This window comes from Roseococcus sp. GW821-FHT12F05, assembly GCF_058806835.1.
Genome location: NZ_JBXAQB010000003.1, coordinates 393,240 through 503,920 on the forward strand (window position 1 = coordinate 393,240; position 110,681 = coordinate 503,920).

Below are 110,681 nucleotides of genomic sequence, written 5' to 3' on the forward strand. Positions count from 1 at the left end.
CGCCCCGCCTTCGCCGGCAATCCGCTGACCGTGCTGGCCCGCGTCGAGGGCGACCGGGCCGTGGCCGAGACCCGCGACGGCACGGGCGCCGTCTGCATGCAGGCCGAGGCCGTCCTTGGCTGAACCTCCGCTGGAGCATGATCGAAGGCGGAACGCCGGAGACGTGAATCATCCCCCCGACAAAGCCCCACGGGATGAGTAGCGAGCGGACGCGAGCGGATCAGCCCGTGGGCCGGTCAACGAGCGGCGAGGCGGCGGTCCGTGGCCTTGCCATCGCGCTGGGCGGCTTCGTCATCATCACCCTCGCCGATGTCGCCATCAAATACGCGCTGCCGACCATCGGCGTCGCCGGCGCGCTGCTCTGGCGCGGCGCCGCGGGCAGCATCTCCGTGGTCATCCTCTCGCGCGGACGTGGGCTGGTCCCGCGCAATATCAAGCTCATCCTCGCGCGATCCTTCCTGCACTGCAGCCTCTCCATCCTCTGGTACGTCGTCTGGCTCTCCGGCTACGCGCTGGCGGATTCCTACGCGATCGCCGCCGTCGCGCCGCTGCTCATGACTTTGCTCGCCATCCCCATGCTGGGGGAGCGTGTAGGCTGGCGCCGCTGGACCTCCTGCGGCGTCGGCTTCATCGGCGTGCTGGTCATGCTCCAACCCGGCGGCGATCTCTGGCGCTGGGATACCGGCCTGCTGCTGATCGCCGTCCTCGGCATGGCGGTCAGCCGGATCTGGACGCGTGTCCTCGCCGCGACCGACACCCCCACCACCATCGCCTTCTGGCTGATGCTGGCGCACATCCCGTTGGGCCTGGCGGTCCTGCCGGTCTCCGCCCTCTGGCCGCCCACAGGGCAGCCGGACATCTTCCCCTCCACCGGCCTGTTCCTGCTGCTCTGCTTCTTCGGCGCCTCCAACGCGATCGCCCATCTGGCCTTCTCCCGCGGCTATGCGCTGGCGAGCGTGGCGACGCTGGCGCCGCTGGAATACACGCCGCTGCTCTGGGGCCTGGCGCTGGGCTTCCTGATCTTCGGCGAGGTGCCCGCCTGGACCACGCTATCAGGCGCGCTGATCGTCATCGCCGCCGGGATTTACAACGTCCATCGCGAGCGTGTGCGCCGGGCCGAGGAAAGGGCGATGCATGCCGCTGAGGCATGACGCGCGGCGAGGCGCGCTGCTCATGCTCGCCGCGACAGCGCTCTTCACCATCATGGGCGCGCTGATCAAGCTGATCGGCGACCGCATCCCCTTCTTCGAGATCATGTTCTTCCGCAGCCTGCTCGCGGTGCCGATCGTGCTCGCCATCGTCTTCCGCCTGGGCAATCCGCAGCTCGCCACCCAGCGCCTGCCGGCGCACGTCCTCCGCGCCGTGACCGGCACCTCGGCGATGGCCTGCTCCTTCTTCTCGCTGACGGTGCTGCCCTTCGCCGAGCAGACGGCGCTCACCTACACGACGCCGATCTTCGCGACGCTGCTGGCCATCCCCTTCCTCGGCGAGCGCGTGGGCATCCACCGCTTCGGCGCCGTCGGCCTCGGCTTCCTCGGCGTGCTGGTGATCGCGATGGGGCAGGGGGCCTTCGGCGGGCAGATCGACCCCTGGATCGCCTTCGGCATGTCGCTCGCCACCATCCACGGCGTCTTCTCCGCCACGACGACCCTGCTGGTGCGCAGCCTTTCCGGCACCGAGCGCTCGACCACCATCGTGCTGTGGCAATCGCTGCTGACCACGGCCCTCACCGGCCTCGCGCTGCCCTTCGTCTGGGTGACGCCGGGCTGGGAGGTCTTCCTGATCCTGCTGGCCATCGGCGGCGTGGGCGGCGTCGCGCAGGTCATGCTCACCGAGGCCTATGCCAGCGCGCAGGTCTCCTCGCTCGGCGCCTATTCCTACACGGGCATCCTCTGGGCGGTGCTGCTGGGCTGGGTCTTCTTCGGCGAGCGTCCGGGCCTGTTCACGTTCCTGGGCGCGGGGTTGATCGTCGCCGCCGCCCTCTACATCCTGCGGCGCGAGATGATCCGTGCCGCCCAGAAGAAGTCAGGAGCCAGGCCTTGAACATTCCCTTCCGGCGCGAGGACGCGCTGGCGCCCGGCGACGTCGAGACCATCGCCCCCGGCGTGCGCCGCGTGCTCTGCGGCAATCCCAGCGCCTTCACCTTCCGCGGCACCAACACCTACCTGATCGGCACCGGCAGCAGCGTCGCGGTGCTGGACCCGGGCCCGATCGACGACGCGCATCTCGCCGCGATCCTGGCCGCCACCAGCGGGGAGACGATCACGCAGATCCTCGTCTCGCACACGCATCGCGACCATTCGCCCGGCGTGGCGCCGCTGAAGAAGATCACCGGCGCCACGACCTACGGCTACGGCCCGCACGCCACGCCCGGCGAGGGCGGCGACCACAGCTTCATCCCCGAGATCCGCCTCGCCGACGGCGAGACCGCCGACATCGGCGGCCGTCCCGTCACCGCGCTCTTCACGCCGGGTCATTGCGGCAACCACCTCTGCTTCGCGCTGGAGGGCACCGGCATCCTCTTCAGCGCCGACCACGTGATGAGCTGGTCCACCAGCGTCGTCAGCCCGCCCGACGGCAACATGCGCACCTACATGGCGAGCCTGGGAAAGCTCCGTGCGCGCGAGGGCATCGACACGCTCTACCTCCCAGGCCACGGCCCGCGCCTGCCGGATCCGATGCCCTTCCTCGACGGCCTCGCCCTGCATCGACAGAAGCGCGAGGCCCGCATCGTGGCCGCGCTGCGCGAGCACGGGCCTTCCACCGTCGAGGCGCTGGTCGGGCCGGTCTATGGGCCGCTCGATCCGAAGCTCGTCGCCGCCGCGGGACGCAGCATGCTGGCGCAGCTCATCATGCTGGAGGAGGAGGGTGCCGCGAGCAGGGACGGCGAGATCTGGAAGCTCCACTGAGCGGTTCCTGGGGTTACGAATCCTCAATGGTTTGAGCCGGTGACGCTGCTGCCGAGGTGATGCGGCGCCGGGGCGTTCCGGCCATCGCCCTTGTTTCCGGGCCCCCGGAGCGCCGGATCGGGCGGCGTCCTGCCCTGGCGCGGCCGGACCTGTTAGTCCTGCGGGCCGGATCGCGGCGCCCTCCCGGCTTGCGCCGCGCGCGGCGCGTGCTCAGATAGCGCCGCGCCCCGCCGGGCGCGACCGGAGACCGTCCCTCATGAGCCAGCGCTTCATCCCCGCCACCTTCCTCCGCGGCGGCTCCTCCAAGGGCGTGTTCTTCCACGCGAAGGACGTGCCTTCCGATCGCACCGAGCTCGATCCGCTCCTGCTGGAGGTGCTGGGCTCGCCCGATCCCTATGGGCGGCAGCTCGACGGCATGGGCGGCGGCATCTCCTCGCTGTCGAAGGGCGTGATCATTGGCCCGCCGACGCATCCCGACGCCGATGTCGACTACACCTTCGCGCAGGTCGTGGTGGACAAGCCGGTCGTCGACTGGAAGGGGAATTGCGGGAACCTGTCCTCGGCGGTGGGGCCCTTCGCGGTGGACACGGGCCTCGTCAGCGTTCCCGACGGCGAGGCGCTGGTCCGCATCCACCAGGTGAACACGAAGAAGATCATCCACGCGCGCTTCCCCGTGCGGAACGGCAAGGCGGAGGTGAAGGGCGACTACGCCATCGCCGGCGTCTCCGGCACCGGCGCGCGCATCCGGCTCGACTTCCTGAGCCCCGGCGGCACCCAGACCGGCGCGCTGCTGCCCACCGGCCAGGTGGTGGACGAGATCGAGGGCTTCGCCTGCACGCTGATCGACGCGGCCAATCCCTCGGCCTTCTTCGCCGCAGCCGATTTCGGCCTGACCGGCGAGGAGAGCCCGGACGAGATCGAGGCTACCCCCGGGCTGATGGCGCGGCTCGACGCGCTGCGGCGGCTGGCGGGCGTGCGCATGGGACTGGCCGAAAGCCCGGAGAAGATCGGGCTCGCCCTGCCGCGCATCGCACTCGTGGCGCGGCCCGGCAGCCCCCGGCTGCTCGACGGGACGGTGCTGGCGCCGGACAGCCACGATATCCAGATCCGCATGCTCTCCATGGAGCGCGTCCACCGCGCGGTGCCGCTGACCGGCGCGCTGGGGCTGGCCTGCGCCTGCAAGATCTCGGGCAGCCTGCCGGCGAGCCTCACGGGCGTGCTGCCGCGCGCGGACGAGATCCGCGTGGCGCAGCCCAGCGGCATGCTGGCCGTGGGCGCGGAGGTCCGGCAGGACAACACCGGCTGGCACGCGGAATCGGCGGTGGTCTACCGGACCGCGCGCACGCTGATGGTGGGCGCGGTCGCCGTCCGCGAGTAGCGCTCAGGCGGCCTTGCGCAGACCGACCTCGGGCAGCAGCGGCCGCTTCGCCAGCGCCGCCGCCATGATCGTCTCCACATGCGCCTTGTCGGCGCCCCGCAGCTCCAGCCGCGGCGGGCGCGTGAGGTAGGTCCCGCGACCCATGATGTGCTCGCAGAGCTTGATGCATTGCACGAGGTCCGGCCGGGCATCGAGGTGCAGCAGCGGCATGAACCATTCGTAGAGCGGCATGGCCTCGGCGAGCCGGCCCTGGCGCGCGAGGCGGAACAGCGTCTCGCCCTCGCGCGGGAAGGCGTTGGACATACCGGAGACCCAGCCCACGGCGCCCATCGCGACCGACTCCACCACCACGTCGTCGAGGCCGGCGAAGAGCACGAAGCGCTCGCCCACCTGGTTGCGCAGGTCGATGAAGCGGCGCGTGTCGCCCGAGGATTCCTTGAAGCAGACGACCGTGTCGCAATCGGCGAGCGAGGCCAGGATGTCGGGCGTGACGTCGTTCTTGTAGATGGGCGGGTTGTTGTAGACCATCACCGGCACGTCGGTGGCGGCGGCGACGGCGCGGAAATGCGCGGCCGTCTCGTGCGGCTTGGACGAGTAGACGAGGCAGGGCATCACCATGATGCCGTCGAGGCCGATGCGCTGCGCCTCCTTGGCCATCTCGATGGCGAAGACGCTGGTGAACTCGGCGATCCCCGCGATGACGGGGACGCGGCCGGCGGCGGTGGCCTTGGCCATCTCCATCAGCGCGATCTTCTCGTCCTTCGAGAGCGAGCAGTTCTCGCCGACCGTGCCGCAGATGATGAGGCCGGAGACGCCGTCGCGGATGAGGGCGTCGATGACGCGGGAGGTGGCGTCGAGGTCGAGGGAGAAGTCGGGGCGGAACTGGGTGGTGACGGCGGGGAAGACGCCCTCCCAGGTGATGCGTGCTGGCATGGATTTGCTCCTTGTCTGTTGGAATCCAGGGGCTCTGCCCTTGGACCCCGGCAAGAACCTCAGGTTCTTGCATCTCCGATCAGTTTTAGGGTCCAGGGCAAAAAGCCCTGGTGGGGGGAGCGCGAGGGGGGGCAAAGCCCCTCTCGCTTACGCGAGGCTGGCGCCGACCCGCCGCATCTCCGCGAGCACCGGCGCGCGCTCCAGCCAGATCTTGTCGAAGTCGCGCACCGCGGCGTCGGTGTCGCCGGCGGCCACGGGGCGGATGGGGATCGGCGCGCCGCGGAAGTTCTCGATGATGCCAGGCTCGTCCGCCACGAGCTCGGCGATCTGCTGGTCCAAGTTGGACTTGATCAGGCGCGTGATGATCTCCTTGTCCGCCGCCGGCAGCCCGGCCCAGACGCGGCCGGAGACGAGCGCAGCCACCGGCATGAACTGCGCGTTCATACCCAGGATCACCTTGGAGACGCGGTCGAAGCGCTGGTTCCAGGAGAAGGCCAGATCGGCTTCCAGGCCATCCACCTGTCCGTTGGTCATGGCGTCGAAGACGGCCGGTGTCGGGATGGGCGTCGGCGCCGCGCCGAGGGCCGTGTAGAAATCGCGGAAGGTGGGCGAGGGGATGGTGCGGATCTTCAGGCCGCGCACCTCGGACAGCGACGAGATGTCCTTGGTCGCGAACATCACGCGCATGCCTGTGATGCCCCAGGCCAGGCCGACCGTGCCGGTCTCGCGTGGCAGCAGCTCGAAGAGGCCGGTGGCGACGGGTGTCTTCACGAACTGACCGACCTGTGCGGTGGTGCGCACGACCCAGGGCGCGGTGATGGCGGCGATGGCCGGCACGCGCGAGCCGAGCTCGGCGGCCATGATCCAGCCCATGTCGAGCGCGCCGGACTGCATCTGCTGCAGCATCGCCGCCTCGCTGCCGAGCTGTCCCGCATGGAAGACGGTGAGGGAGAGGCGGTTGCTGGTGGCCGCCTTCAGCTGCTCGCCGAAGCGGAGCGCGGTGAGGTTCCAGGGGTGGCCCGGCGGCGTGAGGATGCCGAGGCGCATCTCGCGCGCCTGAGCCAGGGCGAGGCTGGGGGATGCGAGCGGCAGCGCGGCCCCGAAGGCGAGTGCATGGCGGCGGGTGAGGGTCATCTTCAGGGGGCTCCTTATTTGATGAGGGCCGTGGACAGCCACGGGAAGATCGAGAGCAGGACGAGCAGGACGCAGGCGGCGAAGAAGAAGGGCAGCGTCACGAGAAACATCTTTCCCGGCTTCGCGCCCGTCACGGCCGCTGCGACGAAGAGGCAGAGCCCGACCGGCGGCGAGAGCAGGCCCAGCACAAGGTTCACCACGACCACCACGCCGAAGTGACGCGGGTCGATGTGGTACACGTCGGTGGCGATGGGCAGCAGGATCGGCACGGTCATGATGAGGCCGGGCACGCCGTCGATTACCGTGCCGATGACCAGCAGGATCACGTTCACCAGCAGCATGAAGCTGATCGGTCCGGTGGCCACGGACTGCACCCAGGCGGCGGCGGCCTGCGGCACGCGGCCATAGACCAGCACCCAGGAGAAGACACTGGCGGCAGCGACGAGGAAGAGCACGATGGCCGAGTAGATGCCGGCCCGCAGCAGCATGTGCGGGAGCTGGTCCCACGTCATCTCGCGCGTCCAGTAGCGGCCGATGAGCGCTGCGGCCAGCGCGCCGACGGCGGCCGATTCCGTGGGGTTGGCGACGCCGCCCAGGATGGAGCCGATGATGACGATGGGAATCAGCAGCGTGGGCGCCGCGTCGAGGATCACGCGGACGCGCTCGCGCGCCGTCATGCGCTCGCCCTGCGGGTAGTTGTAGACGTAGCCCATCAGCGCGATCACGCCGCAGAAGGCAACCGTCAGAAGCACGCCGGGGATGATGCCCGCCACCAGCATGTCTGACACGCCGACCTGCGCGAGCACGCTGTAGACCACGAACATGATGGAGGGCGGGATGATCGGGCCGAGCATGCCGGCATAGGCTGTGAGGCCCGCGGCGAAGGTCTTGTCGTAGCCCTTGCGCTCCATTTCCGGGACCATGAGCTGCGCCATGATCGCGACCTGCGCCGTCGCCGAGCCCAGGATCGAGGAGACGATCATGTTGGCGATGACGTTGACGTAGGCCAGCCCGCCCTTCAGCCGCCCGATGAAGGCCATGGCGAGCTGGATGATGCGCTGCGTGATGCCGCCGCCGTTCATGATCTCGCCGATCAGGATGAAGAGCGGGATGGCGATGAGCCCGTAGCTGTCCACGCCGCCGAAGAGCTGCATGGGGAAGCTGGCGAAGAGCAGGTGGTTGCCGGTGGCTGCGATGTAGATCATCGCCGCGATGCAGAGGCACATGCCGATCGGCACGCCCAGCAGCAGGATCGCGACGGAGGCGCCGGTGGTGAGCATCAGGCGACGGTCTCGGCGTTGTCGGAAAGGCCCGCGCGCTTCGGGGGAGGGGGCACGAGGCCGAGATCCTCCAGCAGGTTCGCGACGCAATGGACGGAGAGCGTCGCGGCGAAGAGCGGCAGCACGAGGTAGAGCACCCAGTTCGGCCAGTTCAGCGTCTGGGTGTGCTCGGTGTAGATGAAGTTGAAGGTCTCGGCCGCGTAGTCGCGCGCGTCGAAGTTGGCGCTGATGATGCCGACGGGATCGAGCCAGGTCCAGCAGATGCCCAGGAAGCCCAGCGCGAAGAGCAGGACACAGAGCGTGGATAGCGCGCGGGCGGCCTTGGCGGCGCCGGGGCTGAGATATTCGGTCAGCAGCGTCACCGCGAAATCCAGCCGCAGCCGCGTCATGGCCGAGGCGCCGATGAAGGTGAGCCAGACGGTCGTGTAAACCGCCATCTCGTCGATCCAGTAGATGGGCATGCCGCCGTAGCGCGTGGCCACGTTCACCAGGATCAACGCCGTCAGCACCGCCATCAGCCCCGCCACCGCGACGCGCTCGATCCGCAGCAGAGCCTCGGACGCGGAGACGGCCAGCATCGCGGGCCGGCTGGGCTGGGCGAGGACGAGGGGCATGCCGGGCGGGGGCTCCTGGGATGACAGTCCAATCTTCGTAGATTTTATACAATATGCATGTCAACCGGTTTCTGTTACCCTCGCGGCGCGATGTCCGAAGCCCCTCTCAAACACAAGACCCTGGCCGCGGCCGTCCTGGACCGCGTGCGCGAGGACATCCTGCTCGGCCGGCACGAGGCGGGCGAGCAGCTGCGGCAGGACGCGCTGGCCCAGGCCTTCGGCGTGAGCCGCATCCCCGTGCGCGAGGCGCTGCTGCAGCTCGAGGCCGAGGGCTTCGTGCGCATCGTCCCGCACAAGGGCGCCATCGTCTCGGGCATCTCCCAGGACGACCTGAACGACGTCTTCGACCTGCGCGTGCTGCTGGAGCCGCGGCTGTTCGGGCAGGCGATCCCGCTGCTGACCGCCACCGACTTCGTCGAGATCGACGCGCTGCACGTCCGCTTCACGGCCGCCATCGCGGCGCGCGACGTGGTGCAATGGGGCCTGATCAACGCGGACTTCCACGCGCGCCTCTACGCGCCCGCGCCGCTGCCGCGCACCCAGTCGGTGGTCGCGGCCCTGCTGCAGACCAGCGACCGCTACACACGGCTGCAGCTCTCCACTCCCGAGGCCATGGAGCGCGCCCAGCGCGAGCATGCGGAGCTCATCGGGCTGGCGCGGAAGGGGCAGGTGGAGCGCGCCTGCAAGCGCCTCGCCCTGCACATCGAGACCGTGCGCAAGGACCTCGTGAAGGTGCTGGCGCGCGGCACCTGAACGCTTGCGTTGCCCGCCCTCCTCGGGCAGCGTCGCGGAAGAGGCCGATCGAACATGAATCGGCCCGTCGAGGGAGAACAACGCCATGACGAGCCACTCGTCCATGTCCCGCCGGTCGGTGCTTGCCGGCGCCGCCACCTCCGGAAGCCTGCTGATGGCGGGCTCCGGCGCCGAGGCGCAGCCCGCCAAGCCCGCCGAGCTCAAGATCGGCATCACCACCTTCCTCTCCGGCCCCGCCAGCGTCTTCGGCGTCCCCGCCAGGCAGGCGGCGGAGATGCTGACCGACCAGATCAACGCCGAGGGCGGCATTGGCGGCGTGCCGGTCCGCCCCATCTTCGTCGACGAGGGCCCGGGCACGGAGCACCTGGTCGGCGAGTTCCGCCGTCTCGTGCAGTCCGAGGGGGCGCACGTGATCTTCGCCTCCATCTCCTCGGGCTCCTGCCTCGCCTGCACGCCGCTGTCGGACGAGCTGCGCAAGACGACGGTGCTCTGGGACTGCGGCACGCAGCGCATCTTCGAGGAGGGTGCCCACCCCTTCGCCTTCCGCACCCAGGGCTACGGCACGCCCGAGGTGCTGGCGCCGCTGCTCTACCTGCTGAAGCACAAGCCGGACTTCCGGAGCATCGCCGTGATCAACCAGGACTATGCCTGGGGCCGCGATTCCTGGGAGCTCTGGAAGGCGGGGATGGATGCGCTGAAGCCCGGCGTGCGCGTCGTCGCCGAGCTTTTCCCGCGCTTCAACAGCACGGATTTCTCCACCGAGATCACCCGCCTGCTGGCGCTGCGGCCCGACGTCATCCTCTCGACGTCCTGGGGTGGTGAGCTGGTCACGTTGGTGCGCCAGGCCAATGAGCGCCGGCTGTTGGAGCGCTCCACCATGGTGCTGCCCGTCGCGGAGGCCTCGATGCCCTCGCTTGGCCGCACCATGCCGGCGGGCCATATCATCGGCGCGCGCGGCGACCACTGGATCAACCATCCGCGTCCGCGCGACAAGGCCGCGCTGGATCGCTTCACCTCGGCCTACCAGCAGCGCTTCAACCAGCCCAGCATCTACCCCTGCCACCATATGTACCAGGCCTTCTCCGCGCTGCAGGCAGCCTATGCCAAGGCGATCCAGGCCAAGGGCGGCGGCTGGCCGAACGACCAGGAGCTGGCCGCCGCCTTCCGCGGCCTGACCTTCGACACGCCGACGGCCAAGATCACCATCCGCGAGGACGGGCAGGGGCTGGAGGACCAGATCGTCGGCCTCTCCTCGTTCACCAGCGCGTACCCCTATGCGGTGCCGGAGAAGATGATGCTCTATCCCGCCGCCGGCATCAGCGCGCCAGTCGGGCAGAAGAGCGTGGACTGGCTGAAGACGCTCCGCCCGGGGATGGAGAACACCGCCGGCTCGGCGATCTGAGCGGGGGCACACGCGCATGTACGGCTGGTTCGAGGAGAACGGCCTGCTCCTCGGCCTCGCGCTGCTGGACGGGCTTGCCTATGCGGCGCTCGTCTTCATGGTGGCGGTGGGGTTGAACCTCGTCTTCGGCGTGCTGCGCGTGCTGAACGTGGCCCATGGCTCGCTCTACGCGATCGGCGCCTATACGGCGGCGAGCCTGGGCCTCTTCCTCTCGGCGAGGGGCCTGCCGGACTGGGCGAACCTGGCGGTCCTGCTGGTGGCCGCGGCCCTGGTCGGCGGCATCCTCGGGCCGCTGATCGAGCGGCTGCTGCTGCGCCGGATCTACAGCCAGGAGCCGGTGCTGCAGCTCCTCGTCACGTTCGCGCTCTTCATGATCCTGGAGGATGCCCAAAAACTCGTCTGGGGCACGCAGCCCGTGCAGAACGACACGGCGATGCGCCTGCTCGGCAATTTCGACGTGCCCTTCGCTGGCGACTTCATCCCCTTCACCGCCTACCAGCTCTTCGTGCTGCCGGGCGTGGCGGTGGCGACGCTGGTGGGCCTCGCCTGGTTCCTGCGCCGGACCTTGACCGGCCGCGTCATCGTCGCCGTCACCACCGACCGCGAGGCGGCGACGGCCATGGGCATCGACGCCTCGCGCATCTACCTGCTGACCTTCACCTTCGGCGCGATCCTGGCGGCCCTCGGCGGCGCGCTGTCCTCACCCACGGCGTCACTGGTGCCGGGGGTGGGGGCGCAGACCATCGTGCTCTCCTTCGCCGTGGTGGCGACCGCGGGGCTCGGCCAGATCGAGGGCGCGGCGCTGACGGCGCTGATGATCGGCCTCGCCCGCTCCATCGCCGTCTACTTCATGCCGGAGGCCGAGGTGCTGACGCCCTATCTCATCATGGTGGCCGTGCTGCTGGTCCGGCCGCAGGGTCTGTTCGGCGCGGCGGAGACGCGGCGGGTATGAGGCGCACCGAAACCTTTCTCGCCATCGCCGGCGCCGCGCTGCTGGTGCTGCTGGCCTTCCTCGCGCCCTGGCTGCGCTTCGTGCTGACCATCGCGCTGGCCAAGGGCATCGCGGTGCTGGGCATCCTGTTGCTGCTGCGGGCGGGGCAGGTGAGCTTCGGCCACGCGCTCTATTTGTCCTTCGGCGCCTATACCGTGGCCTTCCTGGCGCCCTCGATGCCCGAGGCGCTGATCCTGATGCCGGTGGCGATGCTGCTCTCGGGCGTGCTGGGGCTGGTGGTCGGGCTCTTCGTCTCGCGCTACCGCGAGATCTTCTTCGGCATGCTGAACCTCGCCATGAGCATGGTCTTCTACTCGCTGCTGGAAAAGCTCTACCACATCACCAAGGGCACCGACGGCATCCGGGTCGCCGTGCCGCGCTTCCTCGGTATGGCGCTGGAGCGCGACGATTTCGAATGGGCGATGTTCGGGACGGCGCTGGTGCTGGCGCTGGCCATCGGGTTCTTCGTGCGGCTCTACCTCGCTTCGCCGATGGGCCAGGCGCTCTCGGCCATCAAGACGCGGGAGACACGGCTGGAGTTCATGGGCCTGCCGGCGCGCGGCGTGCTGCTCTCCGCCTATGTGCTCTCCACGCTGATGGGCGGGCTGGCGGGCGCCATCATCGCCATGACGACGCGGCACGTGACCCCGCTGCTGGGCTACTGGACCGTCTCGGGCGAGCTGGTCTTCATCGCCATCCTGGGCGGCGCGGGCGCGGCGCTCGGCCCCTTCCTGGGCGCCGTCACCTTCGAGCTGGTGCGCGTCTATGCCGCGGCGAGCTTCGCCGATGCCTGGCAGGCCATCCTCGGCCTCGTGCTGATGGGGGTGATCCTGTTCTTCTCGCGGGGACTCTGGGGCATGGTCGAGAGCCTGATGAGGCGCCGCGCATGAGCGACGTTCTCCTCTCGGCGCGTGGATTGCGGCTGGCCTTCGGCGGCGTGAAGGCCGCTGACGGCATCGACCTGGACGTGGCCAAGGGCGAGTTCCTGGCCATCATCGGCCCGAACGGCGCGGGCAAGACGACCTTCATCAACATGACCACCGGCTACCTGCGTCCGCAGGCCGGCACGATCACCTATGAGGGCCAGAACATCACGGGAATGGCGCCGCGGCGCATCGTGGCGCGCGGCATCGCGCGCTCCTTCCAGCTGCCGCAGCTCTTCACCGAGCACACGGTGCTGGAGAACGTCGCGCTGGCCATCGCCGCGCGGGAAGGGCCGTGGTCACCCCTCAGGCCGCTGCTCCGCCCGGCCTGGCGCGAGGAGGCGCATGACCTGCTGGAGCGCTTCGGCCTCGCCGTCATCGCCGAGGCGCGGGCCGACGCGCTCAACGAGGGCGCGCGCAAGCTGGCCGACATCGCCATGGCCGTCGCGCTCAAGCCGCGCCTGCTGCTGATGGACGAGCCCACCTCCGGCGTCGCCGCCAGCGAGAAGATGGAGGTGGTCGAGACGCTCGCCCGCGTGCTGCGCGCGGCGGAGGTCACCGCCGTCTTCGTCGAGCACGATATGGATGTGGTGGAGCGCTTCGCCGACCGGGTGGCCGTCTGGTCGCAGGGGAAGATCGCGGCACTGGGCCCGCCGGCCGCCGTGCTGGCCGACCCCGAGGTGCAGCGCGAGGTGATCGGGATCGAGCGCCATGCTGCGGCTTGAGGACGCTTCCGTCGACATCGCCGGCGTGCCGGTGCTGCGCGGCGTCTCGCTGCACGTGCCCCCGGGTGGGCGCGTCGCGCTGATCGGCCGCAACGGCGCGGGCAAGACCACCACGCTGCGCGCGCTGATGGGGCTGCTGCCGCTGCGCGGAGGCAGCGTCGCCGTCGCCGGCGCGGACGCCTCCGCTGTGCCCGCGCATTTTCGTGCGCGGCTCGGCGTAGGCTATGCGCCGGAGGACCGCCGGCTCTTCGGCAGCTTCACCGTGCAGGACAACATGCTGCTGCCCGCCCAGGTGCTGAGGCTGGAGCCGTCCGAGACGGCGCGGCGGATGGAGGCGGTCTTCACCCTCCTGCCGGAGCTGCGCGACCTCGCACCGCGCAAGGCGGCGGGGCTTTCGGGCGGGCAGGGGAAGATGGTGGCGCTGGCGCGCGCGCTGATGATCGGCACCCGTGCCATCCTGCTGGACGAGCCCTTCCAGGGCCTCGCCCCCGCGCTGGCGCTGCGCTACGCCGAGGCGCTGCGGCGCCTGCGCGACGCGCTGCCGGATGTCGCGATCCTCATCACCGAAAGCAATCCCGGGCTGCTGCGGCCGTTGGTGGACAGCACCTATGTGATCGAGCGTGGGGAGATCGCGGCGGCGTGAAGCCGATGGAAGAGGTTGGAAGCGGAGCGGGAGCTATCGCTCGTCCAATGCCGTGCTCGGAAAAGGCCCGAGCACACGCTCGCAGAATGCGGTGTCCATGTATTCACGCATCTCCACGATCTTGCCGTCCTCGAAGCGGTAGATCAGGCAGTACTGATTGTCGTAGCGCTCGCCCGACGTTGCGTAATTGTCGCCCCTTGCCTCCACGACCACGAGGTCTCCGTCCGCGATGAACCGCTCGGCCACGGTCCGCCAGGATCCACCGAAGCGCGCGCGCACATAGGCCTGATATTTCGGCAGGGAATCCGCTGTCACGGTTTGCGACCACGAGGAGCGGCCCATGACCACGACGCGGAATTCCTCCGCCATATGTTGCTGCAGCAGCGAGCGGTCACCTTGCTCGAGGCGCGAGAAAATCTCCTGCATCAAGGCCTTGTTGTCGGGCGCGGACATCACGTTCTCCGGTGGCTGGTGCCGCATGTCGTATCCGGCCTTTCCGCGTCTGCGGAGCGCCAAGCATTCATCTTTCCATGAATTTGTTTCATGATGGCGGAATGACGCAGTTGCCGCCGTTCGATGCCCTCGTCGCTTTCAGCGCCGCCCTGCGCGCTGGCAACATGACCCGCGCCGCCGCGGAGCTGGGCGTCACGCAAAGCGCTGTCAGCCACCGCATCCGCAGGCTCGAGGATTTCATGGGAACGCCGCTGTTGCTCCGCCACAATGCGGGCCTCGCCCCGACCCCGGCCGGGCGATCCCTGGCCGACGGATTGGCGGACCTTCTTTCGGAGATCGCGGGTTTGCGCGCGCGTTGCCTGTCGGCGGCGAGCCCGGGCGGGCTGCGCATCGGGGTCGGGGCCGGGCTCGCCCACAACTGGCTTCTGCGGCGTCTCCCGGATCTCGCTGATCGGCACCCGCAGCTCTCGATTGAACTGGTGGTCGTCGAAAGCGAAGCCCCCGACCAGGTCGCGGGCCTCGACGTGCGCATCCACTGGCTGCCCGTATCGGAGCTGCGCGCCACGACCACCCAGCGTCCGCTGTTCCAGGAGCAGGTCTTCCCGGTGTGCCACCCGTCACTGCTGCCGGCGGGATTTGTCCCCGGCGATCCCGCCGTTCTGCGCCGTCTCCCTCTGCTGCACAAAGGTCCCGCCGGCCGAGCCACCAGCGCCGAGTGGTCGTGGCCGGCCTGGCTGGAGCGGCTTGGCCTGCCGCCCCACCCCCGCGAAAGCCTGCGCTTTGCCAGCATCGGTCCCGCCATCGCGGCGGCGCTGGAGGGTGCCGGCGTCGTCCTGGCGCGCACCTTGCTCGTGCATGATGCGCTCGCCGACGGTCGTCTGGTCCGCGTCCTGCCCGTGCATCAATCACTGCCGTGCAGCCGGGCCCATGTCGTGCGCTGGACGATCGCGCGCCGCACCGACGATCGCGTCAGGTGCTTCGTTGCGTGGCTGTGCGAGGGGGCACGGCAGACGGAGATGAGCCACGCCCGGCGCGAAGCCGTCATCGCTCCGTCCTGAACACCTCCGGCGCGGCCGCTTCCCCTGCCAGGCCTTTCAAAGATCTTGATGCAAGCACCAGCCTGATGGCCGACATGGGCGCAACTTGGCGGGCTGTGTGCTCCAAGCGCTGCCACAACCAGCTCCGGCCGGCAGCGCCCCTATTCGCAAGAAGTGCGCTTCACACAGGAACAAGGCGCGGGGGCCTCGCCCCGCGCCCATCCCACTGGAGAAAGCGTCAGGCCGCGATCTCGACCATCACCAGCTCGGCCTCGTCATTCGCGACGATGACGATCTCCTTCTCCTTGAAGATCGCCGCGCCGTCGCGCTGGCCGAGCTCCGCGCCGTTCACGGTGGCACTTCCCTTGGCCGAGACCAGATAGGCCGCACGCCCCTCCGGCAGCGCGTAGCGCAGCTCCTGGCCCTTCGAGAGCGTCGTCGCCATCACCGCGGCATCCGCGTTGATGGGCAGCGCGCCCGTCCCGGCGTCGCCGGCGCGGCCGCCGGCCAGGACCTCGAAGCGCGCCTCGCGCCCGGCCCTGGGGAAGCTCTTCGCGCCCCAGTTCGGCTTGGCGCCGCGCACGTCCGGCATGATCCAGATCTGGAAGATCTTCGTCGTCTCCGGCTCGAGGTTGTACTCGCTATGGGTCACGCCCGTGCCGGCCGACATGATCTGCACGTCGCCCGCCTCGGTGCGGCCTTCGTTGCCCATGTTGTCGCGGTGGGTGATGGCGCCCTCGCGGACATATGTGATGATCTCCATGTCGCGGTGCGGGTGCGGATCGAAGCCGTTGCCGGCGGCGATCTCGTCGTCGTTCCAGACGCGGAGCTTGCCCCAGCTCATGCGCTGCGGGTCATGGTAGCCCGCGAAGGAGAAGTGGTGGCGGGCGTTGAGCCAGCCGTGGTCGGCGTGGCCGAGGGTGTCGAAGGGGCGGATGTCGATCATGGATTTGATCCCGTGAGCCGGTTTGTGGCTTCGCGGGGTGAGATAGGAGATCGGGGGCGCCCTTCGCCATGCAGGCGGATGGATCACCCACATTCAGGCGGCTGATGACGCATCCGCAGCATGTCCAGGCCCTTCGGCGTCGGCGCGACGAAGAGGCCGCCATCCGCCGCACGGCGGTTCTCGATCACGCCCTCGTCCATCGCGTCCTCCCAGACGGTGAGGCGCGGGCAGGAGGTGCGCCAGGCCTCGATGGCCTCGGCATAGGGGCGCGGCGTGCGCGCGAGCCACTCGACCATGTCGAGCATGAGGGCGTTGATGACGGGCGTGCTCATGGTGACGTCTCCATCCATCCGGCGATCAGCAGCCAGCTCCCCTGGGCCAGGTAGAACAGGCCGATGGCGGTGATCAGCCGCTTCGACCACTTGCGGAAACCGGCATCCGTCATCGCGTCCAGCACACGGCGGGCCAGGGTGGTGCCGATCATGGAGCAGGCGACGCCCATGACCGCCAGCCAGATCGAGACGCTGCCGGAATTCGGGATCAGCGTCGCGAAGTAGACGAATTTCAGCGCGTGGCTCACCACCTGGCAGAAGGCCTTGGTGGCGACGATCTGCCGCCGGTCCTGCTGGGCCCGGCCGAGGAAGAAGGTGTCGGAGAGGGGGCCGGTCACGCCGGTCACCAGCATCAGCATCATGCAGGCCGCGCCATAGGCGAGGCCGTGCGAGATGCGGTCCGGATCGGGTCGCAGGGAAGCGGGCAGGGCGCGCGCGAGGAAGGGCGTGGCGCCGAGGGCGAGCAGCGCCCAGGGCTTGTCGGGCACGAACTGCACCATGGCCCAGGCGGCGGTGGCCAGCACGGAGCCGGAGAGGTAGGCGCCCACGCTGCGCCAGCGCACGAAGCGGATCCAGAGGATGGCGCGCCAGCCGTTGGAGCCGATCTGGGTGATGGCGTGCAGCGCCATGGCGTCGGGCAGCGGCATGAGCGCCAGCAGGATGCCGACGAGGATCAGCCCGCCCGCCATGCCGAAGATGCCGGAGAGCAGCGCGGTGCAGATCATGACGGCGCCGAGCAGCGCGGTGAGGGCGAGGGACATGGCGCGAAATCTGCGCGCTGGCGCAACGGTGCGATAGGGAAGATATTCTCGGCTGAGCCTCAGCTTTCCTGAGGGTGGGGAAACAGATGTCCAGGAGCCTGCCCTTCCTGAACGGGCTGCGCGCCTTCGAGGCCGCGGCGCGCCACGGCAGCTTCGCGGCCGGCGGCGCGGAGCTTCATGTCAGCCCGGCCGCGGTGAGCCGGCTGGTGCGGCTGCTGGAGCAGCGGCTCGGCATCGCGCTGTTCGAGCGCGGCGCGAACCGCCTCGCGCTGACCGCAGCGGGCGCGGCCTATCGCGCGGGGCTCGGCCCCCTCTTCGACGAGCTGGAGCGACTGACCGTCGCAACCGTGGCGCAGGCCGGCCAGCGGACGCTGATCCTCGGCGTCGGGCCGAGCTTCGCCGCGCACTGGCTGATTCCGCGCCTCGCCGACTGGCACGCGCGCGCGCCCGGCCTCCAGGTGCGGGTGACGACGGGCGGCGCCGCGGCCGCCTTCGACGAGGGCTGGAGCTGCGGCATCCGGCTGGGCGAGGGCGACTGGCCCGGCTTCGTCGCGACGCCTCTCTTCGCCGCCGACCTCCTGCCGGTCTGCGCGCCGGCCTTGGCGGCGGGGCTGGCGCGGCCGGAGCAACTCGCCGGCGTGCCGCTGCTGCGCGTCGCGCATGCGGCGGAGGACTGGCCGCTCTGGCTGGCAGCGCAGGGGTTGGCGGGGAGGGTGGCGGCGCGTGGGCCGGTCTTCGATTTCTACGGCCAGGCGCAGCAGGCGGCGGCGGACGGGCTCGGCGTCGCCATGGGCATCCGGCCCTATATCGACGACGCGCTGCGGCAGGGCAGGCTGGTGGCACCCTTCGCGGCGCCGGTGCCGAAGGGGAAGGGCTGGTTCCTGATCCACCGTCCCGGCCGCGAGGAGGATCCGGCCTTCGCGGCCTTCCGGGCCTGGATCGTGGAGGCGGCGCACTGAGGCGGGCTTCGCCTCGCGTGGCAGGTCTGTTTCGTCTGCGTGGGCGGGTCTGACGCGGCTGACGCAGCCAGCCCTGCCACCGCCATCTGCGCGACCGATCCGGGGCCAGATCGTTCCCACGCCTACGGCCTCGAATCCGCGCATCTTCGCGCCTATCGGGCAAAGCCCTCTCGCTTGCCACCTTTTCAGATGACGGGCAGGTTGCCGCGCAGCATGGTTACGGAAGCGATCATCGTCGGCGTCGGTGCCGAGCAGGGGTTGGGCGCGGCCGTCGCCCGCCGTTTCGCGCGCGAGGGCCATCGCGTCCTCATTGCCGGCCGCACCATGAACAAGTTGGCGGCCGTCGTGGCGGGCATCGAGGCAGCGGGCGGCGTGGCCGAGGCCATCGTCGCGGATGCCACGAATTCCCTTGATGTCGGCAAGCTCTTCGACCGCGCGCAGGACCTCGAGGTCGTCGTCTTCAACGCGGGCGTGAACATCCGCACGCCCTTCCGCGACCTCTCGGTCGAGAGCTTCGAGGAGGCCTGGCGCACCAACACGCTGGGCGGCTTCGTGGTGGGGCGCGAGGCGGCGCGGCGGATGGTGCCGAAGGGCCGCGGCACGCTGATCTTCACGGGCGCGACCGCGAGCGTGCGGGGCGCCGCGAACTTCGCCGCCTTCGCCTCGGCCAAGGCGGGGCTGCGCGCCATCGCGCAATCGGCGGCACGGGAACTCGGACCGCTGGGGCTGCACGTGGCCCATGCGGTGATCGATGGCGGCATCGACGGCGAGCGGCTGCGCGCGCGCCGGCCGGAGCGGGTGGCCGCGGCCGGCGAGGACGGGCTGCTGAGCATCGAGGCGATCGCCGAGGCCTATTGGCAGCTGCACCGTCAGCACCGCTCGGCCTGGACCCTGGAACTCGACCTTCGCCCCTACAAGGAGCCCTTCTGATGACGACGCGCCGCTCCCTCCTCGCCGCTTCCGCCGCGGTGCCCCTGGCTGCGCCGCGGGTCCTGGCGCAGACCGCCTGGCCCAACCGTCCCGTGCGCATCGTCGTGCCCTTTGCGGCCGGCGGCTCGGTGGACGTGATGGCGCGCGTCATCGCCGGGCGCATGCAGGAGCGGACGGGGCAGACCTTCACGGTCGAGAACCGGACCGGTGCCAACGGGACGATCGGCGGCATCGCCGTCTCCACCGCCACGCCGGACGGCTACACGCTGCTGGTCTCGGCCAGCGTGCAGACCATCGCGCGGCTGGTGATGCGCAACCCCGGCTACGATCCCATCACCGACCTCAAGCCGATCGCGCGGACGGGCGAGGGGCCCTGCCTGATCGCGATCAACCCGAACCGGCCGCAGATGACCATGGCCGATGTGAAGGCGGCGGCGCTGGCCAATCCGCGCGAATGGTCCTTCGGCGTCTCGGCGCTGGGCTCGGCGGGGCATCTGACCACCATCCAGTTCGCGCGGGCGATCGGCGCCGACCTGACGCTGGTGCCCTATCGCGGGACCACGCCGGCGCTGGCCGACCTCATGGGCGGCAATATCGGCGTGCATGCCGACCCGATGCTGGCCATGCTGCCGCCGGTGCGCGCGGGCAATCTGAAGGGCTTGGCGCTGACGGCGCGCCGCAGGAACGACGCCGCGCCGAACCTCATGACCACGGCGGAAGCCGGCTTCCCGGAGGTCGACGCGCAGTCCTGGTGGGTGGTCTGGGCGCCGCCGCGCACGCCGGACACGATCACGGCCCGCATCGCCGACGAGGTGGAGGCCATCATGGCCGAGCCCGCGGTGAAGTCCCGGCTGGAGGGGCTGGCGATCGTGCCGCTGTTCCAGAAGGGCGCGGCCCTCGACGACTACATCCAGCGCGACTTCGCCCAGGCGGAGGCGCTGCTGCGCTCCATCGGCGTCCAGCCCGAATAGGATCGAATTCGGCATGGCTGTCCCGCTCGCGATATCACTTCACGCGGGCGGGGTAGATCGCATATCACGAAGGTCATGCGTGATATCCCCGGAGCCATTGATGTGACGGCCATCGCCCTCACCGGTCTGCGCAAGCGCTTCGCCGCGGGCGGGACGGTGGCGCTCGACGACGTCTCGCTGGAGGTCCGGGCCGGCGAGATCTTCGGGATCGTGGGGCGTTCGGGGGCGGGCAAGTCCACGCTGATCCGGACGGTGAACCTGCTGGAGCGGCCGGATGCCGGCGGCATTTCCGTCCTGGGGCAGGACATGCTGGCGCTGGACGATGCGGGGCTGCGCGCGGCGCGGCGGGGCATCGGCATGGTGTTCCAGCACTTCAACCTGCACACCCGGCGGACAGTGGCCGGGAACGTGGCCTTTCCGCTGGAGATCGCCGGGCTGTCCTCGGCCGAGCGGCGGGCGCGGGTGGACGAGATCCTTCCGCTGGTCGGACTGGAGGGGAAGCGCGACGCCTATCCCGCGCAGCTCTCGGGCGGCCAGAAGCAGCGCGTGGGCATCGCGCGGGCGCTGGCGTCGCGGCCGGGCCTCCTGCTCTGCGACGAGGCGACCAGCGCGCTCGACCCTGAAACCACGCAGGAAATCCTGGCGCTCATCCGCGGCCTGCGCGATCGCCTGGACCTAACGGTCCTGCTCATCACCCATGAGATGGGCGTGGTGAAGGCCATCTGCGACCGCGTGGCCGTCATGGAGGCCGGGCGGATCATCGAGCAGGGCCGCGTCTTCGACGTCTTCACGCGGCCTGAGCAGCCGACCACGCGGCACTTCGTCTCCGAGGTCGTGGGCCATTCCGTGCCGGCGGCGACGCTCGCGCGGCTGCCGGAGCCCGGGCTGGGCGAGGTGCGGCAGCTCGCGCAGGTGATCTTCGCCGGGCCGAACAGCACGCGCGCGGTGGTCAGCGAGGCCAGCCGCGATTTCGGCATCGACATCAACATCGTCTCCGGCCGCATCGACGAGATCGCCGGCGAGCCCTTCGGCGTGATGGCGCTCGCGGCCTATGGGCCGGAGGAGAAGGTGCGGGCCGCCTTCGACTGGATGCGCGGCCTGGGCCTCACCGTGCAGGAGCTGAGCGCATGAGCTGGCTCAACGAAACGATGCAGGACCTCCTACTCGAAGCCTTCTGGCAGACGCTGATCATGGTCGGCGCCTCGGCCGCCGTTGCGGTGGCGCTGGGCCTGCCCGTCGCGCTGCTGCTGCGCGTCACCGACAGCGACGGACTCAGCCCGAAGCCCTGGATCAACCGGCCCCTCGGGCTGATCGTGAATGCTGCGCGCTCGACGCCCTTCATCATCCTGATGGTGGCGATCATCCCCTTCACGCGGTTCGTGGCCGGCACCTCCATCGGGACGGGGGCGGCCATCGTGCCGCTGGCGCTGGCCGCGACCGCCTTCCTTGCACGGTTGTTCGAGAATGCTCTGCATGAGGTGGACAAGGGCGTGATCGAGGCGGCCCGCGCCATGGGCGCGACGCGCCTGCAGATCGTGACCAAGGTCCTGGTGCCCGAGGCGCTGCCCGGCATCATCGCCGCCACCACCGTCGCGCTGGTCTCGCTGGTCGGCTTCTCCGCGATGGCGGGCGCCATTGGCGGCGGCGGGCTCGGCGACCTCGGCATCCGCTTCGGCTACCAGCGCTTCATGCCTGAGGTGATGGCGACCGTCGTGATCCTTCTCATCGTCTTCGTGCAGGGGCTGCAGTCGCTCGGCGACTGGCTGGTCCGGCGCGTGTCCCACCGCTGATCCCCGGAGCATCCGAGATGATTTCCCGTCGCCCCCTCATTCTCGCCGGCCTCGCGCTGCCGGCGGTGGCGCAAGCCCAGGATATCGGCACCGCGCAGCGCGCCCTCCGCGTCGGCGTGACCGCCGGCCCACACGCCCAGGTGATGGAGAAGGTGCGCGAGATCGCCGCCCGCGACGGGCTCGTCCTCCGCATCGTCGAGTTCCAGGACTACATCCAGCCCAATGCTGCGCTGGCAGCCGGCGACCTCGACGCCAACAGCTACCAGCACCAGCCCTTCCTCGACCAGCAGGTGCGCGACCGTCGCCTGCCGCTGGTCGCGCTGGGCAAGACGCTGATCTTCCCGATGGGCATCTACTCGAAGAAGCACCGCAGCCTCGCCGACGTGCCGCAGGGCGGCCGCATTGCGGTCCCGAACGACCCGACCAATGGCGGCCGCGCGCTGGTGCTCCTGGCGAAGAACGGCGCCTTCACCCTGCGCGAGGGCGCCGACTTCCGCGCAACCGTCGCCGACATCGCCGCCAATCCGCGCCGCCTGCGCGTGGTCGAGTTGGAGGCCGCGCAGCTGCCGCGCGCGTTGGACGAGGTGGAGGCCGCCACCATCAACACCAACTTCGCCATCCCGGCCGGGCTGAACCCCGTGCGCGACGCCATCGCGCTGGAGAGCGCGGAGAGCCCCTACGCCAATCTGATCGCGGTGCGGCAGCAGGATGCGAACGCCCCCTGGGCAAGACGACTTCTCGCCGCATATCAGACGCAGGAGGTGAAGGACTTCGTGGCGACGACCTTCCAGGGGGCCGTCGTGCCGGCGTTCTGAGCGAGAGGGCTTTGCCCCCTTGCGCTCCCCCACCAGGGCTTTTGGCCCTGGACCCTTTTACTGATCGAAGATCCAAGAAACTGAGTTTCTTGGCGGGGTGTTTGAGGGGCGGAGCCCCTCAAGGAGGCCAGAGATGCGTCAGTTACACCTGGGTGCTTTCATGCGCCCCGTTTCGATCCACACCGGCGCCTGGCGCTATCCCGGCGCCTGGCCCGACGCGAATTTCTCCTTCCCGAAGCTCGCGCGCCTCACGCAGACGCTCGAGCGCGGCAAGTTCGACGCCTTCTTCATGGCGGACCACCTCGCGCTGCTGAACATGCCGATCGAATCGCTGCGGCGCAGCCACACGGTGACGAGCTTCGACCCGCTGACGCTGCTGCCCGCGCTGGCCGCCGTCACCGAGCGCATCGGCCTGATCGCGACCGCATCCACGACCTACAACGACCCCTATCATGTGGCCCGGAAATTCGCGTCGCTCGATCACATCTCGAACGGGCGCGCGGGCTGGAACCTCGTCACGACGGCGAACCCCGACGCGGCGCTTAATTTCGGCCACGACGAGCACATGGCCCATGGCGAGCGCTACAAGCGCGCCCGCGAGTTCTACGACGTCGTCACCGGCCTCTGGGACAGCTTCGCCGACGACGCCTTCATCCGCGACGTGGAGAGCGGCATCTTCTGGGACCCGTCCCGCATGCACGTGCTCAATCACAAGGGCCCCGAGCTCTCCGTGCGCGGCCCGCTCAACATCGCGCGGCCGGTGCAGGGCTGGCCGGTGATCGTGCAGGCCGGTGCCTCCGAGGCCGGCCGCCAGATCGGCGCGGAGACGGCGGAGATGATCTTCGCCGCCGGCGGCCCGATCGCCGATGCGCGCGCCTTCTACGCCGACGTGAAGGGCCGGGCGGCGGCCTATGGCCGCAACCCCGACCACCTCAAGATCCTGCCCGGCGCGCTCGTCATGGTCGGCGAGACCGACGAGGAGGCGCGCGCCAAGCGCGCGCATCTCGACAGCCTCGTGCATTACGAGAGCGCGATCGGCTCGCTCTCCAGCATCCTCGGCGTGGATGCGCGCGCCTTCGATCCCGACAAGCCCCTGCCGGAGATTCCGGAGACGGAGAACAGCAAGTCCGGCCGCGAGCGCGCCATCAACATGGGCCGGCGCGAGAACCTGACGGTGCGCCAGCTTGCCCAGCGCATCGGCGGCTATTCCGGCGCGGTGCTGGTCGGCACGCCCAGGACCATCGCCGACACGATGGAGGAATGGCTGGAGACGCGCGCCTGCGACGGCTTCAACATCATGTTCCCCTACGTGCCCGGCGGCCTCGACGACTTCGTGGAACAGGTGGTGCCGGAGCTGCAGCGCCGCGGGCTGTTCCGCAAGGAATATGAAGGCACGACCCTTCGCGAGCATCTCGGCCTGCCACGGCCGGAAAACCGCTTCTTCGCGGCAAACTCTCAGGCGGCGGAGTAGTTCCCGTCTTGCGGGACAGGCCGCCCTCTCCCTAGGCTCCCGCCCACATCAAGCGGGAACCTCGGGACATGACCATCGGACGTCGCACCTTCGGGAAGGGGATCGCCGCCGCCGGCGGCTTCGGCCTTCCCGCCCTCATCTCCGGCGCCGCCGAGGCGCAGCGCAGCGCCGACACGCTGCGCGTCGTCTTCCGTGATGCCGTCCCGAACATCGACGCCTTCTACAACAACCAGCGCACCGGGCTGATCCTCTCGCACCAGGCCTGGGACGGCCTCGTGCACCGCGATCCCGAGACCTTCCAGAACGTTCCGGCGCTGGCCACCGCCTGGAACTGGGTGGACACCAAGACGCTCGACTTCACCCTGCGACAGGGCGTGAAGTTTCATGACGGCAGCGATTTCTCCGCCGACGACGTGGTCTACACCTTCAACACGGTGAGCAAGCCCGAGGCGCGCGTCGCCACACCCAGCAACTACGCCTGGATCGACAATGTCGAGAAGACCGGCGAGTTCAGCGTGCGCTTTCACCTCAAGACCCCGACGCCAGCCGCGCTGGACTACCTCGCTCTCGTCGGCCCGGTCTGGCCTAAGGCCTATCGCGAGCGCGTCGGGCCCGAGGGCTATGCCCGCGCGCCCGTCGGCACGGGGCCGTACCGGATCACGCGCGTCGACACCGCCTCCATCGTCGAGTACGAGCGCTTCGACGGCTACTACCAGGGCGGGCCCAAGGGGCGCCCCGCGATCCGCAAGATCACAGCGCGCTTCGTCACCGACGCCGCGACCGAGCTCACCGAGCTGCTGTCCCAGCGCGTGGACTGGATCTGGAACATGAACCCGGACCAGATCCCCAATGTGAGCCGCCTGCCGACCTTGCAGACGCTGCAGCAGGAATCCATGCGCGTGGGCTTCCTGCAGCTCGACGCCGCCGGGCGCAGCGGGCAGACGCCGATGACCAACCAGAAGGTGCGCCAGGCCGTCTTCCACGCGCTCGACCGCAAGAGCATGGCCGAGCGGCTCGTCACCGGCGGCTCCCGGCCGCTGGTCGCGCCCTGCTACCCCTCCCAGTTCGGCTGCGACGTCGAGGCGGCCGTCGACTATCCCTACAATCCCGCCCGCGCGCGCGAACTGCTGGCCGAGGCCGGCTTCCCCAACGGCTTCGACATCGAGCTGACCAGCTACGTCCAGCCGCGGCAATGGTCCGAGGCGGTGCAGAGCTACCTCCAGGCCGTGGGCATCCGCGCGCGCCTCAACATGCTGCAGGTGGCTGCGCTGACGCAGCGCGCCTGGCGCGGCGAGCTCGCCATGAACATGGGGAGCTGGGGCAGCTACTCCGTCAACGACGTCTCGTCCTTCCTGCCGAACTGGTTCGGCGCGGACAGCCTGTCCGACTACGCGAAGGATCCGGAGATGCAGCGGCTGCTGCAGGAGGGCGGCTCCAGCGCCGATCCGGAGGTGCGCAAGCGCGCCTATTCCGCGGCGATCCGCCGTGCGACGGAGCAGGCCTATTTCGTGCCGCTCTACACCTACGTGAACACCTACGCCTTCTCGCGCCAGCTCGAGTTCAAGGCCTTTCCGGACGAGCTGCCGCGGTTCTACCTGGCGAAGTGGAAATAACCTCCGGAGGCACGGCGCGCGCCGGCTGACGGCCGCGTCGTGCTTGCGCCGCGGGCTGCGGAACGTCCACCATGCGCGAAAGGCGATTCCGAAATCGCCGGGAAACGGACCGCGCATGACGCTGAACACCGTCGCGACGCTGCTGGCCACCGCCTGCGTGCTGCTGCTCGGCACGCTGGTGAATCGCTCGGTCCCCGCCCTCTCACGCTATGCCATTCCCGATCCGGTCACGGGCGGGCTGATCTTCGCGCTCGCCGCCTGGGCCGCGCAGGCCGCGACGGGCTTCGAGCTCCGCTTCGACCCCGTGATGTCACGCCCGCTGCTGCTGGCCTTCTTCGCGACGGTCGGGCTCTCCGCCGATTTCCGCGACCTCGCCAAGGGCGGGCTGGTGCTGCTGCGCTACCTGCTGGTGCTGGCGCCCTTCGTCGCGCTGCAGAACGTCGTGGGCATGGCGACGGCCTGGTCGCTCGACCTGCCGCCCTCCATGGGGCTGATCGTCGGCTCCATCACGCTGGTCGGCGGCCACGGCACGGGCGCGGCCTATGCCGATCTCTTCGGCGCCAGCTACAATCTCCAGGGCGCGCTGCCGATCGCCATGGCGGCCGCGACCTTCGGGCTGGTGCTGGGCGGGCTCACCGGCGGTCCCGTGGGCAACATCCTCATCACGCGCTTCCGCCTCAAGGGCTCGGACGCCGATATCGCCGGGGAGGCCGCGGCCGAGGCGGAGCCGGTGAACGTCACGCGGGTGATCGTGGGGCTGGCCGCCATCACCGGCTGCATGCTGCTGGGCGGCTGGCTCGCCGACGCGACCTCGGGCGGCGCGGTCACGCTGCCCTCCTTCGTCTGGGCGCTGCTGGCCGGCGTGGTGCTTCGCAACGGGCTGCAGGCGGCGGGGCTCTGGACGATGGGGACCGGGCCCACGGACCTGCTGGGCGGCGTCTCGCTCGGCCTCTTCCTGGCGCTCGCGATGATGCAGCTCCGGCTCTGGGAATTCGCGACGCTGGCCGGGCCGCTGGCGGCGATCCTCATCGCGCAGACCGTCGCCTGCGCGCTCTACGCCATGTTCGTGGCCTTCCCCGGCATGGGCCGCAACTACGACGCGGCGCTGATGGCGGCCGGCGTGATCGGCTTCTGCATGGGCTCGACCGCCACCGCCGTCGCGATCACCCAGGCGCTGGCGCGGCGCCACGGGCCGAGCCGGACTGCGACGCTGATCGTGCCGCTGACCGGCGCCTTCTTCATCGACCTCGTGAATGCCGGCGTGCTGGCCGGCTTCCTCAGCCTGTGGTGGTTCTCGTGATGCGCCGCCTGCTCGCCGGCCTGCTCCTGCTGCTGCTCGCGGCCTGCGAGCAGGAGCCGGGCGCGCAGCAGCTCCGGCGCGACGTGCAGGCGCGGCTGGAGACGGCCTTCCCGGGGCAGGTCCTGGTGCTGGAGGAGGTGGACCGCCAGGGCCGCATGGAGACGCTGGACGGCGGACGGATCGTCCACTTCAAGGCGAGGCTCCGCGTGGAGCGCGCGCTCGATCTCGGGCAATGGGGCGGGCCGAACGCGCAACTCCTGGCCGGCGTGCTGGGCGCGGGATCGAGCGGCATCGCCGGCCTGACGCAGGGCGGCAACCAGGCCGGGGACCAGCTCACCGTCTTCGGCACCGTGCCCTACCGGCGCGAGGGAACCGCCTGGGTGCCCGCGGCCGTGCACGGCCCGGTGGAGAGCCGGATCGCAGGCCCGCCCGGCCAGCTCACGGGGCCGGAGCGGCTGCTGGCCTCGCTCGCCGAGACCTTGCGGGCGGCGCCCTCCCACACCTCGCCCAGCGGCGCCCGCGTGATCGAGGAGGAGCTGGAGACGGCGCGTCGCAACATCGACGCCCGCCTCGCCCGGCTGACCGCCGGCTACGCGCTCGCGGCCGGGCCGCCGGGCGGCAACTATGCACGGCTGGCCGCGGCACTGGCGCAGGATGTCCAGGCGCGCGGCATCAGGCTGACGGTGCTGCCGACGGCGGGCAGCGTGGAGAATATCGCCCTGCTGCGCGACGGCCGGGCGGTGCTGGCCTTCGTCCAGTCGGACGTCGCGGCGCTCGCGGCCACGGGGCAGGGCGCCTTCGCATCGGCCGGGGCCTATGAGGGGCTGCGCGCGCTGATGGCCCTCTTCCCCGAGCAGCTGCATGTGGTGGTGCGCGCGAGCGACCCGGCGCGCGCGCTGGGCGGCCTCTCCGGTCGGCGCGCGGCGCTGGGCCTTGCTGAGTCGGGCACGCGCGTGACGGCGACGCAGGTGCTGCGCGCCGCCGGCGTCGCGGTCGTGGAGCCGCCGGGGACGGAGGCGCTCGACCCGAGGGCGGCCCTGGCGGCGCTCGCGGCCGGGCACCTGGACGCGGTCCTGATCGTAGGGGCCGCGCCCTATCCGCCGCTGGTGGAGGCCTTCGGCGCCGCGCCGCTGCGGCTGCTGCCGGTCGAGCCGCCGGCCGGCGCGCCGCTGCGCGAGCACGGCCTCGTGCCGCTGGCGATCCCGGCCGGCGCCTATGCGGGGCAGTCCTCGCCGGTCGCGACGGTCGCGGTCGCGGCGCTGCTGATGGTGGACGCCAACCTCACCACGGCCGAGGCGCGCCGCATCGGCGAGGCCGTGCTGGGCCGCGTCGGGGCACGGGAGCGGGAACCGCTGGCGCTGATGGTGGCGCCGGGCAATGCGGGACTGGGGATCCCCGTGCAGCTTCATCCTGCCGCGACGGAGCTGCCGGGCGTCGGGCCGCGCTGAGGCTCAGTTCTCGGCCAGCAGGCACTCCACAAGCCCGGCCGGGCCGTTCGGCGTTTGCGCGGGGGCCTGCACGGCGCAGCGGTCGAAGGCGACCGGGCAGCGCGGATGGAAGCGGCAGCCGGGCGGGATGTTCGCGGGGTCCGGCATGATATCACCCAGGCCGACATCGGGCACGCCGAGGCCGGGCTCGGGCGTGAGGACGCTGGCCAGCAGGGCGCGGGTGTAGGGATGGCGCGGCTCGGCGAAGAGCGCCTCGCTCTCATTCTTCTCGACGATGCGACCGAGATACATCACGGCCACCTCGCTCGCGACATGCTCCACGACGGCGAGGTTGTGGCTGATGAAGAGGTAGGTGAGGCCGAGCTCTCGCCGCAGTTCCGCGAGCAGGTTCAGGATCTGCGCCTGGACGGAGACGTCCAGCGCGCTGGTCGGCTCGTCGCAGACCACGATGCGCGGGCGCAGGACGAGGGCGCGCGCGATGGCCACGCGCTGGCGCTGCCCGCCCGAGAGCTGCGAGGGGAAGCGCGTGCCTTGCTCGGCGGAGAGCCCGACGCGCGCCAGGGCTTCCTCGACGCGGCGCGCAACGTCGGCGCGGGAGATGCTGCCCTGGGCGACCAGCGGCATGGCCACGATGTCGCGCACGCGCCGCCGCGGATTCAGCGAGGAGAAGGGATCCTGGAAGACCGGCTGGATCAGCCGCGCACGGGCGCGGCGGTCCATGTCGGCGAGGCGCTTGCCGTCCACCAGAACCTCACCCGCGGAGGGCGGCAGCAGGCCGAGGATCATGCGGGCCAGCGTGGACTTGCCGCAGCCGCTCTCGCCGACGACGCCGAGCACGCTGCCGGCGGGCACGGCGAAGGAGACGTCGTCCACGGCCACGACATGGCGCGGCGGCGCGAAGAGGCCCTGCCGCACGTGGAAGACGCGGCGCAGCCCGCGCACCTCGATGGCCGGCGCGCCGCTCACGCCGCCTGCTGCCCGAACCAGCCGGGGGGCAGGGTGCAGAGAACCTCGTGGCCGGGCCCGGCGGCGCGGCGCGGGATGGCGCCCTCGCAGGCGGCATGGGCATGCGGGCAGCGGTCGCGGAAGGCGCAGCCGACATAGCCCGGCGGGATGCGCGGCACGACGCCGGGAATGCTGCCCAGCGGTTCGTCGCGCTTCACCTTGCCGGGTACAGGGATGCAGGTGAGCAGCCCACGCGTGTAGGGGTGCTGCGGATCGGCGAAGAGCTCGGCGGCGGGGGCGCTTTCGACGACTTCGCCGGCATACATCACGGAGACGCGGTCGGCGATGCGCGCCACCACGCCGAGGTCATGCGTGATGAGCAGGATGCCGAGGCCGAGCTCCCTCTGGATGCCCGAGAGCAGCCGCAGGATCTGGGCCTGGACCGTGACGTCGAGCGCCGTGGTTGGCTCGTCCGCGATGAGCAACTCCGGGTCGCACATCAGCGCCATGGCGATCATCACGCGCTGGCGCAGCCCGCCGGAGAGCTGGTGCGGATATTGCCCCAGCCGCAGGCCGGGCGCGGTGATGCCGACGCGGCCCAGCAGTTCGGCGGCGCGGTCCACGGCCTGGGCGCGCGGCGTGCCGCGATGGCGGCGCAGCACCTCGGTCATCTGGGAACCCACGGTATAGGCGGGGTTCAGCGAGGTCATGGGCTCCTGGAAGATCATCGCCATGCGGTCGCCACGCAGGCGGGACATCTCGCGCTCGTTGTAGCCGCTGATGTCGGTGCCGTCGAAGGCGAGCCGCTCCGCCTCGCGCCGCCCGCCGCGCGCCAGCAACCCCATGATGGCGAGCGAGGTGACGGACTTGCCGCAGCCGCTCTCTCCGACGAGGCAATGCGTCTCGCCCTTCTCGACCTTGAGCGAGATGCCGCGCACGGCCGCGGTGCCGCCGAAGGTGACGCGCATGTTGCGGACCTCGAGCAGGCTCATCGCGAAAGGTCCGTGCCGAGCATGTCGCGCAGCGCGTCGCCCAGGAGGTTCACGCCCAGCACCAGCACGAAGAGCGCGATGCCCGGCACCAGGATCACCCAGGGCGTGAAGAACATGTACTCCTTGGCCTCCGCGATCATCAGGCCCCAGGAGGGCAGGGGTGCCGGCACGCCGAGGCCGAGGAAGGAGAGCGCCGCCTCCAGCAGGATGGCCAGCGCCATCTCCAGCGTCGCGACCACGGCGAGGTGGGTGGCGATGTTGGGCAGGATCTCGCGCAGCAGCACGCTGACCTGCGAGGAGCCGGCGCACCAGGCCGCGCTGACGTAGTCCAGCGTGCGCAGCTGCATGGTGGTGGAGCGCGCGACGACGGCGAAGCGGTCCCACAGCAGCAGGCCCAGCACCAGGATCACGAGGAGAAAACTGCTGCCGAGCAGGCCCGCCACCGCCAGCGCCACCAGCACCACCGGGATGGAGAGCCGCGCGGTGATGAGGAACATCACCACATCGTCCACGCGCCCGCCGTAGAAGCCGCCGAGGATGCCGATGGTGGTGCCGATCAGGCCGGAGGTGATGACCGTCGCGATGCCGATGATCATCGAGATGCGCGCGCCGTAGATCAGCCGGGAGAGGTAGTCGCGCCCGAGCTGGTCGGTGCCGAGGAAGTTGAGCGGCGTGCCGCCTTCCATGAAGGAGGGCGGCACCAGCCGGTGCTCGAGGTCCACCGCGAAGGGGTCGTAGGGGACGATCCAGGGGGCGAGGATTGCCACCACCAGCACGAGGCCCACGATGACGGCGCCGATGCCGAAGCCCGCATTGCGCATCAGCCGGCGCAGGGCGCCCTGGCCGGGAAGCACCGCGGCGCTCATGCCGTGCGCAGCCGCGGGTCGAGCACGGCGTTCAGCAGGTCCGCCAGCAGCGTCAGCGCGATGTAGATCAGCGCCAGCACGAGCACGACCGCCTGCACCACGGGATAGTCGTTCTTGCTGATGCTCTCCCAGGCGAGGTAGCCCACGCCATGCATGGCGAAGACCGTCTCGATGACGATCGAGCCGCCCAGCATGAAGCCCAGCTGCACGGCCGCGATGGAGACCACGGGGATCGCCGCGTTGCGGAAGCCGTGCTTCACCAGGATCGACAGCCGGCTCAGCCCCTTGGCCCGCGCGGTGCGGATGTAGTCGGAGGAGAGCGCCTCGATCATGCCGCTGCGCGTCAGCCGCATCAGCGAGGGGATGGCGGAGAAGGCCAGCACGATCCCCGGCATCACGTAGTATTCCGGCCCGCCCGTCCCCGAGATGGGCAGCAGCCCCAGGTTCAGCCCGAGCCAGACCATCAGGATCAGCCCGAGCCAGAAGGAGGGCATGGCCTGGCCCACCAGCGCCACCATCATCACGGTACGGTCCAGCCAGGTGTTCTCCCGGACGGCCGCGATGATGCCGAGCGGCAGCGCCACGATCAGCGCCAGCCCCAGGCCGACCAGGCCCAGCGTCATGGTGATCGGCAGTCGCGAGCCGATGAGGTTGGAGACGCGGTCGCGGAAGAAGTAGCTGTCGCCGAAGTCGCCGCGCATCGCCCGGAACAGCCAGTCGAGATACTGGATATAGACCGGCCGGTTCAGCCCATAGGCCTGCCGGATGATCTCGACATCCTGGGAGGTCGCGTTGGGGCCGGCAATGGAGATGGCGAGATCGCCCGAGAGCCGCGTGAGCAGGAAGCTCAGCGTCAGCACCGTCAGGGCGACGAGGATGGCCACCGCCAGCCTGCGCAACAGGAATTTCACCATCGAGGCCGCAGCCTAGGCGGGCGCCGCGCGACGTTGCAAGCTCGGGTCCGATTTGTATTCCTGACCGTGCTTTCTGGGAGCTCCTTCGACTTGGCCGACGCAGATCTGAACAGCACCGCCTGGCGCGTGACGCCCTCCCGCTACCTGGAGGGGCGGCCGGCGGAGTTCGCGATTCCCGCCGCACCCCGATCGCAATACGTGACGATGCCCGACGGCTGCCGACTCGCCGTGGATGCCTGGGTGCCGGAAGGCGTCACGGGGCCCGTGCCGGCGGTGCTGATCCACACGCCCTACTACCGCCGCTTCGCGATGCGGCCGGGCGGGCAGGGCGAGTGCTCCCCCAACGCGGGAAAGTTCCGGGACATGCTGGTGCCGCGCGGCTATGCGCTGGTCGTGGTGGACATCCGCGGCACCGGCGCCAGCTTCGGCACGCGCGACAGCTTCCGGTCGCCCCGGGAGCGCGAGGATGCGCGCGAGATCGCCGATTGGATCGTGGCGCAGCCCTGGTCGGACGGGCGCATCGGCGCGACGGGCATCTCGTACCCTGGTGCGGCTTCGGACTTCCTCGCGAGCACGGGACATCCGGCGGTGAAGGCCATCGTGCCGCTCTTCGCCGTCTGGGACACCTGGTCGGATCACTACTATCCCGGCGGCGTGTTCCTGAACCGTCTGGCGCAGGTCTATGACGAGCTCATGGTCGCCATGGACCACGACCGGCGCGACCTGCTCTCCAAGGTCTCCTACTTCTCCAATCCCGACCTCGCCGGTCCCATGCCGGTGGACGAGGATCCCGACGGCATCCTGGTGAAGGAGGCGGTGAAGCAGCATCTCGGCAATTTCCGGATGCCCGACTTCATCACCGACCTGAACTTCCGGGAGCAGAAGCTGCCCTACGACCCGGGCTTCTCGTCGGCGAACATCAGCCCCTATTCGGTCTGCAAGTCGATCCGCAAGGACGTCGCGATCTATGCCGTCTCGGGCTGGATGGACGGCGTGGGCTACGCCAATTCCGCGATCGCCCGCTACCTGACGATGCAGGGCAATCCGACGCATCTGCTGCTCGGCCCCTGGGACCATGGCGCGCGCTGCAACGTCTCACCCTGGCGCGGTCGCATCGATCCGGAATTCGCGCTGCTCGGCGAGCTGCTGCGCTTCTTCGACGAGTATCTGATGGGCCGGACCACGGGCCTGCGCGAGGAATCGCCCGTCCATTTCTTCTCCCTGCATGGCGAGACCTGGCAGGAGGCGGCGAGCTGGCCGCCGATCCCCGAGCCGACCCGGCTGCACCTCGCGGCCGGCGCGCTGCAGGACGCGGCCGTGAACGGCGGCGAGGCGGCGCACCCCACCGACTTCTCCTTCAGCTCCGGCGGCGGCACGCGCTACGAGCGCATCGCGGCGATCAACGCGCTCGACTACTACCCCGACTGGCAGCAGCGGCAGGCCGCGCTGCCCGCCTACGACAGCGCGCCCTTCGCGCAGGCGATGGAGCTCACCGGCAACGGTATCGCCGACCTGGTGCTGGCCTCCAGCGAGCCCGACGCCTCGATCGTCTGCTACCTCTCCGAGGTCGAGGCCGACGGCACCGTGCGCTACGTCACCGAGGGGCTGCTGCGCGCGCTGCACCGCAAGGAATCCCCACATCCTCCGGAATACCAGTCGCCCTGGCCCTTCCGCACCTATCACCGCGATGACGCGCACCCCCTCGTCCCGGGCGTGGCCGAGCGCATGCGCGTGGTGATGCTGCCCACCTCCTGGATCTTTCGGGCCGGCAGCAAGCTCCGGTTTTCCCTGGCGGGGACCGATGCCGACCATATCAAGCAGATTCCCCATGGCCGCCCGCCCGTGCTGACGCTGCATCTCGGCGCTTCCGCGCTTGACCTCCCACTGCGCCCCTTCCAGGAGTGATCGCATGACCCTCACGCGCCGCGGCCTCGCCGCGCTTCCCTTCCTCGCCGCGGTGCCCGCCTTGGCGCAGTCCTTTCCGGCGCGCCCGATCCGCCTTGTGCTGCCGCAGCCGCCCGGCTCGGCCAACGACGCGGTCGCGCGCATCATCGCCGAGCCCATGGGCCGCGCCCTCGGCCAGCCGATCGTGGTGGACAACCGCCCGGGCGCCAACGGCATGGTCGCGATCAACTTCCTCAAGCAGCAGGCGCCCGACGGCTACACGCTGCTGCTGCCGGGCGTCTCGCAGCTCTCCTTCAACCCGCACCTCTATCCGAACTTGACCTATGACGTGATGCGCGACTTCACCTATGTCGCGCCCGTCTCTGACGCGCCATTCATCCTGCTGGCGAGCAAGAAGTCGGGCATCGCCAGCGTGGCCGACATGCTCGCCCGCGCCCGCGCCGAGCCCGGCAAGCTGACCTATGCCAGCGCCGGCATCGGCAACTCCACACATCTCTCCATGGAGATGATCGCCGACCGCGCGGGCGTCACCTTCACCCACGTGCCCTATGCCGGCACGGGCCAGGCGCTGACGAGCGTGATCTCCGGCGAGACGGACGTGATGATCCTGGTGCTCGCCGTGGCGCTGGGCCAGGTCCGCGCCAATGCGGTGACGCCGCTCGCGCTGGTGGCGGCCGAGCGCCTCTCCATTCTCCCCGACCTGCCGACGCAGAAGGAGGCCGGGATCGACGCGCCGATCATGCCGGGCTGGTTCGCCCTTGTCGGCCCCGCGGGCATGCCGGATGAGATCGTGAACCAGATCAACGCGGCCTCGCGCACGGCGCTGCGGGACGACACGGTGCTGAAGCGGCTCGGCGACAACCTGCTCATCCCCTTCGCGGGATCGCCGGCGGACCTGCGCACGCGGATGGAAAGCGACAGCCAGGTCTGGGGCGAGTTCATTCGCCGGCGCCGCCTGCGGCCGGAGTGAGGTAAAGCCTCTCGCTTCGCCGGCCGGACCTGGCCCAGGATGTCCCTTCATCCCGGAGGGACCATCGATGGCCGCGACCGACACCCCATTCGATTCCGAACTGAACGCCATGCTCGAGGCGGCCTTCGAAAGGGCCGCCGCCATCTACAGGGCGCGCGGCTTCCAGCGCCGCATCGGCTTCGGCCAAAAGCCCGCGCTGATCAACGTGGACCTCGCCAATGCCTGGACCCGCCCCGGCAACCCCTTCACCTGCGAGGGCATCGACGACCGCGTGATCCCCGCGGTGCAGCAGTTGCTCGCGGCCTGCCGGCGCAACGGCCATCCGGTGGTGCACGTCACCACCTGCTACCAGGTGACCGACATCGCCGACCCGCACACCGACATGGGCCTGTGGCACCACAAGATCCCGATCGAGGTCGTCGCTCAGTCGAATCCGGAGGTCTGGGCCATCGACAGCCGCATCGCCCCCATCGCGGGCGAGCAGGTCCTGGTCAAGAAGCGTGCCAGCGCCTTCCACGGCACCTATCTGGCCGGCTTCCTGCGTGCCGCCGGCGTGGACACGATCGTCGTCACCGGCGTCACGGCCTCGGCCTGCGTACGCGAGACGGTCTGCGACGGGCTGGCGGAGGGCTTCCGGACCATCGTGGCGCGCGAGGCGGTGGGCGATCGCATCCCCGGCGCCGTGGCCTGGAACCTCTTCGACCTCGACGCGAAATTCGCCGATGTCGAGCTGACCGCGGCCTGCGTGGCCTGGCTCGACCGCCTCGGCCGGCTGCCCGCGGCGGCCGAGTAGCGCATCCCGGCCGGCCATGCTGCACCGCATGGCTGGCAGGTTTCGGCCGATGCAACCGGAGGTTTAGTCTCTCCCGAAATCCGGGAGAAAAACGCCATGGACTTTGGTTTCTTCACCATGCCCTCGCACCCGCCCGAGCGCTCGCTCAAGGATGGGCACGACTGGGACCTCCAGGTCATGCGCTGGCTCGACGGTCTCGGCTACCGCGAGGCCTGGGTCGGCGAGCACCACACCGCGCCCTGGGAGCCGCATCCCGCGCCCGACCTGCTGATCGCCCAGGCCTTCCGCGAGACGAAGAACATCCGCCTCGGCCCCGGCGGCTTCCTGCTGCCCTACCACCACCCCGTGGAGCTCGCGAACCGCGTCGCCATGCTGGACCACATCTCCGGCGGGCGACTGAATTTCGGCGTCGCCGCCTCGGGCCTGCCGAGCGACTGGGCGACCTTCCACGTGGACGGCATGTCCGGCCAGAACCGCGACATGACGCGTGAGGCGCTGGAGATCATCCTGCGCACCTGGACCGAGGACGGGCCCTGGACGCATGAGGGCAAGTACTGGAACGTCTCGAAGATCGAGCCGATGTTCGGCTTCCTCAAGCCGCACATCAAACCCCTGCAGGCGCCGCATCCGCCGATCGGCGTGGCCGGGCTCAGCAAGAACTCCGACACGCTGAAGCTGGCCGGCGAGCGCGGCTTCCTGCCGATGAGCCTCAACCTCAACCCCGCCTATGTCTCCAGCCACTGGGATTCGGTGGAGGCGGGCGCCCGCCGCTCCGGCCGCACGCCGGACCGGCGCGACTGGCGGCTGGTGCGCGAGGTCTTCGTCGCCGACACGGACGAGGAGGCCTGGCGGCTCTCGGTGGGCGGCATGATGGGCCGCATGATGCGCGAGTATTTCCTGCCGCTGCTCGCGAATTTCGGCTTCCTCGAATACCTCAAGCACAGCCCCGAGGTGCCGGACAGCGACGTGACGGTGGAGTACTGCGCCCGCCGCAACTGGCTGGTCGGCTCGCCGCGGACGGTCGCCGAGAAGCTGGAGCGGGTCTACGAGGAGGTCGGCGGCTTCGGCTCGATCCTGGTCTTCGGCTTCGACTATTCGGAGAACCCGGGCGCCTGGAAGAACTCGCTGCGCCTCCTGCAGGAGGAGGTCGCGCCGCGCGTGCGGCATCTGGTGCCGCAGCCCGCAGTCCGCCCGGCGGCGGAGTAGCCAAGCGGGCCCGGCGGTGCCGGGGCCGCCTTCGCGCCAGCGGGGCCTGAAAACTCCTCCGCGATCCCCCCATCACCGGAACTCTGAAACGCCTCTCAGGACAGAAGCGATCCAGCGCCGATCATATTCTTTGGCGATTTCTTGAGAGGTCGAAAAATTTGCCCAAGATGCTAAGTCTACATCATGGAATCGCCGTCATGCCTCGGCAACGCCTGTCGGGGATGAGGTGGATTTCGGGGGATCTGGGCGATGTCGACTTCGATGAATGTGGATGCCCAGCGCATCTGGGACGAGCGCTACGAGCAGCATGGCGCACCCGTCGCGCCCGCCGCGGGTGGGGATCCCATCCACTACACCCTGCACAAGTTCCTCTACGAGCATTCGATCGCCCTGCCGACCACTGGGCGGCTGGACCGATGGATCACCGAGGACGTCGCCGAGCGCTTCATGAGGCCCGCCGCCGGTCGGGTTCTGGCCCTGGGATCGGGAACGGCGGTGATCGAGGAGGCCTTGCTCATCGCCGGCTATGCCGAGCACATCACGGCCTACGAGATGTCCGAGCACGCCTGCGCGGCCGCGATGGAGCGGGTGAAGGGAACCCCGCTGGAAGGCCGCCTCGAGATGCGGGCCCGCGACGTGCTGCAGGACGACATTCCCGACGGCACCTATGACGTGGTCTTCGTGCAGGCCGCGATCCATCACTTCGAGCGGATCGAGGAGATGTTCGCCCTCATGCACCGCGTCCTCAAGCCGGACGGCCTGCTGATGTATAATGAGTATGTCGGGCCCGACCATCACATGTTCCCGCCGGACGTGATGGAGGTCCTGAACCTGCTGAACGACTGCCTGGAGCCGCGCTATCGTAGGGACTTCACGCTCGGCGGCGCGCTCCGCGAGCGCATGCCCGAGCCGAACCTGGACGGCATGCTGGCCATAGACCCCTCCGAAGGGGTGCATGCGTCGCGCATCCTCCCGCTGACCTACCGGTGGTTCGACGTGGTGCAGCGGCGCGACTTCGGCGGCACGCTCCTGCGCCCCTTCTTCTGCGGCATCCTTCAGAACTTCGACTGGAACGACGAGAAGGACAGGACGGTCGCGCGGCTCGTCATGCTGGTCGAGCGGCTGATGCTCCGGCACGGCATCCTGCCCACCCACAGCACCGATATCGTCGCCCGGCGCCGCGCGAAGCCCTTGCCGCCCCTGTCCGCGGAGCAGGAGGCGCGCATCGGCTACGCGGACTGGACCCCGCCGGCCCGCTACGCCTCGCGGGAGCTGCCCGCGCAGCCCTCCGCCGCCGTGCCGCCGGGGCCGCCCCGGCGGTGGTGGCGCGGCACGGGCATCGTGGTGAAGATGCGGCGCCTGCTCGCCCGGCTGAGGTAGCGCGGCGGGCCTTATCCCACGGTGATCCCGCGCGCGCGGATCAGCCGCCCGTACTGCTCCTGCTCCTGCCGGATCAGCGAGGCGAAATCGTCCAGGAGCACGGGCTCCAGCTCCATGTCCGGCGTCGCGCGGCGCCGGAAGTCCTCGCTGCGCAGGATGGTCGCGATGGTCTCCGCAAGCCGCGTCAGGATCGGCGCCGGCACGCCCGCCGGCGCGAGGATGCCGTGCCAGTAGCGCTGCACGAGGACCGGATTCACCGTCTCCGCGAAGGTCGGCACCTCCGGCAGCACGTCGAGCCGGCGCGGGGCGGAGGTCGCGAGGATGCGGAACTTCCCGCCCGCGAGATGCGGCAGCAGCGAGTTGGTCGAGCCCGCGTAGAAGGGCGTGCGCCCCGTGATGAGGTCGGACACGATCGCCGCCTCGCCGCGATAGGCCACGTTCTCCAGCCGGACGCCGGTCAGCGCCATCATCCATTCCATGGTGAGGTGCGGGCTGCTGCCGTTGCCCACGCTGCCGACGCCGAGGCCGGGATGGCGGCGGATGTGCTCCAGCGCCTCGGCGACGGTGCGGATGGGCAGCTCGGCGGTCACGGCGAAGGCGACGGGCGCCCGGTAGACGAGGCAGAGCGGGGAAAAATCCTCCAGCCGGTAGGTGATGTTCGGATAGAAGTTCGGGTTCAGCGACATGGTGCTCGTCGCGACCCAGCCGAGCGTGTGGCCGTCCTTCGGGGCCCGCGCCGCGGCCTCGGCGCCGATCATGGTGTTGGCGCCCGGGCGATTGTCCACGACCACGGACTGGCCCAGCGCCTCGCGCATCCGCTCCGCCAGCGCGCGGGCGAGAAAGTCGCCGGCGCCGGCGGCGAAGGGGTAGATGATCCGGATCGGCCGGTCGGGCCAGCTCCCCTGGGCCTGCGCCAGGGCGGGGGCGGCGAGGGGGGCCGCGAGGAGCGTCCGGCGGCTGATCACGCGCTCACCTTCTGGGGCTCGGCGCCGGGCGCGCTGCGCGGCTTGCGCTCGGCGACGGGGATGGCCTCCGTGCCGATGATGCCTTCGGCCGCCAGGGCGGCGATCTCCGCGGCGGAAAGGCCCAGCAGCTCCGACAGCACCGCGGCATTCTCCTGCCCGAGGGTCGGCGCGGCGCGAAGGATCTTCAGCGGCGGCCCGCCGGCCATGCGGATGGGCGCGGAGGGCAGGGTGTGCGCCCCGATGAAGGGGCGGTCCACCTCCTGCCAGAAGCCGCGGGCGCGCAGATGCGCGTCGCGGCGGAGCTCGGTCGGCCAGCGGATGGCGCCGGCGGCGATCCCGTTGGACTGCAGCACGCCCATGACGGCGTCGGCGTCGCGGTCGCGCGTCCAGTCGGCGAGCAGCGCTTCCAGCTCGTCCTCGCGCGCCTGGCGGGCGTCGCGTCCGAGCCCGGCCAGGTCCGGCCGTTCCAGAACAGCGCAGAGGCGCCCCCAGGCCTCGTCGTCGGTGATCGCGATGGCGACCCAGCCCTCGCTTTCGCAGGGGAAGGCGCCGTGCGGCACCTGGTCCGGATGCCGGTTGCCCAGGCGCGGCCCCGGGCTGCCCAGCGCGGATTGCGCGATGATCCAGGGCGCGACGAGAGGAAACATGCACTCCACCTGCGCGAGGTCGATGTGCTGCCCCTCGCCGGTGGATTTCCGGTGCAGCAGGGCCACCAGCAGCGCGGCGGTCGCATTCATGCCGCCCACCGGATCGCCATAGGCGAGCTGGTTGGTGAGCGGCGGCCCGTCGGCCGCGCCCGAGACGGTGGGCAGGCCCGAGGCGTGCTCCAGCGTCGAGCCGTAGGCCCGCGCGTCGCGCCAGGGGCCGGCGCCGCCGAAGGCCGGCATGGAGAGCATCACGAGGTCGGGCTTCGTGCGCTTCAGCACCGGGTAGTCGAGGCCGAGCTTGGGCAGCACCTCGCGCGCGTAGTTCTCGACCACGGCGTCGCATTGCGCGACCAGCCGCTTGAGCAGCGCGGCGCCGCGGGGGCGGCTGAGGTCCAGCGTGATGCCGCGCTTGTTGCGGTTCTGGAAGGCGAAGCGGACGTCGCGCTCGTACAGCTTCTGGTCGAAGAAGGAGGGGCGGGGGTCCACGCCGCGCCACCAGTCGGGATACTGGATCGCCTCGACCTTGATGATCTCGGCGCCGAGGTCGCCCAGCGTCCGCGTGCAGACCGGCCCGGCCCAGCCCATGGAAAGGTCGAGCACGCGCAGGCCCTGCAGCGGCAGCGCCGTCTCGGCCGGGCCGCCGGTCAGAACGGGGGCAGGCGGTGCCGGCTCGGGCTCCAGCGGCGCGATGCCATGGGCGCGCGGCGGGGTGCGGGTGAGGCGCTGCGGCAGGGTCGGCCCCTCGAACTCCGCGGCGCCGAGCTTCACGCGCTGGAAGGCGCTTCGCGCGCGGTGTGTGGGCGTGGCGAGGAGCGTCTCCATCTCCGGCACCACGGCAAAGGGCAGCCGGCGGGCCAGGGCCTCGGCGAACCATTCCTCCGCGGTGCGCGCGGCGAGGCGCTCGGCGAAGAGCTGTTCGAGGCGCTCGGCATGGGCCAGCCGCTCCGGCCACACCTCGAAGGCGGGATCCTGCGCCAGTTCGTGGAGCCCGACCATCTCGCAGAAGGCGCGCCACTGCGCGGGCGTCACGATGGTGACGCCGAGCCACCCTTCCCGGCAGCGATAGACGCCGAGCGGGCTGGTGGGCGCGAAGCGGTTCACGCCGCGGCGCTGCTCCACCTCCGGATTGGTGACGGCCTGGGCCGCCTGGTACTCGGCGATGGCGATATTGGCCTCGTGGATGCTCGCCTCCATCCGCCGGCCGCCGCCGCCCCATAGCGCGGCCATGCTGGCGATGAAGCCGGCGATCCCGCCCATCGCCTCGCCGGCCATGCCACCCAGCATGGAGGGTGGGCCCTCGGCCGGGCCGATGCAGGCGAAGACACCGGCCAGCGCCCGGCAGGTGACGTCGGTGGCCTCGAAATGCGCATAGGGGCCCTCCTCGCCGAACCAGGAGATGCGCGTGCTGACGAGGTGGCGCGGCAGCACCTCCTCGCCGGCCGGGCGCGCGTCCAGCAGGACGTGGCAGGTGGGGGCGAGGCTCGCGACGCTGCCGTCGACCAGCCGCTTGCTGGTGTTGAGCCAGGCCTGGAGGGCGGAGCGGTCGCCGAGGCGTGGCCAGGCGGTGGCCAGCGGGTCCGTGCGATCGGCGATTTTCAGGACCTCGGCGCCGAAGTCGGAAAAGAGCTTTCCCGCATAGGCGAGGGCGGCGCCGGTGCCGGCCTCGAGCACACGGATTCCTGCCAGGGCTTCGGCCATCATTTCCTCCGGTGGGCTCTAACCGGCCCCGATATTTGTGATCATAGATCGACGGGTTCAGGCCCCGTCAAGTTCATGCAACATCAAGTTTCGGCCGGGCCGCATTGATGGCCGGCAGGCGGCGCAGCAGCGCGTCGGCATAGACGGAGATGTCGCGCTGGATAGCGAGGCGGGCCAGCGCGCCGTCGCGCTGGCGCAGGGCCCGGATCACCTCGTGATGCGGGTGCTCCTCGGGCTGGTGCAGGAAGCGGATGTCCTTGAGGCCGGCGCTGAGCGGGCCGCATTGCAGCCAGAGCCCTTCGATGATGCGAAAGAGCACGGGCATCCCGGCCATGGACCAGAGGGCACGGTGGAAGCGCTCGTTCGCCACCATCATCTCCTCCATGCGGCCGGAGATGCGGTCCTCGCTCATCTCGGCATGGATCGCCGCCAAAGCCTCGATTTCCGCGGGAGTCGCGCGCTCGGCGGCGCGGCTGGCGGCCTTGCCCTCCAGGTCCATGCGCAGCTCCACCACCTCGCGCAGCCGCGCGTCGGAGAGCACGGGCACGCGGACGGAGCGGCGGTCGACCTGCTCCAGCGCGCCCTCGGAGACGAGGCGGGTGAGGGCGGCGCGCACGGGCATGGAGCTCACGCCCATCTCCTCGGCTAGCACGCGGAGCTTCAGCTTCTCCCCGGGGCGGAAGCGGCTGCGCATGAGGGCGAGGCGCAGCCGCTGGTGCACCTGCGCGGCGACGCTTTCCTCCGGAGCCGTGTTGACAGGATCGGCCATCTCAGGGAATTTGATCACAAATACGCGCAGCCTTCAATTCCTGGCGCGGAGGAAACGGTCCCATGGCAGAAACAAAAGTCCTCGCCGAGATCGGCGCGTCCGTCTGGAAGATCGCCGCCCCCGCCGGGACGGCGGTGGGCGAGGACGAGCCGATCCTGATCCTCGAATCCATGAAGATGGAGATCCCGGTCATGGCGCCGCATGCCGGGACGGTGGTGGAGGTGCTCGTCTCCGAGGGCCAGCAGGTCGAGGAAGGCCAGGCCGTCGCCACGCTGCGGCGCTGAGCCGATGGGGCCGGTCCTGATCGCCAATCGCGGCGAGATCGCCGCGCGCATCGCGCGGACCTGCCGCAAGATGGGCATCGAGAGCGTCGCGGTCTTCTCCGATGCCGATGCCGGCGCGCTGCACGTCCAGGCCGCCGATCGCGCCGAGCGCATCGGGCCGGCGCATCCGCGCGAGAGCTACCTGAGCATGTCAGCGCTGATCGCGGCGGCCGAGCGCAGCGGCGCGCGTCTCGTACATCCGGGCTACGGCTTTCTGTCCGAGAACGCCGAATTCGCCGAGGCCTGCGCGCGGGCCGGGCTCACCTTCATCGGCCCGTCGCCCGCGGCCATCCGCGCCATGGGCGGCAAGGCCGCGGCGCGGCTGATCGCGGAACGGGCCGGCGTGCCCTGCCTGCCGGGCGACCCGGGCACCGACCAGTCGGAGGAAGGGCTGGCCGCAGCCGCCCTGCGCATCGGCTATCCCGTGATGATCAAGGCAATCGGCGGCGGCGGCGGCCGCGGCATGCGGCGCGTCCGCACGCCCGAGGAATTTGCCGCCGCCCTGGCCGCCGCGCGCCGCGAGGCCACGATCTTCGGCGACGAGCGCGTGATGCTGGAGAAGCTGGTCGAGCACGCCCGCCACATCGAGGTGCAGGTCCTCGCCGACGGCCACGGCAATGTCCTGTACCTGCACGAGCGCGACTGCACGCTCCAGCGCCGCCACCAGAAGCTGGTCGAGGAATGCCCCGCGCCCGGCATGAGGGCGGAGCTCCGTGCCGAGCTGGGCCGCCGTGCCTGCGATCTGGCGCGCGCCGTGAACTATGTCGGCGCCGGCACCGTCGAGTTCATCGCCGCGGCGCCGCTCACGGCCGGCAGCATCTGGTTCATGGAGATGAACACGCGCCTCCAGGTCGAGCATCCCGTGACGGAGATGGTGACGGGGCTGGACCTCGTGGAATGGCAGCTCCGTATCGCGAATGGCGAGCGGCTGCCCTTCGCGCAATCCGACATCCGGCTGGACGGTCACGCAGTGGAGGCTCGGCTTTGTGCCGAGGATCCGGCGAAGCAGTTCTTCCCGTCGCCGGGCAGGCTCAACCGCTTCGAGCTGCCGGACGAAGCTGACGGCCTGCGTATCGACGCCGGCTTTCGCGAGGGCGACACCGTCACGCCCTACTACGATTCCATGCTCGCCAAGGTCATCGCCCACGCGCCCACGCGCGAACAGGCTTTGGCGAAACTGGCCGAGGCCCTCGCTGCCTGCCGCGCCGAAGGCGTGCGCCTCAACGCCGCCTTCCTCGCCGCCGCCCTTGGTAGCGCCGAGATGCGCGAGGCCCGCATGGACACCGGCTTCCTCGAAGCCGCTCGGAAGACCTTGCTGGAAGCCGCCGTGAAGGAGCCCGCGTGAACATGTCCTGGCAACCCGAGCTCGACGAGCTGCGCCTGCGCGAGTCCCACGCGAAGGAGCTGGGCGGCGCCGACAAGGTGGCGCGCCAGCACGCCGGCGGCCGCCTCACCGTGCGCGAGCGCATCGACGGCATGGCCGATCCCGGCTCCTTCCACGAGATGGGCGCCATCGCCGGCAAGGCCGAGTACGACGAGGCCGGCAACCTCAAGCTGCTCACGCCGTCCAACTGCGTCATGGGTCGCGGCAAAGTCGATGGCCGCCCCGTGGTTCTGTTGGGCGACGACTTCACCGTCCGTGGCGGCTCGGCCGACGCCACAATTCGGGAAAAACCCATCATGGCCGAGCGGATGGCCTACGAGTTCCGCCTGCCGCTGATCCGCATCATCGAGGGCTCGGGCGGCGGCGGCTCGGTGAAGACCATCGAGACCACGGGCCGCGCGAACCTGCCGGGCGGCGTGGGCGGCGGCGCGCTCTACCACTACACCGGCGCCAATCTGAGCATGGTGCCGGTCGTGGCGCTGGGGCTGGGCTCGGTCGCGGGGCTCGGCGCCGCGCGGCTGGCGGCCAGCCACTATTCGGTGATGACCAAGACCTCCGCCATGTTCGTGGCCGGGCCGCCGGTGGTGAAGCGGCTGGGGCAGGACCTCTCCAAGACGGAGCTCGGCGGCTGGGAAATCCAGACCAAGGCCGGCGGCGTGGACCACGCTGTCGAGACCGAGGAGGAAGCCTTCGCCGCCGCGCGCCGCTTTCTTTCGTACCTGCCGTCCTCGGTGTACGGCACGCCGCCCGTCACCGAGTGCACCGACGACCCGAACCGCCGTGACGAGAAGCTCTTCACCCACATTCCGCGCGACCGGCGCCGCGTCTACCAGATGCGCCCGATCGTCGAGAGCGTGGTCGACAAGGGCAGCTTCTTCGAGATGGGCCGCATGTTCGGCCGCAGCATCGTCACCGGCTTCGCGCGGCTGAACGGCAAGCCCGTGGCGCTGATGGCGAGCGACCCCTTCTTCTACGGCGGCTCCTGGACGGCCGATGCCTGCGCCAAGGTCATCCGCTTCGTCGACCTCGCCGAGACCTTTCACCTCCCTATCGTCTACCTGCAGGACTGCCCCGGTTTCATGGTCGGGCTGGAGGCGGAGAAGGCGGCCACCATCCGCCTCGGCGTGCGCGCCATGGCAGCGGTGAACCAGACGACGGTGCCCTGGTGCACGATGATCATCCGCAACGCCTTCGGCGTGGCCGGCGTGGTGCACCAGCCGGCCGGGCGCTTCTCCATGCGCTACGCCTGGCTCTCGGCGCGCTGGGGCTCGCTGCCGCTGGAGGGCGGGATCGAGGCGGCCTATGCGGCCGACCTCGCCGCGGCCGATGACCGCGAGGCCGAGATGGCGAGGATCGAGGACCGGCTGAACAAGCTCCGCTCGCCCTTCCGCACGGCGGAAAGCTTCTGGGTCGAGGAGGTCATCGACCCCCGCGACACGCGGCGACTGCTCTGCGAGTTCGCGGACCTCGCGCAGCCGCTGCTCTCGCCCACGCCCTCCAGCCTGAGGATGCGCCCATGAGACGGCTCCTGCTCGCCGCGCTGCTGCTCGCCGGCACCGCCTCCGCCCAGAGCTTCCCCGAGCGCCCGCCGCGCATCCTCGGCGGCTTCGCGGCCGGCGGCACCAGCGACATCGTGAACCGGCTGATGGCGGAGGGCGCGGCCCCCGTCCTCGGCCAGCGCCCGATCGTGGAGATCCGCACCGGCGCCAACGGCTTCATCGCCGCCGCGGAAGCCGTGCGCACGCCGCCCGACGGCTACAACATCGTCCAGTGCTCGACCGGGCTGCTGACGATCACGCCCGAGCTGCCCGGCGCGAACATGCCCATCGATCCGAACCGAGACCTCGTTCCCATCGCCAACTTCGCGCATTCCACGCAGATCATGGTGGTGGGAAAGGACTCGCCCTATCGCGACGTCGGGCAGTTCATCGCGGCCGCGCGGGCCCGGCCCGGCGAGCTGACCTATGCCAGCGCCGGCATCGGCGCCGTCTCGCACCTGTCCGGCGCGCGGCTCGCGCAGATGGCGGGGCTGCGGCTGGTGCACGTGCCCTATCGGGGCGCGGCGCTCGGCGTGCTCGATGTCATGGCCGGGCGCGCCGACGTCATCATCACCAACCTGGGCGACGCCGCGCAGCAGATCCGCGGCGGGGAGATGCGGCTGCTGGCCTTCGCCGACGGCATGGGCTCGCCCGCCTATCCCGGGGTGCCGCAGATCGGCGAGGCCGTGCCGGGCTATGCCGTGAGCGGCTGGTTCGGCTTCTGCGCCGCGCGCGGCACGCCCGAGCCCATCGTCGGGCGCTGGGCGGAGGCGATCCGCGCGGCCACGGAAGACCCGGTGATCCGCCGTCGCCTGACGGAGAGCGGCCTCGTGCCGCGCTACGAGGCGCCCAGCGAGTTCAGCCGCACCATCGCGGCGGACCGGGCGACCTGGCGCCAGACCATCCAGGGCGCCGGCATCCGGGTGGAATGAAGAAGAACAGGGAAACGCCCATGCTCCGCCTGCTGCTCACAGCGCTCCTCGCCTCGGCACCCGTGCTGGCGGAGGCGCAGGACCGCCAGTCGCGCATCATCGCGGGCTTCGCCCCCGGCGGCACCTCGGACCTCACGGCGCGCTTCATCGCCGAGGGAATCGGGACCGCGCTCGGGCAGCGGCCGGTGGTGGAGAACCGCACGGGCGCCAACGGCTTCATCGCCGCCGAGGCCGTGGCGCGCGGGCCCGTGGACGGCTCGGTGGTGCTGCAATGCCCGATGGGAAGCATGACCATCAGCCCGGAGCTGCCGGGCGCCGTGCTGCCGATCGATCCCGGCACGGACCTCATCGCGATCGCGAACATCGCGATCTCCTCCTATGGCGCGGTGACCGGCGCGCGCGGGCCCTACCGCACGCTGGCCGAGGTGCTGGCGGCGGCGCGGGCGCGGCCGGGGACGGTCTCCTACGGCAGCGCCGGCGTGGGCTCGGCGCAGCACCTGACGGGAGCGCGGCTGGAGGCCATGGCCGGCGTAGAGCTGGTGCACGTGCCCTATCGCGGCGCTGCGCCGGCGGCGCTGGACGTGATCGCAGGCCGCGCGGACCTGCTGATCACCAACCTCGGCGACGTCGTCAGGCAGATCCAGGGCGGCGAGCTGCGGCTGCTGGCGCTGGGCGACGCACAGGGCGTGCCGGAATTTTCCGGCGCGCCGCGGCTTACGGATACGGTGCCGGGGCTGGAGGTGGTGGGCTGGTTCGGCCTCTGCGGGCCGAAGAACATGAATCCGGACATGGTGCGCGCCTGGGCCGCGGCGACCGAGCGGGCGCTGCGCGATCCTGGCCTGCAGCGGCGCCTCCTGGACAATGGCCTGACGCCGGCCTTCGAGGGGCCGGACGCCTTCGCCGCGCGGATCGCGCGCGAGCGGCAGATGTGGGGCGAGACGATCCGGCGGGCGAATATCCGGGCCAACTGATCCCTACTGGGTGCTGGATCAGGGCCGGCCGGCGCTGCTCCGCCCGTCGGAGATCAGCTTCAGCCAGGGCGCCGCGTGGAAGGCGCTCATCAGCCCGTACATCAGCGCCATCCCGCCCGAGGGCCACGCATCCGGCGTGGCCGAGCAGATGATCTCCGGCGTGCCGCCTCCCGAGAGGCCCGTCGCCAGCGCCATGAGGGCGAAGACCGGCGTGGCCGCGAGGCTCAGGCAGTCGGCCGCGCGGCTGCCTTTGCGGCGGATCGCGCTGCCGCCGCATCCAGAGGCCCCGCTCATCCTCGGCCGTACTCGTCGTGCCGGCGCCACCACGCCCCCGACTCGTTGCGTCCCCTCGGGGCGCGGTCGAGCCACTGGTACATGCCCCAGAGCCCGTCCAGCCCGCGCGCATAGGCGGAGTAGGTGTGATGGACGACGCCATCCTCGAGCACGAAGGCGCTCAGGCCCGGCCGGTCGCGATGGAAGCTGGCCGTGTCGGTTCCGCAGCTGGCCGCGAACTGCGCCTCCACCGAGGCGCCGCCGTCCTCGAAGGCCGACCGGGGGCGGTAGTTGTAGTCCGCGCCGCCCGCCCGCTGCTGCTCCTCGGTGAAGCCGACCTGGAAGTCGAGGTTGAAGTCGCTGTCGTGGGAGGAGGCCCAGGGAAAGCTCCAGCCCATCCGCCGCCTGTAGGCCTGCAGCTTCCCGAGCGGCGCCCGCGACACCGCCGTGAGGGTGACGTCGTGATTCGCCAGATGGACGACGCTGCCGTCGAACCCGTCGGCGACGGCCGAGCAGGAGGGGCAGCCGGCCTTCCAGTCCGGCCCGAACATGAAGTGATAGACGAGCAGCTGCGAGCGCCCCTGGAAGAGCTCCGCCAGCGAGGCACTCCCCGCATCGGTGTCGAAGCAATAGGCCTTGTCGACCCGGACCCAGGGCAGGGCCTGGCGCCGCAGCGCCAGCGCGTCGCTGCGCCGGGTGAGCTCCTTCTCCTCCTGGAGCAGCGCCAGCCGGGCCTGGAGCCACTCGCCGCGCGAAACGACCGGATGCTGCATGATCGATCTCCCTTCCTGTCAGGCCGGCAGCCGCCGGGCGTATTCCTCCCGGAGGCGGAGCCAGCTGTCCCAGAAGGGCGCCGGCTCCTCGCCGCTCGTGCGGGCGACCAGGACGTCGAGATGCGCGTGCCAGCCGGCGCTGACCATCAGCATGGTCTCGCGGTCGGGCAGGCGGCGGTGGGTCACGGTGAGGAGGACCTTCGCGCCCCTGGGCTCCAGCTCGAAGGTCACGCCGTCGCTGCGGCCCCAGGTGATGGAGAGGCGGCGCGGCGCGTCGAACTCGGTGATCTCGCACACCAGCCGATGCTCCTCGGAATGGCCTTCCGGGCGGCGGGCGGGCGGATCGTTCAGCTCCGCATTGCGCCAGACGAACTCGAAGCTGGTGCCGGGCTTCATGCCCATCTCGCCGGCCGCGAGCCATTTCCGCCGCAGCTCGCTCTCCGTGAGATAGGCCCAGATGCGCTCGATCGGGCCGGGCAGGACGCGCTGGATGGTCAGCGTCATCGGTCCGGTCAGCCGGCCATAGGCGTCCGGCTGCGAGAGGTCGTTCATGGGGCGTCTCCTTCGGGGGTGGGGGATGTGCGGGCGTCCTCCTCGTGGAGGAGCCGTTCGAGGGCATCGAGGCTTCCGGTCCAGAAGCGCTCGTAGAAGCTCAGCCAATGCTGGGCGGAGGCGAGCGGCCCGGGCTCGAGCCGGCAGTGATGGGTGCGGCCGCGCACCTCGCGGCGGATCAGCCCGGCGGCCTCCAGCGCCTTGATGTGCTTGGAGGCGGCCGCGAGGGAGATGGGGAAGGGCTCGGCGAGCTGGCTCACCGTCCGCTCGCCGCCGGCGAGCTCGCGGAGCATGCGCCGGCGCGTGGCGTCGCCGAGGGCGTGGAAGACGGTGTCGAGCTGCGGCGCTGATAATTCAACCATGTGGTTGAATTTACGGCTGCGGCTTTCGAATGTCAACCACTTGGTTGAATGAATGGTACCCGCGCCGCTGTCTCGATGGGAGGAGCCGACCCAAATCGAAGGCCGGGCGCCTCAGCGGAGGATCAATCGTCCTCGTCCGGCATGCCGACGACCTTCTCGCCGCGGGTGTCGAAGTGGACGAAATTGCTCTTTGCGTAGGAGTGCCACCAGCCCTTGAACTGGAACACGCAGGCGGGAAGCAGGCCCCAGGCGGTAAACCCGCCCAGCGAATAGACCTGCGGCATAACGCCCATCCGGACCACCGCCCCGGAGGGGAGGTTCGCGTTCTTCCGGGCGAAGCCGACGGGCGAGGTGAACCACTTGCTCTTGTTCCAGGACTGCAGCGTCTGCACCAGGTCGTCCTTCTTGACGCCGGCCATCCGGAAATCGAAGGCGGAATAGGCCTGGTGATAGCTGAGCTTCGCGCGGCCGGGATTCTTGGACAGCTCGGGGTTGTTGTAGGCCTCCGACCGGTATCCGCTGAGCAGCTGGATGCTTCCGCCATGCTTCTCGCGGAGCGCGTCCAGGACGATGATCGTGGGCACCATGTTGCACCACAGCTCCTCGGGCGGAGGCGTGTTGCGCTCCCGGTGCTGCCCGACGAGGAGCTCGCCGGACGTGAAATGCTTCAGCTCGAGGGCGGCCACGAACTTGTCGAACCGGCCCCGGTCGAAATTGAAGGCCATGTCTTTCCTCCCTGGACATCGACGTCCTCTTGGGGAGCGGATCGGTGGGTCCTTGGATTGCCGCGGCGACATGCTCCCGTGAGGCCGCTGTAAGGCGGCGCCGTCGCGCCCCGGTTTCGCGGGGCGGGTTTTCCTGTCGCGTCGGTCTTGCCGCTCGCCGCCCGAACCCGGCCGGGCGGCCTTCGCGCACCCTATGGGTGCAGCGATGCGCCCCTGGCGGCCTTGTCGACATCCTTCCGCGGCCCGCGCAGTGCCAGCCCCACGAGGTCCGGCGCCTCGGCCGGCTCGGCGGCGAAGGCCTCGCGGTTGGCGGCGTCATGGCCGGTCTCGAACATCCGCCGGACATAGGCGGCACGGGTGAGCCCGCGTTCCAGCGACTGTCGCCAGGCGCGCTGCAGCACCTCCGGCGAGGCGGCGAAGATCAGGATGGGCTGGCCCAGCAGGCGCGCATGCGCGCGGCCGGCGGCGTCGAGGTAGGGCTCGCCCAGGGCCTCGGGCGCGGCGGCCGCGATGCCGGTGGCGAGGAAGGCCGTCACGTTGAGCTTCTGCCAGACGGCCAGTTCCTCCAGCACCAGGATGGCCACCTTCGTCTCGAACTGCATGCGTGCGCTCCGTTGGGAGCCGCGGAGTTCAGGCCATTGGCGCGCCGCCGTCTGGAACGCCCGTGCAGCGCGCCCGGTAGGCGGCGGGCGAGATGCCGTAGGCGCGGCGGAACCAGCGGCCGAGATGGCTCTGGTCGGCGAAGCCGCAGGCGGCGGCGATGTCGGCCGGGCTTCCCCCGGCGGCCAGCTCGCGCCGGGCGCGGAGCAGGCGGATCTGCACGAGATAGGCGTGCGGCGAGGTGCCGTGCGTGGCGCGGAAGGCGCGGGCGAGGTGGAAGCGGTCCGGCGCGCCGGCGGCGCGGGCCAGGGCGTCGGCGCCGATATCCCGGCTCATGCAGGCGTGCAGCAGGTCACGGGCGCGGCGGGCGACCGGACGGTCCTCGGCGCGGCCCGGACGGGCGGGGCGCTCCAGATGGCGGCGCAGTCCCGCGAGGACCGCGTCCAGCGCGGCGTCGCGGACCAGCCGGGCCTCCGGGCGCAGCAGGGCGGCCGCGGCGGCCGCGATCGCGCGGCCGAGCGCGGGGTCGTCGCAGAGCGTGGCGGCGAAGCCGGGATCGCCGCCGGCATCGCCGAGGACCTCGCGCATCCAGGCGCGGGGCAGGTAGAGCATGCGGTAGGAAAAGCCGTCCTCGGCGCCGGCCTGGCCGTCATGCGCCTCCTCGGGCTCGATGAGGATGACGCGGCCGGGGGTGCTGACCCGCCGTTCGCCGCGGCAGAAGAAGTCCTGCACGCCGTGCTCGGTGACGCCGACGATCCATTCCTCGTGGCGGTGCAGGTCGTAGGCATGGCCGGAGAAGCGGGCGCGGATGGCCTCCACGCCGGTCGCGGCGTCGTGCGCCAGGTCGATGCGGTCGGGCGGCGAGGACACGCGCTTCAAATCGTCCCCGGCAGGGCGGCTGCAAGGCATGGCCCGGTTCCAACATGCCGCGTTCCGCCCTAGCCTCCGCGCCCATGTCCGATCCCTCGACCCTCTCCGCCTCCGAAGCCGCCGCGCGGATCGCCGCCGGCACGCTCAGCGCCAGCGCCCTTGCCGAGGCCATGCTCTCGCGCATCGCCAAGAAGGAGAAGGTGCTGCGCGCCTTCGCCCACATGAAGCCGGCGCAGATGCGCAAGCAGGCGGCCGATGTGGACGCCGCGATCAAGGCGGGGCGGAAGCTGCCGCTCGCCGGGCTGTTCCTCGGCGTGAAGGACGTGCTGGACACCTGGGACCAGCCCTCGCAATACGGCTCGCCCATCTGGGCCGGCTACAAGCCCAAGAGCGACGCGGCCTGCGTGGCCCTGGCCCGGCGCGCCGGCGCCGTCGTCGCCAAGACCGTCACGACCGAGTTCGCCACGCGCCATCCCGGCCCGACCACCAACCCGCACAATCCCGCGCATACGCCGGGCGGCTCCTCCTCGGGCTCGGCGGCGGGCGTGGGCGCGGGGGTGCTGCACCTGGCCTTCGGCACGCAGACCGCGGGCTCCATCATCCGCCCGGCCGCCTATTGCGGCGCCGTGGGCTTCAAGCCGAGCTGGGGCACGCTGCACCGCGCGGGCATGAAGGTGATGAGCGAGAGCCTCGACACCATCGGCCTCATGGGCCGCAGCGTGGCCGACGTCGCACTCGGCATGACGGCGCTGACCGGGCTGGACCATGGCCCGGCCCGGCCCGGCAAGCCGCCGCGCCTCGCGCTGATCCTGGGCCCGACCGCAAAGCTGGCGGCGCCCGAGACGCTGGAGCTGATGGAGAAGGTCGCCTACGCCGCGCGCGCCAAGGGCGCCACGGTCACGCCGGTCGAGCTCGGCGCGCCCTTCACCGACGCGCTGGCGCTGCATCCGCACGTCATGCAGATGGAAAGCGCCCAGGCGCTGGGCTGGGAGCTCGACCACGCGCGCGACGGGCTCAGCGACGTGCTGCGCGAGCGGCTGGAATGGGGGCTCGGCGAGCCGCATGCGAAGCTGGCCGAGGGCCGCGCCGCCTTCGCCGCCGCGCAGGCCGCTTTCCCGGCTGCGATCGCCGGCTATGACGCGGTGCTGACGCCCTCCGCCCCCGGCGAGGCGCCGGAGGGCATCGCCTCCACGGGCGATCCGGCCTTCAATACGCTCTGGACGCTGCTGCACACGCCGGCCGTGACCGTGCCGGCCGGTGTCGGCCCGAAGGGCCTGCCGCTGGGCGCGCAGATCGTGACGCCGCGCGGCCAGGACCTCGCGGCCCTGACCTGGGCCGAATGGCTGCACGGGGCCATCCATGGCTAGGATCCTCGTCGCGGGCGGCGGCATCGGGGGGCTGACGGCCGCCCTTTCGCTGCAGGCCGCCGGCTTCGAGGCGGTGGTCTTCGAGGCGGTGCCGGAGCTGCGGCCGCTCGGCGTCGGCATCAACCTGTTACCGCACGCGGTGCGCGAGCTGACGGAGCTGGGGTTCGGCGAGGCGCTGGCGGGCATCGGCGTGGCCACGCGCGAGCTGCGCTACGTCAGCGCGCATGGGCAGGAGATCTGGCGCGAGGATCGCGGCCTCGCCGCCGGCTATCGCTGGCCGCAATACAGCGTGCACCGCGGCGCCCTGCAGATGCTGCTGGCCGAGACCTGCCGGGAGCGCGGCATCCCCGTGCATGCGGGCCATCGCCTCCTGCGCTTCGAGCAGGACGCCGACGGCGTCACCGCGCATTTCGCCAATGCCAACTTCGCGAAGGGCGAGGCGCTGATCGGCGCGGACGGCATCCACTCGGCGGTGCGCGCGCATTTTGCGCCGGGCGAGGGGCCGCCCTCCTGGCAGGGCGCGATCCTCTGGCGCGCGACGACGGTGGCCGCGCCCTTCCTCACCGGCGCGACCATGGTGCAGGCCGGGCATCACAGCCAGAAGTTCGTCTGCTATCCGATCCGGCACCTGCCGGACGGCCGCGTGCTGACCAACTGGATCGCGGAGATGCGCGTCGATCCCGCGCAAGGCTTCGACCGCGAGGACTGGAACCGCGAGGCCGATCGCAACCGCTTCCTGCCGCATTACGAGTCCTGGAACTGGGGCTGGCTCGATGTGCCGGGCCTGATTCGCGGCGCCGAGCGCGTCCTCGAATACCCGATGGTGGACCGCGATCCGCTGGAGTGCTGGACGGACGGCCGCGTCACGCTGCTCGGCGACGCCGCGCATCCCATGTACCCGATCGGCTCGAACGGCGCGTCGCAGGCGATCCTGGATGCGCGGCAGCTCGCGCTGCATGTGGCGCGCGGGGGCGTGCCGGAGGGGCTGCTGGCCTACGAGGCCGCGCGGCGCCCGCCGACGGCGAAGCTCACGCTGGCCAATCGGGCGCTGGGGCCGGACCTGATCCTGGAGGAGGTGCATCGGCGTGCGCCCGAAGGCTTCTCCGACCTGAATGCCGTGATCAGCCGGCAGGAGCTGGAGGAAATCTCGGCGAACTACAAGAAGCTCGCGGGCTTCTATCCGGAGCTGCTCAACGAGCGGGAGAGCTGGTCGGTGAACTGAGCCAGTCGCGCGCGGCCTCCAGATCCTCCCGGAAGCGGATGGCCTCGCGGTCCCGCGCCCGCGCATCGGGCAGGCGCAGCAGATAGGACGGATGCACCGTGACGATCATCGCCCGCTCCGGCTCCAGCGCGTGCATGCGCCCACGCAGGTCGGCCAGCTTCGGCACCTTCCCCGTCAGCGCCGAGACCGCCGTGCGGCCCATCGCCACCACCAGCCGCGGCCGGATGAGGTCCATCTCGCGCCTCAGCCACCAGCGGCAATGCTCGACCTCGCCGCTGCTCGGCGACTGGTGGATGCGGCGCTTGCCCTGCAGCTCGTATTTGAAGTGCTTCACCGCATTGGTGATGTAGGCGGTCGAGCGGGCGAGGCCGGCCTTCTGCATTGTGGCGTCGAAGATCCGGCCGGCCGGGCCGACGAAGGGACGGCCCTGCAGATCCTCCTCGTCGCCCGGCTGCTCGCCGACGATCATGAGCTTCGCCGTGTCCGGCCCCTCGCCGAAGACGGTCTGCGTCGCGTGGCAATGCAGCGGGCAGCGCGTGCAGCTCCGCGCCTCCTCGCGCAGCGCGGCGAGGCCTTCGGTAGGCGGGAGCGGTTCCACTGGCGCGCGCGCCTGGATGCTGGCGTGGAAGGCCGGCGGCTGGCGCATCGCCTGCTCGGTCATATCGGCCACGCGCGCGGGCGCCTCGGCGATGAGCTCCGGGATCAGCGCCGCCTCGGGCAGGTTGGCCCAGTACTTCCTCGGCATCTCGGCCAGCATGGCCTTCACCTTCAGCCGCGCCGGATTGAAGATGTTACGGTAGTAGGTGAGCCACAGCACATCCGCCGGATCCGAAAGGTCGGGCTTTTCTGCGGGCTCCTCACTGACGACAAGCGTCTCGCCGGTGAGCGAGGCGGAGCCTCTGGGCGTCAGGATCATCCAGTCCATGTCGGCGAAGCGCCGCGCGAAGAAGGGCGCGGTGCGCCCGACGATATGGTGGTCCGGCTCGAACCAGGCGACGAAGCGGCGGCGCGCGCCCTCCGCGGGCACCTCGCGGAAGCGGACGAAGGCCGTCATCTTGTGCGCGTCGCGCCGCACCGCCTTCTCCAGCCGCCGTGCCGCCACGACGTCCGGGTCCATCGCGTCGGAGAGCAGGTGCCGCTCGACCTGGAGCCGCGCGATCATCCGGTAGAGCAGCTCGAAGCGCGCCGGGTCGGAGTGGCAGATCACCGCCTCCGCCAGCTCCAGGAAAGAGGACGGTACGCGCGGTGGCGGCGCGACGGGGCGCGGGGCCGGCTCCTGCCCGAACAGACCCTCGGCGCCTGGCCGCCAGTCCACCTCATGCGGCGCGACGCCGCCCAGCAGCAGCATGCGCGCCGCATCGCGCCACTCGGAAAAATCGGCGGCGTGCCGGAGGCGGACGGTGCGCATCACAGCAGCACCATCTGCTCGGCCGCCGGCCGCAGCATCGCGCCGAGGTCGTGGCGGTCGATCAGCCGGAGCGGCGTCCAGTCGGCGGCGGAAATGAAGGGCCGCACCTTGCGCAGCGAGACGCGCAGCCGCCCGAGATCCTCCAGCCGGATGCGGCGGTGCCGGCGCGCGGCCAGGATGGCCTGCACCACCTTCACGCCCAGGCCGGGCACGCGCAGCAGCATCTCGCGCTCGGCGCGGTTCACGTCGACCGGGAAGCGCTCGCGATGCGCCAAGGCCCAGGCCAGCTTGGGGTCGAGGTCGAGGTCGAGCATGCCGTCGGGCTGCGCCGCGGTGATCTCCCCGATGCCGAAGCCGTAGAAGCGGAAGAGCCAGTCGGCCTGGTAGAGCCGGTGCTCGCGCATCAGCGGCGGCTTCTGGGGCGGCAGGCGCGAGGAGGCGTCGGGGATGGGGCTGAAGCCGGAATAGTAGACCCGCCGTAGCCCGTAGCTGCCGTAGAGCCGTCCGCTGGTGGCGAGGATGGTGGCGTCGCTCGCGGCGTCGGCGCCCACGATCATCTGCGTGGACTGTCCGGCGGGGGCGAAGCGCTGGCGCTTCCTGGTCTGCAGCGTCGGCTCGCTCTTCTCCTCGATCTTCGTCCGCAGCCCGGCCATGGCGCGGCGGATGCCGGCCGGGCGCTTCTCCGGCGCCAGGCTCGCGAGGCCCGCATCGGTCGGCATCTCCACATTGATGGAGAGCCGGTCGGCATAGAGCCCGGCCTGCTCGATCAGCGCCGGCGAGGCCTCGGGGATGCTCTTGAGATGGATATAGCCGCGGAAGCCGTGGGTGGTCCGCAGCTCGCGCGCCACGCGGACCATCTGCTCCATCGTGTGATCCGAGGAACGGATGATGCCGGAGGAGAGGAACAGCCCCTCGATGTAGTTGCGCCGGTAGAATTCCAGCGTCAGCCAGACGACCTCCTCCGGCGTGAAGCGGGCGCGCGCCACGTTGCTGGAAGAGCGGTTGATGCAATAGGCGCAGTCATAGACGCAGAAGTTCGTCAGCAGGATCTTCAGCAGCGAGATGCAGCGCCCGTCCGGCGCATAGGCGTGGCAGATGCCGGAGCCCTCGGTGGAGCCCAGCCCGCCCGTCGCGGAGGAATCCCGCTTCTCCGTGCCGCTGGAGGCGCAGGAGGCGTCGTACTTGGCCGCGTCCGAGAGGATCGCGAGGCGTTCCGTGAGCGTGCGTTGCATGACGCATGTTCACTAAATGTTCTTATCCGGAAATTCAAGCCCAGCCTCACCCCGCCGGGCTCTTCGGCGCGACGCGCGGGGCGCGCGGCGGGGCGCCGGGCATTCCCCGGCGGTAGGCGATGCCGAGCTCTGCCAGCTGTTCCGGCCGCAGGCTGTTCAGCACCAGCATCCGGCCGGGCGAGGCCTCAGTCAGCGTGCCGATCTGGAAGTCGTTCATCCCGAGCCCGCCGAGATAGGCGCCCACCAGCGCGTTGCCGGAGCTGCTGACCCGCCCCGCGCCCCGGGTCCGCGGTGTCCGCGTCGAGGCCGCGTGGAAGCCCACGCGCGCGCCCTCGCCGATCCAGCGCTCGCCGCCGGCCAGCCAGATCAGTCCGCAGGTGGAGAAGCAGACCGCGCGGCTCGGCACCACCGTGTCCAGCCGGTTGGCGCGGATCAGGCGACCAATGGCCAGGCCCGACTGGATGATGCCGCCGGCGCTGTCGAGGAAGACCATCGGCCGCCCTCCGGCCTGGGCCAGCGCGGCCGGGAAGGCGGCCTCGGTCTCCTCCAGGATGGGACCGGAGATCACGATGACGCTGCGCCCGCCGAAGCGCTCGATCGTGACGCGCGGCAATTCCTCCGGAGGCGGGGGAGGGGGAACGGCGCCGGCGTCCCGGGCCAGAACGAGCATCAGGAGCGTGATGGCGAAGCGCATGGCGTCAGCCTAGGACAGCTCTCCACGAGCCGCACGTCTCCAAAGCCGCCCTCACTGCCGTGCTCTTTGCAGGGTCGCCGTTGCGCATCGCCGTTCCGAAAGCTGCGCGCGCAGGGTGTTGCCTTCGACCTCGCCCATCAACCCCGGTGCCGCCTGCCCGGTGGGCAGGCTCACCTGGTCCAGCTGGAAGCCCACTCGGCCGTCGGGCAGCGGCCGGCCGTGCATCTGGTAGGCCACGTGCTGCAGGTTGGGACTCTCCCGCGAGGGTCCGTATTCAAAGCTGGCGTTGAATCCGGTGCCCTCCGGCCAGACGAAAAGCTTCGCCGCATGGACGTCGCGCCCGCAGCGAAACTGGCCTTCCCAGAGGCCGGCGAGCCGGCCGGTCCGGCCGGCCTGCTGAGGTGCGTGGGGGGACGGCGGCTGTTGCGGGCGCGCGGCGGCGGAGGGAGAGGCGGCCGGCGGCATGCCGCTGCGGAAGGCGATGTCGAGGCGCGCGAGCTGGTCGGGCCGGAGGCTGTTGAGCTCCAGCATCCGCGCCGGCGAGGCGGCGGTGAGCACGCCAATGGTGAAGTCGCTGAAGCCCAGCTGGCTCAGATAGCCGCCGACGATGGCGTTGCCCGAACTGCTGACGCGGCCGGCGCCGCGCGTGCGGGGGCCGCGCGTGGCGGCGGCGTGGAAGCCCACGCGCGCTCCCGGGGCGAGCCAGCGCTGGCTGCCGGCGAGCCAGATCACGCCGCAGGCGGAGAAGCAGCCGGCGCCCTCGGGCACCACGGTCTCGAGTCCGTTGGCGCGGATCAGGCGGCCGATGGCGAGGCCCGGCACAATGAGGCCCCCCGGGCTGTCGAGGAAGACGCGCGGCCGCGGTCCGGCGCGGGTGACGGCGATGGCGAAGGCCGTGTCGGTCCCTTCGAGGATGGGGCCGGAGAGGGTGATGCCGAGCTGGCCCGCGACGGTCTCGACGGCGACGCGCGAGGGGGCCTCGGGTTCCGGCGGAGGTGGCGGCTGCCGCGGGGCACGGGCGGCCTCAGCCGATCCGGCAAGGAGGAGCAGGAGCGGCAGGAGGCGGCGCATGGGACCGGAAATTAGGGTCGCCCGGCGCGGCATACAATTTCCGCGGGAGATGCCTGCCGGGGAAACAACCCGCCGCCAGGCCCTGCCCGTTTCGCGGGCGGGGATGGCGCGCGGCGCGGCAAAACCCGCCGCTCCGGACAATTTGCGCGGAATCTCCGCATTGAGGCCGGCCGGCGCGGAGGGGCAGGCTCGCGCTCCCCTGGAGGAGACGCGCCGATGAGCCTCACCCGCCGCACAGCGCTGGCTGTGCCCGCCCTTTTCACCGCCGGCAGCGCCCTGGCGCAGTCCGGCCCGATGACGCTCGACCAGATCCGCCGCAACGGCAAGCTGCGCATCGGCGTGGAGGCGACCTACCCGCCCTTCACCATGCGCGAATCCGGGGTGATCACCGGGCATGACGTGGAGCTCGGGACCGCCATGTGCCGCAGCCTCGGCGTGACGCCGGAGTTCATCGACGTGGTGTGGTCCGGCGTGATCCCGGCGCTCTATGCCGGCCGCTTCGACATGATCATGAGCGGCATGAGCTACACCCGCGCGCGCATGGAGCGGGTGAGCTTCTCCATCCCCTATGCCGAGGCGGGCCAGGCGCTGCTCATCCGCGCGCGCGACGAGAGCCGCATCCGCGGGATTGACGACATGTCGGGCAAGGTGCTGGGCATCAAGCTCGGCAGCCCCGGCGAGACCCTCTATCCGCGGCTGGCCGAGCGCATCAAGGCGGCGCGCAACGGCGTCGGCTTCTCCGACGTGAAGACCTATGACGATCATCCCGCGGCCTATCTGGCGCTGCTGCAGGGAACCGTGGACGGCGTGCTGAACACGGTGCCGACGCTGGCCTATCTGATGACGCAGCAGCGCAACCGCTTCGCGATCCTGCGCGGCATCGGCGCCGACAACTGGGCCGGCTTCGCCTGCCGCAAGGAGGACACGGAGATCCAGGGCTGGATGGACGCGCAGCTCCGCACCCTCAAGGCCGACGGCACGCTGCGCGCGCTGCAGACCAAGTGGTTCGGCATGAGCTTCGACCTGCCGGACACGATCCCCGAGCCGGCAGCCTAAGCGCGACAGCGTAGAACGTGGATGCCCTCCGAGGATCCGGCCGCACAGCGGCCGGCGCCGCCCACTCCACCTATCGGCCTGGTGCCCCGGTGGCGCGGCGAAGCCAAGGCGGCGGAGCCGCCGCCCGGCGTTTGAGGGCATAGAATGATCTTCGATTGGGACGTCGTCTGGTACGCGATCCCGCTGCTCGCGGCGGGGATCGTGCAGACGCTCAAGGTCAGCGTCGTCGCCTGCGTGCTGGGGCTGGCGCTGGGCCTCGTCGCCGGGCTCGCGGCGCTGTCGAACAACGCGGCGCTGCGGTGGGTGGTCCGCATCTATGTGGACTTCATCCGCGGCACGCCGCTGCTGATCCAGATCTTTCTCGTGTTCTTCGCGCTGCCGGTCGTGGGCATCCGCATGTCGGAATACTGGGCGGGCGTCTTCGCGCTCTCGGTGAACTCCGGCGCCTATATCGCCGAGGTGGTGCGCGGCACCGTGGGCTCGATCGAGCGCGGCCAGACCGAGGCGGCGCTCTCCATCGGCATGACGCGCAAGAAGGTACTGGTCTGGGTGCTGCTGCCGCAGGCCTGGCGGCCGATGATCCCCGCCGTCACGAACGACCTCATCACGCTGACGAAGAATTCCTCGCTGCTCTCGGCTATCTCCGTCTACGAGCTGACGCGGGCGGGGCAGGCGATCATCGCCACGCATTTCGCGCCCTTCGAGATCTACCTGCTGCTGGCACTCTACTACTGGGCGCTGATCTCCATCCTCTCCTGGGCGTCGCGCCGCATCGAGAAGGCACTGCCGTCGTGGTGAGTCCGATCCTGGTGGAAGCGAAGGGCATCACGAAGAGCTTCGGGCCCCGGATGGTGCTCGAGGACGTGGACCTCGCCGTGGTCGAGGGCGAGACCGTCGTCATCATCGGCGCCTCCGGCTCCGGCAAGACGACCTTCCTGCGCTGCCTGAACCGGCTGGAGATGCCGGATGCCGGGACCGTGCGCATCGCCGACGTCACCATCGGCCGGCGCTCGGACGGACGGCCCGCGGACGAGCACGAGCTCGCCAGCCAGCGCCGGCTCTTCGGCTTCGTCTTCCAGCGCTTCAACCTCTTCCCGCATCTGACCGCGAAGGAGAACGTGGCGCTCGGCCCGCGCCGCGTGCTGGGCGTGGCCAAGGCCGAGGCCCATGCGCGCGCGGTGGAGGCGCTGACGCGGCTCGGCCTCGCCGAGCACGTGGACAAGCGGCCCGGCCAGCTCTCCGGCGGCCAGCAGCAGCGTGTCGCCATCGCGCGTGCGCTGGCCATGGAGCCGCGCGTGATCCTCTTCGACGAACCGACCTCCGCCCTCGACCCCGAGCTGGTGCAGGAGGTGCTGGACGCCATGCGCGCCCTCGCCGCCGAGGGCATGACCATGATCGTGGTGACGCACGAGATGCGCTTCGCCCGGCAGGTCGCCCATCGCGTGGTCTTCATGGCGGACGGCAGGATCGCGGAGGAGGGGCCGCCGGAGGAGCTGTTCTCCGCGCCGCGCGACGAAAGGCTGAAGCGCTTCCTGCGCCATCTGGAACCCCAGGCATGAATTTCGACCTTGTCATCGAGGGTATCACCCTCATCCCGCGCGCTTTCGCGCCGCCGATCGCCAAGGCCGCGCTCGGCATCCAGGGCGGCCGCTTCGCCTTCGTCGGCGCCGCCGCGGACCTACCGCGGGAGGCGAGGGCGACACGGCGGATCACGCTGAACGGCCACCTCGTCATCCCCGGCCTCGTGAACGTGCACACCCACACCATCCTCTCCATGGTGCGCGGCGTCGCCGAGGACATGGGCTTCGCGCCGGCCTACACGCCCGGCGTCCCGCAGGGCCACATGGTGCGCGAGGACGAGGCCGTGGCGCTGGCCCGTCTCGGCGCGCTGGAGGCGATGCTCGCGGGCTCCACGCTCATCAACGACACCTATGTCCACACCGACATCACCCTGCCGGCCATGGCCGAGCTCGGACTGCGCGTCTTCTCCTGCAACCGCATCCACGACGTGGATTTTTCGGGCGTCTCCACGGGGCGCTGGGAACATCGCCGCGAGATCGGCGAGGCCACGCTGAACCAGGCGCTCGGCCTCGCGCAGCGCTTCCACGGCAAGGCGGATGCGCGGACGGGCGTGCAACTCGCGGCGCATGCGCCGGACACCTGCTCCACCCCCTTCCTGCGCGACATCGCCGCGGCCGCGGAGCACAGCAACCTCCGCACGCAGATCCACCTCAGCCAGAGCAAGGTCGAGGTCGCGCGCATCCGCGAGCGCGACGGCTGCACGCCGCCGGAATTGCTGGACTCCGTCGGCCTGCTCAACGAGCGGCTGGTGGCCGCGCATTGCATCCACCTGACCGAGGAGGACATCGCCCGCGTCGGCGCCTCGCGGCTCTTCGTGGCGCATATCCCCAAGGGCAACGCCACGGGCGGCACCATCGCGCCCACGCGCCGGCTGATCGAGTCCGGCGCGCGGCTGACGCTCGCCACCGACAACATGCATGCCGACATGGTGGAGGTGCTGCGCTGGGGCCTCTGCATGGGTCGCGTGCAGACCGGCCAGGTGGAGGACTCCTGGCAGCCCGAGCACATGCTGGAGGCCGCGACCGAGGCCGGCGCCGCGGCCATGGGCATGGCGGGCGAGATCGGCCGGATCGAGCCGGGCTACCGCGCCGACTGCGTCGCCATTGACCTGCGCCGCCCGCACCTCGTCCCGCACAACGATCCGCTGGGCACGCTGGTCCATACCGGCATGGGCCGCGACGTCAGCCATGTCGTCGTCGAGGGCGAGGTCGTGGTCGAGGATTTCCGGCCCACCCGCTGCGACCCCGAGGAGGTCATCCGCGCCGGCGCGGCCGCCGCGGCGGCGCTGTGGCAGCGCGCCACCGCCTGAGCGGCGCCGCGCATCACGAATCCGGCCCGGCCCCCATGGGAGGCGGCGCCATCCGCCGCTAGGCTTCCCCCGGCCAGCCCCAGGGAGGAATCGCCCTTGAACGCCACCGCCACCGCCGAGGTCGTCGTCATCGGGCTCGGCGCCTTCGGCAGCGCCACGCTCTACCAGCTCGCCAGGCGCGGCATCCGCGCCGTGGGCATCGACCGCTTCCACCCGCCCCACACCATGGGCTCCACCCATGGCGAGAGCCGCATCACGCGCCTCGCCGTGGGCGAGGGGGCGAACTACGCGCCCATGGTGATCCGCTCGCACGAGATCTGGCGCGAGCTGGAGCGCGAGGGCGGCGACGAGCTCTTCGCCCAGGTCGGCGGCCTCATCATGTCCGCCAAGGACAACAAGGCGCTCCACCACGGTCGCAACGACTTCGTGACCAGCAGCATCGCGGTGGCCGAGCGATTCGGCATCCGCCACGAGGTGCTGGGCGCCGCCGAGATCGGCAAGCGCTTCCCGCAATTCGGTTTGCGCGGCGACGAATGGGGCTATTACGAGCCGGAGGCCGGCTGGGTCTCGCCGGAGAAATGCGTGGCGGCACAGCTCCGCCTCGCGGAACGGCACGGCGCCACGCTGCGCCTCGGCGAGACCGTGCTGGAATGCCGCCAGCAGGGCGACGCCGTCCGCATCGTCACCGACAAGGGCGCCGTCGAGGCGTCGCGCGTCGTGATGACGGCCGGGGCCTGGATGCCCGGCCTCGTGGCGCCGCTGCGCCCGCTCGCCCGCGTGCAGCGCCAGGCGCTGCATTGGTATGCCGCCGAGAACCCCGCCGACTATGCCGGCAACCGCTTCCCGATCTTCATCTGGATCCACGGCACGGGCGAGACCGACTACTTCTACGGCTTCCCCGCCTCCTCCGAGGATGACGCCGTGAAGGTCGCGACCGAGACCTATTCCCGCGACGACGACCCCGACACGGTGGACCGCGACGTCGCCGCCGAGGACAGCCGCGTCATGTACGAGGAGCACGTGGCCGGCCGGCTGCGCGGCGTGACGCCCCGGCTCGTGCGCGCCGCCTCCTGCCTCTACACGGTGATGCCGCGCTCGGACTTCTTCGTGGACACGCTGCCGGGGCAGGAGCGCATCCTCGCCGTCTCCGCCTGCTCGGGGCACGGCTTCAAGCACTCGGCCGGCATGGGGGAGGCGCTGGCGCAGCGCGTCATCGGCGAGGCGGGGATCGATCTTTCGGCCTTCGCGATGCGGAGCTTCGCGCCGGCCGCCGAATAAGCCGCTCCCGTTCCTGCAGGGGCGCCTCTTCGCGGCGCGGGTCGGGTGGGGCACCCTTCCGCTCCCAGAATGGAGCGTTCCATGGAGTATCTTCCCGGCGTCTATCTCTACACGCCGCCGGAGGGCGAGCCCGCGCCCTCCGTCTTCGACGTACCGCGCAGCGGGCGCGAATATCCGCCGGGCTTCCACAGCACCGCGCCCTTCGCCGACGTGCATTTCCTCGTCTCGCACTACGTCGAGGAGCTGTGGGCGCTGGCGCCACGATCCGGCAGCGGGCTGCTCTACGCGACCTTCGTGAACAACTGGATCGATGCCAACCGCGGGGAGCACGACATCGACCCCGAGGTGCTGCGCGAGCCCTGGCCGGATCCGGTCGAGCCCTCCGAGAAGTCGCAGAGCATCGGCATGGGGCTGATCCACAGCCGGGCGCGCGGGCACCGCCTCTATCCGGAAGGGCTGAGCGTCGCCGAGGTGAAGCACCGCATCGAGCACTACTGGCGGCCGTACCACGACAAGCTCTCGGCCCTGATCGCCGAGCGGCGCGCGGCTGATGGCATCGCCTTCCATCTCAGCTGCCACTGCATGACCTCGATCGGGCCTGCGCACGCGCATGACACGGGGCAGCGGCGCAAGGATTTCTGCCTGAGCGACCGGCACGGCACCACGAGCTCGCGCGAGTTCATCGAGACGATCGCGGAGTCGCTGCGCGGGCGCGGCTACAGCGTGACCTTCAACGATCCCTTCGTCGGCGCGGAATCCGTGCGGCTGCACAGCGATCCCGCGAAGGGCATCCACAGCGTCCAGATCGAGACGATCAAGGACATCTTCATGGACGACTACACCTTCGTGAAGCGGCCGGATTTCGATCGCATCCAGCAGGATCTGGGCGGCGTCGCGGCTGACATCGCGGCCTATGCCAGGAGCCAGGCGCGCTGAGCGATGCGAAAGGGCTCCGCCCTCTCTTGCGAGGGCTTTGGCCCTGGACTCTTCTACTTTGATTCCCAATCATAAATTGATCGAAGATCCAAGAAACTGAGTTTCTTGGTGGGGGAGTTTGAGGGGGCAAAGCCCCCTCAAGGAGGCAACCGCTATCGCAACCGCCGCAGCGTCACCGGCGAGCACGCTTCCCCGGCGATCCGCGCCGCGAAGGTGTCGCCCGAGACCGTTCCCGTTATCGACACCGCGCGCCCGCCCTGTGGCAGGCTCGGCGAGCCGTCCGGGGCGAGCTGGATGGTGCCGTTCTCCAGCCGGGTTCCCTGCATGCGGTACGACCCGCGCGGTACCGCCGGCGCGCCCTGCGACGGGCCGAAGTCGAACTTGGCCATGAGGCGGCCCGCCCCCTCCTCGCGCACCGACATGCGGGCGGTGACGAGTTCCTTGCCGCACTGGTACTGGCCGACCCAGATGCCGGCGAAGCTGCCTGGCGCGCCGGCCGTGGCGGGGGCATCGCCGGGCGGCGGCGGCAGGCGCGCGGCCGTCTGGCGCACGGTGACGCCGTTCTGCTCGAACTGGTTCGGCTTCACCACGACGATCTGGTTGGGCGGCGCCGCGGTGAAGAGGCGGATGGCGCCGTCATTGTAGCCGAGGCGGCTGAGATAGGCGCCGATCACCGCATTGCCCGAGCTGCTGACCGCGCCCGGCCCGCCCTGCTGCGCGACATAGGCCGCGTGGAAGCCGATCCGCGCGCCCTCGCCGATATGCCGCTCCGTGCCGGCCAGCCAGATCAGCGAGCAGGCCGAGAAGCAGCCTGAGCCGTCGGGCACGTAGGTCTGCAGGCGGTTCTCGCGGATGAAGCGGCCGATGTTGAGCGCCGGCGTCAGCGAGCCGCCGCCGCTGTTCAGCACCACCCGCGCGCCGCGGTTGGCGGCGGCGGCGGCGGTGAAGGCGCCCTCGGTCTCGGGCGAGATGCGGCCGAAGATCACGATGCTCGTGGTGCCGCCCTCGCGCGCGACATAGACGCGTCCGGGCGGGAGGGCGGTCTGGGCAAGCAGCGCCGTGGGCGCCAAGCTGGCAAGGAGGCCGGCCAGGATGAGGCGGGGCGTTCGCATGCTCGGGAAGGTATGACCTGGGCGGGCGGCGGAGCAAGGGCGGGGGAAGGAAGTTGCGATGAAATGCGCGGTGATCGGGCTGGGGAGCATGGGCGGCGGCGTGGCCGCGAGCGCGCTGCGGGCGGGGCTGGACGTGACGGGCGTGGACCCCTCCGAGGCGGCGCGGAAGGCCTTCGGCAACCGTGCGGTGGCGCGTGGGGCGGATCTCGACGAGGGCCAGGCGGCGGTGCTGGTGCTGACGGTGAACGCGGCGCAGGCGAATGCGGCGCTGTTCGGCGAGGGCGGCGCGGCGCAGCGGCTGGCGCCGGGCGGCGTGGTGATCTGCTCGGCGACCATGGCGCCGGGGGATGCGAGGAAGCTGGCGGCGGAGGCGGCGTCGCGCGGGCTGCTCTACCTCGACGCGCCGGTCTCGGGCGGGGCGGTCGCCGCGCGCGAGGGGCGGATGACGGTGATGGCCAGCGGCTCGGAGGCGGCCTTCGCGGCGGCGAAGCCGCTGCTTGACGCGGCGGCGGGGCAGGTGTGGAACCTCGGCACAGAGCCGGGGCAGGGGGCGGCCATGAAGGTGGTGCACCAGCTCCTCGCCGGCGTGCACATCGCGGCGGCGGCCGAGGCCATGGCGCTGGCGCTGCGCGCGGGGCTGGATCCGCACACGGTCTATGGCGTGGTGAACGGGGCTGCGGGCGCGTCCTGGATGTTCAAGAACCGGATGGCCCATGTGCTGGCCGGCGACGACACGCCGCTCTCGGCGGGTGACATCTTCGTGAAGGATCTGGGGCTGGTGGAGTCGATGGCGCGGGAAGCCTCGCTGCCGGTGCCGCTGGCGGCGCAGGCGCTGCAGCTCTTCGTGGCGCAGCGGGCGATCGGGCAGGGCGGGCGCGACGACGCCTTCGTGCTGCGCGTGTGGCAGGCGATCTCAGGGTTTGCGTTGCCGGGCGAGGAAGGCGGCGCGGAGGCCAGGAAGCCGGAGTAGCGAGGGCGGAAGGCGCCGAAATCCGGCCGCGGATGCGGCCGGCGCCCGGTGCCCAGGGTGGAAGATAAGCAAGAACAAACCACGAATTTTCCGCTTGCGTTGATGATTTGTTCGTGTTTCGATCATGTCTATGAGCACGACCCTCTCCTCCTACGACGACCTCCGCATCCCGCCCATGCCGCGGACCATCCGCATCACGGCGCGGCCCCGCACGGCAACCCTGCCGGTGCAGCTCGCGGCCGCGGCCGCGACAGGCTTCTTCCTGGCCTGGGTGCTGGCGCGCTTCGTGATCGGCTGATGGACCGCCGCACGGCCGCGTGCTGCACTCGCGGCATGAGGCGTGCGCTGATCCTGCTGGCCGTGTCGATGCTGCCGGGTTGCGGGTATTATTCCCGCTCGCCGGGACAGGCGGTGACCGCGCCGGACCCCACCCTCTACCCCGCGCCGGCCGCGGGTGCGGGGCGCTACATTCCCTGGGCTTCGGGCTGGAGCTATACGCCGCCCATGACGGTCGGCGGGCCGCTGCAGGTCAGTCAGCCAGCTCGATCCACACCGGCGCGTGATCCGACGGGCTTTCCTCCGACCGCGCCGTGAGGTCCACACCGCAATTCACCAGCCGCTCCGCCAGCTCGGCCGAGAGCAGGGCGTGGTCGATGCGCAACCCGCGGTTCTGCTCGAAGGCCGAGCCGTAGTCCCAATAGGTGAAGGGCGCGTCCTTCGGGTGCAGCGCCAGCAGCGCGTCGGTCAGTCCGAGATGCGTCAGCGCCCGCCAGCGCGCGCGCGATTCCGGATGCACCAGCGCGTCGGTCGGCGGCAGCGCCCCGGGCGCCATGTCGTGGTCCGTCGGGCAGACATTGTAGTCGCCGAGGATGACCAGCGGTTCGAAGTCATCGAGCCGCGACGCGGCCCAGTCGCGCAGCCGGTCCATCCAGCGCCACTTGAAGGCGATGCCGTCCTCGCCGCCGCTGTTGCCGTTGGGCAGGTAGATGCCCGTCGCGACGACCCCGTCCTTCCGCACGGCGATGAAGCGCGCCTGGGTGTCGGTCTCGTCGCCGGGCAGCGCATGGGCGATCACCTCGAAGTCGCCGCGGCCCACCACGGCCACGCCGTTGCGCCCGCCGTGCTGGCCGACGGCGTGGACGCGGTAGCCCTCGACCTCGAGCGAGGGAAACTCCTCGTCCTTGCACTTGGTCTCCTGCAGGAAGACGAGGTCGGGCTCGTGCCGCGCCAGGAAGCGGCCGAGATGCGGCATCCGGCGGCGGATGGAATTCACGTTGAAGGTCGCGAGGCGCATGCCGTCTTGTGGCGGGGGCCTGCCCGCAGGACAAGCCTAGACCGCGAAGCTGACCCCGCAGCCGCAGCCGCTCGTCGCCTGCGGGTTGCGCACCACGAAATGCGCGCCGATCAGCGCCTCGTTCCAGTCCAGCTCGGATCCCGCCAGGAAGTCGAGCGAGACGCCGTCCACATAGACGCTCGTCCCCGCGACGGTGACCACGAGGTCGTCCTCGGCGGCCTTGTCCTCGAGGTCGAAGCCATATTGCAGCCCGGAGCAGCCGCCCGCCGAGACGCTCACGCGGAGCCCGGCGCCGGGGCGCCCCTGGCGTTCGGCGATGGCGGCAATCTCCTCCGCGGCGCGAGGCGTCACGAGGAAGGCGCGGATCTGGTGGGCACCGTCGGGCATGGGTGAACTCTCCTGGACTCGCAATGTAGGGCTGACCTTCCAGGATTTCCACCGGCGCCCGCGCCTGATACGCCTGCGCCATGCCAGATCTCGCGCGTCCCCTGGCCCCTTGGGCCGTGACCTCCACGCGTGGCCGCCTCTACGCCGAGCCGGAGGACCCGACGCGCAGCCCCTGGCAGCGCGACCGCGACCGCATCATCCACTCCCGGGCCTTCCGCCGCCTCCAGTACAAGACGCAGGTCTTCGTCTTCCACGAGGGCGACCACTTCCGCACCCGGCTGACCCACAGCATCGAGGTCGCGCAGATCGCCCGCAGCCTGGCGCGCCGGCTGCGACTCGAGGAGGACCTGGCCGAGGCGCTGGCTCTGGCGCACGACCTCGGCCATCCGCCCTTCGGCCATGCCGGGGAGGAGGCCCTCGACACGGCGATGCGCCCCCGAGGCCGCTTCGACCACAATGCCCAGAGTCTCAAGCACGTGACCCTGCTGGAGCGGCGCTACGCCGGCTTCGACGGGCTCAACCTCACCTGGGAGACGCTGGAGGGGCTGGCCAAGCACAACGGCCCGGTCCGCCGCCCGGCCTCCTACCTCGTGCAGTACAACGAGCGCCACGACCTGGATCTCGCGACCCATGCCAGCGCCGAGGCGCAGGTGGCCGCGTTGGCCGATGACATCGCCTACAACAACCACGACCTGGAGGACGGCATCCGCGCCGGGCTCTTCCGGCTGGAGGAGGTGGCGGAGCTCTCGCTGCCCGGCGGCGCGCTGGCCCAGGCCCGCGCGGCGCATCCGGACATGCCGGCGGGCCGCGCCGCGCCGGAGATGGTCCGGCGCGTGATCTCGGCCATGGTGAACGACGTGGCGGCGGAATCGGACCGGCGGATCGGGCTGCTGGCGCCGTCCTCCGCCCAGGACATACGGCTGGCCCCCGCCCCGGTCGTGGCCTTCAGCGAGGGGATGGCCCGCGCCAATGCCGATGTCCGTGCCTTCTTGATGGAGCGCATGTACCGGCATTTCCGGGTGAACCGCGCCACGCAGAAGTCCAAGCGGGCGCTGCAGATCCTCTTCCAACTCCTGCATGGCGGGCCGCAGATGTTGCCCGACGAGTGGCGCGCCCGGGCCGGGGAGGCGGGCACGGCCCAGGCGGCGGAGACGGTCTGCGACTACATCGCAGGCATGACCGACCGCTTCGCGCTGGAGGAGTACCGGCGGCTCACCGACCCGCATGTGGGCGGATAGGGCCAGATACGAAAAGCCGCCCGCGAGCCCGGGGGCTGCGGACGGCCAATCGGGAAGGGCGCCCCTTGCGGGGCGCGTCTGTCTTAGCGGTTCGACGTGTTGGCGGAGCCCGGCGCCGTCTGGCCGGCGGGCACATAGGTGATGACGGGGCGGTTGTCCCTGCCGCGCGTACCGGTGACGACGGGCGTGCCGCCGGGCGCCAGGCTGCCCTGGCCGGCACCGATATGCCCGATGATCGGGCTGCCGTCGCCGCGCGTGCCGATGATAACCGCCGTGCCGGCGCTGGTGGGCGGGCTCACGCGTGGCCCGAGGGTCACGGTCTGCTCGCGGCCGTTGATGTTGATCCGCATGGCGGTGCCGGGCGGCGTGTTCTGCGCGGCGCTCGGCGGCGCATAGCCGACGATCGTGCCGGTGTTGTCGAGGAGCGGGTACATCTCGGAGAACCCCGTCGGGGTCGCAGTCGCAGTCGCGGTCCCCGCGCCGGTCCCGGTTTCGCAAGCGGCGAGGGCAAGCATCGCGCCCATCGCGAGAAGCGGCTTCATGTTTGGCATTTGTGTCATCTTCCCAAGCCCTGCAATCTTCGGGGACCTGGCGGCCGCAGGATCAGTCCGCCCGTCCTCATGTATCGACGGCGCGACGCTAGCATCAACGTCGCAGGGCGGAATAGCGTAGATTGCCGGTGTAACCGGCTCATATCACGCTCTGATGTGTCTATTATAACGCATGTGCCATTTTGGGCACAGGGCGCCGGGCTGTCCTGCCGGCAATGATCGGACCACCGGTCGAAATTCCCGGCAATCCGGTCGCCAGCCCCGATTCGGTTGCCTATTCCCGCCGCAGCACCTTGTCGGTGAACCAGCTCGCCACCGGTCGCGGCCGGAAGAAGGCGCGCAGCGCCGCCTCGTCGTAATCCGTCGCCAGCCAGGGCTCGAAGGCGAGCCCGCGCGACTCCGCCTCGGCATAGGCGGCGAAGAAGGTGTCGAGGATGCCGGTCTTGGCCGCCGCGACATGGCCGTGGCGCAGCGAGAGCTCGCCGGCCGCGGTCGCCGCGTCGCGCCCCCGGATCAGGTGCCAGACGCCGGCGGCGAGGCCGGTCCGGTCCGCGCCCGACTTGCAGTGGATCAGGATGGGCTCGGGCAGGCTGCGGTAGAGCTGGATCAGCCGCAGCAGCCGGTCCTTGTGCGGGGCGCCGCGGCTTTCGAAGGGCTGGTCGGCGTGGACGAGGCCGAGCCGCGCCGCCTCCGCGCGGCCCAGCGCGTCCGAGCCGCAATCCGTCCGGTGGCCGCGCAGGTTGATGACGCTGCGGATTCCGTGCCGCCGCGCCGCCTCGGCGAGCTGCCAGGGCAGGGGGTGATTGGAGCGGTAGAGGCGCCCGCTCTCGACCACGCCCCAGTTGCGCCAGCCGAGCCGCAGGAAGGCGTGGTCCACGAAGAGCGAGTTGATCCAGGTGGTCATGCGGCGCGATGTGGACGCCCCGGAGGGAGAAGGCAACGGCTCAGGCAAAGGGGCCGCTTCCGGCGGGCAAAACAGGGCCATGACTTGCGCGCCTGCGGAGGATTCGGCCGCAAGGCGGCCGACGCCGCCCAACCAACTTATGGCCCGGCGCTCCAGTGGCGCGGCGAAGCCGCCGCCCGGCGCTTGCGGGCGCTAGAAAACCACCACGCTCCGGATGCTCTCGCCGGCATGCATGAGGTCGAAGCCCTCGTTGATCTTCTCGAGCGGCAGGACATGGGTGATCAGCGGGTCGATCTCGATCTTTCCCTGCATGTACCAGTCGACGATCTTCGGCACGTCCGTCCGGCCGCGGGCGCCGCCGAAAGCCGTGCCGCGCCAGTTCCGCCCGGTGACGAGCTGGAAGGGCCGCGTCGAGATCTCCTGGCCGGAGGCGGCCACGCCGATGATGATGGACGTCCCCCAGCCGCGATGCGTGCATTCCAGCGCCTGGCGCATGATGTTGGTGTTGCCGATGCACTCGAAGCTGAAATCGGCGCCGCCGTCGGTGAGATCCTGGATGGCCTGCACCACCTTGTCGCGCCCGACCTCATCCGGATTCACGAAATGGGTCATGCCGAATCGGCGGGCCATTTCCTGCCGGGCCGGGTTGATGTCGACGCCGATGATCCTGTCCGCGCCCACCATCCGCGCGCCCTGGATCACGTTGAGCCCGATGCCGCCGAGCCCGAAAACCGCGACATTCGCGCCCGGCCAGACCTTCGCCGTGTTGATGACGGCGCCGATGCCCGTCGTCACGCCGCAGCCGATGTAGCAGATCTTCTCGAAGGGCGCGTCCTCGCGGACCTTGGCCAGGGCGATCTCCGGCAGCACCGTGAAGTTCGCGAAGGTCGAGCAGCCCATGTAGTGCATCACCTCCGTGCCCTCGCAGCGGAAGCGGCTGGTGCCGTCGGGCATCACGCCCTTGCCCTGGGTCGCGCGGATCGCCGTGCAGAGGTTGCTGCGCTGGCTGAGGCAGGTTTTGCACTGCCGGCATTCCGGCGTGTAGAGCGGAATCACATGGTCGCCGGGCTTCAGCGAGGTCACGCCCAGGCCCACCTCGCGCACGATGCCCGCGCCCTCATGGCCGAGGATCGCGGGGAAGAGACCTTCCGGATCGGCGCCGGAGAGGGTGTAGGCGTCGGTGTGGCAGATGCCGGTGGCCATGACCTCGACCAGGACCTCGCCGGCCATGGGGCCGGAGATGTCGACCTCTCCGATGGTGAGAGGCTTTCCGGCCTCGAAGGCGATGGCGGCGCGTGACTTCATGAAAATGGACCTCGGAAACAGGCCGCTAAGTTGTCGCGTAAATCGCGCTTTCTCAAGGGTTCGCCGATCGGCCGTCGTCGCGGTTGCCCCACGAGGACGCAGGCCGCAGCAGAGCGCCGGTTACTTCATTAACAAGACTTATAACTGCTGTATAATCGGCGGGAACCCTCGGACGACGGCAATGCTGCAAACGGAAGATCAAGACGAATTCCGCGAGATGACGGCGCGCGAGGATATCAGGCGTTTCAAAGGCGGTCTGAGCGGCCGGTTCACGGCTTGCCTGCCCTATGCCGCCATCGTCCTGGCCTGTGTCCTGTATGCGCTCGCCTTCTCCTGGATTCTCGAATGACGGCCCCCCGCGGGGAGCGAGCCTCGTCGCCTTCGCGACCGGCCTGCTCGGAGGTCGGCTGGCTGAAGCGCGTCAGTCCAGCCGTGCGCCCGCGATCCGCACCATCTCCTGCCAGACCGGCCGCTCGCGCAGCGCGCGCTGCATCACCGCCTCGGGCGGCGAGCCCACCGCCTGGGCGCCGGTGCGCAGGAAGCGCGCCTTCACCTCGGGATCGGCGGCGATCGCCTGCATCGCGGCCGAGGCCTTGTCGATGATCGGCCGCGGCACACCCGCCGGGAAGGCCATGGCGCACCAGGAGGTCACCACGAAGTCCGGCACGCCGGCCTCGGCCATGGTGGGCACGTCAGGCAGTGCGGGGTGGCGCTCGGCGCTGGTCACCGCGAAGGCGCGCATGCGGCCCTCCTGGATCACCGGCACGTAGCTCGCGAGGTTGTCGATCGCGAAGGTCAGGTCGCCGGAGAGCATCGCCGGGATGATCTGGGCCGCGCCGCGGAAGGGCACGTGCTGCCCGTCGAGCTGCTGCCGGTTGCAGAAGAGCGCGCCGCAGAGCTGCGCCGTCGTGCCCACGCCCGGGCTGCCGAAGCTCACGCCCTGGCGGCGGGCGCGGCCCCATTCGATGAACTCGCGCAGGTTGGTGGCCGGCACGAAGGCCGCCGGCGCGACGACGACGTTCGGCAGCTCCCAGTGCATGGAGATCGCCTGGAAGTCCTTGTCCCAGTCGAAGGGCAGCCGGCTGTAGAGGTAGTTAGCGATGGACCAGACGCCGAGCGTCAGCGGGGCCATGGTGTAGCCGTCGGGCGTGCTCTTCGCGAGGGCGTCGGCGCCGATGTTGCCGCCGGCGCCGGGCCGGTTCTCGATCACGAAGGACTGGCCTAGTCGGGTGGACAGCTGCTCGGCGACGAGGCGCGCCAGCACGTCGGTGCTGCCGCCGGGAGGCCAGGGCACGATCATGCGGACGGGACGGTCGGGCCAGGCGGACTGCGCGTGGGCGCCGGAGACGATGGCCGGCGCGAAGAGTCCGGCGGCCAGGAGATTGCGGCGGGTGCTCATGCAGAATTCCTCGGACGTGTTGATCTTGCCGCCGAGGATGAAGCATCACGCGCGCGAGGGCGAGGGGGGATGGCGGTCGTTGCGCCGCCATCCCGGTCGGCGTCAGGCCGCTTTGGCCATCTCGTTGGCGCCCGAATCGGCCAGCGCCGTGAGGTCCGTGTCGGTCTGGCTCTCTTCCTGCAGCGTCTCGTCGAGCAGGGCGACGGCGTCCGTGTAGCCACAGACCTGGGCCCACCGCTTCAGGGTGCCGTAACGGGTGATCTCATAATGCTCGACGGCCTGCGCCGAGGAGATGAGGCCCGCATCGACGGCCGGCGTGCCGCCGTATTCCTCGATGATCTCCTCGCCCTCGGCGACGATGCCCTCGATGGCGTCACAGGTCTTGCCCTGGGCGCGCTTGCCGATGATCTCGAAGACCTGCTGCAGACGCTCGATCTGGCCCTCGGTCTGCATCTTGTGCTTGTCGAAGGCCGCCTTGAGCTCGGAGGACTGCGCGGCGCGGGACATCTTGGGCAGCGTCTTCAGGATCTTGCGCTCGGCGTAGTAGATGTCCTTGAGCGTGTCGTGGAACAGGTCCTCGATGGACTTGGCCTTGGCCATGGGGGTTCTCCGGGTTGGGGGTGGTCGCGCAAGCCAAACGCGCCGCGGGCGCCGGAGTTCCGTGAAAATCCCATGATTCTCGGCGTCTATCCTTTGTTAACCTCGCCTGCCACAAAATCGCCTCGGAGCGGGCCAAGGCCTGCCGCAACGCAGCACCAGAAAGGAGCCCGGCAGACGAAGAGGACTTCCGGCGATGTTCGCAAGTTTCATGAGCAGGCTCCGCCGCTGGCTCGGCTACCGGCCCGAGCGGCGCTATATGCGCGGGACCGTGCGCTGAGCCTGCCAGGCTGCCTCCGGCGGTGAGGGCTATGACCAGGCCGCCTCCGGCGGCAGGGACATGAGGATCGCCTCGACATTGCCGCCTGTCTTCAGCCCGAAGACCGTGCCCCGGTCGTGCAGCAGGTTGAATTCCACGTAGCGGCCGCGGCGCAGGAGCTGGTGCTGCCGCTCTTCCGGCGTCCATTCCTCGTGCATCCGCTTCGTGACGATGGCCGGATAGGCCTCCAGGAAGGCGAGGCCGACATCCCTGGTGAAGGCGAAATCCGCCTCGACGCCGTGCCCTGGCGTCCGGTCCCCCAGCCAGTCGTAGAAGATGCCGCCCAGGCCGCGCGTCTCCTTGCGGTGTGGCAGGTAGAAGTACTCGTCGCACCATTTCTTGAAGCGTTCGTAGTAGGTCGGGTCATGCGCGTCGCAGGCGCGCTGGAAGGCGGCGTGGAAGAAGGCCGCGTCCTCGAGGCTCTCCGGCGCCGTTACGTTCATCGGCGTGATGTCCCCGCCGCCGCCGAACCATGCCTTTTTCGTCACGATGAAGCGCGTGTTCATGTGCGCCGTCGGCACGCGGGGCGAGCGCGGATGCGCCACCAGCGAGACGCCCGTCGCCAGGAAGCGCGGGTCTTCCTCGGCGCCCGGGATCTGTGCGCGGAACTCGGGCGAGAACTCGCCATGCACGGTCGAGATGTTGACGCCGACCTTCTCGAAGACCCGGCCGCGCATCACGCCCATGGTGCCGCCGCCGCCCTCCGGCCGCTGCCAGGTCGTATAGGTGAAGCGGCCGGCCGGCAGCCCGGCATGCGGGCCGGATTCCAGCGCGTCCTCGTTCGATTCGAAGGCGGCGCAGAGCCGGTCGCGAAGCTGCGTGAACCACGCCTCGGCGGCGCCGGCGAGGGGATGGGCCAGGGGGGGCAGGGGGGGCTTGGTCATGATGTTGCGAGCCTATCGCATCGGGCGCCGACGGAGGCGAGGGGGCGATTGCGCAACGAATCGGCGGCCCCGCCCGGTCAACGGGCAGGATGGCCTTTGCATGACCGTGACAACGCCAAGCCACGGAGCCAATTGCGCGTTCTTAAGCCGCGGCGCGGTTGCCACATTCCCAAACCGACCGTAATAGGCACGGAGGCCTCCGGAGCCAGGGCGACGCGTGCCTAAAGCCCCGGGGATCAAGGGTTTCATCCGCAGTTCGACGGATGGGCAGAGAGGTGACCTGAATGGCTGACGCGCTGGCAACGCCTGGGACGCACGGGGACCACCCGGGCTCGACCAAGCGGGACTTCCTCAAGCTCTCGGCCGCGGCCTTCGCCGCGGTGGGCACCGGCGCCATCATCTGGCCCTTCATCTCCCAGCTCGCCCCGGCCCGCGATGTGCTCGCGCTGGCCAGCACCGAAGTCGATATCGGCCCGATCGCGGTCGGCCAGGCCGTCACCGTCGTGTGGCGCGGCAAGCCGGTCTTCGTGCGCCACCGGACGGAGGAGGAGATCGCCGCCGCCCGCGCCGTGCCGATGAGCGAGCTCAAGGATCCCGCGACCGACGAATCCCGCGTGCAGCGCGCGCCCTGGCTCATCGTCGTCGGTGTCTGCACCCATCTGGGCTGCATCCCGCTCGGCCAGAAGCCGACCGACCCGAAGGGCGACTACGGCGGGTGGTTCTGCCCCTGCCACGGCAGCCACTACGACACCTCGGCGCGCGTCCGGAAGGGTCCGGCTCCGCTGAACCTGCTGGTGCCGGGCTACACCTTCACCTCCGACCGCGCCGTTCGCATCGGCTGATTGAGTCCGGGCGACCGGCATGACGCCGCGCCGCCCACGCCGCAACTTCTAGAGGACGAGCAACATGGCCGGTGGCCTGCACGACTCTCAGTTCACGAACCCCGTCATCCGCTGGGTCGACCAGCGCATGCCGGTGTTCACCATGATGCAGAAGGAATACGGCGTCTTCCCGACGCCGCGGAACTTCAACTACTTCTGGAACTTCGGCGCGCTCGCCATGGTCAACCTGGTGATCATGATCGTGACCGGCATCGTGCTCGCGATGCACTACACGCCGCACGTCACCATGGCCTTCGACAGCGTCGAGCGCATCATGCGCGACGTGAACTACGGCTGGCTGATCCGCTACATCCACGCCAACGGCGCCTCGATGTTCTTCATCGTGGTCTACATCCACATCTGGCGCGGCATGTACTACGGCTCCTTCAAGGCGCCGCGCGAGCTGCTCTGGATGCTGGGCGTGGTGATCTTCCTGCTGATGATGGCCACCGCCTTCATGGGCTACGTGCTGCCCTGGGGCCAGATGTCCTTCTGGGGCGCCACCGTCATCACCAATCTCTTCAGCGCCATCCCGCTGGTCGGCGAGACCATCGTGACCTACCTCTGGGGTGGCTTCTCGGTCGACAACCCGACGCTGAACCGCTTCTTCTCGCTGCACTACCTGTTGCCCTTCGTGATCACGGGCGTGGTGTTCCTGCACATCGCGGCCCTGCACATCACGGGCTCGAACAACCCGCTGGGCATCGAGCCCAAGGGCCCGCAGGACACGCTGCCCTTCCATCCCTACTACACGATCAAGGACAGCGTCGGGATGGTCGTGTACCTGATGGTCTTCGCGGTGCTGGTCTTCTTTGCGCCGAACTACCTGGGGCACGCGGACAACTACATCCCGGCGAACCCGCTGGTGACGCCGCCGCACATCGTGCCGGAGTGGTACTTCCTGCCCTTCTACGCGATCCTCCGCGCGGTGCCGGACAAGCTCGGCGGCGTGGCGCTGATGGGCGGCTCCATCCTGCTGCTCTTCGTGCTGCCTTGGCTCGACAGCTCGAAGGTCCGCTCGCTGCGCTTCCGGCCCTTCACCCGCATCCTGTTCCTGCTCTGGACGATCAACTTCTTCGTCCTGATGTGGTGCGGCGGGAAGCCGGCGGAGCAGCCCTACGTCTTCATCAGCCAGATCGCGACCATGCTCTACTTCGCCTACTTCCTGGTCGCCCTGCCGCTGCTCGGCCGCTTCGAGCGCCCGCTGCCGCTGCCCGAGAGCATCGCCGTGGCGGTGCTCGGCAAGAAGGCCCTGGGGGGCGGCCCCCTCCCGGGCGGTGCCACTGCCAAGCCGATGGAAAAGGCCTGAACCATGCGCAAGATCCAGGCCCTTCTCCTCGGCGCCCTTCTCCTCGGCGCCCTTCTCCTCGGGGCCGGGCTTCTCGGCGCGGCGCCCGCCTTCGCGGCGGATGACTCCCACGCCACGCCGGAGCCGCCCGATGCCGGCTTCAGCTTCAACCGCGTCTTCGGCACCTTCGATCGTGCGGCCGCGCAGCGCGGCTTCCAGGTCTACAAGGAGGTCTGCTCCAACTGCCACTCGATGCGGCAGATGTTCTACCGCAACCTCACCGACCTTGGGCTGAGCGCCGACCAGGTCCGCAACATCGCGGCGAGCTTCCAGATCACCGACGGCCCCAACGACGAGGGCCAGATGTTCGAGCGCCCCGGCCGCATCTCCGACCACTTCCGCCGGCCCTTCCCGAACGACAATGCCGCGCGCTTTGCCAATGGCGGCGCGCTGCCGCCGGACCTCTCGGTGATCACCAAGGCGCGCGAGGGCGGGGCGGACTACATCCACGCGTTGCTGACCGGCTATGTCGACCCGCCGGCAGGCGTCACGGTCATGGAGGGGATGCACTACAACCAGTATTTTCCCGGCCATCAGATCGCGATGGCGCCGCCGCTCAGCGACGGGCAGGTGGATTTCGGCCATGGCGCGTCCAACACCGTGGACGCGATGGCGCGCGACGTCTCCACCTTCCTGGCCTGGGCCGCCGAGCCCGAGCTCGAGGTGCGGCGCGCGCTGGGCGTGAAGATCCTGATCTTCCTCGGCATCCTGGGCGTGCTTGCCTATATGACGAAGCGGAAGATCTGGGCCGACGCGCACTGAAGGCAGGCGGCTGCAAGCCGCTTGAGCGTCATGGCGCTATCATCGACCTGGTGATTTTGCCGGACCGGCATCTGATCTAGACCACAGGGGGACGCTTCCGGCGTCCCCCTTCGCATTTGGAGAATCCCAGCGTGAGCGAGACCCCCAGCGTGAGCGAGACGGTGGAACCCGTGATCGGCCTCATCGGCGGCTCCGGCCTCTATGACATCGACGGCCTGGAGGACCGGGAGTGGCGCCGCGTCTTCACCCCCTGGGGCGAGCCCTCGGACGACCTGCTCTTCGGCCGCCTCGCCGGCATCAAATGCGTCTTCCTGCCGCGCCATGGCCGCGGCCATCCGACGCCGCCCTCCGCGCTCAACTTCCGGGCCAATATCGACGCGCTGAAGCGCTCGGGCGTGACGGACGTGATCTCGCTCTCGGCCGTGGGCTCGCTGCAGGAGAACCTGCCGCCGGGCCATTTCGTGATCGTCGACCAGTTCATCGACCGCACCTTCGCCCGGGAAAAGTCCTTCTTCGGGACGGGCTGCGTGGCGCATGTGAGCGTCGCCCATCCGACCTGCCCGCGCCTGTCGGACGCCATCGAGGAATCCGGCAAGGAGCTCGGCCTGCCCATGACGCGCGGCGGCACCTACCTCGTCATGGAAGGCCCGCAGTTCAGCACCAAGGCGGAGAGCCTGCTCTACCGGCAATGGGGCTGCCATGTGATCGGCATGACCAACATGCCCGAGGCCAAGCTCGCCCGCGAGGCGGAGCTCTGCTACGCGAGCGTCGCCATGGTCACTGACTTCGACTGCTGGCACCCGGACCATGACCACGTCACCGTCGACCAGGTGGTGAAGGTGCTCTTCTCCAATGCCGACAAGGCGAAGGCGCTGGTGAAGTCGCTGATCCCCAGGATCGGCGCGCCGCGCGGGCCTTGCCCCGCGGGATGCGACCGCGCGCTGGACCATGCGATCATCACGGCGCCGGAGAAGCGCGACCCGCAGCTATTGCGCAAGCTGGACGCGGTGGCGGGGCGGATCCTGAAGGCGGGCTGAACGCGGCGGGTCAGCCCTGGTCCTCACGGCGCAGCGGCGCGTCCAGCACGCGCCGGACCGCCTCGCGCGTCAGGCGCTGATTGGCCAGCGCCCATGTGTCCTCGGTGAAGAAGAACGGCTCCGAGCGATCGTAGCCGTTGGTGGTGTAGTTGCTCTGGCGGGCGAAGAAGGCGACGAACTCCTCCTCGTCGTCCCAACTCGCGATCGGCTCCTCGCTGCGCGGCCAGCCGTCATACACGGTGCAGAGCACGACCCGCCGCCCGACCCGCGCGAGACCGTGGCCGCAATAGTCGCGGTGCCCGTTCGGGACGATGCCGTAACCCGTCTCGCTGTCCATCACGCGCTGCCACATGCGGCGGGCCATGGCCTCGCCGAAGGGGCGGCGGTCCTTGGCATGGGCATAGAGGGGAAGCTCGCCGTCCTCGCCTTCCTTCGCGCCGCGTGGCAGGCGGAGGAGCATCGCCGTCGCGAGCAGCCCGAGCCCGCCGGCGATCCAGAGCATCATCGCTTCAGCTCCGTGCCCTCGCTCTTCAGCGGCACGAGGAAGCGCAGGGTGAGGAAGGTCATCACGCTGATCACCACCGCCACGTCGTAGACGCCGAGGCCGACGGAGACGCCGACCGCGCCCGTGGCCCAGAGGCTCGCCGCCGTGGCCGTGCCGAAGACCGAGGTGCCGTGCTTGATGATCGCGCCGCCGCCGATGAAGCCGATGCCGGTGATGATGCCCTCGATGATGCGGGCCGCGCCCTCGGGATGCGTCGCCATCGCGCCCTCGGTCGCCTGGATGAAGCCGCAGGCGGCCAGGGCCACGAGGGGGAAGGTGCGCAGGCCGGCGCTGCGCTCGGCGCGCTCGCGGTCCCAGCCGATCGGGATGGCCAGCGCATAGGCGATGCCCAGCGCGATGAGGTGCGGCACGACGGAAAAATGATCGATCATGGAATGGAGTTTTGTCCATGTTTCGGCCAAGCGCAATTCAGCGCCGCCCGGCGAGCCCCACCAGGACGGCCCGCGCCACGGGTGTCGCGAAGATGCCCTCGGCGTCCAGCGCGACACGGTGGCGCCAGTTGGGGCGCTCGCGATCGGTGCCGGGGAGGTTCACGGCCACCCGCTCGCCGGCGAGATCCTCGGCCTGGACCAGCAGCATGAGCGAGGGCGTGGCCGCGACATAGGCGTGGATGGCGCCGGCCAGCTCCGGCGGCAGGGGGCCGTCGGTGGTCTCCGGGATCTCCATCCCGGCCTCGCGCAGGGCGGTGAAGAGGGCTTCGCGCTCGGCCAGACGGGCGGCGCGCGCCGCATCCGCCTCCGCGGCGCCGAGCAGGCCCAGCGCCTCCCGCTCGGCGATGTCGGCGGATTCCCACCAGCCGGCCAGGGTCGGCAGGTCGTGGGTGGAGACGCAGGCGGCGGCGAGCGGCGGGTAATGCTCCGGCCGGCGGAATTCCTGGCCGTCGCGCTCGAACCAGAGCACCCGGTAGGAAAGGGCGCACGCCTCGTGCAGCGCCTCGCGCAACCCGTGCGGAACGGTGCCGAGATCCTCGCCCACCACGGCGCAGGCGGCGCGATGCGATTCCAGCGCGACCTCGCCAAGCCAGGGATGAAAGGGCTGGTCGAGGTAGCAGCCCTCGGCCGCCGGTGCGCCGTCCGGCACCAGGAAGAGCCGCTTCAGCCCGAGCACATGGTCGATCCGCAGTGCCGCTGCATGGCGCATGTTGGCGCGGATGAGCGCGGCAAAGCCGGCATGGCCGCTGGCCTCGGAGGCGATGGGATCGGGCGGGGGCACGCCCCAGACCTGGCCGAGCGGGCCCAGCGGATCGGGCGGCGCGCCGATGGAGAGGCCGGGCAGGAAATCCGCGTCGCCGGACCAGAACTCCGCCCCGTCCGGCGCGGTGCCGACGGCGAGGTCGCGGTAGAGGCCGGCGCCGGCCGCGGCGGCCTCCGCCATCTGGCGGTCGGCGAGGAACTGCAGCCAGGCGTGGAAGCCGACGGAATCGGCCTCCTGCGCGCAGAATTTTTCCACGCCCGCGTCGCGCCCGTGGCGCAGGCCGGCGGGCCAGCGGCTGATGTCGCTGTGCCCGGCGCGCTCGGCCAGGGCGTTGAAGGCGGCGAAGCGCTCCAGGGCTGGGCCACCCTCGGCGCGGAAGCCGGCAAAGGCCGGATGGGCGCGGTCGAAGCGTGTCCAGGCAGCGTGCAGCACGCGGCGCTTGGCCTGCCAGACGGCGGGGTAGTCCACCCAATCGGGCTTTCGGAGGGCGGAGAAATCCTCCGCACCACCGAGGCGCGACACGTCGATCAGCATCGGCTCCAGGAAACGGCGATCGGAGGGCTGGTAGGGGCTGGCGCGTTCGCGGGTGGTGGGATGCAGCGCATGCGGCGGGCTGATGCCGAGCCAGGCCGCGCCCTCGGCCCCCGCGCGGCGGGCCAACTCGGCGACGGCGGTGAAGTCGCCCATGCCCTGGTCGGCGGCGTGGCGCAGCGCGTAGGTCTGCGCGGTGACGCCGTACCGGCGTTGCCCGGCCTCCATCGAGGGCGGCAGGAAGCAGGAGGGCGGCGCGGCGGTGATGCGGCAGAGCGTGTCGCGGAAGCGCAGCTCGTGACGGCCGAGGGGCAGGGGCGGCAGCGTGGCGCGGCCGCCTTCCGGGGTCAGGACCAGCTCACGCGTGCCGCCGCCCTCCAGCGCCAGCTGCAGTTCCAGCCGGGCGGGAAGCCCGTCACGGAGGGCGAGGCTCGTCGGCATCCCGGCCTGGGTGGCGAGATGCAGGGGCAGCGGCGGACGCCGGCGCCGGCGCGCGAGGCTGTCGCGGGCCTGGGCGGCCGTCTCCGCGGGCAGGCCGAGGGTGCCGAGGATGTGCCGCAGCGTGGCCTCGGGCACCCGGTGCTCGCGCCCCTGCAGGTCTTGCCAGAGGGGCGCGAGGCCGGCGGCCATGGCCAGTTGCGTCAGCAGAGCCGGATCAGCAGCCCCCGCGGGGCGTGTCCGCACCGGCGCCTCGGTCAGCAGGAGGACGGAGCGCGGCGCCAGGTCGCCGATCGCATCGGCCCCGGATCTGGCGCTGTCGGCGAGCAGCGTCCAGCCGAAGCCCCAGCGCGGCGAGGGCAGGTGCAGCGCCAGCGCGTGGTCGCCGCCGTTGCAGGCCAGAAGCACGCGGTCGCCCCCGGCGTAGAGCAGCGCGACGAGACAGCGGGCATGCTCCCATTCGGAGGGGGCGATGGCGCGGCCGTCGGCATGCAGCCAAGCGACGTCGGGCAGGCCGGTCTCGTCCACGGGCCCGCCGGTCAGGGCGACGGGGGCGTGCAGCGCGGGATGCGCCTTGCGGGCCGCGACCAGCCGCGCGGTGAAATCCACGAGGCCCTGATCCATCCCCGCCCAGTCGAACCAGGAGGTCGCGTTGTCCTGCGCATAGGCATTGTTGTTGCCGCCCTGGCTGCGGCCGGCCTCGTCGCCCATGGAGATCATGGGCAGGCCGCGCGCGCCGAGCAGCATGGCTAGCAGGGCGCGCACGTCGCCGACCCGGCGCGCCTGGATGGCGGGATCGTCGCTCGGCCCCTCGACGCCGTGGTTCCAGGAGTTGTTCTCGGCGCTCCCGTCGCGGTTCTCCTCGCCATTCGCGAGGTTGTGGCGGTGCTCGTAGCTGACGAGGTCGCGGAGCGAAAAACCGTCATGCGCGGTGACGAAGTTCAGGCTGTCCGCCACGCGCCCGGAGAAAACATCGGTGGAGCCGGCGAGGCGTGTCGCCAGCGGGCCGAGCCGCCCGCTTTCCGCGCCGCGCCAGAAGCGGCGGACGTCGTCGCGGAACTTGTCGTTCCACTCCGGCCAGCCGTGGGGGAAATGGCCGAGCCGGTAGCCGTCCGGGCCGAGATCCCAGGGCTCGGCGATGATGCGGCGTGTGCGCAGGATCGGGTCCTGCCGCATGGCGGCAAGCAGCGGCGCATGAGGGTCGAACCCCTCCGGTCGGCGCCCGAGCGTGGTCGCGAGGTCCAGGCGAAAGCCGTCCACGCCGGCCTGCTCGGCCCAATGGCGCATGGCGTCCATGGCGAGGCGCAGCGGCCAGGGCTGGTCGAGGGCCATGGTGTTGCCGGTGCCGGTGTCGTCCACATAGCCGCCGGCGTGGAGCCGGTACCAGGCGCCGTTGCCGAGGCCGCGCAGGCTCAGCGTCGGGCCGAGCGCGTCGCCCTCGCCGCTGTGGTTCAGCACGATGTCGAGGATCACGCCGATGCCGGCGGCACGCAGGGCGGCCACGGCCGTGCGGACCTCCGCCATGCCGCCGGGCGCGAGTCGCGGATCGGGCACGAGCCAGCAGACCGTGTTGTAGCCCCAGTAGTTGGTCAGCCCGAGCGGGCCGAGATGCCGCTCATCCACCCAGGAGGCGGTCGGCAGCAGCTCGACCATGGTGACGCCGAGCCGGGTGAGGTGCGCGATCGCGGCCGGATGCGCGAGGCCGGCGAAGGTGCCACGGAGGGGTTCGGGAATGCCGGGGTGCTGCTTCGTGAAGCCGCGGACGTGCAGCTCGTAGACGATGTCCGGGCGGGCGGGCAGGGGGCGCCAGTCCTGCGGCGGCAGCGGGGCCTGCACCATGGCGCGGACCAGATGCGGCCCGCTGTCGGCGGGGTCCGGCGCCTCGCCGGTGTCGAAGGCGGTGGGGTGGGTGCGCAGCACGCCTTCGAGGGCGCGCGCCCAGGGGTCGAGCAGCAGTTTCTGTGGGTTGAAGCGACGCTCCCAGGGCCCTTCGGCGCGCAGGCCGTAGCAGGTGCCGGGCGCGATGCCGGCGATGTGTCCGTAGAAGACGTCGCCGCGCCGGTTCGGCAGCGGATGGCGCGCGGTTTCCCGGCCTTCTTCGAAGACGCAGAAGAGCAGGCGCGTGGCGCCCGGCGCCGGAACGGCGACATCCACCCCGTCGCCGGCCGGCGTGACGCCTAGTGCCAGCATGGATGTGATGAAGGTCCAGGAAACGGTGAACATACATGTTCACCCTGGTGGGGAGAGCGGGGCAAAGCCCCCTCGCATCCGGTCTTCTCAGCCACGCGCCGCCACCATCCCCCGGAACGCCGCCGCATATTTCGTCGCGGATCGCTTCCAGGACACGTCCTGCGCCATGGCATTGGCCTGCACCCGCCGCATCAGCGCGGGATCGCGGTACAGCGCGATCGCCCGTTCGATCGCCGAGGCCAGCATCTCCTGCGAGACCGGCGCGAAGTTGAATCCCGTCCCCACGCCCGAGGCCAGAGCCATCTCGTTCGCGTCCACCACGGTATCAGCCAGCCCGCCCACATGCGCCACGACCGGCGGCGCGCCGTAGCGCAGCGCGCAGAGCTGGCCGAGGCCGCAGGGCTCGAAGCGGGAGGGCATCAGGATGAAGTCCGCGCCGCCGTAGCAGAGGCGCGCGAAGCCCTCGTCGAAGCCGATGAAGCTGCCGACGCGGCCGAGCTGCGCGCCGGTCGCGCCGTGGACGCGCTCCTCCAGCGCGGGCTCGCCGCTGCCGAGGATGGCGAGCTGCCCGCCATGGTCGAGGATGGCCGGCAGCGCCTCCAGGATCAGGTCCACGCCCTTCTGCCAGGCGAGCCGGCCGATGAAGGCGAAGAGCGGTGCGTCGGGCGCGACGGCCAGGCCCATGCGCGCCTGCAGCTCGGCCTTGTTCGCGGCCCGCGCGCCGACCGTCTTCTCCGTATAGCGCACGGGCAGATGGGGATCGGCGGCGGGGTCCCACTCCGAGGTGTCGAGCCCGTTCAGGATGCCGCCGAGCGCCGCGCCGCGGCCGCGCAGCAGCCCGTCGAGCCCCATGCCCCATTGCGGCGTGCGGATCTCGGCCGCGTAGCCGGGCGAGACGGTGGAGACGCGGTCGGCGAACCAGATGCCGGATTTGAGGTAGCCGACCATGCCGAAATACTCGAGACCGGCGGTGCGGAAGGCCTCCGGCGGCAGGCCCAGCAGACCGAAGACATTGGCCGGGAACTGCCCCTGGAAGGCGAGGTTGTGAATGGTGAAGAGCGTGGGCACGCTCGATCCCGCGAAGCGCAGATAGGCCGGCGCCAGCCCCGCCTGCCAGTCATGCGCGTGCACCGCGTCGAAGCCGGCCATCCCGCCGACGCCCTGCGCCGCCTGCGCGGCCGCGCGGCCGAGGGCGGCGAAGCGCATGGCGTTGTCCGGCCAGTCGCCGCCGGTGGGCGCGAGGTAGGGTGAGCCGGAGCGGGCGAAGAAATGCGGGGCGTCGAGCACCAGCAGGTCGCGTCCCGCGGCTCTGGCGCGGACGAGGCGGGCGGGCGCGCCGAAGACATCCGCGACCGGCTCGCTCGCCTCGACGGGGCCGAGCGCGCCCATCACCGCGGGATAGCCGGGCAGCAGCGTGGTGACGGCGATGCCCTCGGAGGCCAGCGCGCCGGGCAGCGCCCCCACCACATCGGCGAGGCCGCCGGTCTTGACGAAGGGGAAGCCCTCGGAGGCGACGGCCAGCACCCGCAGCGGCGCCGCGGGCCTCGCGGTGGCCTTCTTTGCAGCGCCGCTCATGCCAGGCGGTCGAGCATCGCCTGGGTGATGAGGCAGACCCCTTTCTCGGAGACGCGGAAGCGCTGGCGGTCGAGCTCCGGATCCTCGCCGACGACCATGCCTTCAGGGATGCGCACGCCGCGGTCGACCACGACATTCGCCAGCCGCGCGCCACGGCCGACATCGACGTCCGGCAGCAGCACCGCGCCCTCCACCCTGGCATAGGAGTGCAGGTGGACGCCGGTGAAGAGCAGCGAGCGATGCGCCGAGGCGCCGGAGACGATGCAGCCGCCGGACACCAGCGAGGAGATGGCCTCGCCGCGACGGCCGATCTCGTCATGGACGAACTTCGCCGGCGGCACGACCTCGCCATAGGTCCAGATCGGCCAGGCCTTATCGAAGAGATCGAGCGGCGGGATGATGTCGGTGAGGTCGATATTGGCCTCCCAATAGGCGTCCACCGTGCCGACGTCGCGCCAGTAGGGCGCGAATTCCTGGCTGGAGCGCACGCAGCTCCGCTCGAAGCGATGCGCGGCCACCCGGCCGTTCCGCACGAGCCAGGGGATGATGTCCTTGCCGAAGTCGCGGCTGGAGTTCGGGTCCGCCGCGTCGCGCTTCAGCTGCTCGACCAGGAACTTCGTCTCGAAGACGTAGATGCCCATGGAGGCCAGCGCGAGGTCCGGCCGGTCGGGGATGCCGGGCGGATCCTTGGGCTTCTCGACGAAATCCACGACCCAGGCGTCCGAATCCACATGGATCACGCCAAAGCCCGTCGCCTCCATGCGCGGCACCGCCATGCAGGAGACGGTGCAGTCCGCGCCCTGCTCCACATGCTGCTGGAGCATGCGCTCGTAGTCCATCTTGTAGATGTGGTCGCCGGCCAGGATGACCATGTGCTGCGGCGCCAGGTCCTCGATGATGTCGATGTTCTGGAACACCGCATCGGCCGTGCCGAGATACCAGGAATGCTCGGACACGCGCTGGCTGGCCGGCAGGATGTCGAAGCTCTCGTTCCGCTCATGTCGGAGAAAATTCCAGCCGCGCTGGAGATGGCGGATCAGGCTGTGCGCCTTGTACTGCGTCGCGACCGCGACGCGCCGGATACCGGAGTTGATGGCGTTGGACAGCGCGAAGTCCACGATGCGCGACTTGCCGCCGAAGAAGACCGCGGGCTTCGCGCGCTTGTCGGTGAGTTCCATGAGGCGGGAGCCGCGTCCGCCGGCCAGCACGAAGGCCATGGCGGTACGGGCAAGCGGCGCAGGCGCGAGATCATGATGCGTTCGCATTCGCTCACCCATCATGGTTTGGCCGTTTGCCTTGCGTGATTCAGACCTCCGGCGCCTTCGCGCCTTCGGTCATAACGCTGTGATGCGCGGTCAGGCATGCGGTTCCTCCGGGGGCGCGTTCGGCGTCTCCCAAGCTTCAGGCACGAGATAGATGGTGGCGAGTGGGGGCAGAAGCACTTTCGCCGAGGCGGGCTGATTCAGCGCAGGCTCCGCGACGGCGGTCACGAGGCCGAGATTGCCCAGGCCTGATCCGCCGTATTCCTCGGCATCCGTGTTCAGCACCTCCCGCCAGATTCCGGCCCGCGGCAGGCCGATCAGCGTGTCAACCCGCGGAATGGGCGTGAAGTTGCAGAGCACCGCGACCGGCGGCCCCCCCGCGCCGTCGAAGCGCAGCCAGGTGAGGATCGACTGCTGCGCGTCGTTCGCGTCGATCCAGGCGAAGCCCTCGGCTTCCGTGTCCCGCGCGTGCAGCGCGGGGATCGCGCGATGCAGGCGGTTCAGTTCGCGGATGAGGGCCTGCACGCCCTGGTGGTTGCGGAACTCCAGCAGCCACCAGTCGAGCTCGCGCTCCTCGGACCATTCGCGCCACTGGCCGAACTCCTGGCCCATGAAGAGCAGCTTCTTGCCGGGGTGGCCCCACATGAAGCCGTAATAGACGCGCAGATTGGCGAAGCGCCGCCAGTCGTCGCCCTCGTCGCCGGGCATGCGGCCGAGCAGCGTGCCCTTGCCGTGCACCACCTCGTCATGGCTGAGCGGGAGGATGAACCTCTCGTTGAAGGCGTAGATCAGCCCGAAGTTCATGAGCTGGTGGTACCAGCGCCGGTGCAGCGGGTCCTTCTCCACGTAGCGCAGGGTGTCGTTCATCCACCCCATGTTCCACTTGAAGGCGAAGCCGAGGCCGCCCTTCGCCACGGGGGCGGAGACGCCGGTCCAGTCCGTTGCCTCCTCGGCGATCATGAGCGTGCCGGGCGCCTGCTCCGCCAGCATGGCGTTGGTGCGGCGAAGGAAGCCGACGGCGTCGCGGTTGTCGTTGCCGCCGTCGTCGTTGGGCACCCATTCGCCGGGGCCGCGCGAGTAGTCGAGATGGATCATCGAGGAGACGGCGTCCACGCGCAGCCCGTCGGCGTGGAAGCGCTCCAGCCAGAAGAGCGCGTTGGAGGCGAGGAAGGCCTGCACCTCCTTGCGGCCGTAATCGTAGATCGCGGTCTGCCAGTCCGGATGGTAGCCGCGGCGGGGGTCGGGATGCTCGTAGAGGGCGGTTCCGTCGAAATGGGCGAGGCCGTGTGCGTCCTCCGGGAAATGGGCGGGCACCCAGTCGAGGAGGACGCCGATGCCGGCGGCATGCGCAGCATCGATGAAGCGGGCCAGGCCGAGCGGATGGCCGAGGCGCGCGGTGACGGCGTGCAGCCCGATCGGCTGGTAGCCCCAGGAGCCGTCGAAGGGATGCTCCATCACGGGCATGAACTCGATATGCGTGAAGCCGAGATCCTTCACGTAGGGAATGAGGTCGGCGGCGAGCTGGTCCCAGTGCCAGAAGCGCCCGTCCGGATGGCGCTTCCAGGAGGGGGCATGGACCTCGTAGATGCTCATCGGCTCGCGCCGCTGGTCCTTCTTCGCCCGCGCCTCGATCCAGGCGTCGTCAGTCCAGCCGAAGCCGTCGAGGCGGGCGACGACGCTGGCATTGGCCGGCCGCAGCTCGGCCGCGAAGCCGACCGGATCGGCCTTCAGCGGCATCAGCTCGCCCTGGGCACCGAGGATCTCGTATTTGTAGGCCACGCCCTCGCCGAGGCCGGGCAGGAAGATCTCCCACAGCCCGGAATCCACGCGCCGCCGCATGGGATGGAAGCGGCCGTCCCAGCGGTTGAACTCGCCGACCACGGAGACGCGGCGGGCGTTGGGCGCCCAGACGGCGAAGCGCACGCCGCCCACGCCCTCATGCGTCAGGAGATGCGCGCCCAGCCGCTCGTGCAGGCGCTGGTGCGTGCCCTCGATCAGCAGGTGGTCGTCGAGCGGGCCGAGGGATGGGCCGAAGGCATAGGGGTCCAGGATGTCCATCTGGCCGCCGCCCTCGCGGACGCGCAGGCGATAGGGGGCGGGCAGGGTGGCGCCGGACCGAAAACCCTCGAGGAAGGCGGTGGCGCCGCGCCGCTCCAGCGGGATGCAGCGCCCGTCGTCGAAGATCGCCTCGACGGCGTCCGCGCCGGGGCGGATCGCCCGGATCGCAAGGCCGCCCGGCACCTCGTGCGGGCCGAGCACGGCGAAGGGATCCGCATGGCCGGCCTCCAGCAGGGCCGCCACATCCGCGTCGGCCGCGCGCCAGGTCGCGTCCACGCGACTAGCCCGGCACCGGGACCCGCCAGATCTCCTGCGCGTATTCCGCGATGGTGCGATCGGACGAGAACCAGCCCATATTGGCCGTGTTCAGGATGGCGGAGCGGCCCCACTCGGCGGGCTTCGCCCAGCGCTGCGCGACCTTGCGCTGCGTGTCGTAGTAGCTGTCGAAATCGGCGGTGACCAGGAAGTGGTCGTGGGTGCGCAGCATCTGCACGAGGTCGCGGTAGCGGCCGGGGTCGTCGGGCGAGAAGACGCCGGAGGCGATGGCCTCCAGCGCCTGCTGCAGCCGCGGCGACTGGTCGATGGAATCCTGCCCTTTCCAGCCCTCGGCGCGGCGCTGCGCCACCTGCTCGGTGGTCAGGCCGAAGATGAAGATGTTCTCCGCGCCCACATGCTCGTGGATCTCCACATTCGCGCCGTCCATCGTGCCGATGGTGAGCGCGCCGTTGAGCGCCAGCTTCATGTTGCCGGTGCCGGAGGCCTCCATGCCGGCCGTCGAGATCTGCTCGGAGAGGTCGCAGGCCGGCACGATCATCTCGGCCAGCGAGACGTTGTAGTTGGGCAGGAAAGCAACCTTCAGCCGGTCGCGGATCGCGGGGTCGCGGTTCACCGTGCGCGCGATGTCGTGCGCGAGCTTGATGATCAGCTTAGCGCGGTGGTAGCTGGCCGCGGCCTTTCCGGCCATGATCTTCACCCGCGGCGCGTAGTCGCGGTGCGGCTGGGCGCGCATCTCGTTGTAGAGGGCGACGGTCTCCAGCAGGTTCAGCAGCTGGCGCTTGTACTCGTGGATGCGCTTGATCTGCACGTCGAAGATCGAGGCGGGATCGACGCGCAGGTTGATCTCGCGCCGGATGAGCGCGGCCAGCGCCTCCTTGTTGATGCGCTTCACGGTGGCGAAGCGCTGCTGGAAGGCGGCATCGCCGGCCAGCGGCTTCAGCGCCGCCAGCGCTTCGGCCCGGTCGAGGAAGTCGGGGCCGATGCTCTCGATCAGCAGCTCGGTCAGGCAGGGATTGCACTGCTGCAGCCAGCGCCGGAAGGTGACGCCGTTGGTCTTGTTCGTGATGCGCCTGGGAAAGAGGCTGTTGAAGTCTCGGAAGACGGTCTTCTTCAGCAGCTCCGAATGGAGCGCCGAGACGCCGTTCACCTTGTGCGAGCCGACGAAGGCGAGGTTGCCCATGCGCACGCGCCGCCCGTGATCCTCCTCGATGAGCGAGACCGAGGCCAGCAGCCCCGGGTCGCCGGGATGCGCGGCCGCCACGGAATCCAGGTGAATCGCGTTGATCAGGTAGATGATCTGCATGTGGCGCGGCAGCAGCCGCTCCATCAGCGACACTGGCCAGGTCTCCAGCGCCTCGGGCAGCAGGGTGTGGTTGGTGTAGGAGATGGTGGCCTGGGTGGTCTTCCAGGCCTCGGTCCACCCCATGCCGTGGTCGTCCAGCAGGATGCGCATGAGCTCGGCGACCACGATCGCCGGATGGGTGTCGTTGAGCTGGATGGCGACGCGCTCGGGCAGGGTCTCGAGGCTGCCATAGACGCGGATGTGGCGGCGGATGAGGTCCTGCAGGGCGGCGGAGGAGAAGAAGAACTCCTGCCGGAGCCGCAGCTCCTGGCCCGCGGGGCTGTCGTCCGACGGGTAGAGCAGCCGCGAGATGGCCTCGGCCCTGACGCGGTCGGACAGCGCGCCGATGTGGTCGCCGCGGTTGAAGGCCTCGATCTGCAGCGGGTCGGCCGCGCGGGCGGACCAGAGGCGCAGCGTGTTCACATGCTTGCCGCGCCAGCCGACGATGGGCGTGTCGTAGGCGACGGCCAGCACCGTCTCGGCCGGCTTCCAGACCTGCCTGGGCTCTCCGTCCTCGCCGTTGACCTCCTCGACGGTGCCGCCGAAGCCGATGCGATGGGCGATCTCGGGCCGGGCGAATTCCCAGGGGTTGCCGAATTCGAGCCAGTTCTCGGGATACTCCTCCTGCCAGCCCTGGCGGATGACCTGGCGGAACAGCCCGTGATCGTAGCGGATGCCGTAGCCGAAGGCGGGGATCTGCAGGCTGGCCAGGCTCTCCATGAAGCAGGCGGCGAGCCGCCCGAGGCCGCCATTGCCCAGCGCGGCATCCGGCTCGCTGCCGAAGACCTTCTGGGCGTCGACGTCGAGCGAGGCGAGCGCCGCCTTCACCTCCGTCGTCAGCAGGAAGTTGGAGATGTTCTCCCGCAGCAGCCGGCCGATCAGGAACTCCAGCGAGAGGTAGTAGACCTGCTTCTCGCCGCGCTCGTAGGTCGAGCGCATGTCCTTGAGCCAGGGCTCCACCACATGGTCGCGCACCGCGAGCGCGGTCGCGATGAACCAGTCGCGGTCGAGCGCGCCGGCGCGGCTCTTGCCGAGGTCGTAGGTGAGCTTGCGCAGGATGGTGTCGCGCATCGTCTCGCCGTCAGGCGGCGGCAGGACATCACCGTGCTGGGCGGGGATCGGGGGGGTGTCGACTTCGTTCACGCAGGCACCTCGGTTCTCTCCCGGTGATCGGGCGAATGTGGCATGGATCGCGCAGGGCCCGAAGGATTTCAGGCGCTGACATTCTCCGGCGAATTCACTGCGTTTTCCTGAAGGAATTCCTCCAGCTCGGCACGGCGCGCCGTGGCGGCGTCACGGGCGCGCAGCGCGCCGGCGGCGCTGCTGAAGCGGATCGCGGCCTCCATCTCCATCCCCTCGGCCATGGCCAGCGCGAAGGCGCCGTGGAAGACGTCGCCGGCGCCGGTCGTGTCACGCGCGTCCACGCGGAAGACCGGCGTCTCGCGGATCCTGTCCTCTCCGCGGAGAATCCAGAGGGTGCTCTTCTCGCCGCGGGTGACGGCGGCCATCCGGGTCACGCCCTCGGAGACGGCCCTGCGCAGCCCCTCAGGCGCGCGGGCGCCGGAGCCGTAATTCGTCAGGCCCGGCACGGAGAAGATCGCGTAGCGCACCCGCGGCACGAGGTCGAGCAGCAGGCGCGTCTCGCTGCGCTCGCCGTCCAGCACGGTGGGGATGTCGCGCTTCTCGGCCTCCTCCAGCAGGACATGCGCGCCCTCGGGCCAGCGCGGGTCGCAGAGGACGGCCTTCGCGTCGTCCAGCATGTCGACGGGCAGCCAGGAGGGGTCGGTGCCGAGTCCGTCCCCGCGATAGCCCATGATCGCGCGCTCGCCGTAACGGTCCACCAGCACGGCGGAGACGGGGCTGCGCGCGCCGGCCACCTGCTTCATGCCCGTGAGGTCGATGCCTTCCTTCCTCAGCCCGTCGATCAGCAGGCCGGCGTTGGAATCGTCGCCGACGCGCCCCCAGAAGGCGGCCCGGCCGCCGAGGCGCGTCACCGCGATCGCCGCATTGGCCGCCATGCCCCCGACATTGAGCTGGTAACCCTTGGCCTGGGCCTTGGCGGGAGGCTGGGGAACCTCCTCCACCCGGAAGACGTGATCCGCCACGACATTGCCGAGGCAGATCACGAGGGGGGGCTTGGCTGGGGTCATCATCGGGAAGCTAGACCATGTACGGTGCGTGTTGGAACCGCGATGACGCGCTCCAGGCGACGGGATTCGGCTTCAATTTGAAGACACTGGCGGGAATGGAATGCATTGGAGGTGGTAACCCCAGGGGAGCCGTGGAGTTGCCGCGCGCCCGGGGCTGCGGCCATGATGCGCGAAGGGACGAAACAGGAGCTGAGATGGCGTCACCGCTGCACCCCGATTGCGTGGCCTTCCTGAAGCTCGTGGAGGAGATGGGCCGGCCGCGCTTCGAGGACATGGCCTATCCGGACACGCGGACGATGTACGCGAACGGCCGCAAGGTGCTGCAGCCGCCCTCGCCGGAGGTGGCGGAAGTCCGCGAACTCCTGCTGCCCAGCGGCGTGCCGGCCCGGCTCTACCGGCCGCTCGGCAGCTCGGCGGGCGACAGGCTGCCCTGCCTAGTCTTCGCGCATGGCGGCGGCTGGGTGGTGGGCGACCTCGACACGCATGACCATCCCGTGCGGACCATCGCCAACCTTTCGGGCTGCGCGGTGCTGAGCGTGGATTACCGGCTGGCGCCGGAGCACCGCTTCCCGGCCGCGGTCGAGGATTTCTGTGAGGCCGTGCACTACGCCGCGGTGAACGCCAGGGCTCTCGGCATCGATCCGGAGCGGCTGGCCGTCGGCGGCGACAGCGCGGGCGGCAACCTCGCGGCCGTGGCGGCGCTGATGGCGCGAGACGGGACGCTGCCGCCGCTGCGCTTCCAGATGCTCATCTACCCCGTCCTGGAGATGGCGCAGACCCATGACGGCTACGCGCGCTTCACCGAGGGCCTGCCGCTGGTCGCCTCCACCATGCGCTGGTTCCGCATGCACTACGCGCCCGAGCCCGCGAGCTGGGACGACTGGCGGGCCTCGCCGCTGCGGGCCTCCAACCTCGCCGGCGCGGCGCCGGCCTTCGTGCTGACCGTCGGCCATGACCCGCTCTCCGGCGAAGGGCGCGACTACGCCGCCCGGCTGGAGCGCGAGGGGGTGCGCGTCACGCATGTCCATGCGGCCGACATGCTGCATGGGATGATGACCATGAGCGCCATCATCAGGCCGGCGCTCGGCTACATCGACATGGCCGCGCGCGCGCTGCGCGACGCGATGGCCTGAGACTTCAACGGGAGGAAAGACGCATGCGTTTCGAAGGGAAGGTCGCCGTGGTCACCGGCGCCGCGAACGGCATCGGGCTGGAGGCGGCGCAAAGCTTTTGCCGGGAAGGCGCGAAGGTGCTGCTGGTGGACCGCGCCGCGGCCGGCGAGGCCCAGGCCGCGGCGCTGCGGGCGGAGGGCTTCGAGGCCCGGTTCCAGCAGGCCGACGTCACGAAATCCGAGGATGTGCGCGCCTATGTGGACGCCGCCGTGGGCGCCTGGGGCGGCATCCACTGCTTCTTCAACAATGCCGGCATCGAGGGGAAGGTCGCCGCCGTCTACGACCAGGACGAGGCGATGTTCGACCAGGTGATCGCGGTGAACGTCCGCGGCGTCTTCCTGGGCCTGAAATACGTACTGCCGGTGATGATCCGGCAGGGCGGCGGCGCGGTGGTGAACACGGCCTCGACGGCGGCGCTGGTGGGCTCGGCGGGGATCTCGCCCTACACGGCCTCGAAGCACGCGGTGCTGGGGCTGACCCGCAGCGTCTCGGGCGAGGTGGCGCGGCAGGGCATCCGGGTGAACGCGCTCTGCCCGGGGCCGACGGACACGCGGATGATCCATTCGCTGGAGGACCAGGCCACCGCGCACGGGGCGAACGATGCCGCGGGGCGGTACCGTTCGGCGATCCCGCTCGGCCGCTATTCCACCGTCACGGAGGTGGTGGCGATGGTCCTCTTCCTCTGCTCGGACGCGGCGACGGCCATCACCGGCGGGCAGTTCCAGGTGGATGGCGGGCGCACGGCATGCCCGGGCGGCAGCGCCCTCCGATAGATCAGGGCTGCGGCGACACCTTCTCCAGGTAGCTCTGGAAGACGCCGACATGGTTGAACGCCTCGTCGCAGCTGTCCGGCCAGAGCTCGGTCGAACGGAAGCGCACGTCGTAGGTCGGCTCCATCGTGGCCTGCATGTTGTGCGCGGCGGCGTCTGGGAAGGGGTAGGGCGGGGTGATGCCGACCACCACGCCCGTCTTGCCCCTGATGTAGCCGGGCATGCGGTGGTGCCCGGAGACGAACTCGTACTTCACGCGCACCGTCTCGCCGATCGCGAAGCTCTGCGGCGGCGCGGCCATGCGGCCCGGCCCGATCGGCAGCGCCAGCGGGAAGGTGCCTTCGACCAGCGCCTCCAGCTCCTCCTTCGTGGTGATGCCCTTCTCCACGGCGAGCGTGGCCGCCGCCGTCAGCACGCGCTCGTAATAGGGCGCGCTCATGTAGTGGGTCGGTGCCATGCGCTCGATGGCGTGGCGATACTCGTCCATGTTGTAGATGTGGGTCTTCACCGAGATGGCCGAGAGCGCGCGGGCCAGCGGCTCCCAGGTCTCGTCATGCGGAGGCGCGGGGTAGTTGATCTTCCCGAAGCCCTGTTTGCCGCCGAGGTCGTGCATGCTGTCCATGGCGTCAGCCCTTCACCTCGTCGAGGCGCGAGGCGCCGATCATGGAATCCTGCGTCACGATCACGGCCAGCTTCTCGGCGGGCCAGCCGATCGTGGCCGGCGGCTGCACGGGCAGCACCATGTAGCGGGTGTCGGCGGTCGTGTCCCAGACGCGGATTTCCGTCGTTGCCGGCAGGTCGAGCCCCATCTCGCGCAGCGCGGTGCGCGACTGGCGGACAACGCGGGCGCGGTACTCCATGTCCTTGTACCAGTCCGGCGCGGCGCCGATGATCGTATAGGCCGTGCACGAGCACAGCGTGCAGACGATCAGGTTGTGGATATCGGGCGTGTTCTCCAGCACCACGAGGTGGCGGTGGTGCTCCGGGAAGTCGAAGCCCATCTCGCGCGCGGCCGAGGTGCCGTCGGCCAGCATGCGGGCGCGGTAGTCCGGATCGGTCCAGGCGCGGGCGACCATCTGGCCACCGTTGAGGGTGACCCATTGCTCCTCGGCATGCTCGGTGAACTCCTCGACGAAGCCATCGGGGAGGATGCCCTTGCCCTTGAGCACGATCTCGAGGGCGGCGGCGCGCTGCTCGATCGGCGCGGGCTGGTTGGACGCGGCCATGGAAGTTTCTCCTGCTTTATCGATGGTTTGGGGGGAATCCGTGCCCGCCGGATCGCATTGCAATGCGGCCGTCGGCGGCTTCAGCCAGGATAGGCACACCCTGCTCACCTGCCCCGGTGCACCCCGCCCGGATCCCATGGGTTGCGGCGGCCTTCCGGCGCGTCGGCCACGGCAGGTCTCCTGGCTCGCGGGTCACGGAAGCGGGCCCTGCCTTCCCGCGGCTTCCGCCGCAGTGGCCCGCCGCGCCTTGGGCGCGACGGAGGGGCCAGCGTCTCGCCGCTGACAGTTGCGGGGGCAGCTGCCGACTTGCCCGGAGCGGGGGAGCATTCCCCCGGCGGACGCACGGCATTCCCTTTTCACCCGCTCGCGCGGGACCGGTGCAGCGTCATGCTGGCAAGGCGGGCCGCGTGGCGCAAGGGCTCAGAGGGCCGCGCCGTCCCGCAGCACGGCATGGGCGGCGGCGGTGGCGCTGCCGTCGGCCTCGTGCAGTGCGAGGCCGGGGAGCATCTCGTCCGCGCCGCGACCGCCCTTCCGGGCCTGGATGAGGATGCGCTTGGCCGCCGCGCCGGCCCGCGGCCAGAGCGGCAGCAGCCGCACCGAGCCGCAGCCGGCGTCACGGAACCCAGCGGCCGCCTCGGCCAGGCGCGCGGCGGGCAGGACCAGCGACACCGTTCCCTTGTGCCGCAGCGGCCGGGTCAGCGCCGCGATCCAGGCCGAGAGCGGCGCGTCCTCATGCGCCGCCTGTCGGCGCCCGGCGTCCGGCGAGGCGGTGCCCCCGGTCCAGTAGGGCGGGTTGGCCATGGCGTGCTGCATCGGCGCGAGGGCGGGCAGCGCGCAGCAATCCTCGGCGAGGATGGTGGCCTTTGCCCCGTTGAGGGCCACGTTGCGGACGGCGATCGCGGCCAGCTCCGGGTCGCGCTCCACCGCCGTGACCACGATTCCCGGCACCCGCGCCGCCAGGCAGAGGAACGCCGCGCCCGTCCCGCAGCCGATCTCCAGCACCGAATCCCCCGTCCGGGCCGGCACGAAAGCGGCCAGCAGCACCGGGTCGATCGCCGCCCGGAACCCCTGCCGCGGCTGCAGCAGCCGCACCCGGCCGCCGAGCAGCCCGTCCTCGGTCAGGTCCTCAGACACCGGCGTCCCGCAGCAGCCGCCGCGCCCGTGCCGCGTCCGCCGCCGTCACCGCCAGCCGGCGCGGGAAGATCGACAGGCCCAGTCCCGCCAGGTTCTGGTCGAGCTGCACCACCTCGATCCCCGCGCCGCGCAGGAGCGCCGCCAGGAATTGGATTCGAACCGGATCGGCGTCCTCGGCGACCACATCCATCGCGGGAAATCCTTGATTTGCCTCGCCTTGCCGCCATGTCGGCTGCTCGGGTATCCTGCATCGGCCCGGCCGGGGTCAAGGCTGGACGCAACTTCAGGGGTTTGGACGAGTGGCGGGTGCGATTGACGCGAAACGGGATGGCGCCAGGCCGCACAATGCCAACCCGCGCGATGCCAACCCGCGCGATGCCAGCCCGCGCGACCGGGGCGAGGGCGCGCTCGCCCGGCTGATGGACCTCGTGGCCGAGGATCTCGCCGCCTGCAACCGCCTCATCGTCGAGCGCATGCACAGCCAGGTGGCGCTGATCCCGCAACTCGCGGCGCATATCGTGGCGGCCGGCGGCAAGCGGCTGCGGCCGCTGCTGACGCTGGCGGCCTCGAAGCTCTGCGGCTATTCCGGCGCGCGGCACGTGGCGCTCGCCGCCTGCGTGGAGTTCATCCATACCGCCACCCTCCTGCACGACGACGTGGTGGACGAGAGCGAGCTCCGCCGGGGGCAGGCCAGCGCCAATGCGCTCTTCGGCAACAAGCCCTCGGTCCTCGTAGGCGACTTCCTGTTCGCCCGCGCCTTCCAGCTGATGATCGAGGACAGGAGCCTCGAGGTGCTGCGCATCCTGGCCGCCGCCTCGGCCACCCTCGCCGAGGGCGAGGTGCTGCAGCTCATCACCCAGAACGACCTGTCCAGCACCGAGGCGCAGTATCTCGAGGTCATCGAGGGCAAGACCGCCTCGCTCTTCGCCGCCGCCACGCGGATCGGCGCTGTCGTCGCCGACCGCCCGGTGGCCGAGGCCGAGGCCCTGGATGCCTATGGCCACAATCTCGGCATCGCCTTCCAGCTCGTGGACGACGCGCTCGACTACTCGGCCGAGCAGGCGCGGCTCGGGAAGACCGTGGGCGACGACTTCCGGGAGGGGAAGATCACGCTTCCCGTCCTCCTGGCCTTCCATGACGGCGACGATGCGGAAAAGGTCTTCTGGAAACGGACGCTGGAGGACGGCGAGCAGGGAGCCGGCGATCTCGCCGAGGCGCAGCGGCTGCTGGCGCGGTGCCGGGGCATCGAGCGCACCGTCGACCGCGCGGAGACCTACGGGGATGCCGCGATCCGGGCGCTCGACATCTTCCCGCCGAGCGAGGCCAAGCTGGCGCTCATCGACGTGGTCCGGTTCTGCATCGAACGGGCGCGCTGAGCTCGGTTTAGAAAAATTCAACCAGGAGCGAGTTCTTTTGGTTTGACCCGGAGCCCCGCGGCCGCGACCGTTCGGTGACACCGGAGGCTCCTCATGTCCCAAGACATCCCCATCCTCGACCTCGGCCCCTTCCTGGCCGGCGCGCCCGGCGCGCTCGAGGCCACCGCCGCGCAGCTGCGCCAGACCAACGAGACCGTCGGCTTCCTCTACATCGCCAATCACGGCGTGCCGCAGGAGCTGATCGACCGCACCTTTGCCGCCGCGGCCGCCTTCCATGCCCAGCCCATCGAGACCAAGATGGAGCTGAAGGTCGACGCGGCCATGCAGGGCTACCTGCCCATGCGCGGCTCGACCACGCGCAGCTCCACCATCAACGCCAACAACAAGCCCAACGAGAACGAGGCCTTCTTCCTCAAGCGCGAGGACCAGACGGGCGTCGCCAACCGCTGGCCGAGCGTCCCCGGCTTCCGCGAGGCGGCCACGGCCTATTACGACGCGCTGGAAAGCCTCGCCCAGCGCGTGCTCCCGCTCTACGCCCGCGCGCTGGAGCTGCCGGCCGACTACTTCGACGACAAGTGCTCGCGCCCCTTCAGCTCGCTGCGGCTCAGCCACTACCCGCCGGTGAAGGAATACGACGAGAACCAGTTCGGCATCGCGCCGCACACGGACAGCACCTTCATCACGCTGCTCGCGCAGAACAAGGTGCCGGGCCTACAGATCCGCCGCGCCGACGGCGTCTGGATCGACGCGCCGGTGATCGAGGGCACCTTCATCGTCAACACCGGCGACATCCTGCATCGCTGGACCAACGGCCGCTTCCTCTCGACGCCGCACCGCGCCTTCAACATCTCGGACCAGCCGCGCTACGCTATCCCCTATTTCTTCCACCCGAATTCCGAGGCGGTCATCGAGTGCCTGCCGACCTGCAAGGCCGCGGGCGAAGAGCCAAAGTTTCCGACGCAGACCGTCGGCGAATACATGGCCTGGTTCCGCGGCCGGAACTACGATCACATCCGCAAGGCCGCGGCCGAGGCGGAGGCCGCGAAGCTGGCCCAGGCCGCCGCGGCGGAGTAGCCTCCGCTGGACGACGGCGCCCCCGGAGAGGGGCGCCCAACAAGAAACGCGCCGCACATGGTCCCGGAACATTGAAGAAGAGGCCTGCCATGACCTTGCGCCGGACCGCGCTCGCCCTCGTTGCCCTCGCCGCCGGATGGGGCAGCGCAGCCCAAGCGCAGGAGCGCACGCTGCGCGTCTCGCTCAACACCGAGCTGCAGATCCTCGACGGCATCGTCACCACGACCAATGCGACGCGCGTCTTCTCCTACCTCGTCTACGACATGCTCTTCGCCATCGACGACGACGGGAACTACCACCCGCAGATGGTCGAAAGCTTCACCGTCAGCGACGACCGGCTGACCTATACCTTCCGGCTGCGCGAGGGGCTGGAGTTCCATGACGGCCAGCCCGTCACCACCGAGGACGTCGTCGCCTCGATCCGCCGCTGGGCCCAGCGCGAGGCTCTCGGGCAGCAGATCATGCGCGCCGCCGAGAGTTTTCAGGCGATCGACGCCCGGACCTTCGAGCTGAAGCTGCGCGAGCCCTATGCCTACGTCATCGAGGCGCTGGGCAAGCCGGGCAACACGATCCCCGTGATCATGCCCGCTCGTCTCGCCGCCACCACGCCGCACACCACGGCCGTCGCGGACCAGGTGGGCTCCGGCCCCTTCATCTTCGAGCGCTCCACCTGGCGGCCCGGCGAGCGCGCGATCTTCCGCCGCAACCCGCGCTACCGGCCGCGTTCCGAGCCTGCCTCGGGCCTCGCCGGCGGCAAGGTCGCGCATTTCGACCGCATCGACGTGATCAGCGTGCCCGACCAGGCGACGCGCGCCACCGCGCTGCAGGCCGGCGAGCTCGACTTCCTGGAGATCCTGCCTGCCGACTACATCGCGCCGCTGCGCCGCAACCGGAACATCCGCATCGCCAATCCCCGCGGCGCCGGGCAGATCATGAGCATCCTGCAGATCAACCACGAGCAGCCGCCCTTCAACAACCCGGCGATCCGACGCGCGGCGCAGCTCGCGGTCAACCAGGCGGATGTGATGGCCTCGCTCGGCCTGCCCGAGGGGCTCTACATGCAGAGCTGCGAGGCGCTCTACATGTGCGACACGGAGGGCCAGAGCGACGCCGGCACCGGGATCTTCCGCGATGCCGGCCCGGCGCGCGCGCGGCAGCTCCTGCGCGAGGCGGGCTACGCCAACGAGCCCGTTGTCTTCCTGCATTCCGAGAGCTCGGCGCTGCTGAACCCGATGGGCCTCGTCCTGATGGACCAGCTGCGGCAGGCCGGGTTCAACGTGCAGAACGTGACCACGGACTACGCGACGGCGGCGGCGCGGCGGCTCAACCGCTCACCGGTCTCGGCCGGCGGCTGGAACCTGATGAACGTCATCTGGAACGGCGTCGATCTCGTGAATCCCCTGGCCAATCCGGGCGTCGCCTACAACTGCCAGAACATTCCGAGCTGGTTCTGCGACTCCCGCCAGACCGAGCTGCTGCGGCAGGTGGCCACGGCCCGCACGCCGGAGGAACGCCGGCGCCACGCCGAGGAACTGCAGGCGGCCTTCCACGACAACGTGAACGCCATCCTGGCCGGGCAGTTCACGGCGCCGGCGGCCTATCGGGCGGATCTGCAGGGCGTGATCGACTTCCCGATCGCCGTCTTCTGGAACATGTCGCGGCGGCGGTAGCCACCTGTGGGACGGCCCGCCAAGGCGCGGGACACCCGACGCATCCCACCCATGTCATGAGTCGGTAGCCTTTCCGAAAGGGCGGGAGCGGGGTTTCGGCGCGTGAGCGCCGGGGGCAGGCTTCGCGCACACGACCCTCCGGAGGCCCCGCATGTCTGAGCTCGACCAGGTTCTCGCGCATATCGATTCCGACCTCGATGCCGCGCTGGAGCGGCTTTTCGCCACGCTCCGCATCAAGTCCATCTCCACCGATCCCGCCTACAAGGCGGATTGCCAGACCTGCGCCGACTGGCACGTGGCCGATCTTGCCGGCATCGGCTTCGAGGCCAGCGCGCGGCCGACGCCGGGCCATCCCATCGTGGTGGCGCACGACCGCAGCGCCGCCGGCCCCTCGGCGCTGTTCTACGGGCATTACGACGTGCAGCCGGTGGACCCGCTGGAGCTCTGGACGCGCGATCCCTTCGAGCCCGCGATCGAGACGCGCGCGGACGGGACGAAGGTCCTGCGCGGCCGCGGCACCGCCGACGACAAGGGCCAGCTGATGACCTTCGTCGAGGCCTGCCGCGCCTGGAAGGCCGTCACCGGCAAGCTGCCCATCCCCGTCACCATCCTGCTGGAGGGCGAGGAGGAAAGCGGCGGCGTGAACCTGCCGCCCTTCCTGAAGTCCAACGCGGACGAACTGAAGGCCGATATCGGCCTGATCTGCGACACCAACATGTGGGATGCGCAGACCCCGGCCATCACCACCATGCTGCGCGGCCTCTGCGGCGAGGAGGTGATCATCCACGCCGCCGACCGCGACCTGCATTCGGGCTTCTACGGCTCGGCCGCGGCCAATCCCAACCGGGTCCTCGCGAAAGTCCTTGCGGGCCTGCACGACGAGAACGGCCGCGTCACCCTGCCGGGCTTCTACGACGGCGTGCCCGAGCTGCCGAACGCGCTGCGCGAGCAGTGGGACACTCTGGGCTTCGACCCCGCGCACTTCCTCGGCGCCGTGGGCCTTTCGGTGCCGGCCGGCGAGCGGGGACGCTCGGTGCTGGAGATGACCTGGTCCCGCCCGACCTGCGAGATCAACGGCATGGGCGGCGGCTACCAGGGCGCCGGCTTCAAGACCGTGATCCCCTCCATGGCCTCGGCCAAAGTCTCATTCCGCCTCGTCTTCGACCAGGACCCGCACGCCATCCGCAAGGCCTTTCGGGAATATGTGCAAGCCAGCATCCCCGCCGACTGCCGCGCCGAGTTCATCGAGCACGGCTCGGGCCAGGCCATCCGCTTCCCGATCGACGCGCCGGAATTCGAGAAGGCCCGCCAGGCGCTGACCGAGGAGTGGAACAAGCCCGGCGTCTTCATCGGCGGCGGCGGCTCCATCCCGGTGACGCACGAGCTGAAGAAGGCACTGGGGATGGACGTCATCCTCGCCGGCTTCGGCCTGGAGGACGACCGCATCCACAGCCCCAACGAGAAATACGACCTGGAGTGCTTCCGGCGCGGCATCCGCTCCTGGGCGCGCATCCTCGACGCACTGGCACGCTGAACCAGAACACATCCCGAAGAGGATCCGTCCGATGAGCGCAGTGGCGCAGCCCCCCAAGACCTCGATGCAGAAGATGCTCGATGTCGTCGAGAGGGTGGGCAACCGGGTGCCGCACCCCGTCCTCATCTTCGTGATCCTGATCGGGATCGTGGTCGTCCTCTCCGCCATCCTGGGTGGGATGGGCGTCAGCGTCTCCTTCCAGCAGGTGAACATCGAGACCGACAAGGTCGAGCCCATGACGGTGGCGGCGCGCAGCCTGCTCACCGTCGAGGGCATCCGGTTCATGTTCACCGGCGTCGTGCAGAACTTCATGAACTTCAACGCGGTAGGCGTGATCATCATCGCGATGGTGGGCGTGGGCGTCGCGGAGGAGGCGGGGCTCGTCAAGGCGCTGATCCGCAAGCTGGTGGTGGTCGCGCCGCCCAAGGCGCTGACCTACATCCTGGTCTTCGTCGGCATCGTCTCCAGCATCGCGGCCGATGCCGGCTACCTCGTGCTGATCCCGCTGGCGGCGGCGGCTTTCCTCAGCGTCGGGCGGCATCCGCTGGCGGGGCTCGCGGCGGCCTTCGCGGCGGTGGCCTCGGCCTTCCTGGTGAACGTGCTGATCGTGCCGGTGGACGGTATCCTGACGGAGATCACCAACGACGCCATCGCGCTGGTGAATCCGAACATCAGGATCGACCTCGCGGCCAATCTCTGGTTTTCCATCGCCTCGGTGGTGATGCTGACGGTCCTGATCGCCGTCATCACGGAGCGGGTGATCGAGCCGCGCCTGGGCACCTACACCGGCGACTACCGGCTGGAGGGCGACACGGGCCTCTCGGACGACGAGGGGCGGGGCCTGCGCTGGGCGCTCTGGGGGATGATCGGCGTCTTCGCCTTCCTCATGCTGCTGCTGCTGCCGCCGGGGGCGCCGCTGCGCAACCCGGAGACGGGCGCGATCATCGGCAACTCGCCCTTCATGAACAGCCTGATCGTCTCGATCGCTCTGGTCTTCCTGGTCTGCGGCGTGGCCTATGGGCTCGGCGCGCGGACCATGAAGTCCACCAACGACGTGATATCAGCCATGGAGAAGGCGATCCGCAGCCTCGCGGGCCTGATCCTGCTGCTGCTGGTGATCAGCCAGTTCATCGCCTTCTTCAACTACACCAACATGGCGACGCTGGCCGCCGTCTCGCTGGCCGAGGTGCTGACGCGCGCGAACCTCAACGCGGTCTGGCTGCTGGTGGGCTTCGTGGTGGTGGTCTTCCTGCTCGACCTCATCATCACCGCGGCGATCGCCAAATGGGCCATCTTTGCGCCGATCTTCGTGCCGCTGCTGATGCAGCTCGGCATGACGCCGGAGGCGGTGCTGGCGGCCTACCGCGTGGGCGATTCGCCGATGAACGCCATCACCCCGCTCAACGCCTATTTCGCGATGATCGTGACCTTCGCCATCAAGTACCAGAAGGATGCCGGCGTCGGCACGGTGATCGCGCTGATGCTGCCCTATGTGGTGGTGCTGAGCGTCGTCTGGACCGCCTTCCTGGTGCTCTGGTACCTGGCGGGGCTGCCATGGGGTCTGGGCTGAGCGCCATCGCCCGCCGGGCGCGGGGCTCCGCGCCGTGAGCGACATCTCCATCACCTTCGCCGTCATCGGCGTGATGGTGCTGCTCTTCGTCTCCAACCGCGTGCCCATCGCGCCGGTGGCGCTGGCGGCCGCGCTCACCCTCTACTTCACTGGCATCCTCGACCATCGCGAGGCGCTGGCCGGCTTCGGCGACACGACGGTGCTCTTCATCGCCTCGCTCTTCGTGGTGAGCGCGAGCCTGGACGCAACCGGCGTCACCGCCTGGGCGGGCAAGCTGCTGATCGCCCAGGCGGGGAAGAGCCGCCGCCGCCTGCTGGTGCTCGCCATGCTGCTGGTCGCCTTCCTCACGGCGCTGATCGGGTCCAGCGGGGCGGTCTCGGCGCTGCTGCCGGTGCTGGTGCTGGTGGCGGTGCGGCTGGGCTGGTCGCCCTCGCAGCTCATGATGCCGCTGGCCTTCGCCTCCTATTCGGGCTCCATGCTGGTGCTGACCGGCAGCCTCGTGAACGTGCTGGTCTCCGACGCCGCGACGGAGGCGGGGATGGCGCCCTTCGGCTATTTCGAGGTGACAGCGGTCGGCCTTCCGCTGCTGGCGGGCACGATCGTGATCGTCGTCTTCTTCGGCGAGCGGCTGCTGCCGATGCGGGCCGGGCGCGGCATCCCGCAGGACCTCAGCCGGCATTCCGGCACGCTGGCCGAGCAGTACCAGGTCTTCGAGAGCATGCACCGGCTTGTGATCACGCCTGATTCGCCCTTCGTCGGCCAGCCGAGCCCGGCGATCGAGGCGGAGAACCGCCCCGGCCTCAGCCTGATCGCGATCCGGCCCGGCGGCGGGCGGCCGCCCATGGCCAATCCGGTGCTGGCCGCGGGCGACATTCTCTTCATGCGCGGCGAGTCCCAGGCCGTCGCCGATTTCGCCGCGGAAAAGCAGCTCGAGGATGCCGAGCCGGCGAAGCGCGCCGAGCTCAGCGCCTCGCTCTTCAACCAGACCCACGGCTTCACGGAGGTGGTGCTGCCGCCGCGCTCCGGGCTGATCGGCGATACGGTCTTCCCGGGGATGATCACGCCGGAGGGCGACCTCATCATCCTCGGCATCCAGCGGCGCGGCGAGAATCTGGGCCCCGGCAAGGTGAAGCTGGCCGCCGGTGACACGCTGCTGGTCCAGGGCCGCTGGGAGGCGCTGGAGAAGCATTCGGACGATCCGGACGTGCTGGTGGTGGCCTCGCCGGAGGCCATCCGCGGCCAGGCCATCCCGCTCGGCACGGGGGCGGCGCGGGCGGTGGCGATCCTGCTGGCCATGGTCGCGGCGCTGGCGACGGGGGTGGTGCCGAGCGTCATCGCCGGCGTCACGGCGGCCTGCGCGACGGTGCTGCTCGGCGTGCTGAAGGCCGAGCGAGCCTATCGCGCGATCAACTGGACGGCGCTGATCATGATCGCCTCGTTGATCCCGCTCTCCATCGCCATGCGCAAGACGGGGGCCGCCACGCTGATCGCCGACACGCTGGTCGGGCTGCTCGGCGAGGCCAGCCCCTACAAGATGCTGGCCGCGCTCTTCGTGCTGACGGCGCTGCTCGGCCAGCTCATCAGCAGCACGGCGACGGCGCTGATCCTCATCCCGGTCGCGATCGCCACGGCCACCGAGGTCGGCATCTCGCCGCGCACCACGCTGGTCGTGGTCGCCGTCGCGGCAGCCGCATCGTACCTCACTCCCATCGCCGCCTCGGCCAGCCTGATGGTGCAGGGGCCGGGGGGCTACCGCTTCGGCGACTACTGGAAGCTCGGCCTGCCGTTGCTTGGCTGGTCCTTCCTGATCGCGACCTTTCTCGTGCCTGTCTTCTGGCCATTCTGAGGGGCGTCCCCCATGAACATCGACCTGATCCTCGTCCTCCTCCTGCTCGGCACCGCCGTCGTCATGTTCGTGGCGAATCGCCCGCGCATGGACGCCGTCGCCCTCATCATGATCGCGGTGATGCCGCTCACCGGCGTCATCACCATCAACGAGGCGCTGGCGGGCTTCTCGGACGCCAATATCGTGCTGATCGCGGCCCTCTTCGTGATCGGCGAGGGGCTGGTGCGCACCGGCGTCGCGCGGCGCATGGGCGACTGGCTGAACGCCAAGGCCGGCAACAGCGAGACGCGGATGCTGATCCTGCTGATGCTGGCCTCGGGCGGGCTCGGTGCCTTCATGAGCTCGACGGCTGTCGTGGCGATCTTCATCCCGGTCGTGCTGCGGATCTGCCAGAACACCGGCACGGCGCCGAGCCAGCTCATGATGCCGCTCAGCATCGCGGCGCTGATGAGCGGCATGATGACCCTGGTCGCCACCGCGCCGAACCTCGTGGTGAATGCGGAACTGGTGCGGCAGGGGGGCGCGGGCTTCGGCTTCTTCAGCTTCACGCCCTTCGGCCTGCCGATGCTGATCATCGGCACGGCCTACATGTTCTTCGCGCGCCGGCTGCTTCCGAGCGCGCGGCCGGCCATGGCCGGGCAGGGGCGGGCCAACCTGCAGGACTGGGTGGAGCAGTACGGGCTGGCCGAGCGCGCCTATCGCGTGCGGATCATGATGGGCTCGCCGCTGGTCGGGCAGAAGCTGGACGACCTCTCGCTGCGGTCGAGCGGGGTGAACCTGCTGGCCATCGAGATCGGCGGCCGCTTCTCGACCGAGGTGATCCGCCCCTCGGCCCGGACGGTGCTGGAGGCCGGGCAGATCCTGCTGCTTGACGTCATCCTGCCCGATGTCGAGATCGAGGCTCTCCGGGAGAGGTACGGGCTCCAGATCCTCCCGCTCGGCGACGGCAGCTACGTCACCGAGCGCTCGCAGGAGATCGGCATGGCGGAGGTCATCATCCCGGCCGATTCGCCGCTGGTGGGCCAGACGGTGCTGCAGGCGCGGGTGCGCTCCGAATCGGGCCTCACCGTCATCGGGCTGCGGCGGGGGCGGAAGGTGCTGAGCCAGGGGCTGCTGGAGGAGCATCTCAAGGTCGGCGACACGCTGCTGGTGACGGGCTTCTGGTCGGACATCCGGCGGCTTCAGTCCGAGTTCTCCGACATGGTGCTCCTCGGCCTGCCGGCCGAGATGGATGAGGTGCTACCGGCCGCCAGCAAGGCGCCGCAGGCCGTGGCCATCCTGGCGCTGACGGTGGGCCTCATGATCAGCGGTCTCGTGCCCAACGTGCATGCGGCGCTGATCGGCTGCCTGCTGATGGGCGCCTTCGGCTGCATCGACATGAACGCGGCCTACCGCTCCATCAGCTGGAAGAGCCTGATCCTCATCGTCGGCATGCTGCCCTTCTCGCTGGCCCTGCAGCGGACGGGCGGGGTGGAACTGGCGGCCGATGCGGTGACGGCCATCGCCGGCAACGCCTCGCCGCGCATGGTGCTGGGGCTGCTCTTCCTGATCACGGCGATGCTGGGGCTGTTCATCTCCAACACGGCCACCGCCGTGCTGATGGCGCCGGTGGCGCTGGCGGTGGCGCGGGACATGGAGGCCTCGCCCTATCCCTTCGCCATGATCATCGCGCTCGCGGCCTCGACGGCCTTCATGACGCCCATCTCCTCGCCGGTGAACACGCTGGTGGTGGGTCCCGGCAATTACGGATTCGGCGATTTCGTGAAGGTCGGCGTGCCGCTCAGCCTGATCGTGATGGCCGTCAGCCTGCTGCTGGTGCCGATCCTGCTGCCGCTTTGAGGGGAGAGCGCCAGGGGGGAGTGGAGGTCCGAGGCGGAATTGAACCGCCGTAGCAGGTTTTGCAGACCTGTGCCTAACCACTCGGCCATCGGACCCCATGGGCTGCGCTGTATCGGGCCCTGCGGCGCTTCGGTCAAGGCGGGCTGCTTTCCGCGGCGCGCCACCCGGCCTATAAACCGCCCATCAGGATTGGGGTGAGTGGATATGGCGCAGAGCCTGGTGACCGATGTTCTCGCGATCGAAGAGGATTTCTCCCGGGCCCGGCGCTTCATGGTGGACGGCCAGCTCGCCCCCAACGGCATCAACGACCCGCTGCTGCTGGGCGCCATGGGCGAGATTCCGCGCGAGGCCTTCGTGCCGTCCGCGCTCCGCCACCGGGCCTATGCAGACGAGGCGGTGCCGCTTGGCGACGGCCGCTCCATGCTGGCGCCCATGGTGCTGGCCAAGATGATCCAGCTGGCGCTGCCCCAGCCGGGCGAGCGCGCGCTGGTGCTCTCGGCGGGCACCGGCTACGGCGCCGCGGTGCTGGCCCGGATGGGCCTCCAGGTCACGGCCGTCGAATCCGATGCCGCCCTGGCCGGCGCCTCCGAGCAGGCCTTCGGCTTTGGCCTGCACGGCAACCGCCCGGCGGTGATGACGGCCGACCCGAAAGCGGGCCTGCCCTCCGGCGCGCCCTTCCGGCTCATCCTCATCGAGGGCGCGGTCGAATCCGTGCCCTCGGCGCTGGGCTCGCAGCTCGGCGAGGGCGGGCGGCTGCTGGTCATCCGGCGGGAGCCGGGGCAGGTGGGGCGCATCCTCATGCTGCGGAAGCTGGGCGGCGGCCTGACCGAGGTGCCCGGTCCCGACGCGGCCGGCGCCCTGCTGCCGGACTTTGCCCCGGCGCCCGGCTTCGTCTTCTGAGTCACCTTCCCGGTTTGGGTGACTTCAAATTTCCGGCGGTGGTGCGATATGCCGGGAAGCGTCTATAATCGCCCGGCAGCGGGAACGGAGTGGGACATATGCATCTGGGCATGAGGATTGTTCTCCTGTCTGCCACGGCGGCCGGACTTTTCACGACGGGGATTTTTGCAGTCACGCCTGTCTCTGCGCAGACCATGCAGGAGGCGCTTGCCTCCACCTACAACAACAACCCGACCCTGCTCGCGGCCCGCGCCCAGCTCCGTTCGGTGGACGAGGGCGTGCCCCAGGCGCTGTCCGGCTGGCGGCCGACGGTGGTGATCGCCGGCAGCGCCGGCGTGGCCGACGTGCGCACCCGCAGCCAGAGCCAGATCTTCCGGCCCGACGGCAGCTTCTTCTTCCGCGACCCCGTGGGCCCGCTCGTCAACGGCACCACCGGCCCGATCCCGTCCACGCTCCGGCAGGAGCGCACGCCTGCCTCGGCGACGGTCACCCTGACCCAGCCGATCTACCGCGGCGGCCGGACCGTGTCGCAGACCCGGCAGGCGGAGAACACGGTGCTGGCGCAGCGCGCCCGCCTGCTCGCGACCGAGCAGCAGGTGCTGGGCGATGCCATCCAGGCCTATATCAGCATGATCCAGAACACGGAGCTGCTGCGCCTCAACATCAACAACGAGCAGGTGCTGATGCGCCAGCTCCAGGCGACCAACGAGCGGTTCCGGGTCGGCGAGATCACCCGAACTGACGTCGCCCAGGCCGAGAGCCGCCTGGCCGGCGCCCGCGCCACCCGCACCCAGTCCGAGGGCACGCTGCAGATCGCACGCGCCACCTTCGAGCGCGTGATCGGCGCCGCGCCCCAGCGGCTGACCAACCCGCAGCCGCTGAACGTGCCCGTCCGCAGCGCGGCGGAGGCCCAGGCCGTGGCCATCGCGAACAACCCCAACGTGGTGGCGGCCCTCTTCACCGCGGCCTCGGCGCGCGACAAC

At 70.3% G+C, this 110,681-nt stretch carries 106 protein-coding genes, 1 tRNA gene and 1 riboswitch (2 of these 108 cut by a window edge); of the genes, 59 read left to right on the top strand and 48 right to left on the bottom strand.

Annotated features, from left to right (window positions below; translation table 11 throughout):
• The 5 genes from AC1ROY_RS10285 to AC1ROY_RS10305 form a co-directional block, all read left to right on the top strand.
• Positions 1–123 carry the end of an HTD2 family dehydratase gene (locus AC1ROY_RS10285; protein WP_493148708.1) on the top strand. It extends 702 nt beyond the left edge of the window, so the window shows 123 of its 825 coding nt (coding positions 703–825); the start codon falls outside the window, past its left edge; the stop codon is at positions 121–123.
• Between the two features lie 104 nt (positions 124–227).
• Positions 228–1,151 (top strand): DMT family transporter, encoded by a 924-nt coding sequence (locus tag AC1ROY_RS10290; RefSeq protein ID WP_493148709.1) that lies wholly within the window; start codon positions 228–230, stop codon positions 1,149–1,151.
• A complete protein-coding gene (locus tag AC1ROY_RS10295; RefSeq protein ID WP_493148710.1) occupies positions 1,135–2,043 on the top strand; it encodes a DMT family transporter in 909 nt (302 codons plus the stop codon). Before AC1ROY_RS10290 ends, AC1ROY_RS10295 begins: the two co-directional genes overlap by 17 nt.
• On the top strand, positions 2,040–2,909 hold the full coding sequence (locus AC1ROY_RS10300) for an MBL fold metallo-hydrolase (protein ID WP_493148711.1): 870 nt from the start codon (positions 2,040–2,042) through the stop codon (positions 2,907–2,909). The genes AC1ROY_RS10295 and AC1ROY_RS10300 overlap by 4 nt, the downstream gene beginning before the upstream one ends.
• Before the next feature lie 256 nt (positions 2,910–3,165).
• Positions 3,166–4,287 carry a 2-methylaconitate cis-trans isomerase PrpF family protein gene (locus AC1ROY_RS10305; RefSeq protein WP_493148712.1) on the top strand — a complete coding sequence of 374 codons (1,122 nt, stop codon included), beginning with the start codon at positions 3,166–3,168 and terminating at the stop codon, positions 4,285–4,287.
• 3 nt (positions 4,288–4,290) lie between these two features.
• Here AC1ROY_RS10305 and AC1ROY_RS10310 read toward each other — a convergent pair whose 3' ends face one another.
• The 4 genes from AC1ROY_RS10310 to AC1ROY_RS10325 form a co-directional block, all read right to left on the bottom strand.
• The gene (locus AC1ROY_RS10310) at positions 4,291–5,220 is read right to left on the bottom strand and encodes a dihydrodipicolinate synthase family protein (RefSeq protein ID WP_493148713.1); all 930 of its coding nucleotides are present in this window, start codon (positions 5,218–5,220) and stop codon (positions 4,291–4,293) included.
• Positions 5,221–5,367: 147 nt separating this feature from the next.
• On the bottom strand, positions 5,368–6,354 hold the full coding sequence (locus AC1ROY_RS10315; RefSeq protein ID WP_493148714.1) for a TRAP transporter substrate-binding protein: 987 nt from the start codon (positions 6,352–6,354) through the stop codon (positions 5,368–5,370).
• Between the two features lie 14 nt (positions 6,355–6,368).
• Positions 6,369–7,634, bottom strand: a complete 1,266-nt coding sequence (locus AC1ROY_RS10320; RefSeq protein ID WP_493148715.1) for a TRAP transporter large permease — start codon at positions 7,632–7,634, stop codon at positions 6,369–6,371.
• Positions 7,634–8,248, bottom strand: a complete 615-nt coding sequence (locus AC1ROY_RS10325; RefSeq protein WP_493148716.1) for a TRAP transporter small permease — start codon at positions 8,246–8,248, stop codon at positions 7,634–7,636. Before AC1ROY_RS10325 ends, AC1ROY_RS10320 begins: the two co-directional genes overlap by 1 nt.
• Before the next feature lie 90 nt (positions 8,249–8,338).
• Between AC1ROY_RS10325 and AC1ROY_RS10330 the strand changes: the two genes are divergently transcribed.
• From AC1ROY_RS10330 to AC1ROY_RS10355, 6 genes are all read left to right on the top strand, one after another.
• Positions 8,339–9,001 carry a GntR family transcriptional regulator gene (locus tag AC1ROY_RS10330; RefSeq protein ID WP_493148717.1) on the top strand — a complete coding sequence of 221 codons (663 nt, stop codon included), beginning with the start codon at positions 8,339–8,341 and terminating at the stop codon, positions 8,999–9,001.
• A gap of 85 nt (positions 9,002–9,086) precedes the next feature.
• The gene (locus tag AC1ROY_RS10335) at positions 9,087–10,403 is read left to right on the top strand and encodes an ABC transporter substrate-binding protein (RefSeq protein ID WP_493148718.1); all 1,317 of its coding nucleotides are present in this window, start codon (positions 9,087–9,089) and stop codon (positions 10,401–10,403) included.
• 16 nt (positions 10,404–10,419) lie between these two features.
• A complete protein-coding gene (locus AC1ROY_RS10340) occupies positions 10,420–11,355 on the top strand; it encodes a branched-chain amino acid ABC transporter permease (RefSeq protein ID WP_493148719.1) in 936 nt (311 codons plus the stop codon).
• Positions 11,352–12,284 carry a branched-chain amino acid ABC transporter permease gene (locus AC1ROY_RS10345; RefSeq protein WP_493148720.1) on the top strand — a complete coding sequence of 311 codons (933 nt, stop codon included), beginning with the start codon at positions 11,352–11,354 and terminating at the stop codon, positions 12,282–12,284. The genes AC1ROY_RS10340 and AC1ROY_RS10345 overlap by 4 nt, the downstream gene beginning before the upstream one ends.
• Complete coding sequence (locus AC1ROY_RS10350) at positions 12,281–13,042, top strand: ABC transporter ATP-binding protein (protein WP_493148721.1); 762 nt, start codon at positions 12,281–12,283, stop codon at positions 13,040–13,042. The genes AC1ROY_RS10345 and AC1ROY_RS10350 overlap by 4 nt, the downstream gene beginning before the upstream one ends.
• Positions 13,029–13,685, top strand: coding sequence for an ABC transporter ATP-binding protein (locus AC1ROY_RS10355; protein ID WP_493148722.1), 657 nt, complete (start codon positions 13,029–13,031; stop codon positions 13,683–13,685). Before AC1ROY_RS10350 ends, AC1ROY_RS10355 begins: the two co-directional genes overlap by 14 nt.
• A 33-nt stretch (positions 13,686–13,718) precedes the next feature.
• On the opposite strand, the gene AC1ROY_RS10360 is transcribed toward AC1ROY_RS10355, so the two are convergent.
• Positions 13,719–14,138, bottom strand: a complete 420-nt coding sequence (locus AC1ROY_RS10360; RefSeq protein WP_493148723.1) for a nuclear transport factor 2 family protein — start codon at positions 14,136–14,138, stop codon at positions 13,719–13,721.
• A 101-nt stretch (positions 14,139–14,239) separates the two neighbouring features.
• Here AC1ROY_RS10360 and AC1ROY_RS10365 point away from each other — a divergent pair, with 101 nt between their 5' ends.
• On the top strand, positions 14,240–15,196 hold the full coding sequence (locus tag AC1ROY_RS10365) for a LysR substrate-binding domain-containing protein (protein WP_493148724.1): 957 nt from the start codon (positions 14,240–14,242) through the stop codon (positions 15,194–15,196).
• A 217-nt stretch (positions 15,197–15,413) separates the two neighbouring features.
• Here the strand turns inward: AC1ROY_RS10365 and AC1ROY_RS10370 are convergent, their stop codons facing one another.
• The 3 genes from AC1ROY_RS10370 to AC1ROY_RS10380 all read right to left on the bottom strand — a co-directional run bounded on the left by AC1ROY_RS10370 (position 15,414) and on the right by AC1ROY_RS10380 (position 17,214).
• Positions 15,414–16,121, bottom strand: a complete 708-nt coding sequence (locus tag AC1ROY_RS10370; protein WP_493148725.1) for a pirin family protein — start codon at positions 16,119–16,121, stop codon at positions 15,414–15,416.
• A gap of 83 nt (positions 16,122–16,204) precedes the next feature.
• Positions 16,205–16,453 carry a hypothetical protein gene (locus AC1ROY_RS10375; protein ID WP_493148726.1) on the bottom strand — a complete coding sequence of 83 codons (249 nt, stop codon included), beginning with the start codon at positions 16,451–16,453 and terminating at the stop codon, positions 16,205–16,207.
• A complete protein-coding gene (locus AC1ROY_RS10380; protein ID WP_493148727.1) occupies positions 16,450–17,214 on the bottom strand; it encodes a TSUP family transporter in 765 nt (254 codons plus the stop codon). The genes AC1ROY_RS10375 and AC1ROY_RS10380 overlap by 4 nt, the downstream gene beginning before the upstream one ends.
• 86 nt (positions 17,215–17,300) lie before the next feature.
• Between AC1ROY_RS10380 and AC1ROY_RS10385 the strand changes: the two genes are divergently transcribed.
• The 10 genes from AC1ROY_RS10385 to AC1ROY_RS10430 all read left to right on the top strand — a co-directional run bounded on the left by AC1ROY_RS10385 (position 17,301) and on the right by AC1ROY_RS10430 (position 28,511).
• Entirely contained in the window at positions 17,301–18,173 is an 873-nt protein-coding gene (locus tag AC1ROY_RS10385; RefSeq protein ID WP_493148728.1) for a LysR substrate-binding domain-containing protein, read from the top strand.
• A 213-nt stretch (positions 18,174–18,386) separates the two neighbouring features.
• Positions 18,387–19,103 carry an SDR family NAD(P)-dependent oxidoreductase gene (locus AC1ROY_RS10390; RefSeq protein WP_493148729.1) on the top strand — a complete coding sequence of 239 codons (717 nt, stop codon included), beginning with the start codon at positions 18,387–18,389 and terminating at the stop codon, positions 19,101–19,103.
• On the top strand, positions 19,103–20,074 hold the full coding sequence (locus AC1ROY_RS10395) for a Bug family tripartite tricarboxylate transporter substrate binding protein (RefSeq protein WP_493148730.1): 972 nt from the start codon (positions 19,103–19,105) through the stop codon (positions 20,072–20,074). The genes AC1ROY_RS10390 and AC1ROY_RS10395 overlap by 1 nt, the downstream gene beginning before the upstream one ends.
• A gap of 102 nt (positions 20,075–20,176) precedes the next feature.
• A complete protein-coding gene (locus tag AC1ROY_RS10400) occupies positions 20,177–21,205 on the top strand; it encodes a methionine ABC transporter ATP-binding protein (RefSeq protein ID WP_493148731.1) in 1,029 nt (342 codons plus the stop codon).
• On the top strand, positions 21,202–21,864 hold the full coding sequence (locus tag AC1ROY_RS10405) for a methionine ABC transporter permease (protein ID WP_493148732.1): 663 nt from the start codon (positions 21,202–21,204) through the stop codon (positions 21,862–21,864). Before AC1ROY_RS10400 ends, AC1ROY_RS10405 begins: the two co-directional genes overlap by 4 nt.
• A gap of 17 nt (positions 21,865–21,881) precedes the next feature.
• The gene (locus tag AC1ROY_RS10410) at positions 21,882–22,679 is read left to right on the top strand and encodes a MetQ/NlpA family ABC transporter substrate-binding protein (RefSeq protein WP_493148733.1); all 798 of its coding nucleotides are present in this window, start codon (positions 21,882–21,884) and stop codon (positions 22,677–22,679) included.
• Between the two features lie 133 nt (positions 22,680–22,812).
• Entirely contained in the window at positions 22,813–24,150 is a 1,338-nt protein-coding gene (locus tag AC1ROY_RS10415; protein WP_493148734.1) for an LLM class flavin-dependent oxidoreductase, read from the top strand.
• Positions 24,151–24,218: 68 nt separating this feature from the next.
• Positions 24,219–25,763: an ABC transporter substrate-binding protein gene (locus AC1ROY_RS10420; RefSeq protein ID WP_493148735.1), complete on the top strand. Its 1,545-nt coding sequence runs from the start codon at positions 24,219–24,221 to the stop codon at positions 25,761–25,763.
• Positions 25,764–25,878: 115 nt separating this feature from the next.
• On the top strand, positions 25,879–27,063 hold the full coding sequence (gltS, locus tag AC1ROY_RS10425) for a sodium/glutamate symporter (protein ID WP_493148736.1): 1,185 nt from the start codon (positions 25,879–25,881) through the stop codon (positions 27,061–27,063).
• A complete protein-coding gene (locus AC1ROY_RS10430; RefSeq protein WP_493148737.1) occupies positions 27,063–28,511 on the top strand; it encodes a TAXI family TRAP transporter solute-binding subunit in 1,449 nt (482 codons plus the stop codon). The genes gltS and AC1ROY_RS10430 overlap by 1 nt, the downstream gene beginning before the upstream one ends.
• Positions 28,512–28,514: 3 nt before the next feature.
• Here AC1ROY_RS10430 and AC1ROY_RS10435 read toward each other — a convergent pair whose 3' ends face one another.
• Genes AC1ROY_RS10435 through AC1ROY_RS10450 form a run of 4 tightly spaced genes read right to left on the bottom strand, consistent with a single transcriptional unit; the run spans position 28,515 to position 32,228 of the window.
• The gene (locus AC1ROY_RS10435) at positions 28,515–29,477 is read right to left on the bottom strand and encodes an ABC transporter ATP-binding protein (RefSeq protein ID WP_493148738.1); all 963 of its coding nucleotides are present in this window, start codon (positions 29,475–29,477) and stop codon (positions 28,515–28,517) included.
• Positions 29,474–30,448: an ABC transporter ATP-binding protein gene (locus AC1ROY_RS10440; RefSeq protein ID WP_493148739.1), complete on the bottom strand. Its 975-nt coding sequence runs from the start codon at positions 30,446–30,448 to the stop codon at positions 29,474–29,476. Before AC1ROY_RS10440 ends, AC1ROY_RS10435 begins: the two co-directional genes overlap by 4 nt.
• Entirely contained in the window at positions 30,445–31,314 is an 870-nt protein-coding gene (locus tag AC1ROY_RS10445; RefSeq protein WP_493148740.1) for an ABC transporter permease, read from the bottom strand. The genes AC1ROY_RS10440 and AC1ROY_RS10445 overlap by 4 nt, the downstream gene beginning before the upstream one ends.
• Positions 31,311–32,228 (bottom strand): ABC transporter permease, encoded by a 918-nt coding sequence (locus AC1ROY_RS10450; RefSeq protein WP_493148741.1) that lies wholly within the window; start codon positions 32,226–32,228, stop codon positions 31,311–31,313. The genes AC1ROY_RS10445 and AC1ROY_RS10450 overlap by 4 nt, the downstream gene beginning before the upstream one ends.
• 90 nt (positions 32,229–32,318) lie before the next feature.
• Here AC1ROY_RS10450 and AC1ROY_RS10455 point away from each other — a divergent pair, with 90 nt between their 5' ends.
• The 5 genes from AC1ROY_RS10455 (at position 32,319) to AC1ROY_RS10475 (ending at position 38,482) form a co-directional block, all read left to right on the top strand.
• Positions 32,319–34,133 (top strand): CocE/NonD family hydrolase, encoded by a 1,815-nt coding sequence (locus AC1ROY_RS10455; RefSeq protein WP_493148742.1) that lies wholly within the window; start codon positions 32,319–32,321, stop codon positions 34,131–34,133.
• Between the two features lie 4 nt (positions 34,134–34,137).
• On the top strand, positions 34,138–35,103 hold the full coding sequence (locus AC1ROY_RS10460) for a Bug family tripartite tricarboxylate transporter substrate binding protein (protein ID WP_493148743.1): 966 nt from the start codon (positions 34,138–34,140) through the stop codon (positions 35,101–35,103).
• A 67-nt stretch (positions 35,104–35,170) separates the two neighbouring features.
• Positions 35,171–35,896, top strand: coding sequence for an isochorismatase family protein (locus AC1ROY_RS10465; protein WP_493148744.1), 726 nt, complete (start codon positions 35,171–35,173; stop codon positions 35,894–35,896).
• A 96-nt stretch (positions 35,897–35,992) separates the two neighbouring features.
• Entirely contained in the window at positions 35,993–37,102 is a 1,110-nt protein-coding gene (locus AC1ROY_RS10470) for an LLM class flavin-dependent oxidoreductase (RefSeq protein ID WP_493148745.1), read from the top strand.
• Between the two features lie 249 nt (positions 37,103–37,351).
• Positions 37,352–38,482, top strand: coding sequence for a class I SAM-dependent methyltransferase (locus tag AC1ROY_RS10475; RefSeq protein WP_493148746.1), 1,131 nt, complete (start codon positions 37,352–37,354; stop codon positions 38,480–38,482).
• 11 nt (positions 38,483–38,493) lie between these two features.
• On the opposite strand, the gene AC1ROY_RS10480 is transcribed toward AC1ROY_RS10475, so the two are convergent.
• From AC1ROY_RS10480 to AC1ROY_RS10490, 3 genes are all read right to left on the bottom strand, one after another.
• On the bottom strand, positions 38,494–39,447 hold the full coding sequence (locus AC1ROY_RS10480) for a Bug family tripartite tricarboxylate transporter substrate binding protein (protein WP_493148747.1): 954 nt from the start codon (positions 39,445–39,447) through the stop codon (positions 38,494–38,496).
• A complete protein-coding gene (locus tag AC1ROY_RS10485; RefSeq protein WP_493148748.1) occupies positions 39,444–41,792 on the bottom strand; it encodes a CaiB/BaiF CoA-transferase family protein in 2,349 nt (782 codons plus the stop codon). The genes AC1ROY_RS10480 and AC1ROY_RS10485 overlap by 4 nt, the downstream gene beginning before the upstream one ends.
• Positions 41,793–41,865: 73 nt before the next feature.
• Positions 41,866–42,561, bottom strand: coding sequence for a GntR family transcriptional regulator (locus AC1ROY_RS10490; protein WP_493148749.1), 696 nt, complete (start codon positions 42,559–42,561; stop codon positions 41,866–41,868).
• A 62-nt stretch (positions 42,562–42,623) separates the two neighbouring features.
• Here AC1ROY_RS10490 and AC1ROY_RS10495 point away from each other — a divergent pair, with 62 nt between their 5' ends.
• Genes AC1ROY_RS10495 through AC1ROY_RS10515 form a run of 5 tightly spaced genes read left to right on the top strand, consistent with a single transcriptional unit; the run spans position 42,624 to position 47,709 of the window.
• Positions 42,624–42,845, top strand: a complete 222-nt coding sequence (locus tag AC1ROY_RS10495; protein WP_493148750.1) for an acyl-CoA carboxylase biotin carboxyl carrier protein subunit — start codon at positions 42,624–42,626, stop codon at positions 42,843–42,845.
• 4 nt (positions 42,846–42,849) lie between these two features.
• A complete protein-coding gene (locus tag AC1ROY_RS10500) occupies positions 42,850–44,229 on the top strand; it encodes an acetyl-CoA carboxylase biotin carboxylase subunit (protein ID WP_493148751.1) in 1,380 nt (459 codons plus the stop codon).
• Positions 44,230–44,231: 2 nt separating this feature from the next.
• Positions 44,232–45,788: an acyl-CoA carboxylase subunit beta gene (locus AC1ROY_RS10505; protein WP_493148752.1), complete on the top strand. Its 1,557-nt coding sequence runs from the start codon at positions 44,232–44,234 to the stop codon at positions 45,786–45,788.
• Complete coding sequence (locus AC1ROY_RS10510; protein ID WP_493148753.1) at positions 45,785–46,738, top strand: Bug family tripartite tricarboxylate transporter substrate binding protein; 954 nt, start codon at positions 45,785–45,787, stop codon at positions 46,736–46,738. Before AC1ROY_RS10505 ends, AC1ROY_RS10510 begins: the two co-directional genes overlap by 4 nt.
• Positions 46,739–46,758: 20 nt before the next feature.
• A complete protein-coding gene (locus AC1ROY_RS10515) occupies positions 46,759–47,709 on the top strand; it encodes a Bug family tripartite tricarboxylate transporter substrate binding protein (RefSeq protein WP_493148754.1) in 951 nt (316 codons plus the stop codon).
• An 18-nt stretch (positions 47,710–47,727) separates the two neighbouring features.
• On the opposite strand, the gene AC1ROY_RS10520 is transcribed toward AC1ROY_RS10515, so the two are convergent.
• The 7 genes from AC1ROY_RS10520 to AC1ROY_RS10550 form a co-directional block, all read right to left on the bottom strand.
• On the bottom strand, positions 47,728–48,003 hold the full coding sequence (locus tag AC1ROY_RS10520) for a hypothetical protein (RefSeq protein WP_493148755.1): 276 nt from the start codon (positions 48,001–48,003) through the stop codon (positions 47,728–47,730).
• Entirely contained in the window at positions 48,000–48,755 is a 756-nt protein-coding gene (locus tag AC1ROY_RS10525) for a DUF899 domain-containing protein (protein ID WP_493148756.1), read from the bottom strand. Before AC1ROY_RS10525 ends, AC1ROY_RS10520 begins: the two co-directional genes overlap by 4 nt.
• An 18-nt stretch (positions 48,756–48,773) precedes the next feature.
• A complete protein-coding gene (locus AC1ROY_RS10530) occupies positions 48,774–49,307 on the bottom strand; it encodes an SRPBCC family protein (RefSeq protein WP_493148757.1) in 534 nt (177 codons plus the stop codon).
• The gene (locus tag AC1ROY_RS10535) at positions 49,304–49,669 is read right to left on the bottom strand and encodes an ArsR/SmtB family transcription factor (protein WP_493148758.1); all 366 of its coding nucleotides are present in this window, start codon (positions 49,667–49,669) and stop codon (positions 49,304–49,306) included. Before AC1ROY_RS10535 ends, AC1ROY_RS10530 begins: the two co-directional genes overlap by 4 nt.
• 122 nt (positions 49,670–49,791) lie before the next feature.
• Positions 49,792–50,394 carry a D-Ala-D-Ala carboxypeptidase family metallohydrolase gene (locus AC1ROY_RS10540; protein WP_493148759.1) on the bottom strand — a complete coding sequence of 201 codons (603 nt, stop codon included), beginning with the start codon at positions 50,392–50,394 and terminating at the stop codon, positions 49,792–49,794.
• Between the two features lie 191 nt (positions 50,395–50,585).
• Positions 50,586–50,996: a DUF2000 family protein gene (locus tag AC1ROY_RS10545; RefSeq protein WP_493148760.1), complete on the bottom strand. Its 411-nt coding sequence runs from the start codon at positions 50,994–50,996 to the stop codon at positions 50,586–50,588.
• A 28-nt stretch (positions 50,997–51,024) separates the two neighbouring features.
• Positions 51,025–51,864, bottom strand: coding sequence for an AraC family transcriptional regulator (locus tag AC1ROY_RS10550; protein ID WP_493148761.1), 840 nt, complete (start codon positions 51,862–51,864; stop codon positions 51,025–51,027).
• An 83-nt stretch (positions 51,865–51,947) separates the two neighbouring features.
• On the opposite strand from AC1ROY_RS10550, the gene AC1ROY_RS10555 reads away from it, so the two are divergent.
• Together AC1ROY_RS10555 and AC1ROY_RS10560 are read left to right on the top strand one after the other, a co-directional pair.
• Positions 51,948–53,231 (top strand): amidase, encoded by a 1,284-nt coding sequence (locus AC1ROY_RS10555; protein ID WP_493148762.1) that lies wholly within the window; start codon positions 51,948–51,950, stop codon positions 53,229–53,231.
• Positions 53,224–54,453 carry a flavin-dependent oxidoreductase gene (locus tag AC1ROY_RS10560; protein WP_493148763.1) on the top strand — a complete coding sequence of 410 codons (1,230 nt, stop codon included), beginning with the start codon at positions 53,224–53,226 and terminating at the stop codon, positions 54,451–54,453. The genes AC1ROY_RS10555 and AC1ROY_RS10560 overlap by 8 nt, the downstream gene beginning before the upstream one ends.
• Here AC1ROY_RS10560 and AC1ROY_RS10565 read toward each other — a convergent pair.
• Genes AC1ROY_RS10565 through AC1ROY_RS10580 form a run of 4 tightly spaced genes read right to left on the bottom strand, consistent with a single transcriptional unit; the run spans position 54,422 to position 58,858 of the window.
• Positions 54,422–55,861: a UdgX family uracil-DNA binding protein gene (locus tag AC1ROY_RS10565; protein ID WP_493148764.1), complete on the bottom strand. Its 1,440-nt coding sequence runs from the start codon at positions 55,859–55,861 to the stop codon at positions 54,422–54,424. The two genes, AC1ROY_RS10560 and AC1ROY_RS10565, sit on opposite strands and share 32 nt — an antisense overlap.
• Positions 55,861–57,093 (bottom strand): putative DNA modification/repair radical SAM protein, encoded by a 1,233-nt coding sequence (locus AC1ROY_RS10570; RefSeq protein WP_493148765.1) that lies wholly within the window; start codon positions 57,091–57,093, stop codon positions 55,861–55,863. Before AC1ROY_RS10570 ends, AC1ROY_RS10565 begins: the two co-directional genes overlap by 1 nt.
• A gap of 46 nt (positions 57,094–57,139) precedes the next feature.
• Positions 57,140–57,787, bottom strand: coding sequence for a hypothetical protein (locus tag AC1ROY_RS10575; RefSeq protein WP_493148766.1), 648 nt, complete (start codon positions 57,785–57,787; stop codon positions 57,140–57,142).
• A gap of 51 nt (positions 57,788–57,838) precedes the next feature.
• Complete coding sequence (locus AC1ROY_RS10580) at positions 57,839–58,858, bottom strand: hypothetical protein (RefSeq protein ID WP_493148767.1); 1,020 nt, start codon at positions 58,856–58,858, stop codon at positions 57,839–57,841.
• A 216-nt stretch (positions 58,859–59,074) separates the two neighbouring features.
• Between AC1ROY_RS10580 and AC1ROY_RS10585 the strand changes: the two genes are divergently transcribed.
• From AC1ROY_RS10585 to AC1ROY_RS10610, 6 genes are all read left to right on the top strand, one after another.
• Positions 59,075–59,914, top strand: a complete 840-nt coding sequence (locus AC1ROY_RS10585) for a transporter substrate-binding domain-containing protein (protein WP_493148768.1) — start codon at positions 59,075–59,077, stop codon at positions 59,912–59,914.
• 144 nt (positions 59,915–60,058) lie between these two features.
• A complete protein-coding gene (locus AC1ROY_RS10590; RefSeq protein WP_493148769.1) occupies positions 60,059–60,712 on the top strand; it encodes an amino acid ABC transporter permease in 654 nt (217 codons plus the stop codon).
• Positions 60,706–61,473, top strand: a complete 768-nt coding sequence (locus tag AC1ROY_RS10595) for an amino acid ABC transporter ATP-binding protein (RefSeq protein ID WP_493148770.1) — start codon at positions 60,706–60,708, stop codon at positions 61,471–61,473. The genes AC1ROY_RS10590 and AC1ROY_RS10595 overlap by 7 nt, the downstream gene beginning before the upstream one ends.
• Complete coding sequence (locus AC1ROY_RS10600; RefSeq protein ID WP_493148771.1) at positions 61,470–62,804, top strand: amidohydrolase family protein; 1,335 nt, start codon at positions 61,470–61,472, stop codon at positions 62,802–62,804. The genes AC1ROY_RS10595 and AC1ROY_RS10600 overlap by 4 nt, the downstream gene beginning before the upstream one ends.
• A gap of 96 nt (positions 62,805–62,900) precedes the next feature.
• Positions 62,901–64,082 carry an N-methyl-L-tryptophan oxidase gene (solA, locus tag AC1ROY_RS10605; protein WP_493148772.1) on the top strand — a complete coding sequence of 394 codons (1,182 nt, stop codon included), beginning with the start codon at positions 62,901–62,903 and terminating at the stop codon, positions 64,080–64,082.
• 81 nt (positions 64,083–64,163) lie between these two features.
• On the top strand, positions 64,164–65,018 hold the full coding sequence (locus AC1ROY_RS10610; protein WP_493148773.1) for an N-formylglutamate amidohydrolase: 855 nt from the start codon (positions 64,164–64,166) through the stop codon (positions 65,016–65,018).
• A 152-nt stretch (positions 65,019–65,170) separates the two neighbouring features.
• Here AC1ROY_RS10610 and AC1ROY_RS10615 read toward each other — a convergent pair whose 3' ends face one another.
• A complete protein-coding gene (locus AC1ROY_RS10615; protein WP_493148774.1) occupies positions 65,171–66,130 on the bottom strand; it encodes a COG3904 family protein in 960 nt (319 codons plus the stop codon).
• A 58-nt stretch (positions 66,131–66,188) separates the two neighbouring features.
• On the opposite strand from AC1ROY_RS10615, the gene ltnD reads away from it, so the two are divergent.
• Positions 66,189–67,100 (top strand): L-threonate dehydrogenase, encoded by a 912-nt coding sequence (gene ltnD, locus AC1ROY_RS10620; RefSeq protein ID WP_493148775.1) that lies wholly within the window; start codon positions 66,189–66,191, stop codon positions 67,098–67,100.
• A gap of 130 nt (positions 67,101–67,230) precedes the next feature.
• Positions 67,231–67,398 carry a hypothetical protein gene (locus AC1ROY_RS10625; RefSeq protein WP_493148776.1) on the top strand — a complete coding sequence of 56 codons (168 nt, stop codon included), beginning with the start codon at positions 67,231–67,233 and terminating at the stop codon, positions 67,396–67,398.
• 231 nt (positions 67,399–67,629) lie between these two features.
• Here the strand turns inward: AC1ROY_RS10625 and xth are convergent, their stop codons facing one another.
• Positions 67,630–68,394, bottom strand: coding sequence for an exodeoxyribonuclease III (gene xth, locus AC1ROY_RS10630; protein WP_493148777.1), 765 nt, complete (start codon positions 68,392–68,394; stop codon positions 67,630–67,632).
• A 36-nt stretch (positions 68,395–68,430) separates the two neighbouring features.
• Positions 68,431–68,781, bottom strand: coding sequence for a HesB/IscA family protein (locus tag AC1ROY_RS10635; RefSeq protein WP_493148778.1), 351 nt, complete (start codon positions 68,779–68,781; stop codon positions 68,431–68,433).
• An 80-nt stretch (positions 68,782–68,861) separates the two neighbouring features.
• Between AC1ROY_RS10635 and AC1ROY_RS10640 the strand changes: the two genes are divergently transcribed.
• Positions 68,862–70,019 carry a deoxyguanosinetriphosphate triphosphohydrolase gene (locus AC1ROY_RS10640; RefSeq protein WP_493148779.1) on the top strand — a complete coding sequence of 386 codons (1,158 nt, stop codon included), beginning with the start codon at positions 68,862–68,864 and terminating at the stop codon, positions 70,017–70,019.
• Between the two features lie 83 nt (positions 70,020–70,102).
• Here AC1ROY_RS10640 and AC1ROY_RS10645 read toward each other — a convergent pair whose 3' ends face one another.
• The 3 genes from AC1ROY_RS10645 to AC1ROY_RS10655 all read right to left on the bottom strand — a co-directional run bounded on the left by AC1ROY_RS10645 (position 70,103) and on the right by AC1ROY_RS10655 (position 72,779).
• Positions 70,103–70,453, bottom strand: a complete 351-nt coding sequence (locus AC1ROY_RS10645; RefSeq protein ID WP_493148780.1) for a hypothetical protein — start codon at positions 70,451–70,453, stop codon at positions 70,103–70,105.
• 391 nt (positions 70,454–70,844) lie between these two features.
• Complete coding sequence (locus tag AC1ROY_RS10650; protein WP_493148781.1) at positions 70,845–71,474, bottom strand: tyrosine-protein phosphatase; 630 nt, start codon at positions 71,472–71,474, stop codon at positions 70,845–70,847.
• Between the two features lie 192 nt (positions 71,475–71,666).
• Positions 71,667–72,779 (bottom strand): S-(hydroxymethyl)glutathione dehydrogenase/class III alcohol dehydrogenase, encoded by a 1,113-nt coding sequence (locus tag AC1ROY_RS10655; protein WP_493148782.1) that lies wholly within the window; start codon positions 72,777–72,779, stop codon positions 71,667–71,669.
• A 181-nt stretch (positions 72,780–72,960) separates the two neighbouring features.
• On the opposite strand from AC1ROY_RS10655, the gene AC1ROY_RS10660 reads away from it, so the two are divergent.
• Entirely contained in the window at positions 72,961–73,128 is a 168-nt protein-coding gene (locus AC1ROY_RS10660; protein WP_493148783.1) for a hypothetical protein, read from the top strand.
• Positions 73,129–73,200: 72 nt separating this feature from the next.
• Here the strand turns inward: AC1ROY_RS10660 and AC1ROY_RS10665 are convergent, their stop codons facing one another.
• The 3 genes from AC1ROY_RS10665 to hemF all read right to left on the bottom strand — a co-directional run bounded on the left by AC1ROY_RS10665 (position 73,201) and on the right by hemF (position 75,978).
• A complete protein-coding gene (locus tag AC1ROY_RS10665; RefSeq protein ID WP_493148784.1) occupies positions 73,201–74,178 on the bottom strand; it encodes a Bug family tripartite tricarboxylate transporter substrate binding protein in 978 nt (325 codons plus the stop codon).
• A 102-nt stretch (positions 74,179–74,280) separates the two neighbouring features.
• Complete coding sequence (locus AC1ROY_RS10670; RefSeq protein ID WP_493148785.1) at positions 74,281–74,778, bottom strand: YciE/YciF ferroxidase family protein; 498 nt, start codon at positions 74,776–74,778, stop codon at positions 74,281–74,283.
• Positions 74,779–75,084: 306 nt separating this feature from the next.
• The gene (gene hemF, locus AC1ROY_RS10675; protein ID WP_493148786.1) at positions 75,085–75,978 is read right to left on the bottom strand and encodes an oxygen-dependent coproporphyrinogen oxidase; all 894 of its coding nucleotides are present in this window, start codon (positions 75,976–75,978) and stop codon (positions 75,085–75,087) included.
• A 284-nt stretch (positions 75,979–76,262) separates the two neighbouring features.
• On the opposite strand from hemF, the gene petA reads away from it, so the two are divergent.
• From petA to AC1ROY_RS10695, 4 genes are all read left to right on the top strand, one after another.
• On the top strand, positions 76,263–76,820 hold the full coding sequence (gene petA / locus AC1ROY_RS10680) for a ubiquinol-cytochrome c reductase iron-sulfur subunit (protein WP_493148787.1): 558 nt from the start codon (positions 76,263–76,265) through the stop codon (positions 76,818–76,820).
• Positions 76,821–76,884: 64 nt separating this feature from the next.
• On the top strand, positions 76,885–78,168 hold the full coding sequence (locus AC1ROY_RS10685) for a cytochrome b (protein ID WP_493148788.1): 1,284 nt from the start codon (positions 76,885–76,887) through the stop codon (positions 78,166–78,168).
• A 3-nt stretch (positions 78,169–78,171) separates the two neighbouring features.
• Positions 78,172–78,969, top strand: coding sequence for a cytochrome c1 (locus AC1ROY_RS10690; protein ID WP_493148789.1), 798 nt, complete (start codon positions 78,172–78,174; stop codon positions 78,967–78,969).
• A gap of 149 nt (positions 78,970–79,118) precedes the next feature.
• Positions 79,119–80,006 (top strand): S-methyl-5'-thioadenosine phosphorylase, encoded by an 888-nt coding sequence (locus tag AC1ROY_RS10695; RefSeq protein ID WP_493149021.1) that lies wholly within the window; start codon positions 79,119–79,121, stop codon positions 80,004–80,006.
• A gap of 10 nt (positions 80,007–80,016) precedes the next feature.
• Here AC1ROY_RS10695 and AC1ROY_RS10700 read toward each other — a convergent pair whose 3' ends face one another.
• From AC1ROY_RS10700 to AC1ROY_RS10735, 8 genes are all read right to left on the bottom strand, one after another.
• Positions 80,017–80,511: a hypothetical protein gene (locus tag AC1ROY_RS10700; RefSeq protein ID WP_493148790.1), complete on the bottom strand. Its 495-nt coding sequence runs from the start codon at positions 80,509–80,511 to the stop codon at positions 80,017–80,019.
• Positions 80,508–80,942 carry an MgtC/SapB family protein gene (locus tag AC1ROY_RS10705; protein WP_493148791.1) on the bottom strand — a complete coding sequence of 145 codons (435 nt, stop codon included), beginning with the start codon at positions 80,940–80,942 and terminating at the stop codon, positions 80,508–80,510. The genes AC1ROY_RS10700 and AC1ROY_RS10705 overlap by 4 nt, the downstream gene beginning before the upstream one ends.
• Before the next feature lie 37 nt (positions 80,943–80,979).
• On the bottom strand, positions 80,980–84,957 hold the full coding sequence (glgX, locus tag AC1ROY_RS10710; protein WP_493148792.1) for a glycogen debranching protein GlgX: 3,978 nt from the start codon (positions 84,955–84,957) through the stop codon (positions 80,980–80,982).
• Positions 84,958–85,011: 54 nt separating this feature from the next.
• Complete coding sequence (gene glgA, locus AC1ROY_RS10715; RefSeq protein WP_493149022.1) at positions 85,012–86,454, bottom strand: glycogen synthase GlgA; 1,443 nt, start codon at positions 86,452–86,454, stop codon at positions 85,012–85,014.
• A 41-nt stretch (positions 86,455–86,495) separates the two neighbouring features.
• Positions 86,496–87,764, bottom strand: coding sequence for a glucose-1-phosphate adenylyltransferase (gene glgC / locus AC1ROY_RS10720; RefSeq protein ID WP_493148793.1), 1,269 nt, complete (start codon positions 87,762–87,764; stop codon positions 86,496–86,498).
• Between the two features lie 90 nt (positions 87,765–87,854).
• Positions 87,855–90,095 (bottom strand): 1,4-alpha-glucan branching protein GlgB, encoded by a 2,241-nt coding sequence (glgB, locus tag AC1ROY_RS10725; protein WP_493148794.1) that lies wholly within the window; start codon positions 90,093–90,095, stop codon positions 87,855–87,857.
• A gap of 4 nt (positions 90,096–90,099) precedes the next feature.
• Positions 90,100–92,580 carry a glycogen/starch/alpha-glucan phosphorylase gene (locus AC1ROY_RS10730; protein WP_493148795.1) on the bottom strand — a complete coding sequence of 827 codons (2,481 nt, stop codon included), beginning with the start codon at positions 92,578–92,580 and terminating at the stop codon, positions 90,100–90,102.
• 68 nt (positions 92,581–92,648) lie between these two features.
• Positions 92,649–93,590, bottom strand: coding sequence for a PfkB family carbohydrate kinase (locus AC1ROY_RS10735; RefSeq protein WP_493148796.1), 942 nt, complete (start codon positions 93,588–93,590; stop codon positions 92,649–92,651).
• Positions 93,591–93,781: 191 nt separating this feature from the next.
• Between AC1ROY_RS10735 and AC1ROY_RS10740 the strand changes: the two genes are divergently transcribed.
• Entirely contained in the window at positions 93,782–94,720 is a 939-nt protein-coding gene (locus AC1ROY_RS10740; protein ID WP_493148797.1) for an alpha/beta hydrolase, read from the top strand.
• Between the two features lie 23 nt (positions 94,721–94,743).
• On the top strand, positions 94,744–95,532 hold the full coding sequence (locus AC1ROY_RS10745; RefSeq protein WP_493148798.1) for an SDR family NAD(P)-dependent oxidoreductase: 789 nt from the start codon (positions 94,744–94,746) through the stop codon (positions 95,530–95,532).
• 1 nt (position 95,533) lies between these two features.
• Here AC1ROY_RS10745 and nthB read toward each other — a convergent pair whose 3' ends face one another.
• From nthB to AC1ROY_RS10765, 4 genes are all read right to left on the bottom strand, one after another.
• Positions 95,534–96,151, bottom strand: coding sequence for a nitrile hydratase subunit beta (nthB, locus tag AC1ROY_RS10750; RefSeq protein ID WP_493148799.1), 618 nt, complete (start codon positions 96,149–96,151; stop codon positions 95,534–95,536).
• 4 nt (positions 96,152–96,155) lie between these two features.
• Positions 96,156–96,755 (bottom strand): nitrile hydratase subunit alpha, encoded by a 600-nt coding sequence (locus tag AC1ROY_RS10755; RefSeq protein ID WP_493148800.1) that lies wholly within the window; start codon positions 96,753–96,755, stop codon positions 96,156–96,158.
• Between the two features lie 153 nt (positions 96,756–96,908).
• Positions 96,909–97,149, bottom strand: a riboswitch (cobalamin riboswitch).
• A gap of 26 nt (positions 97,150–97,175) precedes the next feature.
• Positions 97,176–97,889: a tRNA1(Val) (adenine(37)-N6)-methyltransferase gene (locus AC1ROY_RS10760; RefSeq protein ID WP_493148801.1), complete on the bottom strand. Its 714-nt coding sequence runs from the start codon at positions 97,887–97,889 to the stop codon at positions 97,176–97,178.
• Complete coding sequence (locus tag AC1ROY_RS10765) at positions 97,882–98,079, bottom strand: putative signal transducing protein (protein WP_493148802.1); 198 nt, start codon at positions 98,077–98,079, stop codon at positions 97,882–97,884. Before AC1ROY_RS10765 ends, AC1ROY_RS10760 begins: the two co-directional genes overlap by 8 nt.
• 229 nt (positions 98,080–98,308) lie before the next feature.
• Here AC1ROY_RS10765 and AC1ROY_RS10770 point away from each other — a divergent pair, with 229 nt between their 5' ends.
• From AC1ROY_RS10770 to AC1ROY_RS10800, 7 genes are all read left to right on the top strand, one after another.
• Complete coding sequence (locus AC1ROY_RS10770; protein ID WP_493149023.1) at positions 98,309–99,265, top strand: polyprenyl synthetase family protein; 957 nt, start codon at positions 98,309–98,311, stop codon at positions 99,263–99,265.
• Between the two features lie 93 nt (positions 99,266–99,358).
• Positions 99,359–100,339, top strand: a complete 981-nt coding sequence (locus tag AC1ROY_RS10775) for an isopenicillin N synthase family dioxygenase (RefSeq protein WP_493148803.1) — start codon at positions 99,359–99,361, stop codon at positions 100,337–100,339.
• A gap of 89 nt (positions 100,340–100,428) precedes the next feature.
• Complete coding sequence (locus tag AC1ROY_RS10780; RefSeq protein WP_493148804.1) at positions 100,429–102,009, top strand: ABC transporter substrate-binding protein; 1,581 nt, start codon at positions 100,429–100,431, stop codon at positions 102,007–102,009.
• 151 nt (positions 102,010–102,160) lie between these two features.
• Positions 102,161–103,543, top strand: a complete 1,383-nt coding sequence (locus AC1ROY_RS10785; protein ID WP_493148805.1) for a M20/M25/M40 family metallo-hydrolase — start codon at positions 102,161–102,163, stop codon at positions 103,541–103,543.
• A gap of 31 nt (positions 103,544–103,574) precedes the next feature.
• Positions 103,575–105,113 (top strand): AbgT family transporter, encoded by a 1,539-nt coding sequence (locus tag AC1ROY_RS10790; RefSeq protein ID WP_493148806.1) that lies wholly within the window; start codon positions 103,575–103,577, stop codon positions 105,111–105,113.
• A 34-nt stretch (positions 105,114–105,147) separates the two neighbouring features.
• On the top strand, positions 105,148–106,959 hold the full coding sequence (locus AC1ROY_RS10795) for an SLC13 family permease (protein ID WP_493148807.1): 1,812 nt from the start codon (positions 105,148–105,150) through the stop codon (positions 106,957–106,959).
• Between the two features lie 12 nt (positions 106,960–106,971).
• Positions 106,972–108,798 carry an SLC13 family permease gene (locus AC1ROY_RS10800; protein WP_493148808.1) on the top strand — a complete coding sequence of 609 codons (1,827 nt, stop codon included), beginning with the start codon at positions 106,972–106,974 and terminating at the stop codon, positions 108,796–108,798.
• 21 nt (positions 108,799–108,819) lie between these two features.
• On the opposite strand, the gene AC1ROY_RS10805 is transcribed toward AC1ROY_RS10800, so the two are convergent.
• A tRNA-Cys gene (locus AC1ROY_RS10805) sits at positions 108,820–108,893 on the bottom strand.
• Between the two features lie 124 nt (positions 108,894–109,017).
• Between AC1ROY_RS10805 and AC1ROY_RS10810 the strand changes: the two genes are divergently transcribed.
• Positions 109,018–109,698, top strand: a complete 681-nt coding sequence (locus tag AC1ROY_RS10810) for a protein-L-isoaspartate O-methyltransferase family protein (RefSeq protein ID WP_493148809.1) — start codon at positions 109,018–109,020, stop codon at positions 109,696–109,698.
• 110 nt (positions 109,699–109,808) lie between these two features.
• Positions 109,809–110,681, top strand: the 5' portion of a protein-coding gene (locus AC1ROY_RS10815) for a TolC family outer membrane protein (RefSeq protein WP_493148810.1). It continues 594 nt past the right edge of the window; 873 of the gene's 1,467 nt are visible here — the first part of the coding sequence; it begins with the start codon at positions 109,809–109,811; its stop codon lies off the right edge, out of view.

Excerpts from the sequence above, each read along its gene's own strand:
- AC1ROY_RS10320 (WP_493148715.1), bottom strand. The coding sequence starts at position 7,634 with ATGCTCACCACCGGCGCCTCCGTCGCGATCCTGCTGCTGGGCGTGCCG.
- glgX (WP_493148792.1), bottom strand. The coding sequence starts at position 84,957 with ATGTTCACCGTTTCCTGGACCTTCATCACATCCATGCTGGCACTAGGC.
- AC1ROY_RS10430 (WP_493148737.1), top strand. The coding sequence starts at position 27,063 with ATGCGCCGCCTGCTCGCCGGCCTGCTCCTGCTGCTGCTCGCGGCCTGC.
- AC1ROY_RS10590 (WP_493148769.1), top strand. The coding sequence starts at position 60,059 with ATGATCTTCGATTGGGACGTCGTCTGGTACGCGATCCCGCTGCTCGCG.
- AC1ROY_RS10380 (WP_493148727.1), bottom strand. The coding sequence starts at position 17,214 with ATGTCCCTCGCCCTCACCGCGCTGCTCGGCGCCGTCATGATCTGCACC.
- AC1ROY_RS10745 (WP_493148798.1), top strand. The coding sequence starts at position 94,744 with ATGCGTTTCGAAGGGAAGGTCGCCGTGGTCACCGGCGCCGCGAACGGC.
- AC1ROY_RS10735 (WP_493148796.1), bottom strand. The coding sequence starts at position 93,590 with ATGATGACCCCAGCCAAGCCCCCCCTCGTGATCTGCCTCGGCAATGTC.
- AC1ROY_RS10655 (WP_493148782.1), bottom strand. The coding sequence starts at position 72,779 with ATGAAGTCACGCGCCGCCATCGCCTTCGAGGCCGGAAAGCCTCTCACC.
- AC1ROY_RS10470 (WP_493148745.1), top strand. The coding sequence starts at position 35,993 with ATGGACTTTGGTTTCTTCACCATGCCCTCGCACCCGCCCGAGCGCTCG.
- AC1ROY_RS10560 (WP_493148763.1), top strand. The coding sequence starts at position 53,224 with ATGGCTAGGATCCTCGTCGCGGGCGGCGGCATCGGGGGGCTGACGGCC.
- AC1ROY_RS10460 (WP_493148743.1), top strand. The coding sequence starts at position 34,138 with ATGACCCTCACGCGCCGCGGCCTCGCCGCGCTTCCCTTCCTCGCCGCG.
- AC1ROY_RS10365 (WP_493148724.1), top strand. The coding sequence starts at position 14,240 with ATGACGCAGTTGCCGCCGTTCGATGCCCTCGTCGCTTTCAGCGCCGCC.
- AC1ROY_RS10775 (WP_493148803.1), top strand. The coding sequence starts at position 99,359 with ATGTCCCAAGACATCCCCATCCTCGACCTCGGCCCCTTCCTGGCCGGC.
- AC1ROY_RS10565 (WP_493148764.1), bottom strand. The coding sequence starts at position 55,861 with ATGCGCACCGTCCGCCTCCGGCACGCCGCCGATTTTTCCGAGTGGCGC.
- nthB (WP_493148799.1), bottom strand. The coding sequence starts at position 96,151 with ATGGACAGCATGCACGACCTCGGCGGCAAACAGGGCTTCGGGAAGATC.
- gltS (WP_493148736.1), top strand. The coding sequence starts at position 25,879 with ATGACGCTGAACACCGTCGCGACGCTGCTGGCCACCGCCTGCGTGCTG.
- AC1ROY_RS10475 (WP_493148746.1), top strand. The coding sequence starts at position 37,352 with ATGTCGACTTCGATGAATGTGGATGCCCAGCGCATCTGGGACGAGCGC.
- AC1ROY_RS10650 (WP_493148781.1), bottom strand. The coding sequence starts at position 71,474 with ATGACCACCTGGATCAACTCGCTCTTCGTGGACCACGCCTTCCTGCGG.
- AC1ROY_RS10500 (WP_493148751.1), top strand. The coding sequence starts at position 42,850 with ATGGGGCCGGTCCTGATCGCCAATCGCGGCGAGATCGCCGCGCGCATC.
- AC1ROY_RS10350 (WP_493148721.1), top strand. The coding sequence starts at position 12,281 with ATGAGCGACGTTCTCCTCTCGGCGCGTGGATTGCGGCTGGCCTTCGGC.
- AC1ROY_RS10700 (WP_493148790.1), bottom strand. The coding sequence starts at position 80,511 with ATGATGCTCTGGATCGCCGGCGGGCTCGGGCTGCTCGCGACGGCGATG.
- AC1ROY_RS10690 (WP_493148789.1), top strand. The coding sequence starts at position 78,172 with ATGCGCAAGATCCAGGCCCTTCTCCTCGGCGCCCTTCTCCTCGGCGCC.
- AC1ROY_RS10770 (WP_493149023.1), top strand. The coding sequence starts at position 98,309 with ATGGACCTCGTGGCCGAGGATCTCGCCGCCTGCAACCGCCTCATCGTC.
- AC1ROY_RS10445 (WP_493148740.1), bottom strand. The coding sequence starts at position 31,314 with ATGAGCGCCGCGGTGCTTCCCGGCCAGGGCGCCCTGCGCCGGCTGATG.
- AC1ROY_RS10415 (WP_493148734.1), top strand. The coding sequence starts at position 22,813 with ATGCGTCAGTTACACCTGGGTGCTTTCATGCGCCCCGTTTCGATCCAC.
- AC1ROY_RS10555 (WP_493148762.1), top strand. The coding sequence starts at position 51,948 with ATGTCCGATCCCTCGACCCTCTCCGCCTCCGAAGCCGCCGCGCGGATC.
- AC1ROY_RS10370 (WP_493148725.1), bottom strand. The coding sequence starts at position 16,121 with ATGATCGACATCCGCCCCTTCGACACCCTCGGCCACGCCGACCACGGC.
- AC1ROY_RS10360 (WP_493148723.1), bottom strand. The coding sequence starts at position 14,138 with ATGTCCGCGCCCGACAACAAGGCCTTGATGCAGGAGATTTTCTCGCGC.
- ltnD (WP_493148775.1), top strand. The coding sequence starts at position 66,189 with ATGAAATGCGCGGTGATCGGGCTGGGGAGCATGGGCGGCGGCGTGGCC.
- AC1ROY_RS10765 (WP_493148802.1), bottom strand. The coding sequence starts at position 98,079 with ATGGATGTGGTCGCCGAGGACGCCGATCCGGTTCGAATCCAATTCCTG.
- AC1ROY_RS10355 (WP_493148722.1), top strand. The coding sequence starts at position 13,029 with ATGCTGCGGCTTGAGGACGCTTCCGTCGACATCGCCGGCGTGCCGGTG.
- AC1ROY_RS10525 (WP_493148756.1), bottom strand. The coding sequence starts at position 48,755 with ATGCAGCATCCGGTCGTTTCGCGCGGCGAGTGGCTCCAGGCCCGGCTG.
- AC1ROY_RS10335 (WP_493148718.1), top strand. The coding sequence starts at position 9,087 with ATGACGAGCCACTCGTCCATGTCCCGCCGGTCGGTGCTTGCCGGCGCC.
- AC1ROY_RS10670 (WP_493148785.1), bottom strand. The coding sequence starts at position 74,778 with ATGGCCAAGGCCAAGTCCATCGAGGACCTGTTCCACGACACGCTCAAG.
- AC1ROY_RS10665 (WP_493148784.1), bottom strand. The coding sequence starts at position 74,178 with ATGAGCACCCGCCGCAATCTCCTGGCCGCCGGACTCTTCGCGCCGGCC.
- AC1ROY_RS10740 (WP_493148797.1), top strand. The coding sequence starts at position 93,782 with ATGGCGTCACCGCTGCACCCCGATTGCGTGGCCTTCCTGAAGCTCGTG.
- AC1ROY_RS10570 (WP_493148765.1), bottom strand. The coding sequence starts at position 57,093 with ATGCAACGCACGCTCACGGAACGCCTCGCGATCCTCTCGGACGCGGCC.
- AC1ROY_RS10640 (WP_493148779.1), top strand. The coding sequence starts at position 68,862 with ATGCCAGATCTCGCGCGTCCCCTGGCCCCTTGGGCCGTGACCTCCACG.
- AC1ROY_RS10450 (WP_493148741.1), bottom strand. The coding sequence starts at position 32,228 with ATGGTGAAATTCCTGTTGCGCAGGCTGGCGGTGGCCATCCTCGTCGCC.
- AC1ROY_RS10305 (WP_493148712.1), top strand. The coding sequence starts at position 3,166 with ATGAGCCAGCGCTTCATCCCCGCCACCTTCCTCCGCGGCGGCTCCTCC.
- AC1ROY_RS10405 (WP_493148732.1), top strand. The coding sequence starts at position 21,202 with ATGAGCTGGCTCAACGAAACGATGCAGGACCTCCTACTCGAAGCCTTC.
- AC1ROY_RS10515 (WP_493148754.1), top strand. The coding sequence starts at position 46,759 with ATGCTCCGCCTGCTGCTCACAGCGCTCCTCGCCTCGGCACCCGTGCTG.
- AC1ROY_RS10535 (WP_493148758.1), bottom strand. The coding sequence starts at position 49,669 with ATGGTTGAATTATCAGCGCCGCAGCTCGACACCGTCTTCCACGCCCTC.
- AC1ROY_RS10520 (WP_493148755.1), bottom strand. The coding sequence starts at position 48,003 with ATGAGCGGGGCCTCTGGATGCGGCGGCAGCGCGATCCGCCGCAAAGGC.
- AC1ROY_RS10580 (WP_493148767.1), bottom strand. The coding sequence starts at position 58,858 with ATGCGCCGCCTCCTGCCGCTCCTGCTCCTCCTTGCCGGATCGGCTGAG.
- xth (WP_493148777.1), bottom strand. The coding sequence starts at position 68,394 with ATGCGCCTCGCGACCTTCAACGTGAATTCCATCCGCCGCCGGATGCCG.
- AC1ROY_RS10785 (WP_493148805.1), top strand. The coding sequence starts at position 102,161 with ATGTCTGAGCTCGACCAGGTTCTCGCGCATATCGATTCCGACCTCGAT.
- AC1ROY_RS10495 (WP_493148750.1), top strand. The coding sequence starts at position 42,624 with ATGGCAGAAACAAAAGTCCTCGCCGAGATCGGCGCGTCCGTCTGGAAG.
- AC1ROY_RS10510 (WP_493148753.1), top strand. The coding sequence starts at position 45,785 with ATGAGACGGCTCCTGCTCGCCGCGCTGCTGCTCGCCGGCACCGCCTCC.
- AC1ROY_RS10295 (WP_493148710.1), top strand. The coding sequence starts at position 1,135 with ATGCCGCTGAGGCATGACGCGCGGCGAGGCGCGCTGCTCATGCTCGCC.
- AC1ROY_RS10485 (WP_493148748.1), bottom strand. The coding sequence starts at position 41,792 with ATGGCCGAAGCCCTGGCAGGAATCCGTGTGCTCGAGGCCGGCACCGGC.
- AC1ROY_RS10645 (WP_493148780.1), bottom strand. The coding sequence starts at position 70,453 with ATGTACCCGCTCCTCGACAACACCGGCACGATCGTCGGCTATGCGCCG.
- AC1ROY_RS10705 (WP_493148791.1), bottom strand. The coding sequence starts at position 80,942 with ATGATCGATCATTTTTCCGTCGTGCCGCACCTCATCGCGCTGGGCATC.
- glgC (WP_493148793.1), bottom strand. The coding sequence starts at position 87,764 with ATGCGAACGCATCATGATCTCGCGCCTGCGCCGCTTGCCCGTACCGCC.
- AC1ROY_RS10530 (WP_493148757.1), bottom strand. The coding sequence starts at position 49,307 with ATGAACGACCTCTCGCAGCCGGACGCCTATGGCCGGCTGACCGGACCG.
- AC1ROY_RS10755 (WP_493148800.1), bottom strand. The coding sequence starts at position 96,755 with ATGGCCGCGTCCAACCAGCCCGCGCCGATCGAGCAGCGCGCCGCCGCC.
- AC1ROY_RS10440 (WP_493148739.1), bottom strand. The coding sequence starts at position 30,448 with ATGAGCCTGCTCGAGGTCCGCAACATGCGCGTCACCTTCGGCGGCACC.
- AC1ROY_RS10625 (WP_493148776.1), top strand. The coding sequence starts at position 67,231 with ATGAGCACGACCCTCTCCTCCTACGACGACCTCCGCATCCCGCCCATG.
- AC1ROY_RS10585 (WP_493148768.1), top strand. The coding sequence starts at position 59,075 with ATGAGCCTCACCCGCCGCACAGCGCTGGCTGTGCCCGCCCTTTTCACC.
- AC1ROY_RS10310 (WP_493148713.1), bottom strand. The coding sequence starts at position 5,220 with ATGCCAGCACGCATCACCTGGGAGGGCGTCTTCCCCGCCGTCACCACC.
- AC1ROY_RS10780 (WP_493148804.1), top strand. The coding sequence starts at position 100,429 with ATGACCTTGCGCCGGACCGCGCTCGCCCTCGTTGCCCTCGCCGCCGGA.
- AC1ROY_RS10410 (WP_493148733.1), top strand. The coding sequence starts at position 21,882 with ATGATTTCCCGTCGCCCCCTCATTCTCGCCGGCCTCGCGCTGCCGGCG.
- petA (WP_493148787.1), top strand. The coding sequence starts at position 76,263 with ATGGCTGACGCGCTGGCAACGCCTGGGACGCACGGGGACCACCCGGGC.
- AC1ROY_RS10375 (WP_493148726.1), bottom strand. The coding sequence starts at position 16,453 with ATGAGCACGCCCGTCATCAACGCCCTCATGCTCGACATGGTCGAGTGG.
- AC1ROY_RS10345 (WP_493148720.1), top strand. The coding sequence starts at position 11,352 with ATGAGGCGCACCGAAACCTTTCTCGCCATCGCCGGCGCCGCGCTGCTG.
- AC1ROY_RS10330 (WP_493148717.1), top strand. The coding sequence starts at position 8,339 with ATGTCCGAAGCCCCTCTCAAACACAAGACCCTGGCCGCGGCCGTCCTG.
- AC1ROY_RS10800 (WP_493148808.1), top strand. The coding sequence starts at position 106,972 with ATGAACATCGACCTGATCCTCGTCCTCCTCCTGCTCGGCACCGCCGTC.
- AC1ROY_RS10610 (WP_493148773.1), top strand. The coding sequence starts at position 64,164 with ATGGAGTATCTTCCCGGCGTCTATCTCTACACGCCGCCGGAGGGCGAG.
- AC1ROY_RS10575 (WP_493148766.1), bottom strand. The coding sequence starts at position 57,787 with ATGCGCTTCGCCATCACGCTCCTGATGCTCGTTCTGGCCCGGGACGCC.
- hemF (WP_493148786.1), bottom strand. The coding sequence starts at position 75,978 with ATGACCAAGCCCCCCCTGCCCCCCCTGGCCCATCCCCTCGCCGGCGCC.
- AC1ROY_RS10340 (WP_493148719.1), top strand. The coding sequence starts at position 10,420 with ATGTACGGCTGGTTCGAGGAGAACGGCCTGCTCCTCGGCCTCGCGCTG.
- AC1ROY_RS10540 (WP_493148759.1), bottom strand. The coding sequence starts at position 50,394 with ATGGCCTTCAATTTCGACCGGGGCCGGTTCGACAAGTTCGTGGCCGCC.
- AC1ROY_RS10315 (WP_493148714.1), bottom strand. The coding sequence starts at position 6,354 with ATGACCCTCACCCGCCGCCATGCACTCGCCTTCGGGGCCGCGCTGCCG.
- AC1ROY_RS10490 (WP_493148749.1), bottom strand. The coding sequence starts at position 42,561 with ATGGCCGATCCTGTCAACACGGCTCCGGAGGAAAGCGTCGCCGCGCAG.
- AC1ROY_RS10545 (WP_493148760.1), bottom strand. The coding sequence starts at position 50,996 with ATGCAGTTCGAGACGAAGGTGGCCATCCTGGTGCTGGAGGAACTGGCC.
- AC1ROY_RS10385 (WP_493148728.1), top strand. The coding sequence starts at position 17,301 with ATGTCCAGGAGCCTGCCCTTCCTGAACGGGCTGCGCGCCTTCGAGGCC.
- AC1ROY_RS10685 (WP_493148788.1), top strand. The coding sequence starts at position 76,885 with ATGGCCGGTGGCCTGCACGACTCTCAGTTCACGAACCCCGTCATCCGC.
- AC1ROY_RS10615 (WP_493148774.1), bottom strand. The coding sequence starts at position 66,130 with ATGCGAACGCCCCGCCTCATCCTGGCCGGCCTCCTTGCCAGCTTGGCG.
- AC1ROY_RS10600 (WP_493148771.1), top strand. The coding sequence starts at position 61,470 with ATGAATTTCGACCTTGTCATCGAGGGTATCACCCTCATCCCGCGCGCT.
- AC1ROY_RS10395 (WP_493148730.1), top strand. The coding sequence starts at position 19,103 with ATGACGACGCGCCGCTCCCTCCTCGCCGCTTCCGCCGCGGTGCCCCTG.
- AC1ROY_RS10790 (WP_493148806.1), top strand. The coding sequence starts at position 103,575 with ATGAGCGCAGTGGCGCAGCCCCCCAAGACCTCGATGCAGAAGATGCTC.
- AC1ROY_RS10420 (WP_493148735.1), top strand. The coding sequence starts at position 24,219 with ATGACCATCGGACGTCGCACCTTCGGGAAGGGGATCGCCGCCGCCGGC.
- AC1ROY_RS10390 (WP_493148729.1), top strand. The coding sequence starts at position 18,387 with ATGGTTACGGAAGCGATCATCGTCGGCGTCGGTGCCGAGCAGGGGTTG.
- AC1ROY_RS10325 (WP_493148716.1), bottom strand. The coding sequence starts at position 8,248 with ATGCCCCTCGTCCTCGCCCAGCCCAGCCGGCCCGCGATGCTGGCCGTC.
- AC1ROY_RS10660 (WP_493148783.1), top strand. The coding sequence starts at position 72,961 with ATGCTGCAAACGGAAGATCAAGACGAATTCCGCGAGATGACGGCGCGC.
- AC1ROY_RS10505 (WP_493148752.1), top strand. The coding sequence starts at position 44,232 with ATGTCCTGGCAACCCGAGCTCGACGAGCTGCGCCTGCGCGAGTCCCAC.
- AC1ROY_RS10635 (WP_493148778.1), bottom strand. The coding sequence starts at position 68,781 with ATGCCCGACGGTGCCCACCAGATCCGCGCCTTCCTCGTGACGCCTCGC.
- AC1ROY_RS10465 (WP_493148744.1), top strand. The coding sequence starts at position 35,171 with ATGGCCGCGACCGACACCCCATTCGATTCCGAACTGAACGCCATGCTC.